106 protein-coding genes (2 of these 106 cut by a window edge) are annotated in these 115343 nt (G+C 34.4%); 49 read left to right on the plus strand and 57 right to left on the minus strand.

Features of this window, described 5'->3' with window-relative positions:
• Positions 1–714, plus strand: partial view of a gliding motility lipoprotein GldB gene (gene gldB / locus TD18_RS02835; RefSeq protein ID WP_040248226.1) — the 3' portion only. Its footprint begins 246 nt before the window's first position; the window shows 714 of its 960 coding nt (coding positions 247–960); its start codon lies off the left edge, out of view; it ends in the stop codon at positions 712–714.
• Complete coding sequence (gldC, locus tag TD18_RS02840; RefSeq protein ID WP_040248229.1) at positions 714–1049, plus strand: gliding motility protein GldC; 336 nt, start codon at positions 714–716, stop codon at positions 1047–1049. The genes gldB and gldC overlap by 1 nt, the downstream gene beginning before the upstream one ends.
• Positions 1050–1070: 21 nt before the next feature.
• On the opposite strand, the gene TD18_RS02845 is transcribed toward gldC, so the two are convergent.
• From TD18_RS02845 to TD18_RS02855, 3 genes are all read right to left on the minus strand, one after another.
• Positions 1071–1796, minus strand: a complete 726-nt coding sequence (locus TD18_RS02845; RefSeq protein ID WP_040248231.1) for a hypothetical protein — start codon at positions 1794–1796, stop codon at positions 1071–1073.
• A gap of 125 nt (positions 1797–1921) precedes the next feature.
• On the minus strand, positions 1922–2656 hold the full coding sequence (locus TD18_RS02850) for a hypothetical protein (RefSeq protein ID WP_040248233.1): 735 nt from the start codon (positions 2654–2656) through the stop codon (positions 1922–1924).
• A 188-nt stretch (positions 2657–2844) separates the two neighbouring features.
• Positions 2845–3576 carry a hypothetical protein gene (locus tag TD18_RS02855; RefSeq protein WP_152611302.1) on the minus strand — a complete coding sequence of 244 codons (732 nt, stop codon included), beginning with the start codon at positions 3574–3576 and terminating at the stop codon, positions 2845–2847.
• A gap of 144 nt (positions 3577–3720) precedes the next feature.
• Here TD18_RS02855 and TD18_RS02860 point away from each other — a divergent pair, with 144 nt between their 5' ends.
• The gene (locus TD18_RS02860) at positions 3721–4335 is read left to right on the plus strand and encodes a DUF4230 domain-containing protein (RefSeq protein ID WP_040248238.1); all 615 of its coding nucleotides are present in this window, start codon (positions 3721–3723) and stop codon (positions 4333–4335) included.
• Here the strand turns inward: TD18_RS02860 and TD18_RS02865 are convergent.
• The 3 genes from TD18_RS02865 to TD18_RS02875 all read right to left on the minus strand — a co-directional run bounded on the left by TD18_RS02865 (position 4330) and on the right by TD18_RS02875 (position 7871).
• Positions 4330–4635, minus strand: a complete 306-nt coding sequence (locus tag TD18_RS02865) for a rhodanese-like domain-containing protein (protein ID WP_040248732.1) — start codon at positions 4633–4635, stop codon at positions 4330–4332. The genes TD18_RS02860 and TD18_RS02865 overlap by 6 nt on opposite strands.
• A 247-nt stretch (positions 4636–4882) precedes the next feature.
• Entirely contained in the window at positions 4883–6220 is a 1338-nt protein-coding gene (locus TD18_RS02870; RefSeq protein WP_052461023.1) for an aryl-sulfate sulfotransferase, read from the minus strand.
• 100 nt (positions 6221–6320) lie between these two features.
• The gene (locus tag TD18_RS02875) at positions 6321–7871 is read right to left on the minus strand and encodes a T9SS type A sorting domain-containing protein (protein WP_040248241.1); all 1551 of its coding nucleotides are present in this window, start codon (positions 7869–7871) and stop codon (positions 6321–6323) included.
• A 129-nt stretch (positions 7872–8000) separates the two neighbouring features.
• Between TD18_RS02875 and TD18_RS02880 the strand changes: the two genes are divergently transcribed.
• The 19 genes from TD18_RS02880 (at position 8001) to TD18_RS02965 (ending at position 26282) form a co-directional block, all read left to right on the plus strand.
• A complete protein-coding gene (locus tag TD18_RS02880) occupies positions 8001–8570 on the plus strand; it encodes a TetR/AcrR family transcriptional regulator (RefSeq protein WP_040248243.1) in 570 nt (189 codons plus the stop codon).
• A gap of 68 nt (positions 8571–8638) precedes the next feature.
• The gene (locus TD18_RS02885) at positions 8639–9712 is read left to right on the plus strand and encodes an FAD-binding oxidoreductase (RefSeq protein ID WP_040248245.1); all 1074 of its coding nucleotides are present in this window, start codon (positions 8639–8641) and stop codon (positions 9710–9712) included.
• A 354-nt stretch (positions 9713–10066) separates the two neighbouring features.
• Positions 10067–11023 (plus strand): 1,2-phenylacetyl-CoA epoxidase subunit PaaA, encoded by a 957-nt coding sequence (gene paaA, locus TD18_RS02890; protein WP_040248248.1) that lies wholly within the window; start codon positions 10067–10069, stop codon positions 11021–11023.
• Positions 11024–11125: 102 nt separating this feature from the next.
• The gene (gene paaB, locus TD18_RS02895) at positions 11126–11416 is read left to right on the plus strand and encodes a 1,2-phenylacetyl-CoA epoxidase subunit PaaB (RefSeq protein WP_040248737.1); all 291 of its coding nucleotides are present in this window, start codon (positions 11126–11128) and stop codon (positions 11414–11416) included.
• A gap of 186 nt (positions 11417–11602) precedes the next feature.
• Positions 11603–12358, plus strand: a complete 756-nt coding sequence (gene paaC, locus TD18_RS02900; RefSeq protein ID WP_040248251.1) for a 1,2-phenylacetyl-CoA epoxidase subunit PaaC — start codon at positions 11603–11605, stop codon at positions 12356–12358.
• 152 nt (positions 12359–12510) lie between these two features.
• A complete protein-coding gene (paaD, locus tag TD18_RS02905) occupies positions 12511–13011 on the plus strand; it encodes a 1,2-phenylacetyl-CoA epoxidase subunit PaaD (RefSeq protein ID WP_040248253.1) in 501 nt (166 codons plus the stop codon).
• A gap of 85 nt (positions 13012–13096) precedes the next feature.
• Positions 13097–13879: an enoyl-CoA hydratase-related protein gene (locus TD18_RS02910; RefSeq protein ID WP_040248256.1), complete on the plus strand. Its 783-nt coding sequence runs from the start codon at positions 13097–13099 to the stop codon at positions 13877–13879.
• A 102-nt stretch (positions 13880–13981) separates the two neighbouring features.
• Complete coding sequence (locus TD18_RS02915) at positions 13982–15157, plus strand: 3-hydroxyacyl-CoA dehydrogenase NAD-binding domain-containing protein (protein ID WP_040248258.1); 1176 nt, start codon at positions 13982–13984, stop codon at positions 15155–15157.
• 35 nt (positions 15158–15192) lie between these two features.
• Complete coding sequence (locus tag TD18_RS02920) at positions 15193–15579, plus strand: four helix bundle protein (protein ID WP_040248260.1); 387 nt, start codon at positions 15193–15195, stop codon at positions 15577–15579.
• A 13-nt stretch (positions 15580–15592) separates the two neighbouring features.
• Positions 15593–16003 carry a PaaI family thioesterase gene (locus tag TD18_RS02925; protein WP_040248261.1) on the plus strand — a complete coding sequence of 137 codons (411 nt, stop codon included), beginning with the start codon at positions 15593–15595 and terminating at the stop codon, positions 16001–16003.
• A 244-nt stretch (positions 16004–16247) separates the two neighbouring features.
• Complete coding sequence (gene pcaF, locus TD18_RS02930) at positions 16248–17462, plus strand: 3-oxoadipyl-CoA thiolase (protein ID WP_040248264.1); 1215 nt, start codon at positions 16248–16250, stop codon at positions 17460–17462.
• 24 nt (positions 17463–17486) lie between these two features.
• On the plus strand, positions 17487–17585 hold the full coding sequence (locus TD18_RS17540; protein ID WP_316931623.1) for a GIY-YIG nuclease family protein: 99 nt from the start codon (positions 17487–17489) through the stop codon (positions 17583–17585).
• 250 nt (positions 17586–17835) lie between these two features.
• Positions 17836–20379 (plus strand): phenylacetic acid degradation bifunctional protein PaaZ, encoded by a 2544-nt coding sequence (paaZ, locus tag TD18_RS02935; protein WP_040248266.1) that lies wholly within the window; start codon positions 17836–17838, stop codon positions 20377–20379.
• 63 nt (positions 20380–20442) lie between these two features.
• The gene (locus TD18_RS02940; protein WP_040248268.1) at positions 20443–21195 is read left to right on the plus strand and encodes an enoyl-CoA hydratase/isomerase family protein; all 753 of its coding nucleotides are present in this window, start codon (positions 20443–20445) and stop codon (positions 21193–21195) included.
• Positions 21196–21235: 40 nt separating this feature from the next.
• Complete coding sequence (locus TD18_RS02945) at positions 21236–21559, plus strand: GIY-YIG nuclease family protein (RefSeq protein ID WP_040248270.1); 324 nt, start codon at positions 21236–21238, stop codon at positions 21557–21559.
• A 32-nt stretch (positions 21560–21591) separates the two neighbouring features.
• Entirely contained in the window at positions 21592–22188 is a 597-nt protein-coding gene (locus tag TD18_RS02950; RefSeq protein ID WP_040248272.1) for an acyltransferase, read from the plus strand.
• Positions 22189–22359: 171 nt separating this feature from the next.
• Positions 22360–23685, plus strand: coding sequence for a dihydrolipoamide acetyltransferase family protein (locus TD18_RS02955; RefSeq protein ID WP_040248275.1), 1326 nt, complete (start codon positions 22360–22362; stop codon positions 23683–23685).
• An 82-nt stretch (positions 23686–23767) separates the two neighbouring features.
• Positions 23768–25846, plus strand: a complete 2079-nt coding sequence (locus TD18_RS02960) for an alpha-ketoacid dehydrogenase subunit alpha/beta (RefSeq protein ID WP_394330398.1) — start codon at positions 23768–23770, stop codon at positions 25844–25846.
• Between the two features lie 70 nt (positions 25847–25916).
• Positions 25917–26282: a hypothetical protein gene (locus tag TD18_RS02965; RefSeq protein WP_040248280.1), complete on the plus strand. Its 366-nt coding sequence runs from the start codon at positions 25917–25919 to the stop codon at positions 26280–26282.
• Positions 26283–26328: 46 nt separating this feature from the next.
• Here TD18_RS02965 and TD18_RS02970 read toward each other — a convergent pair whose 3' ends face one another.
• The 4 genes from TD18_RS02970 to TD18_RS17170 all read right to left on the minus strand — a co-directional run bounded on the left by TD18_RS02970 (position 26329) and on the right by TD18_RS17170 (position 30863).
• A complete protein-coding gene (locus TD18_RS02970; protein WP_040248284.1) occupies positions 26329–28005 on the minus strand; it encodes a SulP family inorganic anion transporter in 1677 nt (558 codons plus the stop codon).
• Positions 28006–28126: 121 nt separating this feature from the next.
• Entirely contained in the window at positions 28127–28684 is a 558-nt protein-coding gene (locus TD18_RS02975) for a DUF4136 domain-containing protein (RefSeq protein WP_040248286.1), read from the minus strand.
• A gap of 17 nt (positions 28685–28701) precedes the next feature.
• Positions 28702–30687, minus strand: a complete 1986-nt coding sequence (locus TD18_RS02980; RefSeq protein WP_040248739.1) for a urocanate hydratase — start codon at positions 30685–30687, stop codon at positions 28702–28704.
• 14 nt (positions 30688–30701) lie between these two features.
• The gene (locus TD18_RS17170; protein ID WP_160289449.1) at positions 30702–30863 is read right to left on the minus strand and encodes a DUF5522 domain-containing protein; all 162 of its coding nucleotides are present in this window, start codon (positions 30861–30863) and stop codon (positions 30702–30704) included.
• Between the two features lie 49 nt (positions 30864–30912).
• Between TD18_RS17170 and TD18_RS02985 the strand changes: the two genes are divergently transcribed.
• Complete coding sequence (locus TD18_RS02985) at positions 30913–31242, plus strand: hypothetical protein (RefSeq protein ID WP_040248289.1); 330 nt, start codon at positions 30913–30915, stop codon at positions 31240–31242.
• Here the strand turns inward: TD18_RS02985 and TD18_RS02990 are convergent.
• Together TD18_RS02990 and TD18_RS02995 are read right to left on the minus strand one after the other, a co-directional pair.
• The gene (locus TD18_RS02990; protein ID WP_040248291.1) at positions 31239–36317 is read right to left on the minus strand and encodes a GEVED domain-containing protein; all 5079 of its coding nucleotides are present in this window, start codon (positions 36315–36317) and stop codon (positions 31239–31241) included. The two genes, TD18_RS02985 and TD18_RS02990, sit on opposite strands and share 4 nt — an antisense overlap.
• A 399-nt stretch (positions 36318–36716) precedes the next feature.
• Entirely contained in the window at positions 36717–40127 is a 3411-nt protein-coding gene (locus tag TD18_RS02995; RefSeq protein WP_084205829.1) for a T9SS sorting signal type C domain-containing protein, read from the minus strand.
• A gap of 171 nt (positions 40128–40298) precedes the next feature.
• On the opposite strand from TD18_RS02995, the gene TD18_RS03000 reads away from it, so the two are divergent.
• Genes TD18_RS03000 through hemL form a run of 3 tightly spaced genes read left to right on the plus strand, consistent with a single transcriptional unit; the run spans position 40299 to position 43273 of the window.
• A complete protein-coding gene (locus TD18_RS03000) occupies positions 40299–41177 on the plus strand; it encodes a 1-aminocyclopropane-1-carboxylate deaminase/D-cysteine desulfhydrase (protein WP_152611303.1) in 879 nt (292 codons plus the stop codon).
• Between the two features lie 6 nt (positions 41178–41183).
• Positions 41184–41981 carry a glucosaminidase domain-containing protein gene (locus TD18_RS03005; protein WP_040248297.1) on the plus strand — a complete coding sequence of 266 codons (798 nt, stop codon included), beginning with the start codon at positions 41184–41186 and terminating at the stop codon, positions 41979–41981.
• A 5-nt stretch (positions 41982–41986) separates the two neighbouring features.
• Positions 41987–43273, plus strand: coding sequence for a glutamate-1-semialdehyde 2,1-aminomutase (gene hemL, locus TD18_RS03010; RefSeq protein WP_040248299.1), 1287 nt, complete (start codon positions 41987–41989; stop codon positions 43271–43273).
• A 56-nt stretch (positions 43274–43329) separates the two neighbouring features.
• Here the strand turns inward: hemL and TD18_RS03015 are convergent, their stop codons facing one another.
• From TD18_RS03015 to TD18_RS03025, 3 genes are all read right to left on the minus strand, one after another.
• The gene (locus tag TD18_RS03015; RefSeq protein WP_040248301.1) at positions 43330–43659 is read right to left on the minus strand and encodes a hypothetical protein; all 330 of its coding nucleotides are present in this window, start codon (positions 43657–43659) and stop codon (positions 43330–43332) included.
• 120 nt (positions 43660–43779) lie between these two features.
• On the minus strand, positions 43780–44223 hold the full coding sequence (locus TD18_RS03020; RefSeq protein WP_040248303.1) for a hypothetical protein: 444 nt from the start codon (positions 44221–44223) through the stop codon (positions 43780–43782).
• A gap of 82 nt (positions 44224–44305) precedes the next feature.
• A complete protein-coding gene (locus TD18_RS03025) occupies positions 44306–45817 on the minus strand; it encodes a hypothetical protein (RefSeq protein ID WP_040248305.1) in 1512 nt (503 codons plus the stop codon).
• A 151-nt stretch (positions 45818–45968) separates the two neighbouring features.
• On the opposite strand from TD18_RS03025, the gene TD18_RS17175 reads away from it, so the two are divergent.
• The 5 genes from TD18_RS17175 to TD18_RS03045 all read left to right on the plus strand — a co-directional run bounded on the left by TD18_RS17175 (position 45969) and on the right by TD18_RS03045 (position 49621).
• A complete protein-coding gene (locus tag TD18_RS17175; protein ID WP_160289450.1) occupies positions 45969–46127 on the plus strand; it encodes a hypothetical protein in 159 nt (52 codons plus the stop codon).
• Position 46128: 1 nt separating this feature from the next.
• The gene (locus TD18_RS03030) at positions 46129–46596 is read left to right on the plus strand and encodes a hypothetical protein (protein ID WP_040248308.1); all 468 of its coding nucleotides are present in this window, start codon (positions 46129–46131) and stop codon (positions 46594–46596) included.
• 37 nt (positions 46597–46633) lie between these two features.
• Complete coding sequence (locus TD18_RS03035) at positions 46634–47116, plus strand: hypothetical protein (protein WP_040248311.1); 483 nt, start codon at positions 46634–46636, stop codon at positions 47114–47116.
• Positions 47117–47186: 70 nt separating this feature from the next.
• Positions 47187–47882: a CPBP family intramembrane glutamic endopeptidase gene (locus tag TD18_RS03040; RefSeq protein ID WP_152611304.1), complete on the plus strand. Its 696-nt coding sequence runs from the start codon at positions 47187–47189 to the stop codon at positions 47880–47882.
• 98 nt (positions 47883–47980) lie between these two features.
• Positions 47981–49621 carry a dipeptidyl-peptidase 3 family protein gene (locus TD18_RS03045; protein WP_040248313.1) on the plus strand — a complete coding sequence of 547 codons (1641 nt, stop codon included), beginning with the start codon at positions 47981–47983 and terminating at the stop codon, positions 49619–49621.
• A gap of 78 nt (positions 49622–49699) precedes the next feature.
• On the opposite strand, the gene TD18_RS03050 is transcribed toward TD18_RS03045, so the two are convergent.
• The 8 genes from TD18_RS03050 to kynU all read right to left on the minus strand — a co-directional run bounded on the left by TD18_RS03050 (position 49700) and on the right by kynU (position 57756).
• Positions 49700–50785: an amidohydrolase family protein gene (locus TD18_RS03050; protein ID WP_040248744.1), complete on the minus strand. Its 1086-nt coding sequence runs from the start codon at positions 50783–50785 to the stop codon at positions 49700–49702.
• 121 nt (positions 50786–50906) lie between these two features.
• Positions 50907–51440, minus strand: a complete 534-nt coding sequence (locus tag TD18_RS03055) for a 3-hydroxyanthranilate 3,4-dioxygenase (RefSeq protein ID WP_040248316.1) — start codon at positions 51438–51440, stop codon at positions 50907–50909.
• 173 nt (positions 51441–51613) lie between these two features.
• On the minus strand, positions 51614–52396 hold the full coding sequence (locus tag TD18_RS03060; RefSeq protein WP_040248747.1) for an SDR family oxidoreductase: 783 nt from the start codon (positions 52394–52396) through the stop codon (positions 51614–51616).
• A 19-nt stretch (positions 52397–52415) separates the two neighbouring features.
• Positions 52416–53855 carry an aldehyde dehydrogenase gene (locus TD18_RS03065; protein ID WP_040248319.1) on the minus strand — a complete coding sequence of 480 codons (1440 nt, stop codon included), beginning with the start codon at positions 53853–53855 and terminating at the stop codon, positions 52416–52418.
• Between the two features lie 22 nt (positions 53856–53877).
• Positions 53878–54513: a hypothetical protein gene (locus TD18_RS03070; protein WP_040248324.1), complete on the minus strand. Its 636-nt coding sequence runs from the start codon at positions 54511–54513 to the stop codon at positions 53878–53880.
• 5 nt (positions 54514–54518) lie between these two features.
• Positions 54519–54953 (minus strand): RidA family protein, encoded by a 435-nt coding sequence (locus TD18_RS03075; protein WP_052461025.1) that lies wholly within the window; start codon positions 54951–54953, stop codon positions 54519–54521.
• A gap of 69 nt (positions 54954–55022) precedes the next feature.
• Entirely contained in the window at positions 55023–56420 is a 1398-nt protein-coding gene (locus TD18_RS03080; RefSeq protein WP_040248326.1) for an FAD-dependent oxidoreductase, read from the minus strand.
• Positions 56421–56487: 67 nt separating this feature from the next.
• The gene (kynU, locus tag TD18_RS03085) at positions 56488–57756 is read right to left on the minus strand and encodes a kynureninase (RefSeq protein WP_040248753.1); all 1269 of its coding nucleotides are present in this window, start codon (positions 57754–57756) and stop codon (positions 56488–56490) included.
• A 127-nt stretch (positions 57757–57883) separates the two neighbouring features.
• Here kynU and TD18_RS03090 point away from each other — a divergent pair, with 127 nt between their 5' ends.
• On the plus strand, positions 57884–58303 hold the full coding sequence (locus tag TD18_RS03090) for a (4Fe-4S)-binding protein (RefSeq protein ID WP_040248328.1): 420 nt from the start codon (positions 57884–57886) through the stop codon (positions 58301–58303).
• Positions 58304–58454: 151 nt separating this feature from the next.
• Here TD18_RS03090 and TD18_RS03095 read toward each other — a convergent pair whose 3' ends face one another.
• The gene (locus tag TD18_RS03095) at positions 58455–59147 is read right to left on the minus strand and encodes a hypothetical protein (RefSeq protein ID WP_040248334.1); all 693 of its coding nucleotides are present in this window, start codon (positions 59145–59147) and stop codon (positions 58455–58457) included.
• A 124-nt stretch (positions 59148–59271) separates the two neighbouring features.
• Here TD18_RS03095 and TD18_RS03100 point away from each other — a divergent pair, with 124 nt between their 5' ends.
• A complete protein-coding gene (locus TD18_RS03100) occupies positions 59272–60066 on the plus strand; it encodes a class I SAM-dependent methyltransferase (RefSeq protein WP_040248336.1) in 795 nt (264 codons plus the stop codon).
• A gap of 85 nt (positions 60067–60151) precedes the next feature.
• On the opposite strand, the gene msrA is transcribed toward TD18_RS03100, so the two are convergent.
• From msrA to TD18_RS03115, 3 genes are all read right to left on the minus strand, one after another.
• On the minus strand, positions 60152–60811 hold the full coding sequence (msrA, locus tag TD18_RS03105; protein WP_040248755.1) for a peptide-methionine (S)-S-oxide reductase MsrA: 660 nt from the start codon (positions 60809–60811) through the stop codon (positions 60152–60154).
• Positions 60812–60944: 133 nt separating this feature from the next.
• Positions 60945–61727, minus strand: a complete 783-nt coding sequence (locus TD18_RS03110) for a zinc ribbon domain-containing protein (RefSeq protein WP_040248338.1) — start codon at positions 61725–61727, stop codon at positions 60945–60947.
• Positions 61728–61729: 2 nt separating this feature from the next.
• Entirely contained in the window at positions 61730–62824 is a 1095-nt protein-coding gene (locus TD18_RS03115; RefSeq protein ID WP_040248340.1) for a Nif3-like dinuclear metal center hexameric protein, read from the minus strand.
• A 44-nt stretch (positions 62825–62868) separates the two neighbouring features.
• Here TD18_RS03115 and lpxK point away from each other — a divergent pair, with 44 nt between their 5' ends.
• The gene (gene lpxK, locus TD18_RS03120) at positions 62869–63903 is read left to right on the plus strand and encodes a tetraacyldisaccharide 4'-kinase (protein ID WP_241480635.1); all 1035 of its coding nucleotides are present in this window, start codon (positions 62869–62871) and stop codon (positions 63901–63903) included.
• On the opposite strand, the gene TD18_RS03125 is transcribed toward lpxK, so the two are convergent.
• Genes TD18_RS03125 through TD18_RS03155 form a run of 7 tightly spaced genes read right to left on the minus strand, consistent with a single transcriptional unit; the run spans position 63904 to position 71190 of the window.
• Positions 63904–66135 (minus strand): ATP-binding protein, encoded by a 2232-nt coding sequence (locus tag TD18_RS03125; protein WP_040248342.1) that lies wholly within the window; start codon positions 66133–66135, stop codon positions 63904–63906.
• A gap of 30 nt (positions 66136–66165) precedes the next feature.
• Positions 66166–67182, minus strand: coding sequence for a type I glyceraldehyde-3-phosphate dehydrogenase (gene gap / locus TD18_RS03130; RefSeq protein ID WP_040248344.1), 1017 nt, complete (start codon positions 67180–67182; stop codon positions 66166–66168).
• Positions 67183–68061 (minus strand): lipoyl synthase, encoded by an 879-nt coding sequence (gene lipA, locus TD18_RS03135; RefSeq protein ID WP_040248346.1) that lies wholly within the window; start codon positions 68059–68061, stop codon positions 67183–67185.
• A gap of 49 nt (positions 68062–68110) precedes the next feature.
• Positions 68111–69322, minus strand: a complete 1212-nt coding sequence (locus TD18_RS03140) for an Nramp family divalent metal transporter (protein ID WP_040248348.1) — start codon at positions 69320–69322, stop codon at positions 68111–68113.
• 6 nt (positions 69323–69328) lie between these two features.
• Positions 69329–69877 carry an RNA polymerase sigma factor gene (locus TD18_RS03145; RefSeq protein WP_052461026.1) on the minus strand — a complete coding sequence of 183 codons (549 nt, stop codon included), beginning with the start codon at positions 69875–69877 and terminating at the stop codon, positions 69329–69331.
• On the minus strand, positions 69868–70980 hold the full coding sequence (locus TD18_RS03150) for a glycosyltransferase (RefSeq protein WP_040248352.1): 1113 nt from the start codon (positions 70978–70980) through the stop codon (positions 69868–69870). Before TD18_RS03150 ends, TD18_RS03145 begins: the two co-directional genes overlap by 10 nt.
• A gap of 6 nt (positions 70981–70986) precedes the next feature.
• The gene (locus TD18_RS03155; protein WP_040248354.1) at positions 70987–71190 is read right to left on the minus strand and encodes a hypothetical protein; all 204 of its coding nucleotides are present in this window, start codon (positions 71188–71190) and stop codon (positions 70987–70989) included.
• 180 nt (positions 71191–71370) lie between these two features.
• Between TD18_RS03155 and aqpZ the strand changes: the two genes are divergently transcribed.
• Positions 71371–72057 carry an aquaporin Z gene (gene aqpZ / locus TD18_RS03160; protein WP_040248356.1) on the plus strand — a complete coding sequence of 229 codons (687 nt, stop codon included), beginning with the start codon at positions 71371–71373 and terminating at the stop codon, positions 72055–72057.
• An 82-nt stretch (positions 72058–72139) separates the two neighbouring features.
• Here the strand turns inward: aqpZ and TD18_RS03165 are convergent, their stop codons facing one another.
• The 4 genes from TD18_RS03165 to TD18_RS03180 all read right to left on the minus strand — a co-directional run bounded on the left by TD18_RS03165 (position 72140) and on the right by TD18_RS03180 (position 75905).
• Positions 72140–72943 (minus strand): anti-sigma factor, encoded by an 804-nt coding sequence (locus TD18_RS03165; RefSeq protein WP_040248358.1) that lies wholly within the window; start codon positions 72941–72943, stop codon positions 72140–72142.
• An 11-nt stretch (positions 72944–72954) separates the two neighbouring features.
• The gene (locus tag TD18_RS03170; protein ID WP_040248361.1) at positions 72955–73485 is read right to left on the minus strand and encodes an RNA polymerase sigma factor; all 531 of its coding nucleotides are present in this window, start codon (positions 73483–73485) and stop codon (positions 72955–72957) included.
• Positions 73486–73701: 216 nt separating this feature from the next.
• Positions 73702–74715 (minus strand): UDP-N-acetylmuramate dehydrogenase, encoded by a 1014-nt coding sequence (murB, locus tag TD18_RS03175; RefSeq protein WP_040248363.1) that lies wholly within the window; start codon positions 74713–74715, stop codon positions 73702–73704.
• Positions 74715–75905 carry a pyridoxal phosphate-dependent aminotransferase gene (locus tag TD18_RS03180; RefSeq protein ID WP_040248365.1) on the minus strand — a complete coding sequence of 397 codons (1191 nt, stop codon included), beginning with the start codon at positions 75903–75905 and terminating at the stop codon, positions 74715–74717. Before TD18_RS03180 ends, murB begins: the two co-directional genes overlap by 1 nt.
• 118 nt (positions 75906–76023) lie before the next feature.
• Here TD18_RS03180 and TD18_RS03185 point away from each other — a divergent pair, with 118 nt between their 5' ends.
• The gene (locus TD18_RS03185; protein ID WP_040248367.1) at positions 76024–77364 is read left to right on the plus strand and encodes a pepsin/retropepsin-like aspartic protease family protein; all 1341 of its coding nucleotides are present in this window, start codon (positions 76024–76026) and stop codon (positions 77362–77364) included.
• 33 nt (positions 77365–77397) lie between these two features.
• Here the strand turns inward: TD18_RS03185 and TD18_RS03190 are convergent, their stop codons facing one another.
• The gene (locus TD18_RS03190; protein ID WP_040248759.1) at positions 77398–77826 is read right to left on the minus strand and encodes a DUF1573 domain-containing protein; all 429 of its coding nucleotides are present in this window, start codon (positions 77824–77826) and stop codon (positions 77398–77400) included.
• Positions 77827–78013: 187 nt separating this feature from the next.
• Between TD18_RS03190 and TD18_RS03195 the strand changes: the two genes are divergently transcribed.
• Positions 78014–80644, plus strand: coding sequence for a valine--tRNA ligase (locus TD18_RS03195; protein WP_040248369.1), 2631 nt, complete (start codon positions 78014–78016; stop codon positions 80642–80644).
• Positions 80645–80707: 63 nt separating this feature from the next.
• On the opposite strand, the gene rodA is transcribed toward TD18_RS03195, so the two are convergent.
• The 6 genes from rodA to purH form a co-directional block, all read right to left on the minus strand.
• Positions 80708–81988: a rod shape-determining protein RodA gene (gene rodA, locus TD18_RS03200; RefSeq protein ID WP_040248371.1), complete on the minus strand. Its 1281-nt coding sequence runs from the start codon at positions 81986–81988 to the stop codon at positions 80708–80710.
• Positions 81989–81990: 2 nt separating this feature from the next.
• Positions 81991–83943 (minus strand): penicillin-binding protein 2, encoded by a 1953-nt coding sequence (gene mrdA / locus TD18_RS03205; RefSeq protein ID WP_052461027.1) that lies wholly within the window; start codon positions 83941–83943, stop codon positions 81991–81993.
• Entirely contained in the window at positions 83940–84446 is a 507-nt protein-coding gene (locus TD18_RS03210; RefSeq protein WP_040248373.1) for a hypothetical protein, read from the minus strand. Before TD18_RS03210 ends, mrdA begins: the two co-directional genes overlap by 4 nt.
• A complete protein-coding gene (mreC, locus tag TD18_RS03215; protein ID WP_040248375.1) occupies positions 84439–85266 on the minus strand; it encodes a rod shape-determining protein MreC in 828 nt (275 codons plus the stop codon). The genes TD18_RS03210 and mreC overlap by 8 nt, the downstream gene beginning before the upstream one ends.
• A 19-nt stretch (positions 85267–85285) precedes the next feature.
• The gene (locus tag TD18_RS03220) at positions 85286–86314 is read right to left on the minus strand and encodes a rod shape-determining protein (protein WP_033960946.1); all 1029 of its coding nucleotides are present in this window, start codon (positions 86312–86314) and stop codon (positions 85286–85288) included.
• Between the two features lie 216 nt (positions 86315–86530).
• Positions 86531–88063, minus strand: coding sequence for a bifunctional phosphoribosylaminoimidazolecarboxamide formyltransferase/IMP cyclohydrolase (gene purH, locus TD18_RS03225; RefSeq protein WP_040248379.1), 1533 nt, complete (start codon positions 88061–88063; stop codon positions 86531–86533).
• 188 nt (positions 88064–88251) lie between these two features.
• Here purH and TD18_RS03230 point away from each other — a divergent pair, with 188 nt between their 5' ends.
• Positions 88252–89505 (plus strand): ABC transporter permease, encoded by a 1254-nt coding sequence (locus tag TD18_RS03230; protein ID WP_040248763.1) that lies wholly within the window; start codon positions 88252–88254, stop codon positions 89503–89505.
• Positions 89506–89515: 10 nt separating this feature from the next.
• Here the strand turns inward: TD18_RS03230 and TD18_RS03235 are convergent, their stop codons facing one another.
• Positions 89516–89974 carry a GAF domain-containing protein gene (locus TD18_RS03235; RefSeq protein WP_040248381.1) on the minus strand — a complete coding sequence of 153 codons (459 nt, stop codon included), beginning with the start codon at positions 89972–89974 and terminating at the stop codon, positions 89516–89518.
• 86 nt (positions 89975–90060) lie between these two features.
• Between TD18_RS03235 and xrtF the strand changes: the two genes are divergently transcribed.
• The 6 genes from xrtF (at position 90061) to TD18_RS03265 (ending at position 94947) form a co-directional block, all read left to right on the plus strand.
• Positions 90061–90612, plus strand: a complete 552-nt coding sequence (xrtF, locus tag TD18_RS03240) for an exosortase family protein XrtF (protein WP_040248383.1) — start codon at positions 90061–90063, stop codon at positions 90610–90612.
• On the plus strand, positions 90605–91033 hold the full coding sequence (locus TD18_RS03245) for an exosortase F system-associated membrane protein (RefSeq protein WP_040248384.1): 429 nt from the start codon (positions 90605–90607) through the stop codon (positions 91031–91033). Before xrtF ends, TD18_RS03245 begins: the two co-directional genes overlap by 8 nt.
• A 70-nt stretch (positions 91034–91103) precedes the next feature.
• The gene (locus TD18_RS03250) at positions 91104–91517 is read left to right on the plus strand and encodes an HYC_CC_PP family protein (RefSeq protein WP_084205830.1); all 414 of its coding nucleotides are present in this window, start codon (positions 91104–91106) and stop codon (positions 91515–91517) included.
• Between the two features lie 76 nt (positions 91518–91593).
• Positions 91594–92325 carry a heavy metal translocating P-type ATPase gene (locus tag TD18_RS03255; protein WP_040248386.1) on the plus strand — a complete coding sequence of 244 codons (732 nt, stop codon included), beginning with the start codon at positions 91594–91596 and terminating at the stop codon, positions 92323–92325.
• Positions 92326–94566 (plus strand): TonB-dependent receptor, encoded by a 2241-nt coding sequence (locus TD18_RS03260; protein WP_040248388.1) that lies wholly within the window; start codon positions 92326–92328, stop codon positions 94564–94566.
• 27 nt (positions 94567–94593) lie between these two features.
• Entirely contained in the window at positions 94594–94947 is a 354-nt protein-coding gene (locus tag TD18_RS03265) for a heavy-metal-associated domain-containing protein (protein WP_040248390.1), read from the plus strand.
• A gap of 156 nt (positions 94948–95103) precedes the next feature.
• Here the strand turns inward: TD18_RS03265 and TD18_RS03270 are convergent, their stop codons facing one another.
• The 11 genes from TD18_RS03270 to miaB all read right to left on the minus strand — a co-directional run bounded on the left by TD18_RS03270 (position 95104) and on the right by miaB (position 108693).
• The gene (locus TD18_RS03270) at positions 95104–97518 is read right to left on the minus strand and encodes a hypothetical protein (protein WP_040248392.1); all 2415 of its coding nucleotides are present in this window, start codon (positions 97516–97518) and stop codon (positions 95104–95106) included.
• 52 nt (positions 97519–97570) lie between these two features.
• The gene (locus TD18_RS03275; RefSeq protein ID WP_152611305.1) at positions 97571–100036 is read right to left on the minus strand and encodes a hypothetical protein; all 2466 of its coding nucleotides are present in this window, start codon (positions 100034–100036) and stop codon (positions 97571–97573) included.
• Between the two features lie 134 nt (positions 100037–100170).
• A complete protein-coding gene (gene groL, locus TD18_RS03280) occupies positions 100171–101805 on the minus strand; it encodes a chaperonin GroEL (protein ID WP_040248396.1) in 1635 nt (544 codons plus the stop codon).
• Between the two features lie 94 nt (positions 101806–101899).
• On the minus strand, positions 101900–102175 hold the full coding sequence (gene groES / locus TD18_RS03285) for a co-chaperone GroES (protein WP_040248398.1): 276 nt from the start codon (positions 102173–102175) through the stop codon (positions 101900–101902).
• A 172-nt stretch (positions 102176–102347) separates the two neighbouring features.
• Positions 102348–102704, minus strand: coding sequence for a preprotein translocase subunit SecG (secG, locus tag TD18_RS03290; protein WP_040248400.1), 357 nt, complete (start codon positions 102702–102704; stop codon positions 102348–102350).
• Complete coding sequence (locus TD18_RS03295) at positions 102704–103660, minus strand: hypothetical protein (protein WP_040248402.1); 957 nt, start codon at positions 103658–103660, stop codon at positions 102704–102706. The genes secG and TD18_RS03295 overlap by 1 nt, the downstream gene beginning before the upstream one ends.
• A gap of 149 nt (positions 103661–103809) precedes the next feature.
• On the minus strand, positions 103810–104316 hold the full coding sequence (locus tag TD18_RS03300; RefSeq protein WP_040248404.1) for an LptE family protein: 507 nt from the start codon (positions 104314–104316) through the stop codon (positions 103810–103812).
• Positions 104316–104513: a hypothetical protein gene (locus TD18_RS17095; protein WP_152611306.1), complete on the minus strand. Its 198-nt coding sequence runs from the start codon at positions 104511–104513 to the stop codon at positions 104316–104318. The genes TD18_RS03300 and TD18_RS17095 overlap by 1 nt, the downstream gene beginning before the upstream one ends.
• A 9-nt stretch (positions 104514–104522) precedes the next feature.
• Complete coding sequence (locus tag TD18_RS03305; RefSeq protein WP_040248406.1) at positions 104523–105791, minus strand: sigma-54 interaction domain-containing protein; 1269 nt, start codon at positions 105789–105791, stop codon at positions 104523–104525.
• Positions 105792–105796: 5 nt separating this feature from the next.
• Entirely contained in the window at positions 105797–107236 is a 1440-nt protein-coding gene (locus TD18_RS03310) for a hypothetical protein (RefSeq protein ID WP_040248408.1), read from the minus strand.
• An 11-nt stretch (positions 107237–107247) separates the two neighbouring features.
• The gene (gene miaB, locus TD18_RS03315) at positions 107248–108693 is read right to left on the minus strand and encodes a tRNA (N6-isopentenyl adenosine(37)-C2)-methylthiotransferase MiaB (protein ID WP_040248410.1); all 1446 of its coding nucleotides are present in this window, start codon (positions 108691–108693) and stop codon (positions 107248–107250) included.
• Positions 108694–108862: 169 nt separating this feature from the next.
• Here miaB and TD18_RS03320 point away from each other — a divergent pair, with 169 nt between their 5' ends.
• From TD18_RS03320 to porK, 5 genes are all read left to right on the plus strand, one after another.
• Entirely contained in the window at positions 108863–109627 is a 765-nt protein-coding gene (locus TD18_RS03320) for a hypothetical protein (protein WP_040248412.1), read from the plus strand.
• A 95-nt stretch (positions 109628–109722) separates the two neighbouring features.
• On the plus strand, positions 109723–110112 hold the full coding sequence (locus TD18_RS03325; RefSeq protein ID WP_040248413.1) for a hypothetical protein: 390 nt from the start codon (positions 109723–109725) through the stop codon (positions 110110–110112).
• 166 nt (positions 110113–110278) lie between these two features.
• Complete coding sequence (gene topA / locus TD18_RS03330) at positions 110279–112783, plus strand: type I DNA topoisomerase (protein ID WP_040248414.1); 2505 nt, start codon at positions 110279–110281, stop codon at positions 112781–112783.
• A 5-nt stretch (positions 112784–112788) separates the two neighbouring features.
• Entirely contained in the window at positions 112789–113955 is a 1167-nt protein-coding gene (locus tag TD18_RS03335; RefSeq protein WP_040248415.1) for a formimidoylglutamase, read from the plus strand.
• 194 nt (positions 113956–114149) lie between these two features.
• Positions 114150–115343: the 5' portion of a type IX secretion system lipoprotein PorK/GldK gene (gene porK, locus TD18_RS03340; RefSeq protein ID WP_449420688.1), read on the plus strand. Its footprint extends 171 nt past the window's final position; only the first 1194 of its 1365 coding nucleotides appear in the window; the start codon lies at positions 114150–114152; its stop codon lies off the right edge, out of view.

Genomic DNA, 115343 nt, shown 5'->3' on the forward strand with positions numbered 1-115343 from the left:
TTATTGGATCAAGTCGATAAAAAGTTTAATAATTTTTCTGATATTGAAAACGATATTACCCGACTTTTTCAACACCTAAAATATTATGATGTAACATTTTCTGAGCCTCGTGTGGTCACCTTAACTAACGATGTAAAATACAGAGATAAAGTTATAGTAACAGATACCATTGTGCTCATTCCTCTCGATAACTATTTAGGAGAAGATCATGAGTATTATATGAATATTCCTAAATACATAACCCAAAACATGAAGCCTTCTCAAATTGTTTCTAATTTGGCTTCAGAATATGCTAAACGTTACACGTTTCAATCTCAAAAGAAAACACTTTTAGACGATATGATTTATTTTGGAAAGCAGCTGTATTTTAAGGATAAAATGACTCCTTTTATGTCAGATGAAGAAAAAATTGGATATACGACTTCACAACTGGAATTTGCTAAAGCCAATGAAGCTCAGATTTGGACAAACTTTATTGAAAATGAATATTTATACAGTACCGATAGTAGTCTGCCAGGACGCTTTATTGCTGATGCACCATTTTCTAAATTTTACTTGCAACTGGATCGTGAATCTCCAGGAAGACTAGGTCAATATATAGGTTGGCAAATTGTGAGAGCTTATATGAATAATAATGATATCACTTTCTTGGAGATGATGAAGAAAGATGCTGTTGAAATTTTTAATAAATCAAATTATAAACCACCAAAATAATGTCGAAACAACATACATCAAAAATAGAGCTCAATGTAAAACTTGACGAAAACAGAGTGCCAGAACAATTGCATTGGACGGCAGAAGATGGAGGAATCACAAATGCTGAAGCTAAAGCGATGATGCTCGCTGTTTGGGATAGTAAAGCTCAAGAAACACTTAGGATTGATCTCTGGACCAAAGATATGCCAGTTGATGAAATGAAGTTGTTTTTTCACCAGACTTTAGTTGAAATGAGTAAAACCTTCAGAAGAGCGACTCAAGATGAAAAAATGTCTGCAACGATGATGGATTTCTGTGACTATTTTGCTGAAAAATTAGAACTTAAAAGATAAGTTAACGGTTTTTTTTCAGATTTAAGAATTAGGCAATATTTCGACTTCATTAAATGAACTGTAATAAGGGACTATATTAAAGTATTTTGACCTCTTAACTGTGCTATAATATTTCGGATTTCTAAATTGTTTATTCATAAATTTATTTTTATCATAAATAGCATAAATAACAAGCGTATTATCTTTTCCTATATCAGATTGTAATTCTAACCTATTTTTCTCAATCAATTCAGGAATTTCATCTTTATAAACTAATTTCATAGATTTAGTAGATCCGAAATTAGAGTTGGTTTTTTGTACAGCCCAGTAATAAATAACCTTTCTGCTTTTTTTCTTGTTTTTATTTGGTAAAGGTTCTGGCGATTCTAAACCAGTATTTTGGGTTTCTTTATTTCTCTGAGAATAAGCTACAATAGCACTTTCTCGCTTCTGAACATACATGATAATTCGTTTTTTACCTACTCTGGCTTGTACGATGAAATTACCAGCAGGAAGCATGTTGAGGTCAATTTTTGTTTTATCGCTATTAACATCTACACTTTCCAGAAAATCCTCATTAAAAATATCTACTTGGCTTATGTTATGTTTAGAACTTTCTAGAATAAGGCTATCTCCACTGCTGTTGAGCCCTTGTTTTAAATTACGGGCTTTATGATTTACATTGGGTTGAAACTTTATATTCTGAAAATTTTGACCGTAACTGAATACAGTGAATATTGCAAATGCTAATAGGTATAAATTCTTCATAAAGTAAATGTAACTTTATAATGTGACAGGAATGTACGTTATGTGCGAAAATTTTGACTCATTTGGCTGCGCCTCTAGGGAATTCAAATAATTTTATAGGGTTAGAAACTTAAATCATTGACCTTTTAATTCATAAAGGCATAAACAGGTACGACGTTAAAAATCGTTGAGGTTTCAGATTTATAATACTCAGGATTTCTAAGTTGTCTCGTCATAAATTTTGATCTGTTATATATCTCATAAACGAGGAGTTTGTTGTTTTTGCCGATTGCTGTTTTTAATTCTAACTTCGCTTTAGAAATTAATTTCTGAATATCGTCTTTATATTCCAATCTCATCGTTTTACGTGATCCGAAACTTGAATTGCTTTCAGTGACAACCCAGTAAAAAAACGTGTCATCCTCTTCAAGGGTTTTCAAAGGTTTGTGAATAGGCGTTAAACGTTTAGTGCCTTTAGTGTTTAACTTTTGGTGTGAAGATGACAGTTCAAGATCCTTTTGTGTTGTCTTAAGATGTTCAGGATCAATGTTTAAATCGTCCTTTTTCTCTAAATACATGACAATCCATTTTTGGTCTAATTTGGCTTGAATAACAAAATTTCCCAGAGGTAACATTGTAAGATCAAGCTTGGTTTTGTAGCTTCCAACAGCAATGCTTTCTGAATAATCTTCATTAAATATGTCGATTTTGAGGATTTGATCCGTTTTGCTTTCTAATAAAAGACTATCGCCTTCTTTGTTTAGGCGTTGATCTAACGTATTAGCTTTGTAATTTAAGTTTTTGTGAAAAGTTATTTGCTGTCCATAGTTGAGTATGGAGTATAGCATGACTAATGCTAAAATGTAGGTGGTTTTAGACATGATTTTGGGGCGTTAAAGAATCTAATATATCAAATATTACTGAAATATGCCAATATATATCAATTTATAACAAATAACTAGGTGCTTTAAAAAGAGTTTTCACTGCAATTAAACCCTCAAAATGTTAGTTATTATTTAAATGATTTTTATACACTTTTAAAAATTAAATATAACGAACAATCCTAAATTTAGGTTTTTGTAATATTTCTTTGTTCACTTTTGGAAATGTAAAAAGGTTCTGTATTGAAAATAGAAGTTTGTTCTACGGATTTATAAAACCCGGGATTTCTAAACTGTTTGTTCATGAATTGTGATTTGTCATAAATCTCATAAATCTCATAAATTAAAAGTTTATTGTTTTTCCCTGTATTTGATTTTAGTTCTAATTTATTCTTTTTAATTAAATCTGGAATTTCATCTTTATAAACTAATCTCATAGACTTCGTGGATCCAAAACTAGAATTGATTTGATATACAACCCAGTAATAGCTTAGATTATTATTGTTTGTTTTATGATTAAATCCAGTATTCTTTATAGTGTGTTGTTTGCTAGTAAAACTCGTTTTAAGATCACTAACAGCTGTTTTGGTATTGTACGTTTTCTCTAAAGCCATAATAATCCATTTTGTGTCAACCTTGGCTTGAATAATAAAATTCCCTAAGGGTAACTTTTTTAAACCAATTTCAGCTTTAGTACTGTCAATGTCATATTTTTTTGAAAACTTATCATTAAATATAACTACTTGTGAAATTTCTCCTGTTTTACTTTCCAGAAAAAGACTATCTCTATCTTTATTCAAGTTTTGTACTAACAAGTTGGCTTTATAATTTACATTTTTGTGAAATGTAATTTGCTGACCATAAGCCATTAAAGAGCAAATTATTAAAAATAGAATTGAAATTGATAATCTTTTATTCATTACGATAATTTATATTATTTTGCTAGTAAATAGTAAGACACCTATTCTTTGAGTTAGTCACAATTAACTGATAAATATTTGAAGGGTTTGAATGTTTTTTATCAGTGATAAGAGGTCCTAGTTGATTAATATTTAAATTAGCCTATGCGAAAAATACTTTTTGGTGTCGTAGTCACTTTAATGATCCTCTTCACATTTAAATATTGTGGAGATAAAAAGGAAGCTAAAATTACGCTTCAGGAGAATTCTGCATTAATTCAGAAGCAAGTTAAAAACGTCGGAAAACTAATCGTTACCGAAGGTCATTTTAGTGAAGTCTTTAGTTATCAAAATTCAAAAGGTATTTTTGGAGATTTATATGAAGCTGAAAAAAAGGCACTGGTAGTCGTAAATGCAGATGTTACTATTGGCTATGACTTAAGTAAAATAGAATACAAGATTTATGAAACTACCAAAACACTTCAGATTATAAGTATTCCAAAAGAGGAAATCAAAATTTCGCCGGATTTTGAATATTATGACATACAAGCTGATTTCTTGAATCAATTTGAAGCTAAAGATTATAATGCCATTAAAACAACTGTTAATGCGTCCTTGATGAAGAAAGTGGAAGCTTCCGAGTTAAAATCAAATGCTAAAAACAGATTGATTAGTGAGCTGGCAAAGTTTTACATTCTAACCAATTCTTTGGGATGGACTCTAGAATATAAGGAAATCCCGATTGCTAGCTATGAAGATGTTCAATCTATAAAATTATAGCTTATCCTGTAATCGCACCCAACCTCCGCCATTTGTTGCTTCAATGTTTTGTAAGTTTAAAAATTTTGCTGCTTTAGCTGAACGAACTCCGCTCTCACAACACACAATTACGGGTTTGTTTAAAGCCTTTACGTCATTCACCCGATGTTGTAATACATCCAGAGGAATATGAACTGAATTTTCAATGTGTCCAAGATTCCATTCCCGATGAGTTCTAACGTCTAAAATAACGGCTCCGTTTTTCAGGTAATCTTCAACCTGGCGCTTTTTAGCACCAAAAATAAAACTAAAAAGTCCCATAGTTTCTTTTTGTTTAAATTTACGAAGAATTTGATTACAAAGTTTTTGAAACAGGAAACGCATAAAGATATAATCATAATCACAGCAGCCGATCTTTTTAAATTAAAGGGCTCTAGTGCTATTACGATATGCTAGATTTAGCTATAGCGATGGGAGTTCAAACTGGTTTTAAATTTTAATTTAGATCGCAGATTACTTATCGTCTCAACGAGGTTATAGCTTTCAATATCTGGTAAGGAAACTTAAACTAGTCTATATCAATTGGTAATACAACTAAGTTTTTTCCATCAAAAGCTGGATGGTTTTTTTCGTATTTTTTAACTTTAAAAATAGAAGTATTAGTTTCTATTGGGTTTTGAATTTGCCAAACGATAGCATTAGTTTGGGTTATCTCATATAGCGTTCCTGCAACTCCTTCAGTAATTAAAGTATTACCATTAGGCAGTCGTTGCGCTCCGGCAAGACGTGAGGAATAGATCATATCGTTTTCATAAGACCAAGCATAAGTTTCAGGAACATTCATGGTGTTTGGTAATAATTGGTATGTTCCATTTGATGCTTGTGGAATTAAAACTTCGTCAACCGAGGATTTATCTGGATATTTATTGTTATTAAAAATCATAAAATTTCCGCCATTGTTTACCGTATTACCTATCCATCTAACATCATGTTGTTCAAATAATCGTTGATTTTCAATGGTTCCCATATTATATGCTTTTGGGTTTCCCCAACGGTATAATAAATCGCCTCCTTTATTACTGTTTCCGCCCATATGAGAAGCAGCTTCCGCCGTAGTTGTGCTATGGTCAATAATCCAAAACTCACTAAAAACTCTTGAACTGACTACAATTTGATCAAATTCTTCAATATAATCGATGGAGTTTAAGTGGTTAAAGTTGGCATCACCACCAGTAAAATTGATATTAATTAATTCTGGATGATTAGAAACTATTCCAAAATTTTCTTTTGTTTCATCATGATCTTGAATTAAATGATCCCAAACAGACCATTCCCAAACGATATTTGCTTGGTTGTTTGCTAATGGTTCAATCTCAATAATCTTACAAGGCCAGACTTTGTTTTCAAAAAGTAGACTTGGATTTCTTCCTTTAGCAATTGCTTCATTTACAGATTTGTTTTCCCAAACAATAGCTAATATATTTCCGTTTGGTAAAATGTTTAAATCGTGATGTAGTACATAATCAGTGGTATTATACTCCCAAAACCATAATTGATCTCCATCAAAATTTAAAATTTCTATTGCTCCAGTGGCTCCAGATCCAAACGTAGTATTAGGTTGTCTTAAAGCTCTTACTAAGTTTCCATCATTAGTTAAATAAGAAATTAATGCGGCAGTGTCAGATTCCCATTGATTAACTACAAACCCCTCATTGTTAATAAGAAACGTGTTTGTAGATCCTAAAGGAGACAATAATGTATATCCTTCATAAATACCATCATCATAAGTAATAACATTTTCATGCAAGACTATTGGTTCATATCCTGAAACATTAAAATCATCATCGTTTTTACAATTAAAGAGAAGTAGTATAAATATTAAAAATTTTAATATTCTTGATTTCATAATAAGGATATTCATTTTTATTAAAAAAGCAAAATTCTATTTTTACAACACATATTCATGCAAAAATAGAATTCTACTTTATGTACTAGTTCAGATTTTGTTATTTAATAACGATTTTAAAAGTCTTTATACTATGTTCTATATTAACCTTTACAAAATACATTCCTGAGTCAAAATTATTAAGATCAACATCATGAACATTTGTAGATAATTTTGAATTTAATACTTCCTGACCTAAACTATTAAATATTAAAAAATTGGACATATTAGTGCTTGCTTGCATAGTCAATACATTGGTGTCGTAGTTTAAAAAATGTTTAAAATTAGTAGTGCTATACGCTTCTGCACCTAACGTTGGGCTTTCTGTAACACTTAAATTAAAAACCATTAATAGATTAGCAGAGTTTGCGGTTGTTGCACGAATTGCAACATAATACGTGCCATCGGAAGGTGGTGTGAAAGATTCTGAAGCTGTATATGCTTGGCTAATTAGATCATTTCCAGTTGTTTCACCAAAAATACCAGATTGTGTAATACCTGTATATGTCGCTAATAAAGATTGATATGTTGCTGTGGAAGATTGGCTATCTGTAATGTATAGCTCATAACTCTCGTCAGAAATACTATTTAAATCGAATGCATTGTATAGTACATCTATGTCATATTCGTTTGCTGTTGTCATATCCATTTTTTTAGAAAACAACCAATCATTTTTGGTAACTTCAGTTGAAGCTTGTGGAAAAACAACCATAAAACTATCATTAGCACCATCGCCATCTAAATCGTTAGTGTCGGTGTTATATGACCACACTGGACTTGCTGTATCTGCATCTTCAGTTCCCCAACAGTCTAAGATTGTTCCGTCTACAAAACTTTCGGAATATGGATATGTAGCAGAAGCAGAGCAATCTCTTAGTGTTCTAAATCCAATTGGTCCAACCCAATTACTGTCTCCATTAGAACCACCACAATTTGTGCGAATAAAAAAGTCGTATTCTGTGTTAGGACTCAATCCTGAAAAAGCAAAATTAGCTGTTGTAATATTAGATTCTAAATTACCAAATCCTTGTGTGAATCCATCTGTTCCCCATTCAATTTCCCAAGATGGAGTACCTGTATTCGTATCTGTCCAGCCTAAATCAAAAGTAGTAGAAGTGACTGCGTCAGCAACAAATCCTGTAGGCTCTATACAAACTGCAGGAGCTTCAGATAGTGTAAAGTCAAAACCAAAAGAACTCCATCTATTATCCCAAACAATATAATACGTTGTATTTGCAGTGGTGTTAAATATAGCTTCAGATAAATAATTTCCTCCTGGGTAATCAACATCGTCACTTCCAGTTACACAAACGAGTGCACCACAAGTTCCTTCGTAAATTTGAAGTCTCGTATCGCCGTTTAAATTTGCTGGTAAAATGTTAGAAGTTACAGTTGCTGACCCGGAAGCTGTTGGTGTGTATGTATACCATTCAGCAGCAGCAGCGTTTGTTGTGCCACCAGAACAAATAGTTGTTGTGCCTTCAGTTCCGTTTACACCAGTTACTGTATAAGCGCCAGCTGTTATTGCTGTAGCAGACGCACATGTGTCTTGAGCAATTCCTAGGTAAGGAAAGGTTAAAAAGCAAAAAAGTAATAAAGTAATTTTTTTCATAATATTAATTAGATGTTGTTTAGATGTCAAATATAGAATAATAATATAGGTAAGGTTTTATTAATTAAATAATTATTTCAAATGATAAGTAATAATAGTTTCAACTTATTTTTTATCTTCCAAAGGTCTATGAAAAAAGAAACTAGAAAACAAGAAATTATAAATACAGCTGCTAAGCTTTTTAAAGAAAAAGGCTATAGCGCAGTAACGATGCGTGATTTGGCTACGGCTATGGGGATTAAAGCCGCTAGCTTATATAATCATATCAATTCCAAACAAGACATTCTCAAAGCTATTATTATTTCTATTGCCGAAGAGTTTACCAGTGGAATGTCTAATATCACTAATTCTGAAGTGTCTAGTATTTCAAAATTAAAAAGTATTGTTAAACTGCATGTCAATATTACATCAAATAATACCTATGCAATGGCATCTTTAAACAATGACTGGATGCATCTTGAAGATCAATTAAACTATTACCTTAGACTTCGAAATGATTATGAAACCAATTTCCTTAATATTATAAAAGACGGCATTTCTTCTTCAGAAATTAAAAATAGTAATCCCGAAATCGTCATGTTTTCCATGCTAACCACTTTGCGCTCATTGTATTTGTGGATACCCAAAAAAGAAGATCTTAACGCAAACGATTTAGCACATAATTTAAGTGAAGTGCTCATTGAAGGAATTAACAAATAGTTAGCAAAATATTTTGTAAATTTGTAAACTAAACTAACAAGTGTTAGTTTGGTATTTAAGGATGACATATGGCAGAATTTCACAACGTTAAGGTTGCAGATATTTATAAAGATACAGAAGATACCTCAGTGGTGACTTTTGAAATCCCATCTGAATTACAAGAGGAGTTTAGATTCAGACAAGGGCAGCATTTAACACTTAAAGCTGATATCAACGGTGAAGATGTACGTCGATCATACTCACTGTGCTCTAGTCCCACAGACAACCAATGGAAAGTTGCTGTGAAACTTATTCCTGGTGGCAAGTTTTCAACCTACATTAATGAAACTTTAAAAACAGGAGATCAGCTTGAAGTCATGGCTCCTAGTGGCACATTTGGTGTTGAGGTCAATGCGAATTCATCTAAGAATTATCTCTTTTTTGCTGCAGGAAGTGGTATTACGCCAATCTTATCCATGATCAAAACTCATTTAAAAGCTGAGCCCAACGCTACTTGTAAATTGTTTTATGTGAATAAAACAGCAAAATCCATTATCTTTAAAGAAGAGTTAGAGCAATTACGAAATGCGTATTTCGGAAGATTAGAAATTTACTATTTCTTAACTAAAGAGCGTCGTGATATCGACTTGTTTAACGGTCGTTTTGATGATGATAAAATGCGAGTGCTCACCAAAACGTTTATTGATATTCCAGATACGAGTGAAGTGTTTCTTTGCGGACCAGAACAAATGGTCAACTATGTGAGTGCTTACTTAATAAATGCAGGGTTACCCAAAGAACTTGTGCATTTTGAGTTGTTCGTTAGCGGACTTTCAGAAGAGGATATCAAACGTGTCGAGCGCCTGTCTCAGCAAAATGTAGAAGGTGTTGAAGTGACTATCGTAGATGGTGGAAAAGAATTCATATTTACCATGACTAAAGAATACGATAATATTTTAGATGCAGCTTTAGGTGCAGGAGCCGATTTGCCTTTCGCCTGTAAAGGTGGTGTTTGTAGTACCTGCAAATGTGAAGTGAAAGAAGGTGCCGTTGAAATGAAAATAAATTATGCTTTAGACGAAAAAGAAGTTTCACAGAATTTGGTGTTGAGCTGTCAGGCAGTGCCAACTTCTGATAAAGTGGTTGTCGATTTTGATGTTTAAAAGATAATGATATTCCGACCAAAGTGGAGGAATCTCAATAATTGGAATAATGATTTTGGCGTTACTCTACTTCGCGTAAGCTACGTAGAGTCAGGCTCTCGCAAGTCGCTATCAGAGATGAGCTCCAACAAATGCTCCATCCTTAACGCAAAGCGAAAGTCAATCATAAAGTGTCATTCCGAGCGCAGTCGAGGAATCTCAATAACAAAGTGAAAGGTCATTCTGAACTTGATTCAGAATCACACGAGTTACAAAAAAGAGTTCTATAATAAATGTGGAATCAAACAAATATTGAAAAAGAAAGAAAAGTTTAACGTGCTAAAGGCCAAAAGCTAATAGCGAATAGTGATCAAGATGAGCGAAGAACAAATTAGAAGTTTAGAAAAACAATTCGATGAACGCATCGCACGAGATGAAAAAATCGAACCCAAAGACTGGATGCCTGAAAAATACCGTCACACGCATATCAGACAAATGTCGCAACATGCACATTCTGAAGTCGTAGGAATGCTTCCCGAAGGCAACTGGATTACAAGAGCGCCTTCCTTAAGACGTAAAGTGGCATTATTGGCAAAAATACAAGATGAAGCAGGACATGGTTTATACCTCTATTCTGCGACCGAAACTTTAGGTGTTACTAGAGAAGAATTGTATGATCAACTCCACTCTGGAAAAGCAAAATATTCAAGCATATTTAATTATCCAACATTAACTTGGGCAGATATGGGAGCCATTGGTTGGTTGGTTGATGGTGCAGCCATTATTAATCAGGTGCCTTTGTGTAATACGTCATATGGACCTTATGCTAGAGCTATGATTCGTGTATGTAAAGAAGAGAGTTTTCACCAACGTCAAGGTTATGAAATTATGATGAAGCTGGCTAATGGCACTCCTGAACAAAAAGACATGGCTCAAGATGCATTGAACCGTTGGTGGTGGCCAAGTTTAATGATGTTAGGGCCAACCGACGATAAGTCTGTTCATACAGAACAATCCATGAAATGGAAACTTAAACGTAAAACTAACGATGAATTACGTCAGCAGTTTATAGATCAAACAGTGCCTCAGGCAGATTTAATCGGCTTAACAATTCCTGATCCAGATTTAAAATGGAATGAAGAACGTCAAAGCTATGATTTTGGAGCGATTAATTGGGATGAGTTCTGGCAAGTTGTTAAAGGCCATGGTCCATGCAATAAGGAACGAATGAAAGCCCGAGTGAATGCATGGGAAGAAGGAGAATGGGTTCGTGATGCGGCAATGGCTTATGCCGAAAAGAAACAAGAAAGAAAACAAAAACAAGCTGTTTAAATTGTTTGTCACCTTGAGCATTGGTTGAATAAAAATATAGTTTTATTGAAAGCACATTGTGTAGCAATTAGAAAGGTCTTCAAACAAACAAATAAATATATCATGTCAAATAAAAAAAACTGGCCTCTTTGGGAAATCTTCGTAAGAAGTAAAAACGGATTAGAACACAGGCACTTTGGTAGCCTTCATGCAGCAGATGCTGAAATGGCTCTTGAAAATGCTAGAGATGTCTATACACGACGCAATGAAGGCGTAAGTATTTGGGTTGTAGAATCTAAACATATTACAGCGTCTAATCCTGAGCATAATGGTGAACTATTTGAGCCAGCTCAAGATAAAGTGTATCGTCATCCAACATTTTACGATTTACCAGATGAAGTGAAACACATGTAATGCTAACGTTATTCTGAACGTGTTTCAGAATCTCATAAATAGTAACAAATGTCACCTCGAGCATTACCGAGTTAAAAATATATTTTGAATGAAGGTAGCTCGCAAAGCGAATCGAGAGGTTTTAATGGAAGAAAAATAAATGTCATTCAGAGCAAAGCGAAGAATCTTATTATTTAAAGATTAAATATGAAAAACGAAAACTTATACAATTACATACTAGGCATAGCAGATAACAGTCTTATCCTTGGTCAGCGTATGGGAGAACTTTGTGGCCATGGCCCAAGTTTAGAAACTGATATCGCTTGTACCAATATTTCATTAGATTTATTCGGACAAGTACGAAGTTATTTTCAATATGCTGCTAAAATTGCAGGAGATAAGAGAACAGAAGATGATATCGCGATGCTTCGCAAAGAACGCGAATATAAAAATGTATTACTGGTAGAACAGCCCAATACAAACTTTGCCTATTCTATTGGTCGTCAATTTTTATTTGATGTCTATCATTTGGCCTTTTTAACGGAGTTGCAGAAAAGTTCAGATTTAACATTGTCAGCAATAGCAAACAAGTGTGTCAAAGAAGTGAGTTATCACGAGCGATTTTCTTCAGATTGGGTAAAACGTTTAGGTGATGGCACTGAGGAGAGTAATCAAAAAATGCAGGAAGCTATTAATGATTTGTGGACCTATACAGACGAACTATTTCATCAAACTCCAGCTGATATAGCTATGGTAACTGAAGGCGTTGGTGTTGATGTAACCAAATTAAAAGAAAAGTATTACAAACAAGTAAGTGAACTATTACAAGAGGCCAATCTCGAAGTTCCTGAATCAAAATGGTTTCAAAAAGGAGGTAAAGAAGGTATTCATACAGAGCATTTAGGGTATTTATTAAGCGATTTGCAATACATGCAACGCACATATCCTAATATGGAGTGGTAAAAATTCCTGCGAAAGCAGGAATCTCATAAAACGATAAAAGAAATGTCATCCTAAAATTTTCACACTGAGCGCAGTTGAAGTGTTATTCAGGATCTCATCATAAACAGAATTAGATGTCATTCAGAGCAAAGCGAAGAATCTCATTTTAAATTATGACAACAACAGAACAAAACATAGACGAAATTTTAATTCCAATTCTGGAACAGGTTTCTGATCCAGAAATCCCAGTATTATCCATCATGGATATGGGAGTTGTGCGTTCTGCTGTTATCAAAAATAATATAGTTAAAGTCGAAATCACACCAACCTATAGTGGTTGTCCAGCAATGGATGTGATTGGTGACGACATCAAAAAAGCATTACAAGAGGCAGGTTACGAATCTGAGATTGATTTGATTTTGCATCCAGCTTGGACAACCGATTGGATCACACCAAGAGGTCGAAAAGCTTTAGAAGATTATGGTATAGCAGCACCTTTAAATGCCGAAGCAGATAAAGAGGTTCTGCTTAATGGAAAACGAATCGTGAAATGTCCACAATGTCGATCAACAAACACACGATTAGTCAGTCAGTTTGGTTCAACAGCATGTAAAGCACAATTTCAGTGCGATGATTGTCAGGAACCTTTTGATTACTTCAAGTGCTTGAAGTAATCAAATTTCTGCGAAAGCAGAAATCCTATAAATAGAAATAAAATGTCACCTTGAGCGCAGTCGAAAGGTCTCAATATAAAGAAATATGAACGAAAGCATTCAGCTTAAAATTGAAAATAAAGTAGCGTACATCACGCTCAATAGACCAGAAGTCTTTAATAGCTTTAATCGTGACATGGCTTTATGCCTTCAATCAATTCTAGATGATTGTGAAACAAATTCAGAAGTAAGAGCAATCGTTCTTACTGGAAACGGAAAAGCATTTTGTGCTGGACAGGATTTAAAAGAAGTCACTGATCCAGATTTAAATCCTGGATTCAAAAAAATACTTGAAGAACATTACAATCCCATAATCACAAGAATTCGTGCAATTAAAAAACCAATTATTGCAGCAGTAAATGGTGTGGCAGCAGGTGCTGGAGCAAATATTGCGCTGGCTTGTGATATTGTTGTAGCACATGAAAAAGTGAGTTTCATTCAAGCGTTTAGTTTAATCGGTTTAGTTCCTGATAGTGCAGGAACCTTCTTTTTACCAAGACTTATCGGTTTCCAAAAAGCATTAGCATTAGCCATGTTAGGAGACAAAATTGGAGCTGAAGAAGCCGAAAAACTTGGTATGATTTACAAAGTCATTCCCTTAGAAAATTTTGAAGATGAGGTAAATAAGTTAGCCTTGAAATTAGCCAACATGCCTACCAAAGCTCTAGGGTTTATTAAAGAATTATTTAATCAATCGATGACCAATGATTTAGATGCGCAATTAGCTTTAGAATCAAAATTGCAAATTGAAGCAGCACAAAGTGAAGATTATGCAGAAGGTGTAGCCGCGTTTATCGAAAAACGTAAACCAAATTTTAAAGGAAAATAATTTAAAGTTGTCACCTCGAGCATTGGTTGAAATAAAATGTAATTTTATTGAAAGCACATTGGAAAGCAATACGAGAGGTCACATTGAAAGATAAACAGAATTATGAACATAGGAATAATTGGTTCAGGAACAATGGGAAGTGGCATCGCACAAGTGGCAGCTACTGCTGGTTGTCAAGTAAAATTATACGATACCAATCAAGCAGCTTTAGATAAGGCAAAGACATCATTGGAAAAAATCTTGTCGCGTCTAATAGAAAAAGGACGCATAGATGCTTCTGAAAAAGATAGAATTCAATCTAATATTAGTTATGTTAATACTTTAAAAGATTTATCAGATGCTAACCTTACCATTGAAGCCATAATCGAAAATCTGGAGATTAAACAAAAAGTCTTTTCAGAATTAGAAAGTTATGTAGCTGAGGATTGTATCATCGCATCAAACACTTCGAGTTTATCAATAGCCTCTATCGCAGCATCTTTAAATAAACCTGAACGTTGTGTCGGTATTCACTTTTTCAATCCAGCACCTTTAATGAAATTAGTTGAAATCATTCCTGCGATTCAAACATCTAAAGAGGTACTTCAAAAATCAATTGAAACCATTTCCGACTGGAATAAAGTGGTTGCAGTTGCTAAAGATACTCCAGGATTTATCGTTAATAGGGTTGCAAGACCTTTCTATGGTGAATCATTACGAATTTATGAAGAAGGAATCGCAGATTTCGCAACTATAGATGCTGCCATGAAAGATGTTGGAGGTTTCAGAATGGGACCTTTTGAATTGATGGATTTCATCGGAAATGATGTGAATTATACAGTAACAGAAACGGTTTTTACAGCCTTTTATTTCGATCCGAGATACAAACCAGCATTCACACAAAAACGTTTTGCTGAAGCTGGGTACTTAGGACGAAAATCAGGAAAAGGTTATTACGATTATGATGAAAACGGAAAGCTAATTTCACGTCATTCTGAACTTGTTTCAGAATCTCATAACAGTAAATTATCAGAGCAAATTTTCAACCGTGTTTTAGTCATGCTCATCAACGAAGCTGCAGATGCATTATTTCTGAATATTGCTTCAGCAAAAGATATTGATAATGCCATGACTAAAGGTGTCAATTATCCAAAAGGATTATTAGCTTGGGCAGATGAAAAAGGAATCGATTGGTGTGTGAATACCATGGATGAACTATATAGCGAATATCATGAAGATCGCTATCGTTGTAGTCCGTTGTTACGTAAAATGAAAAAAGAAAACAAAACATTTTTTTAACAAAAGGAATTAGGGATCAGGTAAAAGGGATTAGTATGAAGAGTAGCTATCATTTTAAATTTGAAGATTTATTAGTGTATCAAAAAGCTATGGATTTTGGAGAAGAAGTTGACGAATTAGTGAAAAATTTTCCTAATCACGAATTATATGCTCTATCATCACAATTTAGAAGAGCAGCAGATTCTATTGCTTTAAATCTTGCTGAAGGCTATCCTGGTTCAGATGCGCAATTTATCAAACACATCAATCATGCTATTTATAGCTCAAACGAATGTGTTAGTTGTAGTACAAAGGCTAAAAGAAGATCATATATTAATTTTGAACAAGATGAAAAAAACAGAGAACAGATATCAGAGTTAACAAAAATGATGACCTCATTGAGAAAGACCATTTTAGAAAGAAATGCAAAAACTAATCCCTAATACCAAATAGCTAATGCCTTTAACAGGAGAACAAATTCCCTACAAAATGCTTTCGCAAGACGCCTATAGTCAATGGCTAGGAATAGAAATATTAGAATGTGAAATCGGACGCTGTAGAGTGGCAATGACCATTAGGAAAGATATGCTCAATAGTATGAATAAAGCACATGGCGGAATTAGTTATTCATTAGCAGATACTGCTTTTGGTTTTGCAGCCAACACGCATGGTAAATACGCAGTGTCTATTGAGACAAGCATCAACCATATTGAAGCTTTAGACGAAGGTGATTATCTCGTTGCAGAATCAGTAATAGAGAAAGTAAACAATAAGCTAGGCTTTAATATTATAGAAGTAAAACGAGGAGACGAACTGGTAGCACTTTTTAAAGGTGTTGTCTACAGAACTCAAAAAGATTGGGAATAAAATTCCTGCGAAGGCAGGAATCTCTTAGTAGAAAGAAAATGAATTTTGACTAAGAAAAAAACATAGCAAGTAGAAGCGTTAGGGATTGATGTGGCATCCTTTTTTACATCCGTTCGAGTGAAATTGCTTTTAGCAATTTTGTAAGGTGAACAAGTAAAAAAGATATAACGGAAAGCCCGACCATTAGGGAACGCCAAAAAGAATATTAATAATTAAAAGATATCTGGTTTCGCAGGCATTTAAAATGAAAGAAGCATACATCATAGACGGAGTAAGAACTCCAATAGGAAATTACAAAGGCACATTATCTGCTGTACGCACAGACGATTTAGCAGCTTTAGTAATTGAAGAAATCGTAAAAAGAAATCCAAACATCCCAAAGGAAGCGTATGACGATGTCATTATGGGTTGCGCCAATCAAGCTGGCGAAGATAATCGTAATGTCGCCCGAATGGCATCCTTATTAGCAGGATTGCCTTTTACAGTTCCTGGCGAAACAGTAAACCGTTTATGTAGTTCTGGTTTGTCTGCAATTATTCATGCAAATCGTGCTATTAAAGCTGGTGATGGTGACCTGTTTATTTCTGGAGGTGTTGAAAACATGACACGTGGTCCTTATGTGATATCAAAATCATCGACAGGATTTGGAGGCGATTCAAAAATGTATGACTCCACTTTCGGCTGGCGTTTTATAAATCCCAAAATGCAAGAACTATATGGAACCGATGGTATGGGAAATACGGCTGAAAATTTAGTAACTAAGTATGCCATTTCAAGAATTGATCAAGATAAGTTTGCATATTGGAGCCAGATGAAGGCAACCAAAGCTCAAGAAAACGGACGATTAGCTAAGGAAATTGTAACCGTAGAAATTCCACAACGTAAAAAAGATCCTATCCGATTTTCGAAAGATGAATTTGTAAAACCAACGACATCATTGGAGGTTTTAGGAAAATTACGTCCTGCATTTAAAAAGGAAGGTGGAAGTGTTACAGCTGGAAATTCATCTGGATTAAATGATGGAGCAGCAGCAACCATTATAGCTTCCGAAGAGGCTGTAAAAAAATATAACCTAAAACCATTGGCTAGAATAGTTAGTTCTGCTGTGGTTGGTGTTGAACCAAGAATTATGGGAATTGGCCCAGTTCAAGCATCAAATAAAGCTTTGAAAAAAGCAGGATTGACCATGAATGATATGGATATTATAGAGCTTAACGAAGCGTTTGCTGCTCAAGCCTTAGCCTGTACAAGAGCTTGGGGATTGGCAGATGACGATCCAAGACTAAATCCAAATGGAGGATCGATTGCTATGGGTCATCCATTAGGAGTCACTGGAGCAAGAATTGCCTATTCCGCAGCTTTAGAATTGAAGGAACAACAAAAAAGATATGCGTTGGTTACCATGTGTATTGGTGTCGGACAAGGATATGCTGCGATAATTGAACGAGTTCCTGCGTAGGCAGGAATCTCACTATAAAGAAGAATGATACATTGGTACGTCTATATAATGGCAAATAAACCAAGCAGAGTAATTTATATTGGTGTAACAGATAATATTGTTGAAAGAGTAAGAGAACATTAAAAAAAGATTTATCCAAAATCATTCACAGCACGTTATAATTGTGATAAGCTTGTGTATTTTGAAGAGTTTGAAAATGGAGAAGATGCTTCTAAAAGAAAACGATAATTCAAAAAGTGGAAACGTGAATGGAAAGTGAAATTAATAGTAGATATGAATCCAAGTTGGTTTGATTTAAGTACAAATTAGAAATTAGATAATAGAGAGTTTAGAATTAATAAGTAAAAAATACCTGCTTTTACAGGCATTAGTTATGAACAAAATCCAACACTACGTCCAAGGAAACTGGACGACAGGAAAAGAAGAAGGAACACCAATACTGGATGCTATAACTGGTGAAGCATTTACAAGTGTAGCTATTGAAGGATTAGATATTCCTGAAATCCTTAACTACGGAAGAACTAAAGGTGGCGAACAACTTCGTAAAATGACTTTCCAAGAGCGTGGAAATATGCTCAAAAAATTAGCATTGTATTTGACTAAAAGAAAAGATGCATTTTACGATTTAAGTTACAGAACTGGTGCAACGAAAGTGGATAGCTGGATCGACATCGAAGGTGGTTTCGGAAACTTATTTGCCAATGCATCATTAAGAAAATTATTCCCAAATCAGCCGTTTCATGTCGAAGGTGATCCTGTTGATTTATCTCGTGGTGGACGCTTTATGGCGCATCATATCATGGTGCCTAAAAAAGGCGTTGCAGTTCATATCAATGCTTTTAACTTTCCAGTTTGGGGCATGTTAGAAAAATGTGCAGTAAACTGGATGGCTGGAGTTCCTGCAGTGGTGTTACCTGCGCCTTCATCGTCATATTTAGCAGAAGCTGTTGCTCGTACCATTATAGATTCAGGTATTTTACCAGAAGGTGCTTTGCAAATTATAAACGGAACGGTTAAAACAATCCTTGATACTGTAGAATCTCAAGACGTGGTAACGTTTACAGGTTCAGCTGCAACAGGACGTTTGTTAAAAGCGCATCCAAGACTCATTCAGGAATCTGTGCCTTTTACTATGGAAGCGGATTCGCTTAACGCATCAATCTTAGGTCAAGATGCTGTTCCAGGAACTCCAGAATTTGATTTGTTTATTAAAGAAGTTCGAAAAGAAATGACCGTTAAAGCTGGGCAAAAATGTACAGCAATCCGACGTATCATAGTTCCTGAAAATTTAGTGGAAGATGTTCAGATTTCTTTAGGTAAAGCCTTAGATAAAGTCACCATAGGCGATCCTAGATTAAAGGAAGTGAGAATGGGATCACTTGTGAGTCATCAGCAAGTTCAGGCGGTTAGAGATTCTGTAAACGACTTAGCCAAAGAAGCTCAAATCGTTTATGGCGATTTAGACAACATTAAAACCATTGGAGCTGATGTTAATAAAGGTGCATTTATCAGTCCGATTTTATTAAGAGCAGATCACCCGTTCCAGAATACAGTCATTCATGAACGTGAAGCTTTCGGACCAGTAAGTACAATAATGCCTTATAAAAACTTAGAGGAAGCCATTACATTAGCGCAAATGGGCAAAGGATCTTTGGTCTCTTCAATTGCGACAAATGATGATAAAATTGCTAAAGAGTATGTAATCAATGCTGCTTCTCATCATGGTAGAATCCTAGTGCTTAATAGAGAAAGTGCTAAAGAAAGTACTGGTCATGGTTCGCCATTACCTTATTTAGTTCATGGTGGTCCAGGTCGTGCTGGTGGTGGTGAAGAAATGGGTGGCATGCGTGGTATTAAGCATTATTTACAACGCACAGCTATTCAGGGTTCTCCAACCACAATTTCAGAAATTACGGGTATTTACCAGCAAAATGCAAAGTATAAAGAAGCAGAACATCATCCATTCAAATACCATTGGGAAGACATTCAACCAGGTATGTCGCTCAAAACTCATAAACGTACGTTAACAGATACTGATATCATTAACTTCGCAAATCTCACTTGGGATCATTTTTATGCGCATACAGATATCACCTCTTTAGATGGTAGTATTTTCGAAAAGAGAACAGCTCATGGCTATTTCATCATTTCAGCAGCAGCAGGTTTATTTGTATATCCAAACAAAGGTCCAGTCGCTGCTAACTATGGTTTAGATAGTATTCGATTTCTTAGACCTTTATATCACAACGATACGATTTATGTTAGATTAACCTGTAAGCAAAAAGTTGATCGCGATGTCGCTTCAGCTGAACATCCAAGTGGCATTGTAAAATGGCATGTTGAAGTGTTTGATGCTAATTTTGAGGATAGACCTGAAAGTCAAAAAAGTGATAAAGACAGTCCTTTAGTAGCAGTCGCAACTATTTTAACAATGGTTCAAAAGAAACAAGAAACTTTTGTTGAAATGACATATGATAAAATCGAAGAATGTCTATCTAAACTTTCGCAAGATGCGAAGCCAAAATGGGGAATTATGACGCCTCAGCACATGATCGAGCATTTAGAATATACTTATAAAATTGCCTCAGGTGAAATTCAGGATTTTGAAATTGCGACGCCAGAAAAGATATTGGATAAGGTTAAGAACAGTTTATATAACTATGATAAATTTCCGAAGAACAGTCAATTCCCACAACTGGAAAAAGACACTTTAGATGATTTAAAACATCCTAATTTGGTAACTGCGATTGAACAATTTAAAGCGCAAAGAGAAAAGTATGTAGAATATTTTAAAGAAAATCCTGATTCTAAATTAAAGAATCTGGTTTTCGGTGAGTTAAACAGATATGAATCCTATTTATTAGAAAGAAAACACCTTAACCACCATTTTGAACAATTCGGATTATTAGATAAATAAAAACAAGAATCAAGAGCCAAGACTGTCTTGATTCTTGATTCTATAAATCTTGATTCTTAAATCATGACACAACCATACGTAACTTTAAACATACAAAACGAAGTAGGATACATCGAATTTTTTCATCCTGCCCACAACTCATTACCAGGAGATGTCCTGGCGAAATTAGCACAAACCATTACTGATGCAGGACAAAACGATGCTATTAAAGTTATCGTTCTTAAAAGTGGAGGCGACAGAACCTTTTGTGCTGGAGCAAGCTTTAAAGAATTGATCAATATCAATGATGCAGCAACAGGAAAAGTATTCTTTTCCGGATTTGCTAATGTCATTAATGCCATGCGCAAATGTCCGAAATTTATCATCGGACGCATACAAGGAAAAACTGTAGGAGGAGGTGTTGGACTAGCAGCCTCAACCGATTATTGTATGGGAACAAAATTCGCTGCGATTAAACTGAGCGAATTAAATATTGGTATCGGACCATTTGTTGTCGGACCAGCAATTGAGCGAAAAATGGGATTGAGTGCCATGTCACAAATCGCTATTGATGCCAATTCGTTTTATCCAGCAGAATGGGCAAAACAAAAAGGACTGTTTACTCATGTCTTTGAAAGTACTGAAGAACTCGATGAAGCTGTTAAAACTACAGCAGAACACTTATGCACGTACAATACTGAAGCGATAATGGAAATGAAAAAAGTATTCTGGAAAGGCACAGACGATTGGGATGAGTTACTGGCAGAACGAGCAGTAACGAGCGGTAGATTAGTACTTTCAGATTTTACAAAAGAGAAATTAAAAACATATAAATAACTAATTCCTGCGAAGGCAGGAATCTCATAATGAATAAGTAATGACGTTTTGGTATGTCTACATAATGGCATATAAGCCAAATGGAGTAATTTATATTGGTGTGACTGATAATCTTGATGAAAGAGTAAGAGAGCATAAGTATAAGATTTATCCGAAATCATTTACGGCTAGATATAACTGTGAAAATCTTGTTTATTTTGAAGAATTTGATAACGGAGAAGACGCTTCAACTAGAGAAAGGCGATTCAAAAAATGGAAAAGAGAATGGAAAGTCAATTTAATTGAAGAAATGAATCCTAGTTGGACAGATTTAAGCATTAATTGGAACTTAGATAATAATAGAGAGTTTAGAGTTAATAAATAATAAGATTCCTGCCTGCGCAGGAAGTAATAATAATGATATATCAATTCAAAGGCTATACACCTGTTGTTCACGAAAGCAGTTTCGTGCATCCTCTGGCAGCTGTAACAGGTAACGTCATCATTGGCAAAAACTGTTACATTGGTCCAGGTGCAGCTATACGTGGAGATTGGGGACAAATCATTTTAGAAGATGGCGTCAACGTTCAGGAAAATTGTACAGTGCATATGTTTCCCGGAAAATCCATTACGCTTAAAGAAAGTGTACATGTTGGTCATGGTGCCATTATTCATGGTGCTAATTTGGGTAGAAATTGTTTGATTGGGATGAACACTGTCATTATGGACGATGCCGAAATAGGAGACGAGTGTATTATAGGAGCTATGGCATTTGTAAAGGCAGAAACCATCATTCCAAAACGGAGTTTAGTGGTTGGTAATCCTGCAAAAGTTATAAAAGAAGTAAGTGACGAGATGATTGCCTGGAAAACGAAAGGCACGCAATTGTATCAGCAATTACCACAAGAATGTCATGATACCTTGAAAGAAGTTGAGCCATTGCGTAAAGTGCCTAAAGATAACATGTTGCAGCAAGATGTTTATCAAACATTACGTGATTTTATGAAAAAGTAGTTGGGCGTTACCACAAGGGTCGCGCTTTCACTACTCGCTCTTTTCAAGGAGCTCAAACAATTAGCCTGCGTTGAGCGCAGTCGAAACGTTCAATCGCTAACGCGAAAGAAAAAAAACAACATATAATTGTCATTCCGAGCACAGCCGAGGAATCTAACAATAGAAACAAAAATGTCAAAAGTAGAATTTAAAATGCCCAGATTGGGTGAGAGTATTACAGAAGCAGCCATCATAACGTGGTTCAAAAATGTTGGTGATACCATTGAAGAGGATGAAATGCTTCTAGAAGTCGCTACCGATAAGGTAGATTCTGAGGTGCCTTCAAATGTTTCAGGAGTTATTGAGGAGATTTTATTTGATGCCAATGCGGTTATCAAAATAGGCGAGACCATTGCTGTCATTAAAACCAATGGTAATGTTTCTTCTTCAAAATCTACAAAAAAACAAGATGACACGTCGAGCACAGTTGAGATGTCTCAAAAGAAAAATGAAAAGCCTAAAAAGAAGCGCACTGTCACATCGAGCGCAGTCGAGATGTCTCAATCAAATGCATTTTCAGTTTCAAATAGTAATACATTCTTTTCTCCATTAGTTATTAAAATCGCTAAAGAACATCATATTAGTTTTGAAGAGTTGGCTCGTATACCTGCAACAGGTCATGAGGGTCGCTTACGTAAAAGTGATGTGTTTCAATATATAGAAGATGGTCGACCATTTAAATTTGCGCAACCTGTTGCTCAACAGGATCCTACAGCTTATCGTATTCCACAGTTAACTTTCGACAAGGGTCAAGGGAAAGTCATTGAAATGGACAGAATGCGCCAAATGATTGCTGATCATATGGTATATTCTAAGCATACATCACCTCATGTAACCGCTTATGTTGAAGCCGATTTAACCAATATGGTCAATTGGCGAAATGCTAACAAAGATGCTTTTCAGAAAACATATGGTGAACGTCTAACCTTTACACCTTTATTTGTTGAAGCTGTTGCTAAGGCAGTCAAAGACTTTCCTAATATCAATGCCTCTGTCGACGGCAAAAACATTATTGTAAAGGACAATATCAATATTGGTATGGCAACGGCTTTACCTAGTGGGAATTTAATTGTTCCAGTAGTAAAAAATGCTGATACGAAAGACTTACAAGCTTTAGCCGCAAATGTGAATGAACTTTCTAATAAAGCCAGAGAGAATAATTTAAAAGCAGACGATATTCAGGGCAGCACCTTTACGATTTCTAATGTAGGAACCTTTGGAAGTGTCATGGGAACACCAATTATCAATCAGCCAGAAGTTGCTATTCTTGCTCTTGGAATCATAAAAAAACGACCTGAAGTGATAACAACAGACAAAGGTGATGAAATCGCGATTAGAAGTATGATGTATCTATCTTTATCCTTTGACCATCGAGTCGTTGACGGGTTTTTAGGTGGAAGTTTCGTACGTCGCGTAGCTGATTACTTTGAGCAGTTTGATGTAAATAGAAAAATATAATTAATGTCATTCAGAGCGAAGCGAAGAATCTTTGAAAAGATTGTTACGTCGTTTCACTCCTCACAATGACAAAATGAATAAAATGAATAAAGACATACTTAAAAAAGGATTTTCAAATTTGTGTACTGCCAAAGCTATGGCAGAATTATATGAAGCGAATTTCAAACAAGTTTCAAAATATGTACATGCAACCTCAAGAGGTCATGAAGCCATTCAAACGGCTTTAGGAATGCAATTGTTACCACAGGATTATGCGTTTCCGTATTATAGAGATGATGCTATGTTATTATCATTCGGATTGGAGCCTTATGATTTAATGTTGCAATTATTAGCCAAAAAAGACGATCCATTTTCAGGAGGTCGAACCTATTATTCCCATCCAAGCTTAAAGGATGATGATAAACCTAAAATTCCACATCAGTCTTCTGCAACTGGTATGCAAGCCATTCCTGCAACAGGAGTAGCCATGGGAATGCAATATAAAGAATTGCAAGGTATTGCGGATAAAGCAGCTCAGTTGTCACCTCGAGCGGAGTCGAGAGGTCTTAAACCCATAACAGTGTGCTCATTAGGTGATGCTTCAGTCACCGAAGGTGAAATTGCCGAAGCTTTTCAAATGGCAGCTCTAAAGCAAATGCCAATTTTGTATCTAGTTCAGGATAATGGTTGGGATATTTCTGCTAATGCAGCGGAAACCAGAGCTCAGAATGCTTTTGAATATGCTCAGGGATTTCATGGCTTAGATGCAATTTCTATTGATGGCGCAAACTTTATCGAAAGCTATGAGGCATTAGAAAACGTCATTAAAACCATTCGTAAAGAAAGACGTCCATTTTTAGTGCATGCTAAAGTTCCGTTATTAAATCATCATACGTCTGGTGTACGAATGGAATGGTATCGTGATGATTTGGAAGAAGCCAGATCGAGAGACCCTTACCCGGTTTTAAAACAGCAGTTATTAGATCATGGTTTTTCTGAGACTGAAGTTGATAACATAGAAAATTCTGCGAAAACGAAAGTAGAACAGGATTTTAAAAAAGCGTTAAAAGCCGAAGACCCTAAGCCTGAAGATTTATTTACTAACGATTTTGTGCCAACGCCAATTACTGAAGAGAAGGGAATTCGTGCTCCTGAAGGTGCAGATAAAGTAGTCATGGTCGATTGTGCTTTATTCGCTGTTGAAGAACTGATGAAGAAGCATAAAGAGTGTTTGCTCTATGGACAAGATGTTGGAGGACGATTAGGAGGTGTGTTTAGAGAAGCAGCTACATTAGCTCAAAAATTTGGTGATGACAGAGTTTTTAATACACCAATTCAGGAAGCTTTTATTGTGGGCTCTACTGTAGGAATGAGTGCTGTTGGCTTAAAACCTATTGTTGAGGTTCAGTTTGCAGATTATATTTGGCCAGGACTGAATCAGTTATTTACTGAGGTAAGTCGCAGTTGCTATTTGTCTAATGGAAAATGGCCTGTAAGCATGATTCTTCGTGTACCAATCGGAGCTTATGGAAGCGGAGGCCCTTATCATTCGTCTTCCGTAGAAAGTGTAATAACGAATATACGAGGCATTAAAATAGCTTATCCGAGTAATGGAGCCGATTTAAAAGGCTTGTTGAAAGCGGCTTATTACGACCCGAATCCTGTTGTTATTTTAGAACATAAGGGTTTATACTGGTCGAAAGTACCAGGAACCTTAACAGCGACCTCTGTTGAACCATCTGAAGATTATGTGTTGCCATTTGGAAAAGCTTGGGTCTTACAGGAAATCTGGAAACAAGATGATGTTGAAACCCTTACTATTGTGACTTACGGCATGGGAGTGCATTGGGCATATAATGCTTCAGGTGAATTAAATATGCGCGACCAAATTGAGATTATTGATTTAAGAACCTTATATCCATTAGATGAGGATACAATTATGACTTCAGTTAAGAAAACAGGAAAGTGTTTAGTGGTTACAGAGGAGCCTTCTAATAATAGTTTTGCAAGAGCTTTATCAGGGAAAATTCAAGAAGAATGTTTTAAATATTTAGATGCACCTGTTATGACTATTGGTAGTGAGAATATGCCAGCGATTCCTTTGAATTCAACTTTAGAAGAGACCATGATCCCTTCAACTGAAAAAGTAAAAACAAAAATAGAAACCTTATTAAACTATTAGCTTTTTAAAAATTTTAATGCTAACTACTTCAAATTTCGTATATTGAACCATTAATTTATCTAACTTTATTATGAAAAAAAACATACTATTAATTGCCGCAGCGACGTTTCTGTTTTTAGGAAACCAATCAATGACTGCTCAGACTAAAATAAAAAAAGAAACTCAGTCAGCAGTGATTCAAAAAAGCAACATTAATGCAAAAGAGAAGACGATGAATTTGATTCGTCCTTTAGGATTAAATGATAAACAACAAGAACAAGTGTATAGTCTTTTTGAGAAAACTGAAGAGAAAATGGGTAGAGCTGGCACTGAGGCTGATGCCAAGCAACTGGAAGCTAAGCAAGCTAAAATTGACCAATATATTATGTCTAAAATGAAAGAGATATTAAATGAGGAGCAGTATAATAAATATCTTGAATTAGTTAAAGATTTCTAGTGTATTACATTTAAATAAAAAAGCGACCCAAATAAGGTCGCTTTTTTTATATGTTATATTCTGATAATGGTTTCGTGAATTTTTCGGGATCAGCTGCTAAATGGTATCTAGGATCATCAATGTCTTCAACTATAACTTCTTTAAATTTCGGACTTCCCTTATATAATAATATTTTACAGTCTTCACTTAGATGTCTTAATTTTATCGATTTGCCTTCTGCTTCATATTTGTTCACCAAATTGAAAATAGCCTCTAATGCAGAGTGATCACTTACTCTTGATTCAATAAAATCTATTTCTACGTGTTGAGGGTCGTTTTTTACATCGAATTTCGAATTGAAATTTTGAATAGAACCAAAAAATAATGGTCCCCAAATTTCATAGGTTTTGGTGCCATCAGGTTGGATGCGTTTACGCGCTCTAATCATTGTTGCATTTTTCCAAGCAAAAACTAAAGCTGAAATTATAACTCCTGCAATCACTGCAACAGCAAGATCTTTCCAAACTGTAATTGCTGAAACAGCAATTAAAACAATAGCATCTGATAATGGTATTTTTCTAATAATTCTAAAACTACTCCAGGCAAATGTTCCTATAACAACCATAAACATAACGCCTACCAAGGCTGCAATTGGAATCTGTTCAATCAATGGCGCGCCAAAAAGTACAAAGCATAATAAGGCTACTGCTGCAACAGCACCAGACAATCGTCCACGACCTCCTGAATCAACATTTATAATAGATTGACCAATCATAGCACAGCCTCCCATTCCTCCAAACAAGCCATTCAGCATATTTGCACCACCTTGAGCAATACACTCTCTGTTGCCATTTCCTCTAGTTTCAGTCATTTCATCAATGAGATTCAGTGTCATTAATGATTCAATTAAACCTACAGCTGCCAATATAAATGCTGTAGAAAAAATTAAATCCCAATGTCCAGCTAAAGTATTGAATAATCCAAATATTTGATCCTGAAACGTTGGTAATCCACCTTCTAATCCCTGTCCTCCTCCTTCTTGAATAAATGATCCAACGGTACTCATTTCTATACCTCCAAAAATAGTAATACATGCAACTACAACAATAGCAATTAGTGCGGCTGGAATCTTTTTGGTAAGCTTAGGTAAGCCATACATGATTGCCATAGTTAATCCAATAAAGCCCATCATTTTCCAGAAGGTTGCATTAGAAAACAAAGCAGAAAACCACTCTGATGTATTTGACCAAATTGATAAGTCTTTGGGAACTGCATTAGGAAACAAACCCAATTGGGATAAAAAGATAACTATGGCTAAACCATTTACAAATCCCATCATTACAGGATGTGGTATGAGTCTGACGAATTTTCCTAACTTAAAAACACCAGCTAATATTTGAATAGCACCAACAAACAATAAAGTAATAAATAGCCATTGAAGTCCGAGATTTTCTATAGGTATTTCGAGGTTGACACCAACTTCATTTCCTTTTTGAATTAGGTGCACCATCACAACTGCCATCGCTCCAGTAGCACCAGAAATCATTCCTGGTCTTCCACCGAATAGGGCTGTCACAATTCCCATCATAAAGGCTCCATATAAACCAACTAACGGATCAACTCCTGCAACAAATGCAAATGCTACAGCTTCAGGTACAAGTGCTAATGCAACTGTTAAACCTGATAAAATATCATTTTTCGGATTTTGAGTAAAGTTCTTTCTGGTGGTTTGACCTAATATCATAATATAAACTCTTAAAAGTCGGCAAATATAGGCTTTTATAAATGAAGCTTAAAACTCAAATAGAGAAACAAAAAAAGCATCAATGGGATATTGATGCTTTTTCATATATGATTTAAACCGTTTACCGGTTTATTTCTGGAGGATATTTTTCCATTATTTTCTGAACAAATTCTTTAATTTGCTCTTCTTTTTTCTCCATTTTTTTAGAAATATAGCCGGTTCCCATTCCTTGCCAAATCAATTCTTTTTTTTCCATATCAATAAGGTCAATAAATAAGGTGCCTTCCGTTTGGGTTGAAACTACAGGTTGATTATTCCAGCCCCAGCCCCAACCTGGACCGTAACCACCCCAACCTGGACCAAAACCTCCCCAGCCCCAAGCATTATTGTAAATATCAACCCGTTGTTGTGATTTGGTAAAAATGCTTACCAGCATGTCTGGATTTTCAGATTTAGTATATCCTTTTGCTAACAATTCTGCTTCAATAGCTCTTAAGATTCTACGTTTATCTAGGTCACTTATTTCAGCTTTATCTATTCCTGTTTTAAAGAAGGCAAAGGTTTTATAAGAATTAAAATCGGCAGTTTTATCATAATCTGCAGCAACTTTTACAGATGAACATGATGCCATTAAGATGCCAAATAGAACAATTAATGATTTTGTTAAAAAGTTTTTCATAGCAATGTTTTTATAATTTATAACGAGTTCAGTAAGTCTTCATCAACTAAGTTTGGAAGCGTTACCTTTAAATTAGGTTCAGATTCCATCGCACGTTTAATAGCAAATACAGCACCTTCATTTCTAGCCCAGTTTCGTCTCGCAATTCCGTTATTGACATCCCAGAATAGCATCGATTTTAAACGTCTTTCAGCATCATTACTACCATCAAGAACCATACCAAAACCACCATTAATAACTTCGCCCCAACCAACACCACCGCCATTGTGGATACTAACCCAAGTAGCACCTCTAAAGCTATCTCCAATTACATTTTGAATGGCCATATCTGCTGTAAAGCGAGACCCATCATAAATATTACTGGTTTCACGATAAGGAGAGTCTGTTCCTGAAACATCATGATGATCTCGTCCAAGGATTACAGTACCAATGAGTCCGTTTTTTATTGCATTATTGAATGCTTCAGCGATTTTCATTCGTCCTTCGGCATCTGCATATAAAATTCTTGCTTGGGAACCTACAACCAGTTTGTTTTCTTGGGCACCTTTAATCCATTGAATATTATCAGCCATTTGTTGTTGAATTTCTTCAGGAGAATTTTTCTTTATCTCTTCTAAAACATTGCAAGCAATCTCATCGGTCTTTGCTAAATCTTCAGGTTTTCCTGAAGCACAAACCCATCTAAAAGGTCCAAATCCGTAATCAAAACACATAGGTCCCATAATATCTTGAACATAACTTGGATATTTAAAATCAATACCATTTTCAGCCATGATATCAGCACCAGCTCTTGAAGCTTCCAATAAAAAGGCATTTCCGTAGTCAAAGAAATAGGTGCCTTTAGCAGTGTGTTTATTGATTGCAGCTGCATGACGACGTAAGGTTTCCTGAACTTTTTGTTTGAATAATTCAGGTTTATTTGCCATCATGTCATTAGCGTCTTCAAATGAAATACCGACAGGATAATAGCCACCTGCCCAAGGATTATGTAGCGACGTTTGATCACTTCCTAAGTCGACATGAATATTGGCTTCATCAAATTTTTCCCATACATCAACGATGTTTCCTAAATAGGCTATTGAAATGGTTTCTTTTTCAGCTTTAGCTTTAAGAACTCGGGCAACCAATTCCTCTAAATCTGTAATTTTTTCATCTATCCAACCTTGATCTAATCTCACCTGAGTGATTTTTGGATTCACTTCGGCACAAACCGTAATACAACCAGCAATATTGCCCGCTTTTGGTTGTGCTCCAGACATGCCTCCTAATCCAGATGTTACAAATAGGTTTCCTTTAGGTTCTTTTTTTATTTTTCTAAATCCGTTTAATACCGTTATTGTCGTGCCATGAACGATACCTTGCGGACCAATATACATATAGCTTCCAGCAGTCATTTGTCCGTATTGCGTAACACCTAAAGCATTAAATTTTTCCCAGTGATCAGGTTTAGAATAGTTAGGTATCATCATTCCGTTAGTGACTACAACTCTTGGCGCATCTTTGTGACTAGGAAACAATCCCATGGGGTGACCAGAGTACATGACAAGCGTTTGTTCGTCATTCATTTCAGAAAGATATTTCATGGTCAATCTGTATTGTGCCCAGTTTGAAAATACACCTCCATTTCCACCATACGTAATTAATTCATGAGGATGTTGCGCAACAGCATAATCGAGATTATTCTGAATCATTAACATGATTGCTGCGGCTTGCTTAGATTTTGCAGGATACTCATCAATAGGTCTTGCATACATTTTATAATCTGGACGAAGACGATACATGTAAATTCTTCCGTAGGTATCTAATTCGTTTTTGAACTCTTTTATTAATTCAGCGTGATGTGATTTATCAAAGTAGCGCAATGCATTTTGCAGGGCTAACTTTTTTTCTTCTGAAGTCAGAATTTCTTTTCGCTTAGGCGCATGATTAATTGAGAAATCATAAGGTTTAGATTGCGGTAAAGTTTTAGGAATTCCTTCTGTAATTTGTTCTTGAAAAGATATACGTGTTGTTTGCATTACTTTTTTTTTAACATGTTTTTGTCGAAACCATAAGGGCAATGTCTGCATCCACTTTCGCAGCAATAGCCTCGCTTTAATAGATATTGCTCAGTGAAGCAACGATAGCCTTCAGGTGTTAAATAATAATCACCTTCTTCTAGAGGTATGATTTTCTTCATATCTTACAAAGATAGTGCAAATTGGATTGATTTTTGAATGCATGGAATTATGATTTTAATCTCTAAATATTTGGTGCCAAAAGGCTATGTTGGAATAACGATTTTTCCCTTCGTTTTTCTGAAACATAAGTATTTGAAAACCGATATTAATTTGGTTAATCATGAAAGAATTCATTTGAGACAACAATTAGAACTGCTAATTGTTTTGTTTTATCTCTGGTACTTTATGGAGTTTCTAATTCGACTAATTGTTTATAAAAACTGGAATATGGCTTATAAAACTATTTCATTTGAAAGAGAAGCTTATGCAAAAGAAAAAGACCTTAATTACTTAAAATCAAGGCCTTTTTGGAATTTTATAAACTTTATAAGATTTTAATTTTTCAAGACTATTTTTTGAGCCTTAGATACACCACTTGTTAGAGTAGCTTTTACAATATAAGTTCCAGCTGATAAGTTATGATTATTTAAAACGAATTCAGATTTGCGAATAGCGTTTTTCTCATATAAAATTCTGCCTAGCAGGTCATATACTATAACCGAATCTATTGGACTTCTATCTGAATTGATTTTAATATAATCGCCTTTAGGAACAATGATGCTTAAAGCACTTAATTCCAATTCGCTCATACTTAACGCTTCATTAGTATATCTTAATATAAATCTGGTATCATAATCTATTGCTTCAGTTTCAGTAAACGTATAAGGAGCAGCTCTTAAATCATGAATTATACCAGTATTTAAATCTTCTAAATAGATGTTTTGATTCTCATCTAAAAACAGTCCGTCTACATTGTTTATTGCAATTGTATATTGTCCTGGTTGAGGAATTACTGTTCCTAATGGAACTTGATCATTCGGATCAAAAGGTAAGGCACGTCCCTGAATAATCATACGTTGATTTCCAATCTTAGAATACATGCTCAAACTATTAACTTCTCTTGCATAGGCGTCATATAATCGGTCTTTTTCTTGAGTAGCTCCTTCAATATAGCCTACTAAGATACTAGATGTTGATCCGTTTTGGTCTATTAAATTTAGCCATATACGGTGTCGCTCAATAGCATTTGAGTCAGAATCTTCGTTTGAATTTCTATAAAAAGCAGTGTTACTATGCGATCTATCACGCATACTGTTATTGAATGTGACACTACCACTTTCGTTGTCATTTAAGGCTAGTACAAAGAAGCCTTGACCTGAAGCAATCTTTCCTGCAAAGGTTTCATCATCATATGTATTTGTTCCAGAGAAATTATAGGTTGTATAATCAGCAACATCATAAGTGAGTGAATAATCTTCATAGAACGAGTCACCATTATTGCCAATTTGTGTGCCATGAGTCCATATATGCACGGCACCTTCTATAATAGAATTACTCGGATGTGTCAAAAATGTTTGCGCATCTAAAGCAGAAGGATAAGGATTTCCTAAGAGATTCCAGTTATCATCAAAAGGCGTTACAGTTAAATCATCTACGCCATAAGGATTATAGGTATAATTACTGTTTCCAAAACTATTATTTCCACTAAGTATTTGTTGGGTAATAACACCATTATTTGGCACTCCATTAAATACAGCTGTAGCGATTGAAGCACCTGCTGTGTGATTTGTTGGAGCTCTTACAATGTAACCTTTACCGAGAGCCATGTTGCCAGAACTATAAGGATCCCAATTTCCATAACAAATTGGCATGCCACCAGTAGGCAGAGTACCTGGAGCATTAGTTCCGGTAGGAACAGTTGGAGTCCATTGATAAATATAATTAGAAGGCGTGAAACCACCATAAACAGTAGATACATCAAACCCTTGTACAGGACTCGACCAGTAAACATAATCTGTAAGCCTGATATTAGTATTTCTATCGAGTGTAATATTTCCTGAATTTGCAGCACTAGGTGTTGGTACTGTCGTACTATCATACACCTGAATTAAGCTGGCATCATCTTGAACAAATAGTTCACCAGAACCTTGAATGTCTATATAATCTTGAATTGTTAAGGAAGACGCAAAACCATTACTATTTGTATCTGATGTTAAAGTCAGTGTAGCTCCGTTTTCAATGACCATGTATAAACCATCTCCATTAGCATCATCATAAATGATTGGGTCATTTGCTGTTGCCGGAATAATTACGCAATCGGCAGCAGTCGGTACCAAATTGTCAGACCAGTTAGTTGGTTCCATCCAATCACTTGATGTTGATCCATCCCAGACTTTTCCGTTATGGGTAATCACAATTTCATCCGTGAGTGTTACTGTTGAACCACTGCATGTGGTATACGTGGATATTGCAGTATATGTTCCAGCAGCAGATACAGTATATGTATTGGTTGTTGCATCTGGTGTTCCTGAAGTGTCCGTTCCGTTATACCATTCCACACCTGTAAGTCTAGAATTACCACTAGGTACAAATCGCCAAGCTTCGTTGGTGGTTTCCCAGTTGGTGTCTAAACCATTTCTACAAGGGGCAACAGAATATTGATTGTTTGGTAATAAAGGCGTAATGTCACCTTGTATACCCACAATAGCATTACCTCCATTCCATGGGTTAACGTCACCATTTTCAATTCTTTTTTCTTCAATATAGACTTCAATAATATTCGTTGTTTCATATAAAACGATTAAACCAGAATATAATCTAGAAGCATCACTATACATTGGGATGTCGCGCCAACTGGCAACAAATAACCTACATCCTGGAGTACCTTGAGTTCTAGTGGTTATTGCATTAGCCGGAAGACCTCTAGGATCTATATCATGATATACACCATAGATTGTCTGTTCAAATAAAGAATTTGCCGTACTTGGTAAATCATCACTGAAATCATAATCACAAGAAGTACCAGGTGTATTTGTACCAGTCATAAAATAAGGTGCACCTGGAGCATTAATATCAAATGTAATCATACTGTTTGCTCCTGCTAATGTATAGTCATATTCATTGTCATAAAAACAAAAAGGAAATCCTATAGCGGTAGGATCATCTGCCCAATAATCATCGTTAGTAATAGATGAATTATCTATTGTTGCTCCTGAACTTCTTATAGTTTCATAAGGTATTTTAATTACATCATAAGATGTTGTTTCATTCATTTGTGCGTTGGTTGCTAATTCTATAGTATTCGCATTACAACCTATGGTATAATCAGGATTCGAATTGTATGGTGTTATCGCAAAAGGATCAATACCAACTTCTGCAATTACCATTTCACAAACGTTAGGTGTATAATCAAGATCAACACAACCAGTATTAAAGCTTATAGTAAACCAAATGCCGTTATCAACAGCATTACAAACACTTCTAACAAAAACGTAATACATTGTGTTTGCAACTAGTCCTGTTAAGTTAATACTAGTTCCAGTAGTTGTTCCAGTTATATCTCCTGCAGGTGTTGAAGTTGTATTGTCTGTTGAGATGATATATTCATAACCATTACCTGGTGGCGTTGTAGGATCAGTCCAACTCACAGTGGCAGTTGTTGTAGTTGTTGCAAATGCAGTTAGATTTTCAGGATTAGAATTACAGTTTAAAGGTGTTACAATTAAAGTGTAATCATGCGTTTCACTATCGTCGTCAAAACCGCAAGACGATGGATCACTATTGAGCCAATCTGAGCGTACCCTCATTCTATAGGATCCTCCTGCAACTGCTGCTACTGTAAAACTTCCAACTGTCGGGTCACTATATCCTGGGGAGTCATAAACTTTTTCACCTCCATCCACAAAATCACCATCATTGTTCCAGTCTACCCAAATATTGGTTTCAAAAGTACCTCCAACAAAATTAATAGTAAAATCAATGTTAGAACTAGCAAATTGCTCAACACTCAAGGTCGTAAAATTGCCATATCCATTTGTTGAAAACCCTGTTCCAGTATGGTTGATATTAGTGATAGCACCAGTTGTTATGAAATCATCTATATAATAATTGGTGTCACTTGAAGACGGACTACAATAAGTGTCTGTTGTTTCATTACCTGTTAAAGGGCTCACCGTATTGTATAGTGGTCCACCAGTACAACCCACATCATTAAAAGCATAGATAAAGAAATAATATGTTGTATTTGCTGTGAGTCCAGTAGCAGAAAAATTAAGATTTGTATCATTATCTACAACAGTGGCACCCAATGCAGTATTACCTATAGCGTAAGTTGTACCATTTGTAGGCGCAGTTGGTGCTGTTCCAGTGGTATTCATCAAAACCAAGTAATTTGAAGATGCTGGTGCAGATGCCGTAAAACTACCATCAATGGTTGAATTGGTCACTGCGCCAAACGTTAAACCTGTAGGTTGTGCCAAAGGCGTAACACATGGGCCTGGTACTGTTACAGATATGGTATAGTCCTCAAAACACGCAAAGGAACCCGTGTAGCATGGATCTGTCATGGGTCCAAAATCCATTCCTCCAATACGCATTCTATGTAATCCAGTACCTAATCCTGAAGTTGAAGCTCCAACTGGGATAGTAATTGATGCGGCTAGAGTCGTTGGATTTGCTCCTAAAGAAGTTCCAGTGTAGGCGACTTCGCCAGCATCAGCAAAATCAAAATCATCGTTCCAGTCTACCCAAATGGTAGTGTCATAGGTGTATCCTGTTTGATAGGTTATATTTATTGGTAATGCTGAACCTTCTGTTCCCGTACCAATCATAGCGGAATAATCACCATAATTACCAGCTTCTGCGCCTGTTGTATTATTCACAGCACCAAATGACACATTGGTAATGCCTAAATTATCAACACTTGTAGGATTGGGAGTACAGTAACTTGTGTTTGTATCAGATATTAAAGAAATATTATCTATAGCTATAGGTGGATTACCTCCAAGTGAAGCGTCATTGCGCCATTCAAAAACTAATCTAAATGTTGTTCCAGCATAAGCTGTAGGTAGGGTTTCCGTACTATTTTGCCATGTATATTGCTCACTGTAATTTCCGCCAACCTGAATTCTACCAGTAGGAGCCGTTCCAGCCGCTCCAATTTCTGTGCCGTAAGTTGGTGTCCAAGTCGTTGGTACAAGCCAAATACGCATTCTGTCATACGTAGTTTCTCCATCACATATCCAATCAAAATTTAATGTGATATTTGATTCTCCAGCAGGAACCGTTATATCGCGATAAATGTGGGTCACTCTTCCGTTATTATTCGCATAAGTGTGAGGAGGAGGGTTTGCATTTCTAGCATTGGTAACATAAGCCGCACGTATGCCAGTAAATCCAGTAGTAGCTCCAGTATTACAAACCCATTGGTTTTGAGTTGCACCACCAGTTGTGGCAGTCCATCCATTGGCAGCAAAAGTTGTACCTAATTCAAAACCACCATTGGTCGCTGGATTTAAATGTGTTGTTTGAGAATGACCTTGAAAATCAATAGCAAAACAAATTAAAAACAGTAGGCATAATCCTGCATACTTTACTTTTTTGTAAAAAGTATCTAAAAGTAATTTTTTAATCATAGGTATCAGATTTAATGCATAACAAAATGAAGCTACGCAAATAGCTAGATTGATGTAGGTACCACTATGTTAGATAGAAATGTGACGTATATAGCCAACAATGTAATTAAAATCTAATAAATTTAACAAAAAATTAATGATTATTTCTGATTTTTTGTTAAAGTGTTTTTGTTTGGGGTTGAAAGACCTATCCTATCTGGTAATCATGTTATTATGATGGTTTCGCGATATCTAAGATTTTTTCATATTCAGATTTTAAATGAATAGAAAATACCGTAAAGTTATGAGTTGCTATAAATTATTTTTCGAGTAGTTAATAGCATTTAAACCACAAACAAAAAAAGGTCTTGATTTTTTAAAAAATCAAGACCTTTTTTTTTATTTGAATATACGGTTAACTTACCGTTTTAATATCACTTTTTGAGTTTTAAATAAGCCATTACTCAGTGTCACTTTAACGACATACGAGCCACTTGATAAGTTATGGTTGTTTATAACAAATTCTAAATCATCAATATTAGTTTGTTCAATTAATGATCTACCTAAAAGATCGTAAACTGTAACAGAATTAATGCTACTGTTATAAGAATTAATTTTAATATAGTCGCCTTTAGGAGCAATGATTTTTAAAGCATTTAATTCAGTTTCATTAATACTTAATGCGTCATCTGTATATCTCAGTACAAAACGATCTTCATAGCTTTCGTTATCTGCAACAGTAAATACATAAGGCGCAGCTTTTAAGTTATGAATTAAATTTGTGTGTGTGTCTTCCAAATAGATATTCTGATCATCATTTAAGAATAAACCATCCACATTTTTGATAGCTAAGGTATATTGTCCAGCCACAGGAATTACAGCTCCCAGAGGTATTTGGTCATATTGGTCAAATGGTAAACCTTTACCTTGTATAATCATGCGTTCGTCATTGATTTTAGAATATAAACTTAAATTATTTGACTCTCGTGCGAAGGCATCGTATAATCTATCTTTTTCTTCTGTTGCTCCTTCGATGTAACCGACCAAAATGTTAGATGATAATCCGTTTTCATTATCTATTAAATCTAACCAGATACGGTGACGTTCAATGGCATTGGTATCATTTGTGGAATCAGCATTTCTATAAAAATCAGTATTACTAATACCAGCACCTCTCATACTATTATTAAATGTCACACTACCTGATTCGTTATCGTTCAATGCTAATACAAAGAAGCTTTGTCCAGAGCCTATATTGCCACTAAAAACAGGATTAGGATTTGTTACACCTAATAAATTATAAGTTATATAATCTGAAGGGCTATACGATAATAAAAAGTCATCGTAAAACGAATCTCCGTTATTTCCAATTTGAGTACCGTGAGTCCAAATATGAACAGCACCTTCAATAATACTATTACTTGGATGCGTCAGGAAAGCGTCTGCATCAAGTGCTGAAGGATAAGGGTTTCCAATTAAATTCCAGTTATCATCTTTATCTGTAACGGTTATCATATCTGTACCATAAGGACTGTACATAAATGTGCCTCCCGTATAATCACCACTGTCTAGAGCCTGGGTAATCACGCCATTGTTAGGAACACCATTAAATGTTGCTGTTGCTGTTGAAACTGTAGCCGTGTGATTGGTTGGTCCTTGGATGATATATCCTTTTCCTGGAGACATGTTACCAGACGAAAGAGCGTTCCAATTTCCGGTAATAACTGCAACAGGACCTGGAGGTGGTGAAAAATAACCAGTCGCTGTTGTAGGAAGCCACTCATAAATACGATTCGTTGGTGTAAAAGCTCCATATACGTCAGATACATCAAATCCTTGAACAGGACTAGACCAATAAACATAATCTGTTTGTCTGATGCTTGTATTTCTATTTAATAAAATATCACCACTATTTGCTTGAGATGGCGAATCGCTAACTTGTATTAAACTTGCGCCATCAGGAATGATTAATGAGCCACCTGCTTGCACGATAACTGCGTCTTGTAAGGTTAAAGATGATGCCAAACTATTAGCATTTCCGTCTGATGATAAATTTACAGAAGCTCCTGTTTCAATAGTTATATTATAGCCATCTGCATTTAAATCATCATTAATTATCGGGTCATTAGGTGTGCCTGAAGGAATGAAAACACATTCCGAAGGACTAGGTACAAAATTTCTATTCCAATTGAGAGGATTAAACCAATCAGCTGATGCCGAACCATCCCAAACCATGCCAATCACATAATCAGCCTGAACTCTTACACCAGGAGTAGTTGGACATTCAACCCAAAATGAGTAAATACCTGGAGTGTTTGTATCAGGTAATCCTGAACCAGCGACACCAACAGGATTAAAACCGTCGCCAGAACCTATAGAAGTTCCTCCAACTGCTGTGGTAAACCAATCGGGTTGGGGCGTTGTAGTAGCAAAGCTGATGTTCCATGTGTAAGGTCCTGAGATCGTTACTGGTCCGAAACCAAACACTGTGGTTATTAAAGTATAGTTGACGCCAGCAGTAAGGTTCGCTGTTATTTGTGGCTCATTACTAACCGGATTAGAATCGTCATCACCAGCAATAAAACCTGGTCCACATATTCCAGGAGTAAATCCAGCCTCGACAATATAACCCATCCCATCATAAGCAGCACTAGTAGCCATTTCAAATACATAATCACCCGTTACGGTAACAGTAAAATTTGTGGCTGTATAATTTGCAGTATCAGGCGGGTCAAATTGACAAGGATCAGTACTTACTTGAAAAATGCCAAGTTGATTTGCAATAGGGTCAGTTGCTGCGTTTAAATTTCCATTAATAGTATTTCCTAAACTGGTAGTTCCTGCTACTGCTCCACACGTAATCCCAATGTCTGAGGTAAGTTCACGAGGAAACTCACCAGGACAATCCATAATCACGCCATGGGTGCCAACAGGTACTGGCGTAGTAATACATATATCAAATGTACCATTATTATCATTTCCAAATTCCCATACTCTAATGTAAACAATTTCACCAGGTGCTCTGCCAGTGATTGTAATAGAAGACATAAAACCATTTGCACTACTATCATCATCACATGCTAAAAGTGTTAAGCCACCACAAGTACCTGAATATACTGCAAGCCCACTGTCAGTTATAACTCCAGTGTCCATGTCAATTGTAAAATCTCCCGTAGAATTAACTTCATAAGAAAACCAAACATCACCTCCTAAATAGCTAGAACAACCAGGAGCAGGAAGTTCTCCAGAATCTGTTGCTGCTTCGTTAGTGAATGTTTGATATAAACAGTTTACATTGGAATATAATTCAATAGCATCAGCACACAAATCGTTTGAGGGTGGTACGGCAGGAGCAGAAATTGTTAATGTGAATTGTGGAGTACCTCCAAAGGTTGCGCCATCAACAACGATATAATAGGTGCCAATAGGTAGGTTAATGGTGACAGTGCCATTTCTGTTACCAGCAGTATAAAAGCCACCTAAACAGTCGCCTGGAACAACAGGGCAAGCAGGAAATACAGATAGCGTCTTAAATGTGCTTCCTGTGACCGTATATGAGAACGTGTGGTCACCAGCAGTGGTCACATTAATGGAGTAAACACCATCGATAGCACCTGCAGCGAAACCAGGAAAAGCAGCCGCACCTACACAAGTGGGTATGGCTGTATAAGAGTTAGAAAGTCCTGCTGTGCTTTGTAACCCTGTATTGAGTGTGCCTCCAGGAATTAAAGTAAGCGGTGTAGCTGATGCACAATCTTCTCCAGGCGCTTGACCCAAAGTGAGTTGTGTAGTACATATCAATAAAAAAAAGAAAAGTAGCTTTTTAATCATAATCTTTTAAATTTAAGGCATAACAACATTGACTATAATACAGGCAATTTTGTAGGATTTATAAGATTCGATCAGTACTCTTAGGGAATAATGACCAAATTTAGTCAAAAATAAATAAATTTAACAGAAATTTGTTGATTTATTAACTTATTTGATGAAGTGCTTATTTTTATGGATAAAAACCTTATTTCTATTGACAACCATGTTTTTATAAAGCCTGAATACCTTAACCATCCTTACGTTTCTGGTAATAAATTGAGGAAGCTCAAATACAATTTAATTGCGGCAAAAAAGAGAGAAAAAAAGGTGATATTGACTTTTGGAGGCGCTTTTTCAAATCATATTGCTGCAGTTGCTTATGCAGGAAAAGAACAAGGGTTTCAAACCATTGGAATTATTAGGGGAGACGAGTTGAAAAATGTAAAACCATTAAATGCCACGCTGTCATTTTCAAAAACGTGTGGTATGTCGTTTAAATTTGTTTCCAGAGCGCATTACAGAAATCGAATGTCTCAAGATTTTATTGCCCAATTGGAAGAAGAGTTTGGTGAATTTTTTCTAATTCCTGAGGGAGGAACCAACGCACTGGCTGTTAAAGGTTGTGAGGAAATTCTTGAAGATACAGATTTGAACTATGATTATGTCTGTTGTTCAGTTGGTACTGGAGGTACTATTTCTGGTTTAATAAATTCTAGTAGTACCAATCAAAAAATTATTGGTTTTCCGGCATTAAAAGGTGATTTTTTAAGAGAAGAAATCACTAAATTTGTATCTAAATCCAATTGGGAGCTTATTGATGATTATCACTTTGGAGGATATGCCAAAATAAATGACGATTTAATTCAGTTTATAAATCGGTTTAAGGATAATCATAAAGTGCCCTTAGATCCTATTTACACAGGTAAAATGATGTATGGTATTTATGATTTAATTTCTAGAGGTTTTTTTAAAAAAGGCTCAAAAATATTAGCAATTCATACAGGAGGTTTGCAAGGTATTGCAGGTATGAATGTAAAATTGAAACAACAAAATAAGCCCTTAATCGTTTAATAATTTATGAAGAGAATTAGTATTATTTTTTTGATTTCACTATTACTGATAAATTGTGGTTCTAAGCGCAAAATTGTTACTAAAAAGAAAAACAATACACCTAAAACGGAACGCGTTATTATAAAAACGGAACCTGAAAAACCTGTATCTTCTGAAACATCTCCTAAAGCTACATCCTACGCAAATGCAACGGAAGCATATATTGCCAATTTTAGTGCTATTGCTAAAGAGGAAATGAGAAAGTATAAAATACCTGCCAGTATTACGTTGGCTCAGGGCATACTAGAATCAGGTTCTGGTAAGGGACGACTTGCGGTTGAAGCAAATAACCATTTTGGGATTAAGTGTCATGGCTGGACAGGTCAAAAAATTTATCACGATGATGATGCCTCGCAAGAATGTTTCAGAAAATACCAGCACGCCGAGTCTTCATTTGAAGATCACTCTACATTTTTAACGGGTAGAAGTCGCTATTCTAAATTGTTTCAGTTAAGAGAAGATGACTATAAAGGCTGGGCAAAAGGTCTAAGAGCAGCAGGTTATGCCACCGATAAAAAATATCCAGATAAATTAATTAGTTTAATAGAACGTTATCAATTATACAAATTTGATGATGAGGTTTTAGGTAGAATAGAGGTGATTCGTTCAGATGAAAAAAGTAGTTACATCAGCCATACTGTGGTTAAAGGTGATACCCTATATTCCTTATCGAAAACATATAATACAACGGTTGAAGAACTTAAATTACGTAACAATCTTTCTAATAACGAATTGTCTATTGGACAGATTTTAATCATAAAATAAATACTATGTTATATACGCGAAGTAGTGCGCTTTTCAGAGATGCGGAACAGGTTATTCCTGGAGGTGTTAATTCACCTGTGAGAGCGTTTAAGGCTGTAGGAGGAACACCAATTTTTGCGAAATCAGCTAAAGGTGCATACGTTTATGATGAAGATGGTAATCGGTACATCGATTATATTAATTCTTGGGGACCAATGCTTTTAGGTCATGCTTTTGAGCCTGTAGTTAATGCCGTTATAGAAAAAACCAAACAGGGAACATCTTTTGGAATGCCTACTGAAATAGAAACAAAGATTGCGGAGTTGGCAGTATCTATGGTTCCAAATATTGATAAAATAAGGTTCGTGAATTCTGGTACTGAAGCTTGTATGAGTGCTGTGCGTTTGGCTAGAGGGTTTACAAAAAAAGATAAAATCATAAAATTTGCTGGGTGTTATCATGGTCACAGTGATGCCTTTTTAATTCAGGCTGGAAGTGGCGCTGTTACCTTTGGAAGTCCGAATAGTCCAGGAGTAACCCAAGGTACAGCGAAAGATACTTTGCTGGCTAGGTATAATGATATTGATAATGTTAAGGCGTTAGTTGAGGCTAATGTCAATGAAATTGCTTGTGTGATTCTGGAGCCAGTAGCTGGTAATATGGGATGTATTCCGCCAAAATCTAATTTTTTACAAGAACTCAGAACCCTTTGTGATGCGCATAACATATTGTTGGTTTTTGATGAGGTGATGACAGGTTTTAGATTGGCAAAAGGGGGTTGTCAGGAATTGTTTGGTGTCGATGCTGATATCGTTTGCTTCGGAAAAGTAATAGGTGGTGGATTGCCAGTTGGTGCTTTTGCAGCTCGCAATGAAATAATGAATCATTTGGCGCCTTTGGGTAATGTATATCAAGCAGGAACCTTAAGCGGAAATCCTTTAGCTATGGCAGCTGGTTTTGCCATGTTGAATTCGATTAATAATGATGCTGAATTGATTCAGCGTTTAGAAGATAAAACAGCTTATTTACACAAAGGTTGTGCTGAAGTGTTGAAAGCTTCAGGAGTAACACATACCATAAATAGAGTTGGATCAATGATATCCATTCATTTTTCTGAAACTGAAGTTGTAGATTTTGAAAGTGCTGCTACAGGAAATAATGATACGTTTAAAGCGTTTTTTCACGGCATGCTTAATGAAGGGATTTATATTGCACCAAGTGCTTTTGAAACCTGGTTTATAACAGATGCGCTAACTTATGAGGATTTAGATGAAACTATTGCAGCAGTTAAAAAAGTTGCGAAAACACTATAAAAAAAAGCCTGCTCAATGTAAGCAGGCTTTTTTTTTATAATTCATTTTTCAGAAGGTTATTCAGCTCTGAATATTAACAGGTATTTATCAAATTGCTCTTCGTTTAAGATGCTTTTTAACTTCGTGTCTAAAATCATATTGATTTTTTCTATCTGTTTCTGATTACCATCTAGGTCATCACCAAATTGGACATAACTAGTTTGGTACTCTTTGTAAGCCTGATAAACTTCTTCTAATTGATTATTGTCAATCTTAATTGCTTTTCGGACTTCCTTTGCTTGTTCAGATGCAAATGCATTGATATCTTTAATGTTTTGAGCATCTAATCCTTGAGTGCTAAATAAAAGTGCAAAGGCAAAAAAGCAGAGTGTTATTAATTTTTTCATTGTTATGAATTTTATAAGGAAATTTAAGTGACTAAATTAATGATTTTTAATTTAAAATGACAAAAAAAGCATTGATTAAAAAACCAATGCTTAATTACTAACTAACCAATCAAACTAATATTAGTCTCTTTTACCAGACCGTTTATCTTTTCTTGCTTTGCGAATTCCTTTCTTTTTATTAGCTAATGTAGCTTCCCATTTGGTATACTGTTCAGCATTTAGGATGCTTTTCATTTGTTTTTTCATTTCAATTTGTCTGTCTAGTCGTTCGTTAGCCATAGCATAACGTTCTTCTTTACTGGGCTTTTTGAAATCCTCGTCATTTTGTTGTTGTTGGCGCTTTGTTCTTAAGAGCTCTCTGTGTTGAGCTTCCTTCAAAACTAAGGCCTTTACAGAAGCTTGCTGTGATTCGGTAAGATCTAATTCTAAAGTCAGTTTTTTAGTTTTTAAAGTTGCGACTTCTTCAGCAGATAAATCTTTAATTTGATCTCTTCCGTTTTTTTTGTCTTGAGCTGTTGCATTTAAGGTTAAAAATGCAATCGCTATTAGCATTAATTTTTTCATAATATTCAAGTATTTGTTTTTAATTGATACTATTAAGACTTGAATAGGTTTTAAAAGTTTAATGCATTTTTGATTTTAGCTTTTATTTAACTTTCTGGGCTAATTTAACCAGTTCTAAAGTGGATTCATAAAGAGGTTTGTTTTCCATTTTGCTTTTTAGCCAAGCGAAAAAACTCATCACAAAGATGTCTTCCTGCTCAGCTTCTATCCAATTAAACGAGGTTTCGACTTTGTTTATAAAAGCTTCAGACATTACAGATTCAGGATGTTTGTAGTAGTAGGTTACCAATTTCAGATAAGTAAGCACACGTTCTTGACGTATTTGTTTTAAATAGGACGTGTAGTTGCGTTTAAAACTTAGTAATCTGGATTCGACCAAATCAATATGTCCCAATTCGATATAAAGAATAATTTCCATCAAGCTCTTCTTGAGAACCCATTCTCTTCCTGCTTTTTCAGTGTAGTATTGATCTGTGTGATAAAATTTTGAAAATATTTCTGAAGCATCTTTAAATCGTGAGCTTTGCATATAAAACATGACCAGGCTTAATTGGATGTCGAGGGCAGATTCTAGATCTTGATGTTTGGCTGGTTTATAATGTTCTAAACAGGCTATAGCTTCATTTTGAACTCCGGAATAATTCAGGTTTAAGCCGTGTAGCAAATGATATTTATCTTCAAACGTCTTAAAATATTTTCTGCGTTGCTTTTCCATGAGGTGCTTCATTTCCTCTAAATAGCTTAAAGACCTTTTAAATTTTTTATTTCTGAACAATGTATTCGCAATCATATACACAATTTGAATGTGATAATAGAGCTGCTTGTCTTTTAATTTATGCGATTGGATTTTTGAATAGGTGTTTAATAGGAAGGGTTCTATCTTCAGATAATCATTGGTGACGAACGCTGAAATACTTACGATTTTCATCAGCTGATACAACGATTTAAACGACATGGAATCTGTGACATTAATATTATGTTCGGCTAAAGTGTTGTTTAATATGGTTTGAAAATCTAACACTTCACCTTTGTAAGTCATACTGTTAAGGGTTTGTCTGATTTTGGCATAGACCATATTGAGTTCTTCCTCAACAAATTGGTTTTTTTGATTGGCTTTAAAACTAGAAATTAAGGCCTTGATATCTGCTGAAGGGTTTAAATACGCATACTGGATTTTAGTGTGATAGATTTCATTTAAGATAGGAAATAGTGAGTGTTCCTGAGCTAAAACTTCTGCTTTGTCTAAAATATCATAAGCTATTTTGAATTGTTTGTTGATTAGGAATGTTCTGGAAGCTAATATGTATTTGATAATCTGCATATCCATAGAATTCTCTTCTTCAAGATTTGTATTGGCTATAAAATCGATAAGGGATTGGTATAACCGTTTACGAAGTGCGTGATATGCCACCTTGTTCTCGTTTTTGTAAATGGCTTTACATAGTGCTTTAGAACTTAAATCTTCATTTGCAAGTAATTTGAATAGTTGAATGTTTTTGGTGTCGTTTCGTTTGTTCTTTTTCTGAAGGTATTTGATGAATTGTTGCTGTTCATCCAAAGAAAAGGTTGAAGCTATAGCGTTTAAATCGGTCATTAAGTCGTCAGTATAAAATTTAATATTATAATAAAAATAATACTTTATAATAAAATATTAATTATATAATCGTCAGTTTTTTAACAAACCTGTGTTTTTAAAATGCACTTATGGTTGCACATTTGTTTCATAATCAACAAAACAAATCATTATGAAAACAATTTTTAAAACTACGATTCTGATAGCTTTTATGAGTGCTATTATTATGTATTCTAAATCCATTCAGACAGAAGTTATCGAAAGTTATAATAAGGGAATAGCTTTTTTATCAAGTCATACGATTAGTAAAGCAAACCTAACAGGTTTTTAATATGAAATTAAAGCAGGTCAATACAGCTTTTATTATCACGACAGGTGTTTCTGTAGTTGTGTTCATCTATCTGGTGTTTTTAGGATATGATGAAATAAAAACCTTAAAGGATGTGGTTAAGATTATAGCATCGATTTTATTTCCAATTCCAATGTTGTTTTTTGTTCGCTTTCTTTTGATAGAACATTTTTTACCTCAAAATACTGACGAATACAAACAGAAAAATCAAAAACCAGCAATTCTATTACTCATGGCAACCATAATTGTTAGTCTTGGAAGTATGCAATTGATAGAATTTTTTACACAGCAAAAATTAGAAGATCATCTCATTTTTGCACATTTAATCAATTCATCAGCCATTAGTAGTTATGTATTGAATTACATCTTGTATAACAATTTAAAAGCCAACGGAATTTTAAGTGGTGTGCTGCTTTCATTAGCGATACACGTCTTTTTTCTTACGGCATAACTTAAAAAATTAGTCAAATCATCAAAAAATTAAAATTATGAATCCAATTATTGAGAGTCCAAAACCCAAATCAAATTCAAACAAAAGAGAATTATTATTCACGTTTCAATCTATTATTGTCACAGGTTTACTCGCGTTTACAGCGATTGCATTTTTCTTTTACTTCGACTTAACTATAGTCAAAGGGATTAAAGTGATTTTTGCTCCATTTCTATCTGTAGTACCACTCTTGTTTATTCTCTCTATTCTCAGAGATTTACGACAAGGCTTTAAAGAGGGGAATTACACCAAAAATGAAATTATTAAGTTTTGTCTTATAACGTTTGGTATTACTGTCGCATTTACTGGTATCACATTTTTGCTCTCTAAAATTGAAGCCTTAGAAATTTTACTGGCAGCCATTATGGCTATTCTAAGTGCTGTGTTTTTCTTAAGAAGTAAAATCAAAGATATTCTGGGCATGAGTATCATCACAGGAATAGCCGAAGGGATTATTGTGTATATGATCTTTTTGTTTTGATGATGGTTAGCAGATTGATGCTAACACCAAACCTCGTGGCTTTTGTTGCGAGGTTTTTAAACCAAAACCTATGAAATCTAAACTCACAAAGTATTTAATAGAATTTTCAAACGTTAGTTTGACTCGACCTGTTTCTGACAAAGTCAGATTGTTAGAAATCATTGCTGTGGCCCTAACTGGCATTGGCAAATTTATATTTATGGATCATTTAAATTGGCGATTACCATTTGTGGTTTTTGCCATAGTGGCATGGTCACTTTACATGTACTATCGTTATAGGAAAGATGTATACGTTTTAAAAGATTGGGGATTTCGACTAGATAATTTTAAAAGTGTTTTTAAACTCATGTTGCCTTTTACTATCGTTTCTGTGCTATCCTTTTTAGTAATTGGATATGTGCAAGGCACTTTAAATTTAAGTTGGCATATTATACCATTATTAATTACCTATCCAATTTGGGGAACTGTTCAGCAGTTTTTAACTATCGGACTTGTAGCTGGTAACTTAAGTACTTTCAAATCTGTGAAATTTCATAAGCTAACAGTTGTTGTCTTAACTGCTGTGTTATTTTCATTGGTGCATTATCCGTCAAACTGGCTAATGATTGGTACATTTATATTAGCATTGTATTATGCCTATATCTATTTAAAATCAAAAAATTTATACGTTTTAGGTATATTGCATGGCTGGCTAGGTGCTTTGTTTTATTACACAGTAGTTAATCAAGATCCATTTGCAGATGTGTTTTTGAAGTTTATAAATTGATTTCTTTACAATTCAATATTAAAAAAATAGAGGTTCCTTTCTTAAGAAACCTATTAAATTAATTAACTTTGGGAAACTTAATAAACGCATTAACATTTATGAAAAAATTAATAGCCTTACTATCCGTATTAGTGATAGTTACATCGTGTAAAGAAGAGAAAAAAGAGGAGGTCGTTGCAGAGGAAAAAGAAATGACAGACATGGAACAAAATCTCAGTAAATATGTAAGTTTTAAACTCACTGCAGATGTTAGCAACTTATCTGAAAATGAACGTCAAATGCTTCCGTTGCTTATTAAAGCTGCCGATAAGATGAACGACTTATTCTGGTATGAGTCTTATGGAGATAAAGAAGCACTTTTAAACTCTATTTCAGATGAAGCAACAAAACAATTTGTAAAAATCAATTATGGTCCTTGGGATCGACTCGATGGAAATGCTTCTTTTGTTGAAGGTATTGGTGAAAAGCCAGCTGGAGCAAATTTTTATCCGAAGGATATGACTAAAAAAGAATTTGAAGCTGCAGACATTGAAAATAAGTCGAGCATTTATAATTTTGTGCGTCGTGACGACAACGGGAAATTATATTCTATTCCGTATCACAAACAGTTCGAAGCTGAAGTAAAAGAGGTTTCAGATTTATTAAGTAAAGCTTCACAATTAGCAGAAGATGAGGGTTTAAAAAAATACTTAGAATTGCGATCTCAAGCTTTACTCGATGACAACTATCAGCCTAGTGATTTAGCCTGGATGGATATGAAAACCAATACACTTGATATTGTGATTGGCCCTATTGAAACTTACGAAGATCAACTCTTTGGAAACAAAGCTGCTCATGAAGGTTATGTGTTAATTAAAGATCAGGAATGGAGTAAACGATTGGCTAAGTTCAGTGCTTATTTACCTGAATTACAAGAGAATTTGCCTGTTGATGATAAATACAAGCAGGAGAAACCAGGAACAGATAGCGATTTAAACGCTTATGATGTTGTGTATTATGCAGGAGATTGTAATTCTGGAAGTAAAACCATTGCTATTAACCTTCCTAACGATGAAGAAGTACAATTACAAAAAGGAACGCGTCGTTTGCAATTGAAGAATGCGATGCGTGCCAAATTTGATAAAATTTTGATGCCAATTTCTGAAGTGCTAATTGATGAGAGTCAGCGTCAACATATTACATTTGATGCATTTTTCGCCAACACTATGTTTCATGAAGTAGCTCATGGTCTTGGAATTAAGAACACTATTAATGGGAAAGGAACAGTTAGAACATCTTTAAAAGAACATGCCAGTGCTTTAGAAGAAGGTAAAGCAGATATTTTAGGTCTGTATATGATTCAGCAATTACAAGCCAAAGGTGAACTAAAAGAAGATTTAAAAGATAACATGGTGACCTTTATGGCTGGAATTTTCCGTTCGGTTCGATTCGGAGCATCTTCAGCTCATGGTAAAGCCAATATGATTCGTTTTAATTTCTTTAAAGAAAAAGGTGCCTTTTCTAGAAATGAAGATGGGACTTATAAAGTGAACTTTGATAAAATGGAAATGGCTATGAAAGATCTCTCAAACCTGATCTTAACACTTCAAGGAAATGGAGATTATGATGGAGTAGCTCAATTAGTGGCTGATAAAGGAATTATTTCTCCTGAACTTCAATCCGATTTAGATCGATTGACAAATGCTAACATTCCTGTTGATGTTATTTTTGAACAGGGAACAGATGTATTAGGTTTGTAAAAATTTGAAAACATGAAAAATAAAAAAGCCTTTCAACCATTAACTGCTGAAAGGCTTTTCTATTTTTATAAATTTACTTTATCCTAAAATTCTGTTGACTAGTTTTTGCTTGGCTGCTTCGTTATCACCACACAGCCATTGAATGACGTTGTCTTCCCAGATGGCATCACGTTGGGTTTCATCAATAATGTGCCTATCAACTGCTAGATCTAATATTTTTCCTGGATACGAACTTTGTTTTACACTTTCCATTTCACCTAAGGGATAAGGGTCGTCTAATCCCATTAAAACTTGTTTTGAACCTTGATTTTTAATAAGTAATTCAAGTCCACCAGTATCATGAACTAAAGTGTCAAAGAATATGTTTTTATGACCTACAGCCTTTCTAGGATGAGTTTTGCCTTCAAATAAATCTGGACGACCATCAAAACCCTGGATTCGTCTTCCTAGGTTAATTTGAGCTAATTGTCCGCCATGCGCAAAGCAAATTCGCATGTTTTTGTATTTTTCATAATAACCGTTTAAGGTTAAAAAGTGATAAGCATCAGCACATTGCGCTAACATCCAAATCAAATGGAAACGCCAGGATGTGTTTTCAAGTTTTATAAATTTTTCACCATCATAAGGATGCACTTCAACGGCTAAGTTGTACTTATCTGCTAATTCAAAAATGGGCTCATTTTCTTCATCAAAAATACATCGCCAAGTTCCAATCGTATCCATATAATGGGTTGGCAAGCATAATAACTGCATGCCTAATTCTTCAACACAACGTTCAATTTCCCAGCAAGCACCTCTTACAAAACCAGGATGCACTACAAAACCTGTTGTGAATTTACTCGGATTTTCCCTCTGAATTTTAGCATTGAAATCATTTTGAAACCTTAAGGCTTGTTTCATTTCTTCCAGTCGTAAGCCATTGCCATAGAGCTGTGATAAGTTTAAAACAACGGCATGGTCAATTTTAAAATGCTCCATCCAGGCCAACTTTTCGTTTAAAAAGAAACTGGAATCTGTAATGGGACGATTCCAATCTTTTTGAAGCATAAATTTTCGGTCTTTATCGACCCAAAAAATACCTTTGTCCTTCATAAAATCCGGAATTTCTTCCGGATAAGGAAGTAAATGTGAATGACCGTTGATTCTAAGTTTTCGTTTTTCCATAGTTGTCATTGCGAGACTTTAGTCGTGGCAATTTTTATATTATTTGTCATTCCTAGACAGGTAGGAATCTATTTTTGAATAGCATTATAAGGGATTCCACATCAAGTGTGGTATGACAGTACTAATCCAATTGAACCTTTTTTGGTGGTTGCATCACTTCGCCACAATTCGGGCAACTACGCTTGTCTTTATCACCATAGTACTTGTCAAAAATCGCAGGCATATCTGTCTCAATATTGTCTAAGGTGAAATCTTCTTCATATAGCTTTGTTGTGCAGTTTTCGCAAAACCATAATAAGGCATCTTGCACACCTTCTTCACGTGGATATTCAATGACCAGTCCTACAGTGTTAGCTCCTCTTTGCGGAGAATGTGGAACTTTTGGTGGTAATAAAAATATCTCACCTTCTTTGATATGAATATCTTTTGGAGTGCCTTTGTCAATTACTTTCAAAACGATATCACCTTCAACTTGGTAAAAAAATTCTGGAGTTTCATTATAATGATAATCTTTTCTGCTGTTTGGTCCACCAACAACCATAACAATGAAATCACCATCTTTCCAAACAACCTTATTACCAACTGGTGGCTTTAAAAGATGTCGGTTTTCTTCAATCCAGGCTTTAAAATTTATAGGAGGATACAGTTTACTCATAGTGTTTTATTTTGGGCGTTACCCATAAAGGGTCAGGCTTTCAAGGCTCGCTATCAAAGATGAGCTCAAACAAACCTTTCAATCCTTAACGCGTGATTTCGTTCTTAAAATTAAGTATAAAACTCCAAAACAAAAAGTCTTTGCTCTTGGTTCTTTTATCTTTATGTTCCTTTTTATAAACTTTTAGTTCGCCCACCATCAACCGGAAGATTAATTCCGTTGATATAAGCAGCGCGTTCACTCGCTAAAAATGTTATGGCATCAGCTAATTCTTCTGGTTTTGCAAAGCGTTTTGCTGGTACTGCATTTTTCATAGCATTGGCAGCTTCATCTTCTGTGGTTCCTGTTTTTGCCGATTTATTTTTAATAATTTCAGTTAAGCGTTCAGTCCCTGTAGCACCAGGAAGTATATTATTAACCGTAATTCCAAATTGTCCTAATTCATTGGCTAAGGTTTTACTCCAGTTTGCTACAGCACCACGAATGGTGTTACTCACGCCTAAGCCATCTAAAGGTTGTTTAACTGACGTTGAAATTACATTAATGATTCGACCATAGTTTGCACTTTTCATAAATGGAACTACTGCTTGCGCTAAGACATGATTACATTTTAAATGCTGTGTAAAAGCTCTTTCAAATTCTTCAATTTCTGCAGAAAACACTGGTCCACCTTTAGGGCCTCCAGTATTGTTTACTAAAATGTGAAACCCATGATTCGATTTAATATAGGCTTCCACTTTCGATTTTAATTCAGTTGGATTTGAAAAATCGGCAACGATATAGTCGTGATTTCTATGTTGTGGTAGTTCAGCTAAAGCGGCTTTAAGCTTATCTTCGTTTCTGGCAATTAAAGTGATAATTGTACCTTCTTCAGCCAAAGCTAAAGCGGTTGCTTTTCCAATACCTGCTGTGCTTCCACAGACTAATGCGTATTTGTTATTTAAGTTTAAATTCATCTTTTTTGCTCTAGTTTTTTTAAAATTTAATACACACATTCTTTGCCTCAGTAAAAAAACGCAAGGCTTCAAATCCGCCTTCACGACCAACTCCTGAGGCTTTAACACCACCAAAAGGCGTTCGTAAATCTCGCATCATCCAGGTGTTTACCCAAACAATACCAGCTTGCAATTGATGGCTCATGCGCATGGTGCGTTTTAAATTGTTCGTCCATAACGTAGCAGATAATCCATATTTAACCTTATTTGCCATTGTTAATACCTCTTCTTCAGAATGAAATGGCATGATGGTGACTACTGGCCCGAAAATTTCTTCCTGATTCACACGACATTCATTATTTGGAACTTCAATTACGGTTGGTTCTAGATAGTAACCGTTTTCAAAACCATTAACAGCAACTTCATTTCCGCCACATAAAACCGTTCCGTTATCATCTTTAGCAATTTGAATATATTCTTTTACTTTCTCTAAATGTGGTTTTGATACCAAAGCACCAATATTGGTAGCCTCTTCCGATGGATGTCCTACCTTGAGCTGTTTTACTTTTGCCACAAAATCGGTTTTAAATTTGTCGTAGATTGCTGCTTCCACAAAAATGCGACTACCACAAAGACAAATTTGTCCTTGATTAGCAAACGACGAACGTACAGTTGTATTCAGCATATCATTATAGTCGCAGTCCGCAAAAATGATGTTTGGATTTTTTCCACCTAATTCCAACGATAATTTTTTAAACATTGGTGCAGCTACTTTGGCGATATGCGCTCCAGTAGCTGTCCCTCCAGTAAACGAAATCGCTTTGATATCATGATGTTCAATAATAGCCTGACCAGTTGAACCACCCAGACCATGAACAATATTCAGGACACCTTTAGGTAAACCAGCTTCATTACAGATTTCTCCAAGTAAATAAGCAGTCATAGGAGTTACTTCACTTGGTTTAGCAACCACACAATTTCCGGCTGCAAGTGCAGGAGCAATTTTCCAGGTAAACAAATAGAGTGGAAGGTTCCAAGGCGAAATACAACCGACGACTCCAATGGGTTGACGTAAAGTGTAGTTAATGGCTTGCTGACCAACACTTTCGTGACTTTCACTGGCAAATTGGGTTATGGCATTTCCGAAGAACCTAAAATTACTAGCAGCTCTTGGGATATCAACAGATTTTGCTAATGAGATAGGTTTTCCATTGTCTTTAGATTCGGCTTCAGCAAAACGTTGTAAGTTGTGTTCTAATAATTCTGAAATTTTAATTAATATACGACTGCGTTCTTCTAAAGTGGTTTGTGACCAAACAGGAAATGCAGATTTTGCTGCGATGTATGCATTTTCAACGTCTTCTTTTGATGAGTTTGGTATCTGACTGTAAACTTCACCATTAGAAGGGTTGTAGTTATCCAACCATTGATTATGAATCGGATTATGAAAGTTGCCGTTGATGTAGTTTTGAATGTTCAAAGTTTAATTTTTCTAAAGTTAATCAATCACGAGCAGGATAAATAGAATCTATTTGAGTAATACAATGATTATAAATGTCTGATAATTCTCGTTCGTAATAAAACAAATCGGTCATGGTCATTTGAACTTTAGCCATTGTTTTAGCAAAATTATTGGCATCGGTAAAATCAGCATTAAAAAAAATTTGACTGGATTTCGTGTTAAACTCATTATAACTGTCTTGATAGGTGTACAAATTATTGAGCGTGTTTAGCAGAACTGGATTAAACTCTCTGTTCATTCCAGATTGAATACTTGTTTGAAAAGCCGCATTTCTAAGGCGTGGAGTATTCATTCCTCTCCAAAAACCCAATGCTTCATTGATGCCTTCTTCAGTTTTTGGTAAATCCATTTTTCTTAAAGTATCTCTAACCATAATATGGTAGTCTTTAACATTGGCAATGCTGTTTTTATTTGAAATAATTTCATCTTTCAAAATGGTTAGCGTAGTTGTGATGTTTTTTTCAATCTTTTTGCGTTCATTCCAGTTATTGAATTGAAGCGCCATGAAAATACCTATGAAAACCAAGATGATTTCTCCAAGAGCATACAATAGATATTTACTGAATTTGTTTTCAGCAAGCAATGATTGACGTATGCTTCGGAAGAATTTAATCATTAGTATTATTGTTTCTTATAAGCCATAACCTTAATTTCAATGACCAGATCTGGATGAGGTAGTTGATGCACAGCAACTGTGGTTCGTGTTGGTCCTGTAGCTTTGTCAAAGAACTCACCATAAGCCTTGTTGTAATCTGCGAAATCATTCATATTGACTAAAAACGAGGTGACATCAACCACATCTTTAAGGCTAGCACCAACTTTTTTTAAATTGGCATCAATGTTTTTTAAAACTTCCTGAGTTTGTGTGTAAACATTGAGTCGTTTAGTTCCCATGTCATCAATAAGGTCAACTCCTGCAATAGAATTGTCAGGTCGTCTTGAACTGGTTCCTGAGACGAAAATGAAATCGCCTACTTGCTTTACATGTGGATATGCTCCTCTTGGTGTTACTCCAGTTCCTGCGGAAGCAGGAATCTTATTGTCTTTTTCTTCCATATTCTTGGTATTCAGAGCTTATCTCAGAATCTCATTTTTATTATTTATTTGATTTGCACTAATCACTAATCAGTGCAATCCAGCAATTCTATCATCTTCTAAAATGGCTTCGGTTGCTGATTTAACTTTATCTAAAATATCTTTTATGTCATCTTCTGTTGAGATAATGCCATCAGCTAGCATATTTAAAATGGCTTTGTCTTGAGCACGACCTTTCAGCATGGCTTCTCTGTAACCAATATGCTCATTAAAGGTGACTAAGCTATATTTAGATGAATAGTCGTCTGGAAACTCTCGTTCCAATGCCATTTCAATTTTTCGTTTCTCCTGAAAAATCGCTTGACCAACGTGGTCTTTCATTTCGTGAAAATTATCAATGGCTAAATCAGCAATTGCATCGGTGTCTTTCTTTCTGGTTTTTTCATATGCTGAAAATATAGTTTCCCAATCGCCTTCGTGCTGATCTAAAACCGCATCAAATTCTACTACATCTTCAAAAGACGCATTCATCCCTTGTCCGTAAAAAGGTACAATCGCATGTGCAGAATCTCCCATTAGCAAGGTATTTCCTTTATAATGCCAAGGCGAACATTTTACAGTTCCTAAAGGCGCTGTTGGGTTGTCGAAAAAATCTTCAACCAGATTTGGCATGAGTTCTAAAGCATCAGGAAATTCTTTCTGGAAGAATTCGGTAACCATTTCTGGCGTTGTTAAATTATTGAAATTGTATTCGCCTTCATCATAACTCAAGAATAAAGTTACTGTAAAACTTCCGTCTAAATTAGGCAGCGCAATGACCATGAAGTCACCTCTTGGCCAGATATGTAGTGCGTTTTTATACGTTTTGTAATCACCTGTTCTGGTTGGAAGAATAGATAATTCTTTGTAACCATGCGTTAAATAATCTTGTGAAAAACTAAATAAAAACTTACGTTCCAAATAGTAACTTCTTCGAAGTGCAGAACCTGCACCATCGGTAGCTATGATACAATCGGCATCTTCAACAAACTCATCTTTAGTTAGATGGTCTTTGAATCTTGCTGTAGTATCTTCAAAATTTACCGATTTACATTTTTTGTTAAAATGGATGGTGACATTATCGTGTTTTTCGGCTTCGTCAAGTAAAAGTGCGTTTAATCCACCTCGAGAGATAGAATTGATGTATTCGTGATCTCTTCCACTGTAGTTTGATAAAAAAGTATTCCCTTCTTGATCATGAATCATTCTACCATTCATTGGAATACAGAGCGCTTTTACTTTGTCTTCAATCCCAACCAGTTTCATGGCTTTGTTGCCTCGATCTGAAAATGCTAAATTAATAGAACGACCTGCTGAAATATCTGTCTTTCGTAAATCAGGACGCATTTCGTAAACGGTTACATTATAGCCTCGTTGGCCTAAACGTAATGCGAGAAGACTTCCGCAGAGACCTGCACCAATAATAAGAATGTTTTGTTGTTTGCTCATATGTTTTCTAGTCTAGCGCAGTTGAAACTTTTTAAGACCTTTCGACAGCGCTCAAGGTGACACTTTTTTAATTCAAAATTGTTTTCAATCGCTCTACAAATCCGTAAACATCCATATACGAATTGTATAACGGAACTGGAGCACATCTAATCACATCTGGTTCTCTCCAATCGGTAATGATTCCGGCTTTTGTAAGCTTATTGTGCAATCCTTTATCTGCATTTTTGACCTGAATTGACAATTGACAACCACGTTCGTCTGGATTGCGTGGTGTGATTATTTTTATATCTGAATTGTTGAGTTCATCTAATAGGAACTCAAAATAACCAGTTAATTTCCTTGATTTTTCACATAATTTATCAAAACCAGCAGCCTTAAATACATCTAAAGATGCTCTTATTGCTGCCATAGATAAAATAGGCGGATTGCTTAATTGCCAACCTTCAGCTCCAGGCAGCTGATCAAATTCATCACGCATTTTAAAACGCGTTTGCTTATTGTGCGACCACCAACCTGTAAAACGATTAAGATCTTTTCTATGTGCATGACGTTCATGAACAAAAGCACCAGACAAGCTGCCAGGTCCTGAGTTCAAATACTTATACGAACACCAAACTGCAAAATCGGCTCCAGAATCGTGAAGATTCAATGGTACGTTTCCTGCGCCATGCGCACAATCGAAACCTACCATGCAACCGTGTTTATGTCCTAAAGCAGCAATGCGTTTTAAATCGAAAAATTGACCAGTGTAATAGTTTACACCACCAATCATCACCAAAGCAATCTCGTCGCCATGTTGATTAAAAATGGTTTCTAAATCGTCATAATTGGCTAATTCTTCACCTTTGCGGGCTTTCCAAAGAATTAAGCCTTCTTTATCATCATAACCATGGTGACGTAATTGTGATTCCACAGCATATTTATCGCTAGGAAACGCATCAGCTTCAATTAAAATTTTATAACGTTTAGGTGTTGGTTTATAGAAACTCACCATCATAAAGTGGAGGTTGGCTGTTAGTGAATTCATCACGACAACTTCCATGGGTTTTGCGCCTACGATATTCGCCATGGTTTCAGTTAAAAATTCGTGATAATGCAACCATGGATGTTTGCCTTCTGTATGACCTTCAACACCAAGATTTGCCCAGTCATCAAGTTCTTGATTGATATAATCTTTTGTGATTTTAGGCTGTAAACCTAAAGAGTTTCCTGTCATGTAAATGAGCTCGTTTCCGTTGTTGTCTTTCGGAATATGAAACTGTTTTCGATACGATGATAGTTCGTCATTCTGGTCTTGTTGTTTTGCGAATTCAAGACCTAATTTATAGTTGGACAAGGTGTTTGGTTTTATGGTATCTAACAAAAATAAGAATAATTACTGTAGTAAAGAACTGTTGAAAGCGTCAATTTTTAGTGCTGATATAAATTGCTTTTTTTAGTATCTTTAAAGAAATCAAAACGATATGGGAAAGACAAAAGCGTATAGCAATGGAGATGTTACAATCGTCTGGGAACCTGAAGCTTGCATTCATTCTGCGATATGTGTTAAAGGGCTTGGTGAGGTGTTTCAGCCTAAAGAAAAACCATGGATTAAAATTAATGCAGCTTCAACTGAAGCATTAGTAAACCAAGTTAAAGCTTGTCCGTCTGGTGCATTGAGTTATTATATGAATGATGAGAAGAATAATGAATCTGAATCTTTAGAAACAAAGGTTGAGGTGCTTGAAAACGGTCCGCTTCTCATATATGGAACTTTGAAAGTCACTTATAAAGATGGTATAGAGGAAACTAAAAATAGAACGACGGCATTTTGCAGATGTGGTGCTTCACAGAATAAGCCCTATTGTGATGGTGCGCATATTGATCATCAATTTATTGGTTGATTTTTTTTAAGAGTTACAGACAGTAAAACAAAAGTTTATTAAAGTAAAAAGCGCTTCAACTCAATAGATGAAGCGCTTTGAATATATATAGACGCATACTGCGGAATATTAATATACTTTATATACGTCTAAAGGTCATGGTTTAGATGTTTTAAAATGACTTTATTTTAATATTGCTAAAGTAAAGATTGAAATTACCCTCTGTCATTTTATGGTCGTGAGCGAATTTAATGCCATTGACATCTTGATAGTTTTCAAAGGTTGTAGTCATTGATGGCTCTTCAGAGTTTCCTTTTCGAAATACCCATTCCTGAATTATGTAATCCTTATCGAAATAAATATCATAAGCGTCTCCAGGAGTGTAGCCACCTTCGTTTCCATAGGTTAGTGTTATTTTGTTTAATTCAGTTTTAGAGATTGGCGCAACTGCTGTTGATGATTCTGAAATGGTTGTGCCTTTATCCCATACCATTTGAAACGGAATAAGCAACCAGAATTTATCATTAATAAAAGCTTTATCAGCATTTATTGATAAACTATCAACAGATGTTCTATTGTATTGAATGGTATCAGTATCTGTTACTAATCTAACATCATCAGATTTTGGATTCCAAGTCCAAGAGCGTTCAAAATGACTGCTATCGCGATCTACATTAAAAGTGAATTGTATGTCGTTAACATGTTTCCAGTTTTCAAAACCATGAGCTAGGGCAATTTTTTCAGCTGTAGTTGATTCAGTTTTTAATTCTGAATCTGCTTCGACTGTGGTGGTTTGTTCTTTTGTGTCTGTTTTACAAGCCGAAAAAAGAAGTATGAAACATAAAAAGGATGATAGTCGTGTCATTAGTTTTTTGTCAAAGATACTTTAATCGATAGATACCTACAAGGTTTTGAAACCTTGCAGGATTTGTATGATATAGGTTGTGTTTCCGAAGTTATTATTAATTTAGTCATTTAATAGTGATGTTATGAATGAAGATTATTTTGAAGTCAACCGAAACACCTGGAATGAGAAAGTGAAAGTTCATTCCAAAAGTGATATGTACGATTTAGAAGCTTTTAAAAGCGGAAAGTCATCTTTGATGCCTTATGAATTAAAAGCACTAGGAGCAGTGAATGGGAAATCATTATTGCATTTACAATGCCATTTTGGACAAGATACGTTGAGTTGGAGTAGAGCAGGAGCAACATGTGTTGGTGTCGACTTAAGTGATGAGGGCATTGCTTTAGCGAAGGCTTTAAATGAAGAATTACAACTTGATGCAGAATTTGTGCGATGCAATGTTTTAGATACTTCAAAGTATGTAAAAGACACATTTGACATCGTATTCACGTCTTATGGTGTTATTGGCTGGTTGCCAGATCTAAAACCTTGGGGAAACATGATTGCTGAACGTTTAAAACAAGGAGGAACGTTTTATATGGCTGAATTTCATCCTATAGTCTGGATGTTTGATTATTTAGACGGAAAACCAATTATGAAATATGGTTATATGCAGGACGAGCCTATTTATGAAGAATATGAAGGGACTTATGCTAATCAAGGTTCAAAAATGACTAGCAAAGAATATGGCTGGAATCATGGATTGAGCGAAGTAATTAATGCGCTAATTGAAGCTGGATTGACCATTGACTACGTAAACGAATATGATGAAAGTCCATACAATGTTTTGCCAGATTTAATACAAACTGAGTATGGTATGTATACCACTAAGGATAAGTTGTATCCTCTTATTTTCGAAATTAAAGCGACTAAAGTCTAGTTGTTTTAATTATGTGATGTCATGCAGAGCTAAATGGAATGAAGCGCAGCATCTTTAGTTTACGTTTAGATTCTTCGCTCTACTCTTAATGACTATTATCCTTTAGAACGTCTGGCATTTTTGCCTGAAAACGTTTCAATCTCGGAATCGATACATTTCTAATGTAACCATTATTTGGGTGAAGTCTTTCATAATTTTGATGGTAATCTTCAGCTACCCAAAACTTTTGAAATGGATACACTTCTGCGGCAATCTCAGCATCGAGTTGTTTCGCCAGAGCTGATTTTTTCTCCTCAATGATTTTCTTTTGCGTATCATTTTGATAAAAAATTATAGATCGATATTGCGATCCACGATCTGGTCCTTGACCGTTAACCTGTGTTGGATTTTGGGAAGCAAAATACACGTCAACTAAGGTTGCAAAACTTACCACATTCGGATCGTAAATAACTTCGACAGCTTCTGCATGACCAGTTCTTCCTGTATTGCTTAAATCGTATGTAGGATTGTCTGTAAATCCACCAGAATAACCACTAATGACTTCATCAACACCTTTTACACTTTCATAAATAGCTTCTACGCACCAGAAGCACCCACTGGCAAAATAGGCTTTGGCTTTTCCGTTTTTTAGAGGAACTTCAATAGGTTTTGCATTAATAACAGCTTGTTGCTCCTTACTCACTTGCGCCATGTTTTGACAACTGAATAATAAGGTAATGGCTAATGTGGTTAAAATTGTTTTCATTTTCATGTTTAGGTTTTCTTTTTCTTTAAGTCGATAAAAGATAAGAAACCTTAATGCGAAGTTTGTGAAAGTTTTATTAAAATAAAAAAGCCTTCAATAGATGAAGGCTTTTTAAAAACGTATTTAAGGTTTACTAAGAAAGTTTAGCAAACATTTTTTCCATTTTTTCTTTTTCTTCCTGAGCTAATTCAGCATCAACAAGAATTCTTCCACTATGTTCGTCTGTAATTACTTTTTTACGTGACGCAATTTCAACTTGAATTTGTGGTGGAATTGTAAAAAATGATCCTCCCGAAGCACCTCTTTCGATGGCAACAACTGCTAATCCATTTTTTACGTTATTTCTAATTCGTAAGTAAGCGTTTACCAATCGATCATCTAATTTCTTTTGGAAATCTTCAGATTTTTTTAATAAAGCATCCTCTTCTTTTTGAGTTTCAGCTAAAATTTCGTTTAACTCACCTCTTTTGTGCTTGAGGTGTGTTTGACGACTTTTAAGTTTGTCTTTCGTTTCAGCAATGACTTCTTTCTTTTGTTCGATTTGAACTTTAAATTCTTTAATGTGCTTTTCAGCCAATTGAATTTCTAATTCTTGAAATTCAACTTCTTTAGTTAAAGAGTTATATTCTCTGTTATTTCTAACATTTTTTTGCTGTTCAGAATACTTTTTGATGAGTGCTTTCGCTTCTTCAATAAGATTTTTCTTTCCTTTGATTTGATCATCAATAAGCTCTAGATTAGTACTTAGTTTCTCTAGTCTAGTGTTTAAACCTTCAACTTCATCTTCTAAATCTTGAACCTCTAAAGGGAGTTCTCCTCTTAGGTTTCTAATTTCATCTACTCTAGAGTCGATTAATTGTAAATCATACAATGCTCTTAATCTATCTTCAACAGATGTTTCAGCTTTTTTTGCCATAATTATAAATACTTTACCGGATTTGTATTCGTCGTTGATAAAACGACTGCAAAATTAGTAATTTTTTTCGAGAGATAGTCAACTAAAAAGTTTTTTGTGAACTGTTCGCTTTCATAATGTCCAATGTCAGCCAATATAATGTCGTTTTCTGCTGAAAAGAAATCGTGATATTTTAAATCTGAAGTAATTAAAACATCAGCTCCAGCACCTTTAGCTGCTGAGATCGCGAAACTTCCGGAGCCACCTAACACGGCAACTTTAGATATGTTTTTTTTGATGAGCTTTGAATGTCTGATACAGGCGACATTCATTTTTTCTTTTACAAACTGAAGAAATGCTTCCGTTTTTTGATGAGTTTCGAGCTCACCAACCATGCCGATACCAATATTCTGGTTATAATTATCTAGTGTGGTGACTTCAAAAGCAACTTCTTCATAAGGATGATGCTCAAAAAGGACATTTAAAAGTCGAGACTCCACATGTTTGCTGAATGTCACTGAAATTTGAGTTTCAGGTTCTTCGTGTAATTCGCCTTTTTTGCCCACTTTCGGATTTGAAGACTCATTGCCTCGATACGTGCCTTTTCCTTCAGTATTAAAACTGCAACTATCGTAATTGCCAATGTTTCCTGCTCCAGCTTTAAATAATTCAGATCTTAAAGCATTTGCATTTTTTGTCGGAACATAAGTGGTCAGTTTTTTTATGGTACCTTTTTGTGGTATTAAAATCTTCTTATTTTTTAGTCCTAGAGTATTGCAAATAATATCATTAACGCCTTTTAGCGCATTGTCTAAAGCCGTATGAATGGCATAAATAGCGATATCATTTTTAATGGCTTTTAAAACGGTTCTTTCAACATAAGACTTACCCGTTATTGTTTTTAAACCTTTGAAAATAATAGGATGAAAACTCACAATTAGATTACAGTTTTTTGCGATCGCTTCATCAACAACCGCTTCTAAAGTATCTAAAGTCACTAATATACCTGTAACAGGTGCTTGTTGATCTCCAACCAGAAGTCCGACATTATCAAAGTCTTCTGCATAATTAAGAGGAGCTAAATCTTCTAAATAGTTGATGACATCTTTTACGATCATATTTGTGAATTTGTTTCAAATATAAAATTTTATAGTCATTTGATATGATTATCTTAGCAATTGATTTTGCAAAAATGAAGCTAGTTCGATACTTATTATTACCTGTTGTGCCCATATATTATTTGGTAACCTGGTTGCGCAATATGTTTTATGATTTAGGTTGGAAGTCTTCAACCTCTTATCAAATTCCGATTATTTGTGTTGGAAATTTAAGTGTTGGAGGAACAGGGAAAACGCCAACTATAGAATATCTTATCAGAGTTCTAAGTCAAGATTTTAAAGTTGCAACATTAAGTCGAGGCTATAAGCGAGAATCTTCCGGATTTATTATTGCTGATGAAAAAGCAACTGTGCGTTCAATAGGTGATGAGCCCTTTCAGTTTTATAATAAGTTTAAAGAAGTGACTGTTGCTGTAGATTCTAACAGACGACGTGGTATTTCCAATTTGATTGATAAAAAGCAACCAGATATTATTTTGCTCGATGATGCCTTTCAGCATAGAAAGGTAAAGGCTGGATTTAATATTTTATTGACAGCTTATGACAAGCTTTATTGTGATGATATGGTTTTGCCTACTGGTGATTTAAGAGAGCCAAAAACTGGTGCTAAGCGTGCTAATGTAATTGTGGTGACCAAATGTCCTGAATCGCTTTCTGAAGCCGAAAAGGCTATAATTAAGAAGCGATTAAAACCATTGCCAAACCAAGATGTGTTTTTTAGTTCTATTGAGTATTCTCAACGTATTTTGAATGAAAAAAAAGATTTAGGTTTAAACGAATTGAAAGATGATACATTTACCTTAGTGACTGGAATTGCAAATCCGAAGCCATTAAAAAAATACCTGAAGCATAAAGGATTGAAGTTTGAGCATTTAAATTTTAAGGATCATCATAATTTTACAGATGATGAGATTCTAAGTCTGAAAAAGAAGAATAGAATATTAACTACAGAAAAAGATTATGTCAGGTTATTACCTTATTTTAAAGATAGTGATGCTTTATTTTATATGCCTATTGAATTTAAAATAGAGCACTCAAAATTATTTGAAGAAGCACTTGCTTCGTTTTTGAAAACGTAATTATACTGATGGTGTTGTTTTTTCATTTTCAGAAAGCACCTCATATAATTTCTTCTCGAAATCTTCTTGTTTGAAAGGCTTAGAAATGATGTCATCAAATCCGGCTTCATCAAATTCATGCATTTTGTCTTCTAAAGTTACCGCAGTAAGTGCAAAAATAGTCAGTTCTTTGTCGAATGTCCTAATGATTTTAGTAGCTTCTAATCCGCTAATTCCTGGCATATGAATATCCATGAGTACAACGTCATAGTTGTTTTCTCTCACTTTTTCAACTGCTGCTTCACCATTGTCTACGATTTCACACTCAAGTCCCATCTTATTCAAGATTTTCTTGGTAATCATTTGATTAATCTTGTTGTCTTCAACAATCAAAATCTTAATGTTGCTAATGTCCAATTTGCTAATGTTTTTAGAGTAGTCTTCTTTAATAATTTCAACTTCTTCTGGAGCGTAGGTTAATGGTATTTCGAAAAAGAAAGTTGTTCCTTTTCCGAGTTCACTTTTGAGGTAAATTTTTCCTTTTAATATTTCAATTAATCCTTTTACAATAGAGAGGCCAAGTCCTGTACCTCCATATTTTCTGTTAATCTGAATAGAGCCTTGGGAGAAGCTCTCAAACATATTGTCTTGTTTCTCTTTGGAGATTCCAATACCATTATCTTCAATTTCAAATCGAAGGATATGATCGTCTCCATTTTGAGAAATACTATATACACGTACCCAAATATCACCATCTTTGGTAAACTTGATGGAGTTACCAATAAGGTTGATTAATATTTGAGATATTTTTAAATTATCACCAATAAACGTGTGTGGCAAGTCTTTTTGATATTCGTAATGCATGATAACATTGTTATCTAATGCCGAATTGTTTAAAGCAGACACTACGTTTTCAACTTTCATTTTTAAGTTAAACTGCACTGGGTCAAGTTCAACTTTATTCGCTTCAATCTTGTTGATTTGAAGAATGTCATTAATGAATGTTAATAAATAATCACCTGAAAACTTTAAAGACTTTAAATGTGGTATCTGATGTTCTTTTGGGTCTTCATCTAAAAGCATATTGGTTAATCCAGTAACAGCATACAGAGGAGTTCTTAACTCATGAGTTACCGTAGAAAGGAAGTTGGCTTTTGTTTTTGATGCTTGTTCTGCTTTACGCATGGCTTCAATAAGATCATCATTTTTTTCATGCAGCATGTTATTAGACTTCAGTCGAATATTATTGTTTTTATAAAGCGCTAATGTTAGCAACGATAAGATAGTAATTAAGGCAATACTGAGTATTGTAGTGATTTTAGCCAAGCTACTTTCGGATTCTTGTTCTTCAATTATTGTTTTCAATTTTTCATAATCAGCAGCATTATAAGCATCGATATATTGTACTCTTTTCTCTGGCGTTAAATTTTCTCTTTTGATATTTAGAATAGAGTCAGATAAATGCACGTGCTTTGCTAAATAGTCGTGAGCTAATTTGTAGTCAGCCTCATTTTCATAAATATTACTAAGCGTCAGATAGGCTTCATTGGTGTTTTCAATAAATCCGTTAGCATCAGCGATTTCTAATCCTTCTTGAGTCATTGAAATCGCTAACTTGTTATTGCCTAGTTTGTCAATAGTTTTTCCACTATAAATAAGAGCATTTGATAAAATATTATTTTGATCATATTTTTTTGCTAATACGATGGTACGTTCAAGCAATGATTTAGCAGTTTTATAATCTTTGATTGCAAGATTTACTTTAGCTTCGTTAAGAGTGACTTCAGGAATAAAGCGCTCTAGATCTTCCTCTTCAAATTTTGTTTTTGCAGAATTAAAATAATCTAATGCTGTTTGGTATTCTTTTTTACTTGCATGAAGTGCGCCTCTAATATTATAGGTCATGGCCAGGTTACCATAATCATTGATTTCGCGCTGAATTTCAGCCGCTTTTGTCAATGAAACTAGAGCATTTTCATGTTCATTAACCGTAAATTGAAGCTTGGCAATTTTAGTATAGATTTCGCCTTCACTTTTTCTATCACTAATTTTTTGAGCTATTGTGAGTGCTTTTTCAAGATTATCTTTGGCATTAAAATAGTCACCTCTCTCATTATCGAAATTGGATTGAGTCACTAGGTTTTCAATGCGCATTTTTAATATATCAATGTCTTCTTCTGAATCTTCCTGAGCAGAAACAAACATTGATAAAGTGATTAAAAAAGCTAATATGTAATATTTAATTTGGGACATATTTTTGCCACTTTATTTGGACAAATATAATTATTTATTCGATAAACGTACTAATTTCATCGATAAATTGCAAATTAAATCTAAAATTCTTGTAGCATAAGCAGTTTCATTATCATACCAACCCACGATTTTTATCATGTTTCCAATCACAGAAGTCATCTGAGAATCAAATATGCACGAATGCGGATTTCCAACAATATCTATAGATACTATAGGGTCTTCAGTGTATTCAAGTATATGTTTTAAGTGCGTTTGAGAAGCGCTTTTAAAAGCAGCATTAATTTCTTCGATAGTGACTGTGCGTTTAACATTGAAGGTTATGTCGGTTAAAGAGCCATTAGCAACTGGAACTCGAATTCCACAGCCACCAATAACATCTGATAAATTTGGAAATATCTTAGTTAAGGCTTTTGCAGCACCAGTCGTTGTAGGCACAATAGATTGACCTGCCGCTCGAGCGCGTCGTAAGTCCTTATGAGGTTGATCGTGTAAACTTTGATCTGTGGTATAGGAATGAACTGTTGTAATATACGCTTGTTTTACACCGCAAAGTTTATCAATAACAGCAATCATTGGAGCTGCATTGTTGGTGGTACACGAGGCATTGGAAATAATCTTTTCATTTCCTATAATCTCATCATCATTAACACCTAAAACCACAGTTTTGATGTCATCTCCAATTGGAGGTACAGAGAGTATAACTTGTCTTGCACCATTTGTAATATGGTATTCTAATTCTGACGAGGACTTGAACTTTCCACTAGATTCAATGACGTAATCAATATGAAACGGAGTCCAGTCAATATCTTTAGGATGATTATAGTTTAAAAGAGGAATAGATCTGCCATCAATTACAATTGTACCTTCTGAATATGAAGTCTCATGTTTTGACACGCCATGAATACTATCGTATTTAAGTAAATGGCTAAGTGTTCTAGCATCTGCAAGGTCATTAATGGCTACCACCTGAATATCTTCTCGATCTTGGATGAGTCTAAAAACGCGTCTTCCAATACGACCAAAACCATTAATTGCAATGTTAATCATCTAGTTGATGTGTTTTTGCGCTTTATATGACGATCTTACTAAGGCACTACTTTCAACATGACGAAAGCCTAAATCTAGTCCTATCGCTTTGTACTCGTCAAATTGTTCAGGAGTGATAAATTGTTTTACAGGTAAGTGCTTTTTACTAGGTTGAAGATATTGACCAATAGTTACAACATCGACATCATTCGCTCTTAAATCATGAAGTGTTCCGATGACTTCCTCACGAGTTTCGCCTAAACCTAACATGATACCAGATTTAGTACGACGCTGACCTTGTTGTTTTAAATATTTAAGCACGTGCATGCTACGATCGTATTTTGCTTGAATACGAACTTCTCTAGTCAATCGTCTTACAGTTTCAATATTATGCGATACGACTTCTGGCGCAACATCAATAATTCTGTCAATATGTTGTTCTAAACCTTGAAAATCTGGAATAAGTGTTTCTAAAGTAGTGTCAGGATTCATACGTCTAACAGCTTTTACCGTTTCGCTCCACATAATACTTCCCATATCTTTCAGGTCGTCTCTATCGACACTCGTTAAAACAGCATGTTTGATACTCATGATTTTTATGGAACGTGCCACTTTTTCTGGCTCGTCCCAATCTAGAGTTTCTGGTCGTCCAGTTTTTACACCACAAAACCCACAAGATCTCGTACATACATTTCCTAAAATCATGAATGTTGCAGTACCTTCTCCCCAACATTCACCCATATTTGGGCAACTACCAGATGTGCAAATGGTATTCAATTTGTACTTGTCAACAAGTCCTCTTAATTCGGTGTATTTTTTACCCGTTGGAAGTTTAACACGAAGCCATTTTGGTTTTGGCTGACGTTCGGTGGTTGTATTTGAAACTACTTGTGTATTCATTCTTGAAAATTTCAATTACAAAGATACAAAGTATTCTTTTAAATAAATCTTAATATATGAGATACCAAATGCTAAAGCTTACCAAGAATACAATTCCAAAAACACTTAACAAATGCAACACTTTTGTTGGTCTCCATGCTTTTGGAGTGTGTTGGCTAGAGATTAGTACATAGTTAATTATTGCATAAAAAGGCGCTGTTAAAAACGAAAGTATTGTCGCCACTTTTATTAATAATCCCATTTCTGAAGCGAAGAAAAAGAAAATGATAATGGTACCAATAGTTAAAATGAGAATCCAAAATAAGTACCCATTTTTTAAAATATGACCAAGGAGTAATTGTGTCGTTTTTGCCATAGCTCTTGGTGACGCATCTAATGTGGTTAAAGTTGTGCTAAACATGGTTGTAAAAGCCGCTATGCCAATAAATACATAAGCCCATTTGCCTAAATTTTTTGTGTACATATCTAACAGTTGATTGGCAAATGCTCCTGCTGAAGGACTAAACGTTTCTCCACTTTCAAACATGACCAAAGCACCTAAAGCTAAAAATGCGACACCTAAGATGATTGTGCCAATATATCCGACATTAAAATCGAATATTGCAGATTTAGGAGAAAATTTTCCTGATGATTTCTCTTTTTCGAGCGTCCATAGCGAATGCCATACAGATATGTCTAAAGGTGCTGGCATCCAACCCATAAAAGCAATTAAAAAAGCAATCTCTATACTGTCACCTGGAAGTATTTGTTGAAATGAAATGGCTTGTGTTTTATTTCCTAAAGCAAAACAAACCGCAGTTATTGTGCTTAGAGTGAGTGTTATAATAATTAGTTTTATGAGTTTGTCAAGAAGTTTATACTTTCCAACAAGTAATACTAGAAGACAGATAGCTAATATAATTACGGTCCAGATTTCAATACTGAAAATATCTCCGAATAAAGAGGTCGCAATTCCCGCAGTGACTATAGTTACAGCTGTTTGAATGGTAAACATTGTTGCAAAAGTGAGGATGAAATAGGCAATTAATACCGGTTTTCCAAGTTTTTTATAACCATCTAGGAGTGATTCTCCAGTTGCTGATGCATATCGAGGTCCAAACTGGAAAAAAGGATATTTAAAAAGGTTAACTAAAAGTAAAGCCCAAAGTAAGCCGAAACCAAAATCTGCTCCTGCTCTTGTAGATTGAACTAAGTGTGAAACTCCGATAGCTGCACCAGCAAATAATAATCCTGGACCTATTTTTTTGAGAGTAATCTTCACGTTTTGCTATTTCTTCTTTATAATCTCAGCTAATAATTTTTTGGCTCGAAGTAATTTAACCTTGACATTATTCATAGGTTCATCAAGTTGTTGAGAGATGTCTTTATAACTTAGTTCTTGAAAATATCTTAAATTGATTACCTCCTGATAATGTGGTTTCAACTTTTTAATATCGCGAAGTAATTTAGCAAGATTTTGCTCTGTAATTAGTTTGTCCTCAGGTGAAGGAGATTCATCAATAATGGCGTGAAAGTCATCATCTTCATCACTATTCGACGTATGGGCAACTGAGGATTTACGTTTTCGTAGTAAATCAATATGAATATTTTTCGAAATGGTAATTAGCCAGGTTTTAAACTCAAACTTTTCATCGTAAGTATGTATTTTATCGAATGCTTTTGAAAACGTTTGAATAGTTATGTCTTCAGCATCATTTTCATTTTCAGTACGTTTTAATTGAAATCCGTAAACGCTATTCCAAAACGTATCCAGTAAAAAATTAAATGCGATTTGGTCGTTGGCTTTTGCTCTTTCAATGGCTTCTTTTACTTCCAATACTCCGGTTTTGATATCATATTTTTTATAAATATAAAGAATTGAAAGGCAATTAAAAATAACTCAAGTACAGGACTAAGAAAAGGGAGGTCATTTTCATCGAGTTTTTTCGACGCCAAAAAGAGGTTTATGAGTTGAATTATAAATCTTAAAACAATCAAGCTTAAAACCAGTTTCCATTGAAACATAAAACTCATTAACACGATTGCTAATAACCAAAATAGTAACTGAGAGCAATAGAAACTTGCTAAAAAAATCTTATGTCTAAGCTTATAATAATTTGCAGTACTGATATGTCTTCGTTTTTGTAATGTCCAATCTTTTATTGATTGTTTAGGAATCGATTCAGTAAAACTTTCTTTAGAAATACATATTGTCGTATTTGAAGCAGTGGCTGTTTGATTAATAAATAAATCATCATCACCAGATTTTAAATGCATATGTTGCATAAAGCCGTTAGCTTCAAAAAATTGTTCTTTTCTATAGGCTAAATTTCTTCCTACAGCCATGTATGGTTGCCCTAGTGATGCGTAAGATAAATATTGAATAGCTGTTAAAAAGGTTTCATAACGTATCAATTTATTTAAGAATGAACCTTTCACTTTTTTATAAGCACCATAGCCCAATACGATAGTTTTTTCATTAGTAAAATGCGAGTTCATTTCTTGAATCCAATACCGAGAACGTGGTTTACAATCTGCATCGGTAAATAATAGGAAATTGTGAGTCGCTGCTTTAATGCCAAGAGTTAATGCGTATTTTTTATTGCCCCAAAATTTTTCAATGGGCTTAACATTGACGATTTTAATATTTCTGTGTTTTTCTTTGAAGTGTTCTAAAACCTCTAAAGTATCATCTTTTGAATTGTCATTGATAAGAATAACTTCAAAATCAGAATACGCTTGGTCCATTATTAATGGTAAAAAGGTTCTGAGGTTGTCAGCTTCATTTTTTGCACAGATTATAACTGAAACTGAAATATTTTTTTGATGAGGTGTAACAGATTGGTGTCTCGGTAAGCTGTTGAAAATGATTCCGTAAAAAACAAGTTGTATACCTACAGTAACGATAAATACGTAGAATGCTATTTCTAAGATAATCATTAAAGATTAAGAATGTTGTGATTCGTTGCAATTTTCGAATTGGTCAGGTGTTTTACCACAAAACCCACAAGCTTCACCTTCTTGATTGAGCATAGGGTTTTGGCTTGCACATGTGCCTGCAAACTTGCCGTCTTTTTTTGCCCAGATTTTAATGGCAATACCAGCTACACCTAAACTTAAGAGTATTAATGTTATGATAATGAGTTTCATAAACGAAGGTTAAAAATTTGAAGACAAAGATACAATTTTTCAGATGTTTTATCGAATAAATAGAATGGATAGTCTTGTTGTGGTTTGAATATTAGTGATCTAGTGACTTTTTAACAATTTTAGTGTCTTATTAATAATTATCATAAATTTAAATTCACTAACTAATACTTTTTATCACTTATGAAAAAATTATTCGCAGAGTTCTTCGGAACATTTTGGCTTGTTTTTGGAGGATGTGGTAGCGCTATTTTTGCCGCTGCATTTCCAGAATTAGGAATTGGTTTTGTTGGCGTTTCGCTAGCTTTTGGTCTTACAGTGTTAACAATGGCTTATGCTGTAGGACATGTGTCAGGAGCACATTTTAATCCGGCAGTTTCACTTGGTTTGTGGGCTGGAGGCAAGTTTCCTGCAAAAGATCTTGTAGGATATATTATAGCCCAAGTTGTTGGAGCTATAGCTGCTGCTGCTGTTTTGTACATTATTGTTTCAGGTAAAGCTGATTTTGTGGATATAGGTAGCTTCGCAGCCAATGGTTACGACGAATTATCTCCAGGAGGTTTTAGCATGATGTCTGTATTAATTGCTGAATTTGTACTCACGATGTTTTTTCTATTGGTTATTTTGGGAAGTACTTATCCAAAAGCACCAAAAGGTTTTGCAGGAATTGCCATTGGTTTGGCACTGACCCTCATACATTTAATTAGTATTCCCATTTCTAACACATCAGTTAATCCAGCACGATCTACAAGTCAGGCATTGTTTGCAGGAGGAGAATTTACGGCTCAATTGTGGTTGTTTTGGTTAGCGCCAATTGCTGGTGCCATAGTTGCAGGATTTATACATAAGGCGTTATTTGATAAAGAATAGATACTATCATTCTTAGAACTAATAAAGAAAGCCACTTTTGACTCATTCAAAAGTGGCTTTCAATTTTAAAAACTAGTGGCTATTAATTATTTCGTTTATTGTTTAAATCTATTTCTGCAACTGCACTGTCAGCTTCAGTTCTGTTTAAACGATCTTTATCTTGAATTGTAATACTTAATGCTAAAGCGTCTTTAACATAGGGTACAGATTGTAACTGTCTTTGTGATGCATCTAATATTCCAAGGTTAATCATTCTATCTTGCATTTCAGCCCATAGTTGATAAGTTTGATCTTCAGGTAATTGTGGTAAAGATACTACATCAATCATAGACGTTTCGTCTACAGGATTAATGTAAGCTACTGTTTTCAAATCTTTAGCACGATCATTTCCTCTAAACACATATTTTTCGGTTTCAGGATTATTGAGTTTCATAAACTCATGCATCAAATTGTCGAGTCTTTTATTATTTTCTTCTATATCACTTCTTAAGTCAAAAATTTCTTCAACCACAACTTGATTCTCTTTTAATAAGTCTAAATTTTGTTGTGTTTTTAAGTAATATCCACCAGCAAAAAGTAAAGCAACAACGCTAGCAGCAATACTATACCATGGAGTTTTACGTTGTTTATTAACTAATTGAATCACAGGGGTTGTATTGTCTTCAATGTCATCTAAAATTGCATCTAAAATAGATTCAGGCGCTTCAACAGCACTGGCTTTAGCGATAATCTCAAGGTTATCTTGTAACCTTTTGTATTCACTTTCCACTTCTGGATAGGTGTCAATAAAATGTTCTACTTTCAGGCGTTCTGAAGCAGAAGTTTCATCTAGTATGTACTTATCAAGTAAACCAGACTGAAAAAAAGTATGTAGTTTTTTTTCCATATATCATAAATTTAAGGATCATAAACTTTTTTTAGTTCTCGTAATCCTATTTTTAATCTAGACTTAATTGTACCTAACGGAATGTCTAATTCGTCGCTTGCTTCTTGTTGCGTCATCCCTTCAAAAAATAGGGCTTTCAACACGATTTGGTACTTTTCATCTAACCTTGCCACATGCTCTTTTAAATCGAGTACATCTTGATTTAAATTTGCTGTTGGTAAGATATATACGTTTGATTTATCAATTTGGACTTCCTTATCGAATCGATTGTTGAAACTTCTTAATTTATCAATGGCTGTATTCTTTGCAATACGATATAACCAAGTAAATAATTTTGCTTTTTTGGAATCGTATTTTTTTGCGTTTTTCCAAACTTTTACAAAGGTTTCCTGTAAGGCATCTTGAGCTATTTCTTCATTTACAGTAACTTTCAATATGACACCATATAAACTATCTGAATAATTTTCATAGAGAAGACTAATGGCTCTCTTGTCTCCTCCTTCAAGTAGTTGTACGATTTGTTGTTCTAAAGGTGTGCTCAAAAAAAATTAAATTTTGTAAAAATTGAATTTGAAATGATCCAAATGTCTATTTGTGTTCGTATATATATAAGGTTGGTAAAGTTAATTAAAATTAACAGTACAAAATTAAAATTTATATCTGTAGAAATTAAACTTCTTTCTTAAGAAATTGATTAATAGCTTTTTCAAATTTCTGCAGTAAGACTAAAGCCTCAAATTATTGGGGCTTTTTGTTTATTATATGATGTTTACTTCAGCTTCAATGGTAATATCAAATAGTCGTAAAATGGTGTGTTGTATAAGTTTTGAAAGCTCTAAAATATCATGACCACTAGCTCCACCATAATTCACCAACACCAAAGCTTGTTTTTTGTGGACACCATAATTCCCAAACGATTTGCCTTTAAATCCTGCGGTTTCAATTAACCAGCCTGCAGGAACTTTAACTTCATCTTCTGAAACCACATAATGTGGTACATTTGGAAAATTCTCTTGTAGTTTTACGAAAGCATCTTTACATATCATTGGATTTTTAAAAAAACTCCCGCTATTGCCAATGTCATTGGGATCTGGTAATTTACTTTTTCTAATGGAAATAACTGCTTTGGAAACATCTTGAATCGTCGGTTTCGAAATTTGCATTTGCTCTAATTCGGAAGCTATTGCGCCATAGTTAGTATGAATTACATGGTTGTTTGTGGTTAACTTAAAAACAACACTTAAAATGATGTATTTTCCTTTAGCTTCCTGTTTGAAGATTGAGTTACGGTAGCCGAATTTGCAATCACTATTTTTAAAAGTTTCTATCTCTAACGTATCAAGGTTCAATACATCACAAGAATAAAATGTATCTTTTAATTCAACACCATAAGCGCCGATATTCTGTATCGGACTGGTCCCAACATTTCCAGGAATAAGTGATAAATTTTCTAAACCACCAAAGTTGTTATCTAAAGTCCATAGCACAAATTCATGCCAGTTTTCTCCAGCACTTGCTTTAACAAAAGCATAATCTTCGGTTTGCGAAATGATATGTTTTCCTTTTAAATTTATGTGTAATACAAGCGCTTCAATATCTTTTGTGAGCAACATGTTGCTTCCTCCACCAAGAATGAATTTAGATACTTCACGCCGTTCAGAATAAATAGATTTTAAATCTGTAATTGTGGTAACAGATATAAATTGTTTGGCCTTTACATCAATACCAAAGGTGTTATATGGTTTAAGTGATATGTTATGTTGAATTTGCACTAATCTTTATAAACTTTTAAAGCTTGTTTTAAAATATTTACTGCTTTGATAAGACTGTCTTTGTTTAATACGTATGCAATTCTAATTTGATTTAAACCAACACCAGGAGTGCTGTAAAATCCAGCTGCAGGAGCAACCATGACTGTTTCTCCATTGACATCAAAAGATTCTAACAGCCATTGTGCAAAAGCATCCGAATTTTTAATGGGTAATTGTACGATACAATAAAAAGCACCTTTTGGTTTAGCTACTTGAACACCTTCAATTTTGCTGAGTTCTTCTATGACAACATTTCTTCGTTCTACGTATTCATTGATAACATCATCAAAATAACTTTGTGGTGTATCTAAAGCAGCTTCACTTGCAATTTGAGCAAGGGTTGGCGGACTTAATCTTGCTTGAGCAAATTTTAAAGCCGTTTTGATGACCTCTTTGTTTTTGGATACCAAACAACCAATTCGAGCGCCACACATGCTGTATCGTTTAGAAACAGAATCGATTACTATGGCGTGATTTTCTAAGCCCTTTTCTTGTAAAATAGAATAATGACTAATACCATCATATGCAAATTCTCTATAAACTTCATCAGCTATCAAAAACAAATCATGCTTTTTTACAATCTCTGCTAACTTCCGTATTTCATCCTTTGAATATAAATAACCTGTTGGGTTTCCAGGGTTACAAATAAGAATCGCTTTGGTTTTAGGAGTGATTAATTTTTCAAATTCCTCAATTGGAGGTAAGGCAAAATTGTCTTCAATTTTAGAAATTACCGGAACAACTTTTACACCTGAAGCAGTTGAAAATCCATTATAGTTGGCATAAAATGGTTCAGGAATTATAATTTCATCATCAACGTCTGCTATACTTCCGAATGCAAATAACAAAGCTTCACTTCCTCCAGTAGTTACTATAATGTCATCGTGTTTTACATGAATATCATGTTTTGCATAATAATTTGCAATTTTTTCTCGGTAGCCTTCAGATCCTTCAGAACGTGTGTATGCTAAAATATCTAAAGAGTGAATTTTAACTGCATCTAAAGCTATTTGAGGTGTTTTGATATCGGGTTGACCAATGTTTAAGTGATAAACTGTTTTTCCTTGTTTGTAAGCTTTTTCAGCAAAAGGAACTAACTTTCGAATAGGAGATTCAGGCATTTGTTGCCCTTTTTTTGATATTCTTGGCATGTTAAAATTATTTAAGTGGTAAAGTTCTGAAAATTATCTTAAAGTTTATTTAAAAATTGATGCTAATAAACGGACTTCATCCGAAGATTTGTAAATTGAGTTAATTACAATCCAACTAATGCTAAAAAAAAATCTTTATATACTGTTTTTACTATTTGTTTTAACCTCGTCTTTTTCGCAAACAGATTTTAATTTGCCAAGTTTAGAAAAAGATAAGATAAGATTTGATTTGGTTGGTAATCTTATTCTTCTTCCTGTTGAACTTAATGGTGTTGAGTTATCTTTTGTCTTAGATTCTGGAGTTAGTAAGCCCATTTTGTTTAACCTCGCAAATATTGATTCACTTCAAATAAATAAAGTAGAAACTATTTTATTACGTGGTCTTGGTGGTGGAGATCCTGTGGAAGCGATTAAATCAAAAAATAATTTCTTAAGCATTGGTAATGCCTTAAATGTCAATCAGGATATTTATGTGGTTTTTGATACTTCAATAAATTTTACACCGAGATTAGGAAAGCCAGTTCACGGGATTATTGGCTATGATTTATTCAAAGATTTCATAGTTGAAATTAATTATGCCTCCAAATATATTGTGCTTCATAAACCTGAGCGTTACATCTATAAATCTTGTAAAAAGTGTGAGACTTTTGAGCTGTCTTTTTACAAAAATAAGCCATTTATTACAGGTGAAATAGAAGTCGATTCTAATTTTGTGCCAGTAAAACTTCTCATTGATACAGGTAGCAGTGATGCCTTATGGATTTTTGAAAATGAAGATAAAGGCTTAGTTCCAACTGAAAATATGTATTTTGAAGATTTTTTAGGAAAAGGGCTAAGTGGTAATATCTATGGTAAACGATCTAAAATAGAAAAATTTAAATTGAAGAGTTTTGAACTGAATAATGTCAATACTGCTTTTCCAGATTCAACATCAATTAGTTTTGCTCGTAAGAATACGCATCGAAATGGTAGTATTTCTGGAGAAGTACTGAAGCGATTTAATATGATCGTTGATTATAAAAATAAAAAGTTAACACTTAAGAAAAATAGAAACTTCAATGCCTCATTCTCGTACAATAAAAGTGGAATTATTATCGAGCAGAATGGGGTTGTTTTAATCAAAGAAAGAGAGAAACGTTCTGGATTGGGTTATGATGATAAAACCGATTTTAATATTCATGTTGAAACCATTACCCATTATAAACTTGCTGTAAAGCCAGCTTATACGATTGTCGAAATTCGTAAAAATTCTCCTGCTGAAAAAGTTGGACTATTACGAGGTGATGTTATATTAACAATAAATGGAAAGGATACGCATACTTTAGAACTTCAACATGTAATTGGTTATTTTAAATCTAAAACTGGCAAATTAATTTCTCTAACGGTAGATAGAAATGGTGCAATTATGTCTTTTGATTTTAGATTAGAAGATGTGTTTAAACAAAAAGAACTCCCTTAAAAGAGAGTTCTTTCTTATACATATTTATTAGAGCTATAGTTGTTCCATAACACTTTTGTCTTTTTTCTCTAGTGGATTTTCCTTACTAGAGTCTACGACTAATCCCTTAATTTTAAGAGCTACTGTTGGTGTTTCAGCGTTAGACGTTACTGTAATTGTTTTTCTAATCGGATTTACTCTGTTTGTGTCATACTTTACAGAAATCTCACCAGTTTCACCTGGCATAATTGGTCCGTCTGGTTTTTTTGGAACCGTACAACCACATGTTGACTTCACATTAGAAATAATTAAAGGTGCATTTCCAGTGTTTGTAAATTTAAATACTCTAACACCATCAGAACCTTTTTCAATGGTTCCATAATCAATTACGTCGGTTTCAAATTCTATTTTAGCAACTTTTTCCTGAGCAAAAGAACCTAGGCTTAGTAAACCAACAAATAAAATTAACATTACATTTTTCATCATTTAAATTTTAAATTGATACTATCAAAACTACTTACTTTTTACGATTCTGCAAAATTAATTAGATGTAATACATTAATATTAACAACCTCATTAAGAAATCTGACAATAATATGCCGACATTAATTTCGCAAAAAAAGAAATATAAGTACTTTTGTCTGTCATAAAGCAAAAACAATACCAAAGCATGAACATACCAACAAAATATTCATCATCTAGTGTAGAGAGCAAGTGGTATAACTACTGGATGGAGCATAATTATTTTCATTCTGTTCCAGATCAAAGAGAGCCTTATACTATAGTTATTCCTCCTCCAAATGTGACAGGAGTTTTACATATGGGACACATGCTTAACAATACCATTCAGGACGTGCTTATTCGTAGAGCAAGATTGCAAGGGAAAAATGCGTGTTGGGTTCCTGGAACAGACCATGCCTCCATTGCGACTGAAGCTAAAGTTGCTGCTAAGCTTAAAGCTCAAGGAATTGATAAAAATGATTTGAGTCGTGAGGAGTTTTTAAAGCATGCTTGGGAATGGACTGAAGAATATGGAGGAGTGATTCTTGAGCAGTTAAAAAAATTAGGTTGTTCATGTGATTGGGATCGTACCAAATTCACAATGGATGACGATATGAGTGAAGCTGTAGTTAAAGTGTTTGTCGATTTATATAATAAAGGACTAATTTACAGAGGATATCGCATGGTAAATTGGGATCCTGAAGCTAAAACAACACTTTCTGATGAAGAAGTGATTCATGTGGAGCAACAAGGTTTACTGTATTACCTAAAATATCAAATTGAAGGTAGTAATGAAACATTGACCATAGCTACAACAAGACCAGAAACTATTTTTGGCGATACTGCAATTTGTATCAATCCAGATGATGAGCGTTTTTCTCATCTAAAAGGAAAGAAAGCTATTGTGCCTATCTGCGGAAGAGTGATTCCAATCATTGAAGATGAGTATGTCGATATCGAGTTTGGTACAGGTTGTTTAAAAGTGACACCTGCACACGATGAAAATGATAAAGTTTTAGGTGATAAATACAATCTTGAAGTAGTAGATATTTTCAATGAGGATGCAACTTTGAATAGCTTCGGAATGCATTACGAAGGTCAGGATCGTTTTGCAGTTAGAAAAGCTATAGCTAAAGAATTAGAGGATAAAGGTTTATTGTTGAAAACTGAAAACCACATCAATAAAGTTGGAACATCAGAACGCACCAAAGCTGTTATTGAACCGCGTTTAAGTGATCAGTGGTTCTTGAAGATGGAAGAATTAGCACAACCTGCTATTGATGCTGTTTTAACCAATGGTGAAGTGAAATTATTTCCGAAGAAATTTGAAAATACGTACAGACATTGGATGGAGAATATTCGCGATTGGAATATCTCTCGTCAGTTGCGTTGGGGACAACAAATTCCTGCTTATTATTATGGAGATGGAAAAGAAGATTTTGTTGTTGCTGAAAATATTGATTTAGCTCTAGAATTAGCAAAAGAAAAAACAGCCAACCATCAACTAACAAACAACGACTTACGACAAGATTCAGACGCTTTAGACACTTGGTTCTCATCTTGGTTATGGCCAATAAGTGTGTTTGATGGTATTAGACATCCTGAGAACGAAGAAATTAAATATTATTATCCAACAAACGATCTGGTAACTGGTCCAGATATTCTATTCTTTTGGGTAGCACGTATGATTATTGCTGGATATGAATATAAAGATGAACGACCTTTTGAAAATGTGTATTTAACAGGATTGGTTAGAGATAAGCAACGTCGAAAAATGTCTAAATCGCTTGGAAACTCTCCAGATGCTTTAAAACTAATAGAAGACTATGGAGCTGATGGCGTCAGAGTTGGACTATTGTTAAGTGCTGCTGCAGGAAATGATTTGATGTTTGATGAATCCCTTTGTAATCAAGGTAGAGGCTTTGCTAATAAAATCTGGAGCGCTTTTTATTTAACAACGCTTTGGGAAGTTAAAGATATTGAACAGCCAGAATCTAGTAAAGTTGCTTTAGAATGGTATCAATCTAAATTTCAGGCTGCATTGACAGAAATTGAAGATCACTTCAGTAAGTACAGATTAAGTGATGCATTGATGGTGATATATAAGTTGATTTATGATGATTTTTGTGGTTGGATGCTGGAAATGGTAAAACCTGCATATCAGCAACCAATAGATTCTAAAACGTATAAAGAAGTGATGTCTATATTTGAGGGCAACTTAAAAATAGTACATCCTTTTATGCCATTCATAACAGAAGATATCTGGCAAAGAATTGAAGAGCGTTCCTCTGAAGACGCTTTAATCATTGCAAAATATCCTGAAGTGAAGGCGTTCGATTCTCAGCTTATTTCAAATTTTGAAACAGTTAAAGATGTGGTTTCAGGAATTAGAACCATTCGTAAAGAAAAGAATATTGCGTTCAAAGATGCTATTGAATTGATGGTTTTGAATAATGAAGGCTTTGATTCTAAATACAATGCTGTCATTTCTAAAATGGGACATATTTCAGAAGTGAAATCAGTTTCTGAACCTGTTGAAGGTGCATTAACATTTAGAGTGTTGTCAAATGAATATTTTATTCCGATGGAAGGAAGTATTGATGTTGAAGCTGAAATTGAAAAATTAAATGAAGAATTAAAGTACACTGAAGGCTTTTTAAAATCGGTTCAGGGCAAGCTGAAAAACGAACGCTTTGTCAATAATGCTCCAGAGCAGGTCGTCGCTTCAGAAAAGAAGAAAGAAGCTGATGCTTTAGCTAAGATTGAAACCTTAAAAGCTAGTTTGGCTAGTTTGAAATAATTTTATCATTGGAGTAAAATTCTCAACCTGCAAGGTTTTTAAAAACCTTGTAGGTTTTATTATTTACCATTCATTAATCTTATTACTATCCAACTTTACAAAAATAAACAGTAAAATAGTAAATCCCCAAAGTCCGGAACCACCATAACTAAAAAACGGAAGTGGAATTCCAACGGTTGGGATTAAACCCATAACCATGCCTGTATTAATTGTAAAGTGAATGAATAGGATAGAGGCAACGCCATAGCCATAAACACGACTAAATTGCGATTTTTGAGATTCGGCTAAGATTAAAATTCTTACGATAAGTGCAACAAAAAGCAGGACAACGAATGTGCTTCCTAAAAATCCCCATTCTTCGCCAACAGTGCTAAAAATATAATCGGTTTCTTGTTCAGGTACAAATTTTCCTGTCGTTCGAGTACCTTCCAAAAAACCTTTTCCAGAAAAGCCACCAGAACTTATTGCTTTTTCAGATTGTATGAGATTGTAAGCCTCTTCCTTTTTCATGCGTTCGAGTTTTACAGGATCTTTTTCGAGTCGAAGCCAAAGGCTAATTCTGTTTTGTTGATGCGGTTTTAAGACATGTTCATAAAACAATTTTACACCAGTTGAAAATGAAATACAAATTAAAAGAACAACAACAGATTGAATAATGGAAGCGCGTTTTTTTCGTCTAAAGAAATAGATTCCGAAGATGACTAAAGCAGCAATACTAGCAGTGATTACAATTCCGAATTTAAGAGATAAAACGGCCAAAATAATGATTGATAGCGCTATTGCTAAATATATTTGTTGTAGACCTTCTCGGTAAAACACAAAAAAGAAAGACACATAAACCAATGTACTACCAGCATCGTTTTGAAGAAGAATTAGAATGGCAGGAAGGACAATAATTGCTACTGCTCGCAATTGATCCTTTAAAGTATTCATGTCAGTTTGTAAATCACTCATGTATTTTGCAACTGCCAAAGCCGTTGCAAACTTTGCAAATTCGCTGGGTTGTATGGTCATACTCCCAATGCCGTACCAAGATCTTGCACCATTGACATCTTTTCCGAAGATAAACAATCCAACAAGAGCCAGCATGGCAACGATGTAAATAATACTTGCAAATCGTTCATAAAACTTAGCTTCTACAGAAAGTATCAATACAATCAACACAAATGTGAGTCCAAGAAAGACGAGTTGCTTTCCGTAAAGTTGACTCATATCAAAATAGTTTTCAATCTCACCAACATGAGATGCAGACATGATATTTAACCACCCAAAAGAAACCAGGAGTAAAAATAAAACGATTATTACCCAATCAAATTTAAAACCTCTGTGGTTTTCTCTATTCATGATTATTGATTTGGTTGATTTGAGTTAGTCGATATAGAATTATCATAATCAATGCTTTTTGGAGCCTGAACTTTCTCAACGACTTGCAGCGTAGTTTCGCCATTAATTTTAAAAGGCTCACCAGAATATGGTTTTGCGTATTCGTTTTCAAGACTGTGAGTTAAGATCCAGTCTTCCATATCTGTTCTCGTAATTTCTCCTTTAATGTATTTTTCAATCATTAAACTTGCCATTCTGCCCGCAAAACGACTTCCCCAATATCCATTTTCAACAAAAACAGCAATAGCAATTTTTGGATCATCTTTAGGAGCAAAAGCAACAAATATGGAATGATCGGTGAGTTGAGTTTTGACGCTATCAATTTTCATAAAGTTTTCAGCAGTTCCTGTTTTTCCACAAATATCAATTCCAGGAACTCTCAGTGTTTTTGCAGTTCCTTCATTATACACATCGAACATGCCTTGAACGACTGGTTCAAAATGACGTTTATCAATGGTTGTATAATTTGGTGTGGTGTATTTACTCGGAATAGTATCACCTTCAATGGCTTTTATAATGTGAGGTGTGTAATAATAACCTCGATTACCAATAGCGGCAGCCATATTGGCTAACTGAATTGGAGTGGCTTCAACTTCACCTTGTCCAATTGCATTAGAAACAATGTACGTAGAACCCCATCGATTATCACCATAAGCTCTGTCATAATAATCACCATCTGGAATTCGACCAGGTCTTCCAACTTGTAAATCGTAGCCTAGGAAATCTCCGAGACCGAAACTTTTAGCATGTGTAGCCCATTTATTCATGGCATCTCCAGCATCATCATAATTATCAATAATTCTTCGGTAAATATTCACAAAATAGGCATTACAAGACTGAGCGATTCCGTCGTTCATAGCAACGGGACTTTTATGATGGTGGCAACCTGTAAGTTTACGGCTGCCATAATAATACCCCATTCTGCAGGTGAATTTATCATTGGTGTCAACAACACCTTCTTGTAGTGCTATGAGGGCATTAATGACTTTAAAAGGAGATCCAGGAGGATATTGTGCTTGTAAACCTCGGTCAAATAAAGGCTTTGCAATACTGTCTCTAAATAATTTTGTAAAGTTTTTAGAACGACCTCTTCCAACCAGTATGTTCGGATTATAACTTGGAGCAGAAATTAATGCTAAAATTTCTCCGTTACTTGGATCAATAGCAACAATACCACCTCTTTTATTGGTCATTAATAATTCGCCATATTGTTGTAATTCAGAATCGATGGTAATCGTAATATCTTTTCCTGGTTGTGGTAGGGTGTCAAATTTTCCCTCTTTATATGGTCCGATATTTTTGTTGAATCTATCTTTTTGTATAAACTTAATGCCTTTAACACCGCGTAAAACATTTTCATAAGAAATCTCAACACCTTGTTTGCCAATAAGATCTCCCATTTTGTAATAAGGATCATTTTCAATATTACGATTGTTAACTTCGCCAATGTCACCTAAAACATTGGCACCAATAGTGGTCTGGTAATCTCTGAGCGAACGTTTTTGAATATAGAACCCATCAAATTTTCTCATTTTTTCCTGAAGAACGGCATAGTCCTTTTTGGATAATTGTGGCACAAAAACCGAAGGTAAACGTGGTGAGTAATTATAAGCTTTTTCGTATATTCTTTTGAAATCTTCTTTTGTAATTTTAAGAAGACTACAAAACTCTAAAGTGTCTAAAGGCTCAACCTCTCTGGGAATTACCATAACATCGTATGAAGGCTGATTAGCTACAAGAAGTTTGCCATTTCTATCATAAACATAACCTCGTTTAGGGTAATTGTATTCTTTTCTAATGGCATTATCTTCGTAAAGACTATACGCTTCTTTATTGTAAACTTGTAAATAAAACAAGCGACCAATAAATAATAGTCCTACTATGATTACCATGAATAAGAGTAAAAGTTTTCTCATCGTTGTCTATTGCTGAACAGCACTGATATTAATATACAAAGTATAAGCGTAAATACACTTGAGAACAACGTCTTTTTTAGCACTAAAAGTATGTTTGATATGTTAAAAACTTCTAGGGAGAAAATAATGAGATGATGGAGAATTATCAAAATCAGAAAATAGATAACTCTATTCCCAAATTCAGTATTGTTGAATTTTATATTCTGGTGTTCGTAAACCATACCAAATGCAAATTTTAGAATTGGAGGTCTTGCAAATGCGATAGTCACGCAGGCTGCAGCATGTACTCCACCAGAATCTGAAAATAGATCAACAAACAACCCAAGCATAAAACTTAAGAAAATAAATAAAGTTCGGTTATTATTTACAGGAAATAACAGAATAAACAGGATGTAAGGATACGGATTTACCGAATCCATAAAATTGATATGATTAAAAATCAAAGCCTGTGCTAATACTAACACTACAAATCTTATGATGCTATTAATATTTAAACTATTCATTCACCGGATTCTCTAATTGTTTTATTTCTTGAGCATCTAAATTTTCTATTATATAGGTGTGTGATAAATTGGTCATATCGTTAAACGGCTTGACGTTAATTGTGTAAGTGTCACCACTTATATCTAATATGAAATCTTCAACCAGTCCAATAGGTATTCCTTGAGGAAAGATAGACGATTGTCCTCCTGTTACAATAGTATCTCCTTGCTTTACTGGTGCAAATTTTGAAATATCTGTTAGCTGAACCATGGCTGATGATTTGGCATTCCAAACTAAAGATCCAATGTGGTTAGATGATTGTAACTGTGCATTTATTCTGCTTTTTGTATTTAAAATGGAGAGTACTCTTGCATATCCATTTGACGTATTATCTATAATTCCAACAATTCCTTTTGAAGTAATAACTGCTAAATCTTCTGTAACGCCATGTTTTTCACCTTTGTTAATGGTTAGATAGTTCTTAGAAGATGTATAATTGTTATTAATAACCTTTGCTGTTTGAATTTTATAGCGACCGTTATATGAAGTTGAATCAATTTTAGAAATTGAAGTGTCCATAGAATCTATACCATTCAGGATAAGCGAACGTAGTTTGTTATTTTCCTCAACCAAAATTTCATTTTGTGTTTTTAAATCAAAATAATTGGAAACATTGCTGGCACTTTCATAAATACCACCAGTAAAAAAGTTTGCAGAATTAATAAATTTACTTTTATGATAGGAATGCGATTGAATCGTAAGAGCAATTGATACAAAAAACAGCAGCAGAAACAAAAGAGAGGTTTTGTTTCTAATGACAAAGTTTATAATCTGTTGCATGTTAAGTAGGTATTCTCAGTTATTTTATCAATACACTTTTAAATTTAGGTAAGTTTTTAAGTGTAATTCCTGTACCACGAACAACAGCTCTTAATGGATCTTCAGCAATGTAAACAGGTAAATCTGTTTTTTGAGATAAACGTTTGTCTAATCCTCTTAACATCGATCCACCACCTGCTAAATAAATACCTGTATTGTAAATATCAGCAGCTAGTTCTGGAGGTGTTTGTGATAAGGTTTCCATCACAGAATCTTCAATTCTTAAAATTGATTTATCAAGTGCTTTTGCAATTTCACGATAAGAAATCTGTACTTGTTTCGGTTTTCCGGTCAATAAGTCACGACCTTGAACACTCATTTCTTCTGGTGGAAGATCTAAGTCTTCGGTTGCAGCACCAATTTGAATCTTGATTTTTTCAGCAGTACGATCGCCTACATAGAGGTTGTGTTGCGTTCGCATGTAATAAATAATATCGTTAGTAAATACGTCACCTGCAACTTTAACTGATTTGTCACAAACAATACCACCTAGGGCAATCACAGCAATTTCTGTGGTTCCACCACCAATATCGACAATCATGTTGCCTTTGGGTTGCATGATATCAATACCAATACCAATAGCTGCTGCCATTGGTTCGTGAATTAAATACACTTCTTTGCCATTAACACGCTCACAGGATTCTTTTACGGCTCGCATTTCTACTTCAGTAATTCCTGAGGGAATGCAAACTACCATACGAAGTGCAGGTGTAAATAATTTCTTTTTAAGCGCAGGAATGTTTTTAATAAACATGCTTATCATTTGTTCAGAGGCATCGAAATCGGCAATTACACCATCTTTCAATGGTCTAATAGTTTTGATATTTTCATGTGTTTTTCCTTGCATCATGTTGGCTTCTTTACCAACAGCGATAATTTTTCCTGAAATTCTATCTCGTGCAACTATGGAAGGACTATCTACAACTACTTTGTCGTTGTGGATAATAAGCGTGTTCGCAGTTCCTAAATCTATGGCTATTTCTTCGGTTAAGAAGTCAAAAAATCCCATGTGTTATTTTAAAATTATGAGGGCGTTATTGTATTCAGTTTTTGGTCTTTTGTAAATGTAGTAAAACTTACTAAATATTTACAGTTTATTTCTATTTCAATTTATATGAAAGCTAAGCGATTAACATTTTATAGTTAAACGTTTAGTTTTTAGTTTTGGATGTTTATAATTTAATAAAAAACTACCATTCATCAGATTCCTTTCTCTAAAGGAACATTAGTGTTTAAAATGTCGTGTTCCAGTCATCACCATGGCGAGATTGTGCGCATTGCAATAATCAATGGTTAACTGGTCTTTAATCGAGCCACCTGGTTGTATTACAGCCGTAATTCCTGCATTGTCTGCAATCTCTACACAATCTGGAAACGGAAAAAAGGCATCACTTGCCATGACTGCTCCTTTTAAATCAAAATTAAATGACTGTGCTTTATGAATGGCTTGATTTAAGGCATCTACACGACTTGTTTGTCCGGTTCCACTTGCACATAATTGTTTATTTTTTGCTAAAACAATAGTATTAGATTTGGTATGCTTACAAATTTTCGAAGCAAATATTAAGTCGTCTAACTCGTTTTGAGTTGGCTTAGTGTTAGTAGCATACGTTAAGTCATCAAGGCTGTCTGTTTTATTGTCTTTGTCTTGAACCAAAACACCATTTAAGCAGGCTCTTACAGTCGTTTTTGAAAATTCAGTATCCTTAAGAATTAGAATAATTCGATTTTTCTTTCCTTTTAAAATGACTAAGGCATCTTCAGAAAACGAAGGCGCAATGACAACTTCACAAAAAAGTGTATGAATCTCTTCAGCAGTCGCTTTATCAATTTCAGTATTAGCAATTAAAATACCTCCAAAAGCCGAAACAGGATCGCCTGCTAAGGCATCAACATAAGCCTGACGTATAGTGTCACGTTGTGCAAAACCACATGCGTTGTTGTGTTTTAATATAGCAAATGTGGGAGCTTCTCCTTTAAATTCGTTCATTAAATTCACAGCAGCATCAACATCTAAAAGGTTATTGTAGCTTAATTCTTTTCCGTGGAGTTTTGTAAATATATCGTCAAAGTTTCCGAAGAAAAAACCACGTTGATGAGGGTTTTCACCATAACGCAATACTTTACCGTTTGTTTCACTAATTTTTAATGAAGCAATTTCATGTTTTGCATTAAAGTAGTTGAAAATCGCAGCATCATAATGTGATGATACATTGAATGCTTTGGCTGCAAAATGTTTTCTATCTGCTTCAGAAGTAGCGCCATTTTTGGAAGTCAGCAGATCTAAAAACTCTGAATAATCATCAACTGAAGATACGCAAATCACATCTGCATAATTTTTTGCAGCAGCTCTAATTAATGAAATACCTCCAATATCTATTTTTTCAATAATATCCTGATTGGAAGCGCCAGAAGCTACAGTTTTTTCAAAGGGATATAAATCTACTATTACTAAATCAATTTGCGGAATATCGAAATCAACTAGTTCTGCCACATCACTTTCATTATTTTGACGGTTTAAAATACCTCCAAAAACTTTTGGATGTAGGGTTTTTACACGTCCACCAAGAATTGAAGGATACGAGGTGACATCTTCTACTGGTACGACATTTATACCTAAATCCTTGATGAATTTTTCGGTACCTCCTGTTGAATAAATGGTGACATTTTGCGCGTTGAGTTGTTTTACGATTGGTTCTAAGCCTTCCTTGCTAAAAACTGAAATTAATGCAGATTTAATTGCTTTGTTGTTACTCATTGTTGTGTTGTTGTAGTTCGTTTTTTCTTAAGAAACGATGTTGTAAAAATTAAAACCCAAAAATACATAATATCAATAGTTATTATTACCGAAAAATGGAGTTTATTTAAGTTTTTTGTAACAATAAATTGTTGAAAACGTCCTACCTTTATAATTATAGTAGATTTCAAGAAAGCAAAACCAACTCTATGCTCGTTTATCTTAGATTATTTAAAGAAAGTTTCTCATTTGCTCTTAATGCTCTGCGTAATAATAAACTTCGTACATTCTTATCGTTATTAGGAATTACCATTGGTATTTTTTCAATCATTGCTGTACTTGCTGCAGTAGATTCGTTAGATAAGAATATTAGAGAGCAATTAAGCGGACTTGATAGTAATACAATGTATGTTGCTAGATTTTCTTTTGGGCCTTCTGAAGTCCCTAGATGGAAGCGATTACAGTTTCCTGAAATATCCTACAATGAGTATAAGTATTTAAAATCGTCCTTAGATGATGCCGAGCATGTTGCCTATCAATTATTTGTAAAACGCGAGAACATAAGAAATGGTAAAGAAATTGTTAGTAGTGTAAATACGGTAGTTGTTAGTAACGAATTTGAAGACATACAGGCCTTGAAGTTTTCTAAAGGTAGGTTCTATAATGAATCAGAATCAAATTCAGGGAAGTCAGTAGTCGTTATTGGTGACGAAATTGCCAAGTCGCTTTTTGGAGAATTTGATCCAATTGGAAAAAAAGTCAGACTCTATGGTCAAAAATTTACAGTTATTGGTGTAGTTAAAAAGGAAGGTTCTGGATTGTTTGGCGATAGTAACGATGTATCCATATTTCTTCCAGCAAATTATGTTAGAAATCGTTTTGGTGATAATAACAAGAATATGAATCATATCGTTATTATTAAACCTAAGCCAGGAGCTGATGTCGATGAACTTAAGGCTAATGTGGTTCAGAAATTACGCACCAAGCGTGGGCTTAAGTCAGATGAGATTGATACTTTTTTCATCAGTGTTATTTCGGGTGTTCAAGATGTTATTGATGGCATGATTAGTTTTTTAAATGGAGCTGGTTGGATAATAAGTGCATTTTCGCTGTTGGTAGGTGGATTTGGAATTGCGAATATCATGTTCGTTAGTGTAAAGGAGCGCACAAATCTTATTGGTATTCAAAAATCTTTAGGAGCGAAAAATAGATTTATATTATTTCAGTTCTTGTTCGAGGCAGTTATTCTATCTGTTTTAGGAGGTGTTATTGGCATAATTATGGTTTGGATTGTAGCTTTCATCACAAATATTTACATAGACGACTTTGAGTTTATTTTATCGTTTGGAAATATTTTCTTAGGATTTGGATTATCTACATTTATCGGATTGATTTCAGGTGTTATTCCTGCCATTTCTGCTTCAAAATTAGATCCTGTGGAAGCTATAAGAACTGGAATGTAATTAGGCGTTTTTAACTAAGAATTGTAGAGACATGACTACAAACAAATTCTAAAAATCGCTCATCTTCTTCAGTAAAAGGATCAGGTGTATTTGAGTCGATATCTATCTGACCTATATTCTTTCCATTGACAAAAATAGGGATGACTATTTCAGCTTTTACAGTGATGCTACAGGCGATGTAATTATCTTGTGCAGCAACATCAGGCACTACAAAATTTTGATTTGAAACAGCTACTTGTCCGCAAATCCCTTTTCCGAAAGGAATAATGGTATGGTCAGTAGGTTCACCAACATAAGGCCCAAGTTTAAGCTCATTTTTATCTCCATTTTTAAAATAGAATCCAACCCAATTGTAATGTGGTACGTTTTCTTCCAAAAGGTTACAAATAGCGAGAAGTCGTTCGTCTATAGATATAGAATTACGTTTAATGATGTCTTCAACTTGTGGTTTTAGGGCTGCTAATGTCATGTTTATAAAATTTTGGTAAAAGTATTTAAAAAGGACCATTTCCCGATTCATTTTATATAATTTTAACTGAATAAAATTGATAATTATTGAAAGCACTTTTTCTTAAATATAAATCGGTCGTAAAGTTCATTGTAACCTTTCTTACCGTTTATTTTGTTTTGACATTAGCCTATAAATTTTATTTAGATGCATCTGATGGTTCTAAATATTATCCTGATTATTTCACCAATTTGGTAGCAAAGCAATGTGAAACCTTATTGCATGCAACAGGATATGATGCCCAAGTTCTTCCACATCCTGATGAACCATCGATGAAATTGATTATCAATAATAAATTCGTTGCAACAGTTGTTGAAGGTTGTAATTCAATAAGTGTTATCATCCTTTTTATTTCTTTTATCGTTGCATTTGCAGGGAAATTCAAGACCACCTTATTATATATTGTTTCTGGGAGTGTATTAATTTATGTAGTCAATTTGATTCGTATAGTCATATTGTCTATTGGTTTGTATAATTATCCTTGGCGACGCGAAATATTGCACACTGTCATTTTTCCACTCATTATCTACGGAATGGTTTTCCTGCTGTGGATGTTTTGGGTGAATCGATTTTCAAAACAAGAGAAAGCCAATGCGTAATCCTATAACTATCATATTAATTTTAGTGCTTTTCATTTTACTGGTGCTCATTCGTGTATTTGAAAACGAACTTTTTTATGATCCATATCTGTCATTTTTTAAAAATGATTACTTGCATATTGATTCACCAAGACGAGAGGTTTTTAAATTAACCATGTATACAAGCTTGAGATTTATTCTTAATTCAGGCATTTCACTTGGGATTATCTACCTGTTCTTTAAAGACAAATCTATTGTTAAGTTTTCAGCAGGAGTATTTGGAGTAGCTTATGTAATTTTGATAGGTTTGTTCCTGTATTTTGTGATTCATCCTCGTCAGGAAGATTATTATTTATTTTTCAATTTGAGGCGGTTTTTAATCCAACCATTACTGTTATTACTTTTATTACCAGCATTTTATTATTACAAGCTAAAACAATAAAACGTTAATGCTAACCTAAAATAAATCTGGGTAATCAACTTTTTTGTAACTTTGCGTTTCAAATATTTAGATGTTAAAACAATTTTTACATAAAACCTTTTCAGCTTTCATGGCTGTTTTAGTATTGTTCTCTACCGTATCTTTTACTGTGGAAAAGCATTTTTGTGGAGATGTTTTAATTGATGCTGCTGTATTTACAGAAGCCCAAAAATGTAAAATGGAAGCTTTTGAAAAAGAGCAATCTAAAATCACAAAAAAGCATTGTTGTAAGGATGAATTAGAAGTTGTTAAAGGTCAGGATAAACTGAAACGATCACAATTTGAGGACATCACTTTTGAACAACACGTTGTTGTTTTCTCTTTCATTTATTCTTACACTAATAGTCTTGAGGAATTACCGAATCTTATTGTTCCTCATAAACATTATTCGCCTCCCATTCTCATAGATGACATTCAGGTTCTTGATGAGGTTTTCTTAATTTGATTTTTTGTTTTTAAAGGATGTTCTTATAGACTTTTAAGTTTATAAGACAATTATTATTTACAAAAAAATTAAAATCATGACACATACATATCGAATTACAGGTATGACCTGTACTAATTGTAAGGCTTCGGTTGAAAAGGCTTTACATTCTTTAGACCATGTTGACAGTGTAACCGTAGATTTAGAAGCTTCAGAAGTAACCATTAGCATGTCTAAACACATTTCAGTTAACACATTACAAGACGCTTTGTCTTCTAAGTATTCAATTTCAGAACTTAAAGAAACCAATGTTTTTAATACAACTTATACTGAAAAAACAGCCGAAGAAAGTGCATTAAAACAATTGTTTCCGCTGTTCTTAATCTTTGCGTATATCATTGGAACTTCCGTTTTATTAAATAGAAATCCGTGGAATACTGAAGGTTTTATGCTCGATTTTATGGGTATATTTTATATCGTATTTAGTTTCTTTAAACTATTAGATTTAAAAGGCTTTCCAGAGTCATTCAGAATGTATGATCCTTTAGCAAAAGCGATTCCAGCTTATGGGTGGATATATCCTTTTATAGAGTTAGTTCTTGGGTTGTTATTCTTAATGCGAATTGAAATCACGTTGGCTCTTGTTGTCACTTTAATAATTCTTGGAATGACAACTATTGGAGTTACAAAATCTCTAATGAGCAAAAAGTCAATTCAATGTGCTTGTCTGGGAACTGCTTTAAAGTTGCCTATGACTAAAGCGACATTTATAGAAAACAGCATTATGATTATTATGGCTGTGGTCATGTTATTAAAAACCTACAATTAAATGAAACATATTATATATATAATATTAATGCTTCCAGTCTTGATGTTTTCACAAGATCAATTATCTGGTGAGATTCTGGAAGCGAATACCGAAAATAAAGCAATTCCAGTAGCAGGAGCCAATGTGTTTTGGCTCAACACGTCTGTTGGAGCTGTATCTGATATTGATGGAAAATTTTCCATTCCTTATGAAAAAAGTTACAAAAAATTAGTGATTAGTTATGTTGGTTATCAAACGGATACTTTGACAATTAATCAGCCGAAATTCATTACACATTATCTTAAAGCATCCAGCGCATTAGATGAAGTTGTGATAACGTCAAGAAAGCAATCTACGGTTAAGTCTTATATGAAAGCAGCTAATGTTATTACTGTGAGTAGTGAAGAATTGCTAAAAGCAGCTTGTTGTAATTTATCGGAAAGCTTTGAAACCAATCCTTCAATTGATGTTAATTTTTCAGATGCACTTACTGGAACACGCCAGATTAAAATGTTAGGATTAACAAGCAAATACATTTTAATTACGACAGAAAATGTCCCTTCAATTCGTGGGTCATCACAAGCGTTTGGTCTGAGTTTTATACCAGGAACTTGGGTGGAGAGTATTCAAATTACGAAAGGTGCTGGAAGCGTAACTAATGGATTTGAAAGTATTGCTGGACAAATTAATGCAGAGCTTCAAAAGCCCTCAACAGACGACCGTTTTTTTGCTAACTTATATGTTGCAAATAGTGAGCGAATGGAATTAAATACGCACATCAATACAAAAGTAAGCGACAAATGGAGTACAGGTTTTTACATTCATGGAAATACACATCAACAAAAACACGATGTGAATGATGATGGTTTTTTAGATATGCCCTTATACAATCAGATTAATGTGATGAATCGTTGGCAATATACCAATCCTCAAAAAGGTCTGGTGAGTTTTCTTAATGTACGCTATTTAAATGATTCTAAACAAGCAGGACAGGTTGATTTTGATCCAGACAGAGATCAATTCACAACTAATTTCTGGGGCAGTGAAATTGAAACTGAACGCTTTGAATTAACTACCAAGTTCGGATATGTAAATCCGGAAATACCATGGCAGAGTTTAGGTGTGCAACTTGCATTTAGCACTCATAATCAAGAGTCTTATTATGGTTTAAACCGTTATGACATTAATCATAACAGTGTGTATTCTAATGTAATCTATAATTCTATCATAAGTGATTCCAGACATAAGATCAAAACCGGACTTAGTTTTACGTATGATCATTACGATGAATTAGCTTTAAATTCTGATTTTGAACGTAGTGAGCGCTCATTTGGTGGTTTTTTTGAGTATGCTTATGATAATTTGGACAAGTTAACCTTAACTGCAGGACTAAGGTTTGATACACATAATTTATTGGGTGAATTTTTTACACCTCGATTGCATTTGAGATATACGCCTTGGGAAAAATCGGCTTTGAGATTTTCAGTTGGAAGAGGAAAACGAAGTGCGAATATTTTTGCTGAAAATCAAAGCATGTTTGCAACATCAAGAACCATAAATATTTTGAATACCAACGGAAACATTTATGGCTTAGATCCTGAAATCGCATGGAATTATGGTGTGTCATATCTTCAAGGTTTTAATCTCTTTGGAAGAAAAGGAGATGTGACTTTTGATTTCTACAGAACCGATTTTCAAAATCAAGTGGTTGTCGATTGGGAAAATCCGCAAGAAGTTAATTTTTATAATTTGAAAGGCGATAGTTATGCCAATAGCTTCCAATTGGAATTAAATTATAACATTTTCGAGCATTTCGACTTAAGAACCGCTTACAAATACTACGATGTGCAAACTGATTATCTCACGGGGAAATTATCTAAACCGCTAGTGCCTAAACATCGCTTTTTTGCAAATGCTTCTTATGTTACAAATGCAGAAGAAGGTGCTAAATCTAGATGGAAATTTGATGTCACTTATAATTGGTTGAGTGAACAGCGTTTTGCTTCAACAAGTTCAAATCCTGTAGAGTATCGGTTACCTGAAGAATCTCCAACAGTTGGAACCTTGAATGCACAGGTAACTAAAGTGTTTTCTCCTAAATTTGAAGTTTATGTAGGAGGTGAGAACGTAACCAATGTAAGACAGGATAATCCAATTTTAGGAGCAAATGATCCTTTTGGTTCAAATTTTGATACTACATTTGTATATGGTCCAATTTTTGGAAGTATGTATTATGCTGGATTACGTTTTAAAATAAAGTAACTATAAATCATCACTAAAATTTAAATTATGAAAAGAATATTGATTGTATTAAGTCTAATGATTACAACTATAACTTTTGCTCAAAATAAAAATGCAAAAGTATCTTTAGAAGTCGATGGTGTGTGTTTAATGTGTAAAGAGCGCATTGAAAAAGCAGCCATTAGAACCAAAGGTGTTAAGTCTGCCATTTGGAATGTTGAAACGCATGAATTAAAACTTATTTATGATGAGCGTAAAACAAATCTAGATGCCATAAAGCAAAGTATAGTTGCTGTTGGTCATGATACTAAAGATTTAAAGGCTACTGATGAAGCTTATAATTCGGTTCATCCATGTTGTAAATATCGTGATGAAGAAGTTCAAAAGGATCATCAAAACTAATGCCCTTTCAACATAACAATTAAGCTGTCACAGCTTTTAATGCCACGTTCAGTGGCATTATTTTTTATTATAAGTGAACCTGTAATGCTTTGTAGAATGCTCTTAAAAAGTTGTTTGTTTTTAAAACCAAACTCACCTCTTTTCATCACAACCGAATTAATTTGTGGTGAAAGATTTGATTTCTGAAATTAACTCTCCTGTTTTAGTAAACCCCTGAATGATTAAGACCATGTCATTGAGTCCAAGATCTTTAATTTTATAGCTAAACATGCCTATGTCGTTCGTGGTAATATCAGCCTTCCAGTCGAGGCAGGCGTATTTACTTAAAACGTCGTCTGATTTGAAATAATAAGCAGGTATGTAAAACTTTTTTTCAATTGAAAATCCGTCATTTATAACAACATCTCCATAATCTCTTAACTTCATTTTCTCCAGAGATTGGCTTCCGTTTTTTCTATACACTCTTATAACTCCAGCTCCAGCTGCTGCACCATATCCAAGACCACTCGTATTTATATAGATTTCGTCAATATCTTCAAAAGTCATATTAAATAAAATGTCGTAATTATTACCAAGATTTATGTTGTCAATGATTAAAATGGGCTCGTTGCTTCCTAAAAATGTAACGGGATTTCTGTTCTTAATTTTTGTAAATCCTGTTCCAGCAAGATCTTCAACTACAAATCCGTTTGCATTAATTAGATCAGAAATATTAAAATAGGTTCGTTCAATGGTTGAATCAATTTTTATACCGTTACTGTATTTATTTGCGATATATGATTTTTCATGTTTTAGAGGCTTCTCGATAGTTTTTTGCTTGGTGTAAGACAAGTTTACAGTATCCAGTTTTTCAATGTTATAGGCTTTAAAGGCAGTTCTCAAACTTGACTCTTTAGATCGTCTTTCGACAGACATTCGTTGCCTTGGAAATGGATGTGTCAAGTTGCGTTTGCCATTTATAGTTTTTACGACTGGATTGACCTTAGGGATAACTTTATCATTTTCATACAACGAAAAATTAAGCACAGCTTTGTCTTTTATAAAATAGTTGTCAAAAGTGAATCTATTCGTATTCGTATCTATGATGGCATATTCATTAACGCCGTTCGTCATAGAAAACATATGAGTTCTGTTTATTTTATTTTTCTTGGCATCGCGATTAAATGTACCTTCAATTTTGAGACCTACTTCAAAATCGTAAGTAACTGGAATTCCACCTTTACTTATATTTTTCCATTCATATTTGCTCCATCCTTGTGTAAGTAAAACTAAATCTAAATCGTATTTTTTTAATCGATCTACTTTATTAAAATAATAGCTGGCATTTTGAATTTGACCGTTTACATAAGGCTGAATCAAAAAGGAAGAAATGATATTGGCTTTAGTGGCATTGGTAATATTTGAATTAGCTAAAACACTTACACTTAATCGCGATAGCGGACTCGAATTATTCTTGGTTTTGATTTTTAAATTGACAGCAATAGAATCGCCTACTTTTTTGATATTTGAATTAACCGATGCCAAGTTTAGATTGTTGTAATTGAAAATAAGGCGTTCTAAAATTGGATTTAAATTATCATCAAATAAGGATATAGTATTTACACCAGGAACCAAATTAGCAGATTCTACTGGAATGGTATTTTCAGTTTTAAGTTGATTAAGATCAAGGTTGACGACTGAAATTTTAGAATTCTGATTGATGACAAGATAATAGGTTTTATTTTGACTTAGTTCAAGTGTTTTGTTATTGGTTTTAAGGTTTATAAATGTATACTTCTCATTGGTGTAATTATCAATTGTGATGTTAAATCCAGTCGATTTAGATGTTGGTAGATTCACCTTTTCATTGTTGTTGTCAATTGAATAAATGGCATAATATGTTTTGGTTTCTTCATAGGTAAGATTGAATTTACCAAGACCAAATTCATTAGTTTCAAAAGCTGAAATCTCTGTGTCACTAGAGTCGAATATAGAACCCTTTATTTTTAAGCCTTCTCCTGACTGATGTGTGAGTTTTACGCCAATAGTATTACTTGTGTTTGCTATGACATTACCACCTTCAGGTAAAAATTGAATATCATGAATGATAGATGTTTCAGGGTCCTCAAATTGTTTTACATCTTCTTTATAAGGGTTTACGACATTAATTGGAAGCGATACAAAAGATTCATCTTCTGGAAAATTATTCATCCAGTTGGTATATGCTCGAAGGTAATAACTGCCTGGTTGCACATTTACGCCTAAATCTATAGAGCCACTAACAACACCATTTTGAGCAAAAAAAAGTTTTTTTTCAAGTTCTACGCCTTCATCGTTATACAGGGCCACAAAAATGTTTGTCGAATTTACTGAAGGTTTATTGGTGTCTTTATTGTATACATAGGCTTTAAACCAAACCGTTTCTTCGAGAATGAAAACCGTTTTATTAAGATGTAAGTAGATATTCTCTCGCTCTAAACTGTAGTAGGCTGCATACGTAGTTTGTAGTTGATTGTTTTTATCAACTTGAGCCTGAGTTGTATGGAATAATAAACCTAACAAAACAAGCAAAAGATAATGCAGTCCTTTCATAATTTAGCGATGTTGAATGCCCTCAATTTAAGAATAATAATCGACCTTGATATTAATTAGCGCTGCTTTTCTTAATAGAAAGTTCTTTAATTTCAGAAATTAATTTACCATTTATTGAAAACCCTTCAATAATTAATAAAAGATTTTCTGTTCCGGTATTTTTAATCTTAAACTCAACATTGCCATTTTTGTCAGAAATCAATTCAGGTTGCCAGTCGATAGCTCCATAGGAATTAAAAAGACTCGATGATTTGTCGTAAAAAAGAGGAGAATAAAATTCTTTTTGATCAGCAAATCCACCACTTACTAATAATGAGTTTGCATATCTGGCGAGGCTATTATCTGACAAAATCCCTAAATTGTTTTTGAGATATATTCTAATCACACCTGCACCACCTTGCGAACCATAACCTAAGCCACTTTTGTTAAAATAAATTTCGTCAATTTCATTGGTGCGCATACTGGTTAAGATTTCATAGTTTCTACCAAAGTTGATACCATCTACAATGAGTAGAGGCGAGTTACTGGCAAGTATAGAAACAGGTTGTCTGTTAAAAATTGTAATACGTCCAACGTCATTTCTAGCAGTAAATCCGTTAGCATTAATAAGATCTACAACATAATGAAACTGTCTTTCAATATCTGGAATTACTTTCACTCCTCTACTGTAAGCGTTGCCTATATACTTTAAAGGATTCTCTCGTTGTTTTTCCTTCACACCAGTTTTAGCATAAAGATTGATAGTATCTAATACTTCGCCTTCAAACTCAATATTAGTGTACTTAATAATATTGTCTATTGGTTTATAGGCAATTTCACAGGTGCTAGGAGTTTTAAAAATTTGATTTAAGGATGATCTGTCCTTGTTTATTGGTCTAGCATAAAGTTTTGGTTGCGTGATTTTCTCGCCATCTTTAAAAACACTAAAGTGAACTTTTGTGGAATCTTCAATGAAGTAATTTTCGAAACTAAAGGTTTTATCCTGACCGATAGTTCGTGTTTCATTGATGTTATTTACCATCGAAAACATTTGAATTTCATACTTCGATTTAGGGTCTAAGGTTTCGTTTAAGGTGCCTTTAATCGTAACGCCTTTATCAAAAGGAATGCTCAATGCTTGAGTCCCTTTTTTAATATTATCCCAGTTGTATTTACTCCAGCCTTGTGTAAGCAAAGCAAGATCAAGATGAAAGGATTTAATTCTGTTCATATCTTCAAAGTAGAAGTCTACATTTTCAAGATTGCCATTGATATATGGATCAATTAAAAGTGTGCTTATGATATTTCGTTTACTATTAAAAGTTTCAGTTTGTTCAGGTAATACAGAAACACTAAGGTTTGAAGAATATGCAGCTCTATTTTCATCTTTCAAATTGATTTGAACAGAGATAGAATCTTTAGTTATTGATTTTGCGGTAAGATTAGATTTTATAAAATCACCTTCTCTGTAATTAAATATCATACGCTCTACCAGTGGTTGTAGCTGATCGTTAAATAATGTAATGGTATTTACACCAACAGGTAATGATTTATTATCAACAGATATGATGTTATTCAATTCGAGATCATCGATTTCCAGATTAACAATAGAGCTTTTGTTATTCTGATGTATCACCATGTAATATGTTTTTCCAGCCTCTTTAACTAAAGTATTTGTATTTGTTTTTAAGGCGATATAGGTTAGGTCTTTAGTGGTGTAATTCTTAGTTGCTATTGTAAACCCTGTAGGGCGACTTATAGGTAAATCAGTTTCATGCTCTTTTCCATTAATGGTATATTGAGCTGAGTATGTTTCACCTGTTGACATTAATAAGTCAAACTTGCCGATTCCAAACTCATTACTTTTAAAGGATTTTATAAATTCATTTTTAGAGTTTACAACATTGCCTTCAATCATAATGCCTTTTCCTTCACAATTAACAATTTTATAACCAATGCTATTAGTAACATCAGAAATGCAGTGACCCCCTTCTGGTAAAAATTGTAAATCGAATAAAGATGTTCTGTTTTGGGTAACTCTATTACTTTCAGAATTAGGATTGATAATTTGAATAGGCTCTGAAGTGAAGGATTCGTCTTCAATGAAATTTTTCATCCAATTGGTGTGAGCTTTAAAGAAATAAAATCCGGAAGCTAAGTTTTTGGTGACCTTGAAATGTCCTGAAAATGTTCCGTTTTCAGCATAATACAAGTTCGTTTTTACGCTATTTCCAGTTGCATCATAGAGCGTTACGTATATGTTTGATGTTGTGATGAAAGGAATATTGCCTTTTTTATCATAAATATAACCTTTGAACCAAATGGATTCATTCAAAAGAAAGGTTTGCTTATTTAAGTGAAGGTAAATCGTTTCACGTTCAGCATTAAAATAAGAGCTATAGCTATTCTCTATTTTGTTTTCTTTGGTTTGAGAAGAAGAATTAAAACTTATAAATACTAAGCATAAAAGTAATGAGGTCGTTGTATTTGACAATCGATTAAGAATTAAGCTAAATAAAAAGGTATAGAAGTGCTTCATAGTATTAATAATTAATAGATTATGCGAATTAAAAGTGTGCAACTTTTCCTATAAATATAGCCAAAAAAAGAGCCTTTAAGATATTTAAAGGCTCTTTTTAGTTTTAAATTAACATCTCAATGATGGAGAAGATGTTACATCATGCCTGGCATTCCGCCTCCCATTGGTGGCATGCCACCAGCTGGTGAATCTTCTTTAATATCAACTAAAGCACATTCTGTTGTAAGAATCATTCCTGCAACAGACGCTGCATTTTCTAATGCAATACGCGTTACTTTTTTAGGATCGATGATTCCAGCTTTTAGCATGTCGACATAAGTTTCAGTTTTAGCATCAAAACCAAAATCTTTTTTACCTTCTAAAACTTTATTTATAACTACAGATCCTTCTCCACCTGCATTAGAAACAATAGTTCTTAAAGGTGCTTCGATAGCTCTTGCTACAATTTGGATACCAGTGACTTCATCAAGGTTTTCTGTAGTAATTTTTTCTAAAACTGATTTAGCTCTCACTAAAGCAACACCACCTCCAGCAACAATGCCTTCTTCAACAGCAGCTCTAGTGGCATGTAATGCATCATCAACACGATCTTTCTTTTCTTTCATTTCAACTTCAGAAGCTGCACCAACATATAACACAGCAACACCACCAGCAAGTTTTGCTAAACGCTCTTGAAGTTTTTCCTTATCGTAATCACTTGTAGTCGATTCAATTTGCGCTTTGATCTGGTTAACTCTTGCTTTGATATCTGAAGACTTTCCAGAGCCATTTACGATTGTTGTATTATCTTTATCAATCATAATTGATTCAGCAGTACCTAGCATGCTTAAATCGGCGTTTTCAAGAGAAAACCCTCTTTCTTCTGAAATTACAGTTCCACCAGTTAAAATAGCGATGTCTTCAAGCATGGCTTTACGTCGATCTCCAAATCCTGGTGCTTTTACAGCTGCAATTTTCAATCCGCCACGTAATTTGTTAACTACTAAAGTTGCTAAGGCTTGACCTTCTACATCTTCAGCAATAATAAGTAACGGACGACCAGATTGTGCTACAGGTTCAAGGATAGGAAGAATTTCCTGTAAGTTTGAAATCTTTTTATCAAATAATAAAATGTACGGATTTTCTAAATCGGCAACCATTTTATCAGAATCTGTTACGAAGTAAGGCGATAAATAACCTCTGTCAAATTGCATACCTTCAACAACGTCGACATAAGTTTCCATGCCTTTAGCTTCTTCGACAGTAATAACACCTTCCTTACCAACTTTACTAAACGCTTTGGCTATTAACTCACCAATAGCATCATCATTGTTAGCTGAAATAGAAGCGACTTGTTTAATCATTTCAGAAGAGCTTCCAACTTTTTTAGATTGTTTGTCTAGGTCTTTAACAATAGCTTCTACGGCCTTGTCAATACCACGTTTTAAATCCATTGGATTAGCGCCAGCAGCCACATTTTTCAAGCCTTCTTTCACGATCGCCTGAGCTAAAACAGTTGCGGTAGTTGTTCCGTCACCTGCTAAATCGTTAGTTTTAGAAGCAACTTCTTTTACCATTTGTGCTCCCATATTTTCAAGCTCATTTTCAAGCTCAATTTCCTTTGCAACTGTTACACCATCCTTGGTAACTTGAGGTGCTCCAAATGATCTGCTGATAATTACGTTACGACCTTTAGGTCCTAATGTTACTTTTACTGCATTAGCTAATGCATCTACACCACGTTTCAATCCGTCACGTGCTTCAATATCAAATTTTATATCTTTTGCCATTTTTTGTAATTTTTTTATTCCTGCCAAAGCAGAAATTTATTTGTTTTAACTGAGTTTAATTGGATTCCGCATCAAGTGCGGAATGACAAAACGTTTATACGATTGCCAAAATATCACTTTCACGCATGATGAGGTAATCTTTGCCTTCTAACTTTAATTCTGTTCCTGCATACTTTCCGTAAAGCACAGTATCACCAGATTTAACTGTCATAGGTTCATCTTTTGTGCCTTTACCAACAGCGACAACTTTTCCTTGTTGTGGTTTTTCTTTAGCGTTGTCTGGAATAATGATTCCTGAAGCTGTTTTAGTTTCAGCCTCTACAGGTTCAATAAGAACTCTGTCTGCTAATGGTTTAATGTTTAAGCTCATTGTTATGTAAGTTTTTAATTAAAAAATTTATTGTTAACGCTTAAGCGTTATGCTAAAAATGTGCCACCTATTTTTTAACTGACAAACTTTCAGACTGGTCTGTCTAAAATGGATAGGAATAAAAAATGCCAACTAAAAAGCTGGCATTTTTATTATTTTATGTTCTGAATACTTATCCTCCAATAGAATCTGCTGGTGTTGCAGTATCATTTGCCGAAGTATCTGGAGTTGTCGCTGGAATTGAATTCTCGGTTGCTTCTCCGTTGATTACTTTTGAATCTTGAGATCCTCCTGCACCAGGAATAGCAAAGTTAGATGCTAAAATTAATGCTAACAATAAAGTTGCTAAAGCCCAAGTACTCTTGTCTAAGAAGTCGGTTGTTTTTTTAACACCACCTAATTGTTGAGTGCCACCTCCACCAAAAGAAGATGATAATCCGCCACCTTTTGGGTTTTGTACCATAACAACAACGATTAGTAAAAATGCTACCAACACGATAAGGATTAAAAATATAGTAAACGTATTCATTAGTTCTGTGTATTATTTTCTTGTAATTGTTTGACTGCTTTAATTTGGTCTGCAAAGAAACCACTTTTTTCTGGATATTTCAAACTTAAAATTTTATAAGATTGAATTGCCTTTTCATAATTTTTTTGTTCGAGATAAATTCTCGCTAAAGTCTCTGTCATCAAGCCATCGTGCTTCACTGAGTCTTCAGATTTTAATTCTATTTTAGGAATATCTTTAGATGGAATAATTTTAGGATTACTCTCTAAAAACTTATCAATAAGCTCAAATTTTTTGCTAATTGCATTTTCTGCCTCATCACTAGTTTCTTCATTTTGTTCTTCTGAAGTTTCACTTGCTTCCTCTCGTTTAATGGGTTTAAAACTTGTGATTTTAAGCCATTCTGAAAAGGAATGTGTTTCAGATTTATCAAAATTTAATGGTTTCCCAATTTGCAACGTTTCTTCAGGAGTTTCCTCAATATGTTTAGCATCAATATCTAAAATGACCTGTTCAGGAGCTGAATTTTGAAGTGATAAAAAGTTAGCAACGTCTTCAATTCTGACTTTTTCTTCAAATAAATCGGGATCTAAAACGCCTTCAGTATTTTTTATATGTTCTTTTAACGCATCATCAATGGTCACACTCTTGTCTATAGAAATATCATCAGCTTCATTAACAACAATGGCTCTAAGATGTTCGGAATTTTGCTTTATAATTTGCGAAATTTCATTTTGATTAAAGGCTTCAGAAGTGATATAGTCAAACAAGATGCTTCGGTCTGTTGTGTAAGCAGCTGTTGTTTTCAGTTCTTGATTGTACTTGTAGCTGTCTTTGTTTTTAAGCCCTTTAAGATACAAGGCTCTTGCTGATTGCGCATAGGGAAATTCAGAAATCAATGTTTGCAATTGCTGAGTTTGGTCAGCAGTGATGTTCTGCGGATTTTGAAGTATGTATGTGAAATCGGTTGGGTTCAATGTAAAGTTGTAAAGTTGTAAAGTTTTTGCTTATAAGATGTAAAATTACAATTTTTCTAAACATCTAAACATCTAAACATCTAAACATCTAAACATCTAAACATCTAAACATCTAAACATCTAAACATCTAAACATCTAAACATCTAAATCACCATTTGGCTAAAGTAGCATTAAAAATATCTTGGGTGATGCGTTCAAATATTTCTTCAAGTGCAGTGTCTTTTTGTGCTCCGATTAATTGCGAACTTGCAGGATAATCATAGAAAAAAGAAAAGCGTTGCTCAAATTCTTCATCTGGTTCATTTTTATCGTAAAATCGAACATTAACACTTATGGTAAGTCTGTTTTGCGCAGCAGTACTGTTGGCTTGAGCTGTCGTAGGAGAGATTCGGTATTCTGTAATTTCACCTTCGTACACTAAATCACCACCAGAATTTACGATACTCAAATTGGTTTGATTTAAAATTAAATCCTGCAAAGCTAATGTGAAATCTCTGTCTAAACCAGGTTCTATTAGATTGGAAGCATTTTGAAAATAATTCACCTGAAAGGTTTCAATATTATCGGCTATTGAAGTTCCTGTAAATGAATATGGACCACATCCAAAAAAGAATATTGGCAAGCAAAGTATGATGAGTTTTTTTATTGATTTCATTAATACGTATTTGGTTTTTTCATGGTAATAAATGCATAAATATAACCTGCATTATCAGCGATATCAAAATCTACATTTATTAATCTGTAACCTTGATAATGCTTATCGTTAATTAAATCTTCAGCTTCTTGTCTGATAGCTTCAGAGCTATTTCTTGCAAACGACTTACGTATCATAAATATTTCGACAGCCTTCATAAATTTATCTTAAAGATCATACTGTTTTATTTTCCTATAAAGCGTACGTTCACTAATGCCTAGTTCGGCTGCTGCCAATTTGCGTTTTCCATTGTGACGTTCAAGAGATTTTTTGATGAGTTCTAATTCTTTATCATGTAAAGATAGGGTTTCTTCTTCTTCAATCTCTTCAGCAAAATGATATTTATCTTGTGAGGTGTCTTCAGTAGTTTCAACAAAGGCATCTTGCTTTTCAGTAATTGGCAATACTTCTAAATCTTCAAAATCATTGTCGTATGCTTCTTCTTTCTTTCCACCATATATTTTCTGAATTAAATGCTCATTGTCTTTTTGAACCTCATTAGCATTACCACTTTTCATGAGTTCCATAGTAAGTTTTTTAAGGTCGTTCAAATCACTTTTCATATCGAAGAGTACCTTGTATAGAATCTCACGCTCGTTACTGAAATCACTTTCAGCTTTGGAGTTGCTTATAACGGCTGGTAAATTGGCTGAAGCATTTGGTAAATAACCTCTTAAGGTTGCAGCAGTAATGGTTCGGTTTTGTTCAAGTACAGAGATTTGTTCGGCAACATTTCGTAACTGTCTGATATTTCCATTCCATCTAAACTTTAATAAAATATCAACAGCATCATCATTTAGCTTTATGGTTGGCATTTTGTATTTCAGAGCAAAATCACTTGCGAATTTTCTGAATAGCAAATGAATGTCTTCCTGACGTTCTCTAAGTGGTGGAATATTAATTTCGACAGTACTTAATCTGTAGTATAAATCTTCACGAAATTTTTCTTTTTTAATCGCTTCAAACATATTGACGTTTGTTGCTGCCACGATACGAACATTGGTTTTCTGGACTTTACTTGATCCAACTTTTATAAATTCTCCATTTTCTAAAACACGTAATAAACGCACTTGAGTTGTTAATGGTAATTCGCCAACTTCATCTAAAAAGATGGTACCTCCATCTGCAACTTCAAAATACCCAGATCGGGTTTGGGTTGCTCCTGTAAACGCACCTTTTTCGTGTCCGAATAGTTCACTATCAATGGTTCCTTCAGGAATGGCACCACAGTTTACAGCAATATATTTACCGTGTTTACGATGTGATAATTGGTGGATGATTTTTGGAATACTCTCTTTTCCAACACCACTTTCACCTGTTACCAATACTGAAATATCAGTAGGCGATACTTGAATCGCTTTTTCAATGGCACGATTCAGTTTTTCGTTGTTTCCAATAATTCCGAAACGTTGTTTTATAGCTTGTATACTTTCCATATTTGTTATTCGTAGTGTACTTCGTAATTAATTGTATTAAAATCGGCAGTATATATACTAGTTGGTAAACTATTAGATTGAAGATTATGAACTCCATAACCAAATGTGTGACTTAATGTTCCAGCATCTGTCTCATCATTAAAGGAATTATACGCCAGAAAGTCTGTGCTCAAGCAACCAATGGTTGGAAAAAAAGTTCTACTGTATAAGTTTACATTACTAAAATGAATAGGCGATAAAATAATGTTCATTCGTATGTTTTGATATGCCTCATAGAATGGATTGACGACGTTGCCTATATCGTGATTATAACCATATTGTCTAGATCCAATATAAGTCCCATTTCCAAATGATAAATCATAGAATTCGCCTGAATCAAAATCGTAGCCACGTCTTATGATTTGAGAAGACAATAAGTTTGAAAAATTAGCGTCATATTGATAAATTTCTAAATCATTTCTAGTTCCATTAGATAAAAATTGTTCTCTTGAAATTAGTTTATTTTGGTTGTTAAAGGTGAACTTCTGAGAAAATAGTCCAGGGAGTTCAGTTCCGTCATAAGTGTAAATGATATTTCCATCATGTATTACTTGTATCGTATATATATTGCTGCCTTGAGTTCTTGTAATTTGTGAAATTTGGTTGTTAGTGTAAGTATAAGAAAAAGTAACATCTTCACTACTATAGCCATAAATAAACGCAGAGATTAGTCTGTTTTGACTATCATATTCAAAATCAGTTAAAACTGAACCGTCAGCACTTTCGATCTTGTCGTACAGCATGCCATTAATGAACGTATGTTTTTGATTATAGTTGTTTTTGGTTCCTAAATAGATTTCTTTTAAAATATTTCCGGCACCATCAAAATCTGTTGGATCAAGAGGGTCGGTACCATCATTAATTTCTCTTTCATTTGTTCTGCTATCGTTGTCACAGTCGGATTCTAACCATGAGTTTGAAGGTTGTAAGTCTTGATTTCCAATTAAAAAATCACAGCTATCAAATACATCAGTACCATCTTCCAACTCTTGTCCGTTAGAAAAGGGATCACTGTCACAATTACTCGCCAGCCATTCATCACTAGGAGGTAAAATTTGTTGTTCAAGATTAACACTACAGCCAGAGATTGGGCTCGTACCATTATTGCTAACGCTACCATTTCCATCTGGATCTAATTCGTTCCAATTAGTTACTCCATCACCATCACAATCTAGGTTTTTCCAATTGTTTGAAACAGATGGATAATACTGACTACCAAGATTAAAACTGCAAGGATCATTAGGATTTGTGTTATCAACTACTTCCTGTTGATTTGTTACACCGTCACCATCTAAATCGTTGGGATCGACTTGTTCTGTTTCAGCTTCAGAAGTATTTTCATCACTTGCACAGCCAAATGCTAATGGTAAAAATACAAGGCAAAAAAAGTAAATCAGTGTTTTCATAATTATAAGATTTAATTATCTTTTGAATATCCTGTAGCTTTACCTATCAGTGTTGCACTTGTACAATCATGAACATCTACATAAACTAAATCACCAACTTTATAATGTGCCTTAGGGAAAACTGCGACAATGTTTTGTGACGTTCTTCCAGACCATTGGTCATTAGATTTTTTTGATTCACGTTCAATTAGAACTTCAACAGTGGTGTTGAGATATTCTTTGGTTTTAATTTCACTGTGTTCACGTTGCAGCTGAACAATTTCAGCCAGACGTCGTTTTTTTACTTCTTCAGGAACATCGTCATCCATTTTGCGTTCTGCCATCGTTCCAGGTCGTTCAGAATACGTAAACATATAACCAAAATTATATTTTACATATGCCATTAAGCTCAGTGTGTCCTGATGATCCTGTTCTGTTTCCGTTGGAAAGCCAGCAATTAAATCCTGACTAATAGAACATTCAGGAAGAATTCGTCTTATATTATCAATGAGTTCAAAATATTCTTCTCTAGTGTGTAAACGATTCATTTCTTTCAAAATACGATTACTTCCACTTTGAACAGGTAAATGAATGTGTTTGCAGATATTATCAAATTTCGCCATGGTTTCCACAACATCAAGTGTTAGATCCTGAGGATTGCTAGTTGAAAACCGAATTCGCATTTTTGGTTGTGTTTTTGCGCATAATTCTAATAATTGCGCAAAATTAACCGCAGTCGCTTTTTGTAAGTCGCTCGCTTTTGAAAAATCTTTCTTAAGTCCGCCTCCATACCACAAATAACTATCGACATTCTGACCTAAAAGTGTAATTTCTTTGAAGCCTTTATTCCATAAGTCATTAACTTCTTCTATAATACTTTGTGGATCACGACTGCGCTCGCGACCTCTTGTAAATGGAACCACACAAAATGTACACATGTTATCACAGCCACGAGTTATCGATACAAAAGCCGTTACACCATTGCTGTTTAGACGTACAGGAGAGATGTCACCATAGGTTTCTTCTTTTGAAAGGATAACATTAATAGCATCTCGACCTTCATCAACTTCGGCTAAGAGGTTAGGTAAATCTTTGTAGGCATCAGGACCAACAACTAAATCGACGATTTTTTCTTCTTCTAAAAATTTTGTTTTTAGACGTTCAGCCATACAGCCAAGAACGCCAACTTTCATTTTAGGATTAATACGTTTTACAGCATTATATTTTTCTAATCGTTTTCTAACGGTCTGCTCAGCTTTATCTCTAATTGAACAGGTATTTACCAGTACCAAATCGGCATCTTCAAGGTTTTGTGTAGTATTGAAACCTTGTTCAGACAAAATAGAAGCCACTATTTCACTATCGCTAAAATTCATGGCGCATCCATAACTTTCTATAAAAAGCTTACGATTATTCCCTTGTTTAGCTTCCAGAATTAGAGATTCTCCTTGTTTGCTTTCGTCTATTGTTTTTTCCATAGCTAAGTATTGGCTTGTGCCTACAACAATTATAATTACAGTGTTGAGTCAATAAGCATGCAAAGATACACTATTTTTAAAAATTATGACAAAGTGTCAGCGTCGAATTTCCTTTGAAACGAGTCTTTAATTCATTTACTTTGGAAACTAAATCAATATAAAAGCAGACATGTTACTAGCTGAAATTCAACATAAAATTCAACATGCAAACCATTTAGATTTCGGTCAGATATTTAGTGAAAGCATTGAGTTATTTAAAAAAGTTTGGATTCAGGGTTTAATAACCGTTTTATTAAGCCTCGGATTTTCGATACCATTTACATTTACGATTACCATTCCAATGTCTTTTTTGGGAATCTTAAGTGAGAATCATCCAAGTATGGCTAATAATATTGTGCCTTTAATTCTCCTGATTGTTGTGTTGGTGAGTTTTGTTTTGGTGGTAGGATTGACGATAGTTCTTTTAGGTTTAAAGGCTGCCTTTTATAGAATCATATTTCAGTATGATTTGGATATGAAGGTAAAGGAAGACTATTTTTATTTTTTGAAACGACCTTATCTCAGTAAAACCATAGCCTTGTCTTTTTCTTATTTAGGCATTATATTGCTGGCAACCTTATTGTGTTATTTTCCAGTCATCTATGTTATGGTTCCCATGAATTTTCTATTTGTGATTTATGCTTTTAATCCTGAATTGACAGTTTCTAATTTGGTAAAAGTGAGTTTTGAATTGGGAAATAAAAAATGGTTTATCACATTTGGATTAACATTGGTAGCCGGAATTTTGGCGCAAACGATAGGATTTATGATGTGCTTTGTTGGGATATTTGCTACAGCTTCATTTGTAAGTATACCTTTATATGTAATTTATAAGCAAGTGATTGGATTCGATACTTCGGAAATTGTTAAATTTGATAATAATAAAAACCTATAACGCAACCTTTTAATGCTTAAAGTATCTAATAATAAATTAAGGTTATGAAATTAGTTAAAACTCTTTTTGTTTGTATGTGTTGTTCATTGTTACTAATGAATACGCAATGTGATGAAGACGACGATTTTCAGGTGAGTAGTTGTGGTCAACCAGTAATTATTGATAACGCATTTTTTGAAACTGCAGAATCCAGTGATTATGTCTTAGTAGATTCTAGTATAACTAACGATTGCCTAACTGTTGAAATTTCAGCCAGTGGATGTGATGGTGAATCATGGAGTATGGTTTTGGTTGATTCAGGGAATGTTGCAGAGTCATCACCAGAACAACGCTATTTGAAATTTGTTTTTACAAATAATGAAGCCTGTCTGGCTGTATTTAGTCAAGTTCGTGAATTTAACCTGTCGACATTACGCGTGGATGGTAGTACTGAAGTTGTTTTAAATATTGAAGGATTTCCTGAGCCACTTCTCTATAGTTATTGATGCTACGAATCCTTAAAAAAATGTAAAACCATAAATTTTAATATGTTTTCGTTACATATTATATAGATAAACACACGCTTTTTTAAGATAAAATACAATTGAAATTTTTAAAAATTAGGATGATAAATTTTTTTTCACATACATTTGTAGCCTGAAAAAATCAAATATGCCGAAGAATTTAGTCATTGTAGAGTCACCAGCAAAAGCCAAAACCATAGAGAAATTTCTTGGAAAAGATTTTAAAGTAGAATCTAGTTTTGGTCATATAGCAGACTTACCTTCAAAAGAATTAGGAGTCGATGTAGAAGGAGATTTTAAACCAAAATATCAAGTTTCAAAAGATAAAAAAGACGTTGTTAAAAAACTGAAGGATCTCGCTAAAAAAGCAGAAATGGTTTGGTTAGCAAGTGATGAGGATCGAGAGGGAGAGGCTATTGCTTGGCACTTAGCTGAAACTTTAGGTCTTGATAAATCTAAAACGAAGCGTATCGTTTTTCACGAAATAACGAAGTCGGCAATTCAAAAAGCAATTGAAAATCCAAGAGGTATCGATTATGATTTAGTAGACGCGCAGCAGGCGAGACGTGTACTGGATCGTATCGTTGGATATGAATTGTCTCCTATATTATGGCGAAAAGTAAAAGGCGGATTGTCTGCAGGTCGTGTACAATCAGTTTCTGTGCGATTAATTGTTGAAAGAGAGCGTGAAATTAATGATTTCACACCGGAAGCGTCTTATCGAATTGATGCTGAGTTTTCGAATGAAGACGGACAAACATTTAAGGCGAAGCTTCCGAAGAATTTTTCATCAAAAAAAGAAGCTTATGCATTTTTAGAATCTAATGCAAACGCCAATTTTAAAGTTGCTGATCTTCAAAAGAAACCAGCCAAAAAATCACCGGCAGCACCATTTACAACCTCTACATTGCAACAGGAAGCTTCAAGAAAGTTGGGGTTTTCAGTAAGTAGAACCATGCAAAATGCACAGCGTTTATATGAAGCCGGTTTGATCACTTATATGAGAACAGATAGCGTTAATTTATCTGTTGAAGCTCAAAAAGGAGCCAAAGCTGAAATTGAAGATGCTTATGGTTCAAAATTTAGTAAATCAAGACAATATAAAGGCAAATCTAAAGGCGCTCAAGAAGCTCACGAAGCGATTCGACCTACAGATTTTTCAAAACATACAGTAAATGTCGAAAGAGATCAGGCACGTTTGTACGATCTAATCTGGAAACGCGCTATTGCTTCTCAAATGAGTGATGCTGAATTGGAACGTACCAATGTTAAAATTGAGGCCTCAACGCATGAAGAAATTTTTACTGCCAATGGAGAAGTGATCACTTTTGAAGGCTTTTTAAAAGTGTATTTAGAAGGTACTGATGATGAAGATACTGAGCAGGAAGGTATGTTACCAGCCATGAAGGTAAACGAAACTTTGTTGAATAGTTACATCACAGCTACCGAACGTTTTTCGCGTCCACCATACAGATATACTGAAGCATCATTGGTAAAACAATTAGAAGAACTTGGTATTGGTCGTCCGTCTACGTATGCACCAACAATTTCAACGATTCAAAATAGGAATTATGTGGAAAAGGGTTCTAATGAAGGTGTTGAAAGAGATTATACGCAATTAACACTTCAAAGTGGCCAAATCAAAGATAATTTACTTACTGAAAAAGTAAACAGCGATAAAGGTAAATTAGTTCCTACAGATATTGGGATGATCGTTACCGATTTTCTTGTAAACCATTTCGGAGGCATTTTAGATTATAACTTTACGGCAAAAGTTGAAGCTGATTTTGATGAAATTGCTGAAGGTAAAGAAGACTGGACGAAAATGATGAAAGATTTCTACAAAGACTTTCATCCAAAAGTAGAAGATGTAGCTGAAAATGCCGATCGTGAGTCTGGCGAACGAATTCTTGGTAAAGATCCCAAAACAGGAAAGCAGGTTAGTGTGCGTTTAGGGAAATTCGGACCAATGGTTCAAATTGGAACTGTTGATGATGAGGAAAAACCTCAATTTGCAAGCCTATCTCCAGACCAGCAATTAACAACCATTACTTATGAAGAAGCAATGGAATTGTTTAAATTGCCAAAACAATTAGGAACCTATGAAGGAGAAGTCATTGAAGTTAATAACGGTCGTTTTGGACCTTATGTAAAGTTTGGTAAAAAATTCGTGTCGCTTCCAGCTGGTACAAATCCAACTGATGTTGAAATGGATCAGGCTATTGAACTCATTAAAGAAAAACAAAAAGCTGATGCACCTATATATATGTATCAGGATTTACCAGTTCAAAAAGGTAAGGGACGTTTTGGTCCATTTATTAAATGGAACAACATGTTTATTAATGTAAACAAAAAATACGATTGGGATCATTTATCAGATGATGATATTATTGAATTGATTGAAGATAAAATCCAAAAGGAAAAAGATAAATTAATCCATCACTGGGAAGATGAAGGTATTCGTGTTGAAAAAGCTCGTTGGGGAAGACACAATATTATTAAAGGTAAAATAAAAGTAGAGCTTCCAAAAACTGTTGATGTTTCTGAGATGACTTTAGAAGAAGCAAAAGCTTATATCGAAAAGAAAACACCTAAGAAAAAAACAGCTACCAAAAAGAAAACGGCTAAAAAGAAAACCACTACAAAAAAGTAATCTAAATGAATTTTAATTTTTTGGCACCAGTTACAGATGCAGTCTTAGCTCACAACGAACTATTATCTGAGCAAGCTCTTGGCAAAAAAATTAAGATCCATTCCTCTCAACAAGGCATTCCCGATTTAGATGGTGTTGAACTGGCTATCATAGGTGTTAAGGAAAATCGTAATGATGTCAACTATATGGGAGAAGAATTAAGCTTCGATACCATTCGAACATCATTATATTCACTTTTTCCAGGAAACTGGCATACTTCTGTAGCAGATTTAGGAGATATTCCTGCAGGTGCAACAATTGAAGATACTTATTATGCAGTGCGTACAATCATTTCAGTTTTAATTGAAAAAAGAATCATACCTATAATTATAGGAGGAAGCCAGGATTTAACCTATGCTAATTATCGCGCTTACGATACAATGGCTCCAATGGTTAATATTGTTAATGTGGATAGTAATTTCGATTTAGGAGATGCTTCCGTTGAAATGAAGAATAATAGCTTTCTTGGGAAAATCATTTTAGAACAACCTTATAATTTATTCAATTACTCAGCCATTGGCTATCAAACGTATTTCAATTCGCAAGAAGAAATAGATTTGATGGACAAGCTTTACTTTGAAGCTTATCGACTTGGTGAGGTTACGCACAATATTCATATGGTCGAGCCTGTGATGCGTGATGCTCATATTGTAACAATAGATTTGAAATCGGTTCGCGCAGCTGAAGTTGGTGCAAAACAAAAATATTCGCCTAACGGATTTAACGGAAAAGAAATCTGTGCTATTTCTCGTTATGCAGGAATAAGTAACAAGGTCTCGTCATTTGGTGTTTATGAATTTAAGATCACAAACGAGTTAGATGCAACGCCAATGCTTATATCACAAATGATATGGTATTTTATTGAAGGTGTGAATTGCAGGATAAATGATGATGATTTTGAAGACGATTCTAATTATCAAAAATACAATGTGCTCATCGAAGATGAAGAGCTCATATTTTTAAAAAGTGTCAAAACAGGTCGTTGGTGGATAGAAATTCCTTTTTTACCAAACGTTAATAATAAATTAAAAAAGCATACGTTATTACCTTGCACGCACGAAGATTACGTTGAAGCTAGTCAGGGTAAAATACCAGAAAGATGGTATAAAGCGTATAAAAAGAACAGTTTTTAGTATATTTAGCTCATAAAAGATTAACGTTTTTTTAATCGATGAAATGTTAATTTAATAGGATGAAATGCAAAAAAACTATAAAAAAAATTGTTTTTTACAAAATATATAAATATGTTTACTGCCTTAAAAAAAATAAATACGTTTTTAAGATATATAATTACAACTAAATAATTTAACCTCGAGTTTCTATGAATATTAAGAAGTTTGCTTTATTGACCGCTGTTTTAGCTCTATTAGTCAGTTGTGGCTCTGGTGACAGAGGAGAACTGGTTGGAGTTAAAGGAAAAAAATGGCATCCCGAAAAACCTTATGGTATGGCACTTGTTCCGGGTGGAGCATTTATAATGGGAAAATCGGATGATGACCTTGCAGGTGTTCAAGACGCACCAACACGAACTGTTACAGTTAGAGCGTTCTATATGGACGAAACTGAAATCACAAATAGTGAGTATCGTGAGTTTGTATATTGGGTTAGAGACTCAATATTAAGAACTAAACTTGCCATTTTAGCTGATGAAATTGGTGAAACTCCTGGTAATGGAGGTATTGGAGAGTTTGCATTTAATGATGCAGATCCAGAAAACATGACTGTATATGAAAAATACATGTATGATAATTACAGTGGATTAGGTCCAACGGGTTATGAAGGACGAAAACTAAATCATGAAGTTGATTTAATTTTTGACACCAATGATTACCCAGATGAATACTATGCTGAAGTTATGGATACCATGTATCTTCCAATTGAAGAATCATATAATGGTCAACGTACTTGGGATGTGAAAAAATTTAAGTTCCAGTATAAGTATATGGATATCCAGAAGGCTGCAAAAGATCGTAGCTTGAGACGTAAGGACGTAATCATTACTGAAGAAGTTGAAGTGTATCCAGATACTACAGCTTGGATTAGAGATTTTTCATATTCTTACAACGAACCAATGCATAATGACTATTTCTGGCATGATGCCTATGGTGACTATCCTGTAGTAGGCGTATCATGGAAACAAGCTAATGCATTCTGTCAATGGAGAACGTTGAAGAAAAATAGTTACCAGAAAAGCAAAGGAAAACAGTTTGTGAATAAATTCAGATTACCATCTGAAGCAGAGTGGGAATACGCTGCAAGAGGTGGTCTTCAAGGAGCTACATACCCTTGGGGTGGACCTTACGCTAAAAACGACAGAGGTTGTTTTATGGCTAATTTTAAACCACTACGAGGTGATTACGCAGCAGACCAGGCATTATATACTGTTGAAGCTGATGCTTATGAGCCAAATGATTTCGACCTTTACAATATGGCAGGAAATGTTTCAGAATGGGTACAAGGCTCTTATGATCCTGCATCTTATGAGTATTCTGCGTCTTTTAATCCAACAGTGAACGATCCA

It is taken from the genome of Psychroserpens mesophilus (genome assembly GCF_000826645.1).
Taxonomy (GTDB): domain Bacteria; phylum Bacteroidota; class Bacteroidia; order Flavobacteriales; family Flavobacteriaceae; genus Psychroserpens; species Psychroserpens mesophilus.

Excerpts from the sequence above, each read along its gene's own strand:
- gldC (WP_040248229.1), top strand. The coding sequence starts at position 714 with ATGTCGAAACAACATACATCAAAAATAGAGCTCAATGTAAAACTTGAC.
- TD18_RS02845 (WP_040248231.1), bottom strand. The coding sequence starts at position 1,796 with ATGAAGAATTTATACCTATTAGCATTTGCAATATTCACTGTATTCAGT.
- TD18_RS02850 (WP_040248233.1), bottom strand. The coding sequence starts at position 2,656 with ATGTCTAAAACCACCTACATTTTAGCATTAGTCATGCTATACTCCATA.
- TD18_RS02855 (WP_152611302.1), bottom strand. The coding sequence starts at position 3,576 with ATGAATAAAAGATTATCAATTTCAATTCTATTTTTAATAATTTGCTCT.
- TD18_RS02860 (WP_040248238.1), top strand. The coding sequence starts at position 3,721 with ATGCGAAAAATACTTTTTGGTGTCGTAGTCACTTTAATGATCCTCTTC.
- TD18_RS02865 (WP_040248732.1), bottom strand. The coding sequence starts at position 4,635 with ATGGGACTTTTTAGTTTTATTTTTGGTGCTAAAAAGCGCCAGGTTGAA.
- TD18_RS02870 (WP_052461023.1), bottom strand. The coding sequence starts at position 6,220 with ATGAAATCAAGAATATTAAAATTTTTAATATTTATACTACTTCTCTTT.
- TD18_RS02875 (WP_040248241.1), bottom strand. The coding sequence starts at position 7,871 with ATGAAAAAAATTACTTTATTACTTTTTTGCTTTTTAACCTTTCCTTAC.
- TD18_RS02880 (WP_040248243.1), top strand. The coding sequence starts at position 8,001 with ATGAAAAAAGAAACTAGAAAACAAGAAATTATAAATACAGCTGCTAAG.
- TD18_RS02885 (WP_040248245.1), top strand. The coding sequence starts at position 8,639 with ATGGCAGAATTTCACAACGTTAAGGTTGCAGATATTTATAAAGATACA.
- paaA (WP_040248248.1), top strand. The coding sequence starts at position 10,067 with ATGAGCGAAGAACAAATTAGAAGTTTAGAAAAACAATTCGATGAACGC.
- paaB (WP_040248737.1), top strand. The coding sequence starts at position 11,126 with ATGTCAAATAAAAAAAACTGGCCTCTTTGGGAAATCTTCGTAAGAAGT.
- paaC (WP_040248251.1), top strand. The coding sequence starts at position 11,603 with ATGAAAAACGAAAACTTATACAATTACATACTAGGCATAGCAGATAAC.
- paaD (WP_040248253.1), top strand. The coding sequence starts at position 12,511 with ATGACAACAACAGAACAAAACATAGACGAAATTTTAATTCCAATTCTG.
- TD18_RS02910 (WP_040248256.1), top strand. The coding sequence starts at position 13,097 with ATGAACGAAAGCATTCAGCTTAAAATTGAAAATAAAGTAGCGTACATC.
- TD18_RS02915 (WP_040248258.1), top strand. The coding sequence starts at position 13,982 with ATGAACATAGGAATAATTGGTTCAGGAACAATGGGAAGTGGCATCGCA.
- TD18_RS02920 (WP_040248260.1), top strand. The coding sequence starts at position 15,193 with ATGAAGAGTAGCTATCATTTTAAATTTGAAGATTTATTAGTGTATCAA.
- TD18_RS02925 (WP_040248261.1), top strand. The coding sequence starts at position 15,593 with ATGCCTTTAACAGGAGAACAAATTCCCTACAAAATGCTTTCGCAAGAC.
- pcaF (WP_040248264.1), top strand. The coding sequence starts at position 16,248 with ATGAAAGAAGCATACATCATAGACGGAGTAAGAACTCCAATAGGAAAT.
- TD18_RS17540 (WP_316931623.1), top strand. The coding sequence starts at position 17,487 with ATGATACATTGGTACGTCTATATAATGGCAAATAAACCAAGCAGAGTA.
- paaZ (WP_040248266.1), top strand. The coding sequence starts at position 17,836 with ATGAACAAAATCCAACACTACGTCCAAGGAAACTGGACGACAGGAAAA.
- TD18_RS02940 (WP_040248268.1), top strand. The coding sequence starts at position 20,443 with ATGACACAACCATACGTAACTTTAAACATACAAAACGAAGTAGGATAC.
- TD18_RS02945 (WP_040248270.1), top strand. The coding sequence starts at position 21,236 with ATGACGTTTTGGTATGTCTACATAATGGCATATAAGCCAAATGGAGTA.
- TD18_RS02950 (WP_040248272.1), top strand. The coding sequence starts at position 21,592 with ATGATATATCAATTCAAAGGCTATACACCTGTTGTTCACGAAAGCAGT.
- TD18_RS02955 (WP_040248275.1), top strand. The coding sequence starts at position 22,360 with ATGTCAAAAGTAGAATTTAAAATGCCCAGATTGGGTGAGAGTATTACA.
- TD18_RS02960 (WP_394330398.1), top strand. The coding sequence starts at position 23,768 with ATGAATAAAGACATACTTAAAAAAGGATTTTCAAATTTGTGTACTGCC.
- TD18_RS02965 (WP_040248280.1), top strand. The coding sequence starts at position 25,917 with ATGAAAAAAAACATACTATTAATTGCCGCAGCGACGTTTCTGTTTTTA.
- TD18_RS02970 (WP_040248284.1), bottom strand. The coding sequence starts at position 28,005 with ATGATATTAGGTCAAACCACCAGAAAGAACTTTACTCAAAATCCGAAA.
- TD18_RS02975 (WP_040248286.1), bottom strand. The coding sequence starts at position 28,684 with ATGAAAAACTTTTTAACAAAATCATTAATTGTTCTATTTGGCATCTTA.
- TD18_RS17170 (WP_160289449.1), bottom strand. The coding sequence starts at position 30,863 with ATGAAGAAAATCATACCTCTAGAAGAAGGTGATTATTATTTAACACCT.
- TD18_RS02985 (WP_040248289.1), top strand. The coding sequence starts at position 30,913 with ATGATTTTAATCTCTAAATATTTGGTGCCAAAAGGCTATGTTGGAATA.
- TD18_RS02990 (WP_040248291.1), bottom strand. The coding sequence starts at position 36,317 with ATGATTAAAAAATTACTTTTAGATACTTTTTACAAAAAAGTAAAGTAT.
- TD18_RS02995 (WP_084205829.1), bottom strand. The coding sequence starts at position 40,127 with ATGATTAAAAAGCTACTTTTCTTTTTTTTATTGATATGTACTACACAA.
- TD18_RS03000 (WP_152611303.1), top strand. The coding sequence starts at position 40,299 with ATGGATAAAAACCTTATTTCTATTGACAACCATGTTTTTATAAAGCCT.
- TD18_RS03005 (WP_040248297.1), top strand. The coding sequence starts at position 41,184 with ATGAAGAGAATTAGTATTATTTTTTTGATTTCACTATTACTGATAAAT.
- hemL (WP_040248299.1), top strand. The coding sequence starts at position 41,987 with ATGTTATATACGCGAAGTAGTGCGCTTTTCAGAGATGCGGAACAGGTT.
- TD18_RS03015 (WP_040248301.1), bottom strand. The coding sequence starts at position 43,659 with ATGAAAAAATTAATAACACTCTGCTTTTTTGCCTTTGCACTTTTATTT.
- TD18_RS03020 (WP_040248303.1), bottom strand. The coding sequence starts at position 44,223 with ATGAAAAAATTAATGCTAATAGCGATTGCATTTTTAACCTTAAATGCA.
- TD18_RS03025 (WP_040248305.1), bottom strand. The coding sequence starts at position 45,817 with ATGACCGATTTAAACGCTATAGCTTCAACCTTTTCTTTGGATGAACAG.
- TD18_RS17175 (WP_160289450.1), top strand. The coding sequence starts at position 45,969 with ATGAAAACAATTTTTAAAACTACGATTCTGATAGCTTTTATGAGTGCT.
- TD18_RS03030 (WP_040248308.1), top strand. The coding sequence starts at position 46,129 with ATGAAATTAAAGCAGGTCAATACAGCTTTTATTATCACGACAGGTGTT.
- TD18_RS03035 (WP_040248311.1), top strand. The coding sequence starts at position 46,634 with ATGAATCCAATTATTGAGAGTCCAAAACCCAAATCAAATTCAAACAAA.
- TD18_RS03040 (WP_152611304.1), top strand. The coding sequence starts at position 47,187 with ATGAAATCTAAACTCACAAAGTATTTAATAGAATTTTCAAACGTTAGT.
- TD18_RS03045 (WP_040248313.1), top strand. The coding sequence starts at position 47,981 with ATGAAAAAATTAATAGCCTTACTATCCGTATTAGTGATAGTTACATCG.
- TD18_RS03050 (WP_040248744.1), bottom strand. The coding sequence starts at position 50,785 with ATGGAAAAACGAAAACTTAGAATCAACGGTCATTCACATTTACTTCCT.
- TD18_RS03055 (WP_040248316.1), bottom strand. The coding sequence starts at position 51,440 with ATGAGTAAACTGTATCCTCCTATAAATTTTAAAGCCTGGATTGAAGAA.
- TD18_RS03060 (WP_040248747.1), bottom strand. The coding sequence starts at position 52,396 with ATGAATTTAAACTTAAATAACAAATACGCATTAGTCTGTGGAAGCACA.
- TD18_RS03070 (WP_040248324.1), bottom strand. The coding sequence starts at position 54,513 with ATGATTAAATTCTTCCGAAGCATACGTCAATCATTGCTTGCTGAAAAC.
- TD18_RS03075 (WP_052461025.1), bottom strand. The coding sequence starts at position 54,953 with ATGGAAGAAAAAGACAATAAGATTCCTGCTTCCGCAGGAACTGGAGTA.
- TD18_RS03080 (WP_040248326.1), bottom strand. The coding sequence starts at position 56,420 with ATGAGCAAACAACAAAACATTCTTATTATTGGTGCAGGTCTCTGCGGA.
- TD18_RS03090 (WP_040248328.1), top strand. The coding sequence starts at position 57,884 with ATGGGAAAGACAAAAGCGTATAGCAATGGAGATGTTACAATCGTCTGG.
- TD18_RS03095 (WP_040248334.1), bottom strand. The coding sequence starts at position 59,147 with ATGACACGACTATCATCCTTTTTATGTTTCATACTTCTTTTTTCGGCT.
- TD18_RS03100 (WP_040248336.1), top strand. The coding sequence starts at position 59,272 with ATGAATGAAGATTATTTTGAAGTCAACCGAAACACCTGGAATGAGAAA.
- msrA (WP_040248755.1), bottom strand. The coding sequence starts at position 60,811 with ATGAAAACAATTTTAACCACATTAGCCATTACCTTATTATTCAGTTGT.
- TD18_RS03110 (WP_040248338.1), bottom strand. The coding sequence starts at position 61,727 with ATGGCAAAAAAAGCTGAAACATCTGTTGAAGATAGATTAAGAGCATTG.
- TD18_RS03115 (WP_040248340.1), bottom strand. The coding sequence starts at position 62,824 with ATGATCGTAAAAGATGTCATCAACTATTTAGAAGATTTAGCTCCTCTT.
- lpxK (WP_241480635.1), top strand. The coding sequence starts at position 62,869 with ATGATTATCTTAGCAATTGATTTTGCAAAAATGAAGCTAGTTCGATAC.
- TD18_RS03125 (WP_040248342.1), bottom strand. The coding sequence starts at position 66,135 with ATGTCCCAAATTAAATATTACATATTAGCTTTTTTAATCACTTTATCA.
- gap (WP_040248344.1), bottom strand. The coding sequence starts at position 67,182 with ATGATTAACATTGCAATTAATGGTTTTGGTCGTATTGGAAGACGCGTT.
- lipA (WP_040248346.1), bottom strand. The coding sequence starts at position 68,061 with ATGAATACACAAGTAGTTTCAAATACAACCACCGAACGTCAGCCAAAA.
- TD18_RS03150 (WP_040248352.1), bottom strand. The coding sequence starts at position 70,980 with ATGATTATCTTAGAAATAGCATTCTACGTATTTATCGTTACTGTAGGT.
- TD18_RS03155 (WP_040248354.1), bottom strand. The coding sequence starts at position 71,190 with ATGAAACTCATTATCATAACATTAATACTCTTAAGTTTAGGTGTAGCT.
- aqpZ (WP_040248356.1), top strand. The coding sequence starts at position 71,371 with ATGAAAAAATTATTCGCAGAGTTCTTCGGAACATTTTGGCTTGTTTTT.
- TD18_RS03165 (WP_040248358.1), bottom strand. The coding sequence starts at position 72,943 with ATGGAAAAAAAACTACATACTTTTTTTCAGTCTGGTTTACTTGATAAG.
- TD18_RS03180 (WP_040248365.1), bottom strand. The coding sequence starts at position 75,905 with ATGCCAAGAATATCAAAAAAAGGGCAACAAATGCCTGAATCTCCTATT.
- TD18_RS03185 (WP_040248367.1), top strand. The coding sequence starts at position 76,024 with ATGCTAAAAAAAAATCTTTATATACTGTTTTTACTATTTGTTTTAACC.
- TD18_RS03190 (WP_040248759.1), bottom strand. The coding sequence starts at position 77,826 with ATGAAAAATGTAATGTTAATTTTATTTGTTGGTTTACTAAGCCTAGGT.
- TD18_RS03195 (WP_040248369.1), top strand. The coding sequence starts at position 78,014 with ATGAACATACCAACAAAATATTCATCATCTAGTGTAGAGAGCAAGTGG.
- rodA (WP_040248371.1), bottom strand. The coding sequence starts at position 81,988 with ATGAATAGAGAAAACCACAGAGGTTTTAAATTTGATTGGGTAATAATC.
- mrdA (WP_052461027.1), bottom strand. The coding sequence starts at position 83,943 with ATGAGAAAACTTTTACTCTTATTCATGGTAATCATAGTAGGACTATTA.
- TD18_RS03210 (WP_040248373.1), bottom strand. The coding sequence starts at position 84,446 with ATGAATAGTTTAAATATTAATAGCATCATAAGATTTGTAGTGTTAGTA.
- mreC (WP_040248375.1), bottom strand. The coding sequence starts at position 85,266 with ATGCAACAGATTATAAACTTTGTCATTAGAAACAAAACCTCTCTTTTG.
- TD18_RS03220 (WP_033960946.1), bottom strand. The coding sequence starts at position 86,314 with ATGGGATTTTTTGACTTCTTAACCGAAGAAATAGCCATAGATTTAGGA.
- purH (WP_040248379.1), bottom strand. The coding sequence starts at position 88,063 with ATGAGTAACAACAAAGCAATTAAATCTGCATTAATTTCAGTTTTTAGC.
- TD18_RS03230 (WP_040248763.1), top strand. The coding sequence starts at position 88,252 with ATGCTCGTTTATCTTAGATTATTTAAAGAAAGTTTCTCATTTGCTCTT.
- TD18_RS03235 (WP_040248381.1), bottom strand. The coding sequence starts at position 89,974 with ATGACATTAGCAGCCCTAAAACCACAAGTTGAAGACATCATTAAACGT.
- TD18_RS03245 (WP_040248384.1), top strand. The coding sequence starts at position 90,605 with ATGCGTAATCCTATAACTATCATATTAATTTTAGTGCTTTTCATTTTA.
- TD18_RS03250 (WP_084205830.1), top strand. The coding sequence starts at position 91,104 with ATGTTAAAACAATTTTTACATAAAACCTTTTCAGCTTTCATGGCTGTT.
- TD18_RS03255 (WP_040248386.1), top strand. The coding sequence starts at position 91,594 with ATGACACATACATATCGAATTACAGGTATGACCTGTACTAATTGTAAG.
- TD18_RS03260 (WP_040248388.1), top strand. The coding sequence starts at position 92,326 with ATGAAACATATTATATATATAATATTAATGCTTCCAGTCTTGATGTTT.
- TD18_RS03265 (WP_040248390.1), top strand. The coding sequence starts at position 94,594 with ATGAAAAGAATATTGATTGTATTAAGTCTAATGATTACAACTATAACT.
- TD18_RS03270 (WP_040248392.1), bottom strand. The coding sequence starts at position 97,518 with ATGAAAGGACTGCATTATCTTTTGCTTGTTTTGTTAGGTTTATTATTC.
- TD18_RS03275 (WP_152611305.1), bottom strand. The coding sequence starts at position 100,036 with ATGAAGCACTTCTATACCTTTTTATTTAGCTTAATTCTTAATCGATTG.
- groL (WP_040248396.1), bottom strand. The coding sequence starts at position 101,805 with ATGGCAAAAGATATAAAATTTGATATTGAAGCACGTGACGGATTGAAA.
- groES (WP_040248398.1), bottom strand. The coding sequence starts at position 102,175 with ATGAGCTTAAACATTAAACCATTAGCAGACAGAGTTCTTATTGAACCT.
- secG (WP_040248400.1), bottom strand. The coding sequence starts at position 102,704 with ATGAATACGTTTACTATATTTTTAATCCTTATCGTGTTGGTAGCATTT.
- TD18_RS03300 (WP_040248404.1), bottom strand. The coding sequence starts at position 104,316 with ATGAAATCAATAAAAAAACTCATCATACTTTGCTTGCCAATATTCTTT.
- TD18_RS17095 (WP_152611306.1), bottom strand. The coding sequence starts at position 104,513 with ATGAAGGCTGTCGAAATATTTATGATACGTAAGTCGTTTGCAAGAAAT.
- TD18_RS03305 (WP_040248406.1), bottom strand. The coding sequence starts at position 105,791 with ATGGAAAGTATACAAGCTATAAAACAACGTTTCGGAATTATTGGAAAC.
- TD18_RS03310 (WP_040248408.1), bottom strand. The coding sequence starts at position 107,236 with ATGAAAACACTGATTTACTTTTTTTGCCTTGTATTTTTACCATTAGCA.
- miaB (WP_040248410.1), bottom strand. The coding sequence starts at position 108,693 with ATGGAAAAAACAATAGACGAAAGCAAACAAGGAGAATCTCTAATTCTG.
- TD18_RS03320 (WP_040248412.1), top strand. The coding sequence starts at position 108,863 with ATGTTACTAGCTGAAATTCAACATAAAATTCAACATGCAAACCATTTA.
- TD18_RS03325 (WP_040248413.1), top strand. The coding sequence starts at position 109,723 with ATGAATACGCAATGTGATGAAGACGACGATTTTCAGGTGAGTAGTTGT.
- topA (WP_040248414.1), top strand. The coding sequence starts at position 110,279 with ATGCCGAAGAATTTAGTCATTGTAGAGTCACCAGCAAAAGCCAAAACC.
- TD18_RS03335 (WP_040248415.1), top strand. The coding sequence starts at position 112,789 with ATGAATTTTAATTTTTTGGCACCAGTTACAGATGCAGTCTTAGCTCAC.